The 112089-nt window shown below is 64.9% G+C and carries 116 protein-coding genes, 3 tRNA genes, 1 other RNA gene and 1 pseudogene (1 of these 121 only partly in view); 71 read left to right on the top strand and 50 right to left on the bottom strand.

The features are described from left to right. A protein-coding gene (locus ACZI8R_RS18390) for an ABC transporter ATP-binding protein (protein WP_463381097.1) crosses the window boundary here: on the top strand, window positions 1-1172 show its 3' portion. Its footprint begins 754 nt before the window's first position; the window shows 1172 of its 1926 coding nt (coding positions 755-1926); the start codon falls outside the window, past its left edge; it ends in the stop codon at window positions 1170-1172. Window positions 1173-1187: 15 nt separating this feature from the next. Further along, window positions 1188-2462 (top strand): tRNA guanosine(34) transglycosylase Tgt, encoded by a 1275-nt coding sequence (tgt, locus tag ACZI8R_RS18385; protein WP_463381096.1) that lies wholly within the window; start codon window positions 1188-1190, stop codon window positions 2460-2462. Here tgt and ACZI8R_RS18380 read toward each other — a convergent pair. From ACZI8R_RS18380 to ACZI8R_RS18365, 4 genes are all read right to left on the bottom strand, one after another. Next, a complete protein-coding gene (locus tag ACZI8R_RS18380; protein WP_463381095.1) occupies window positions 2453-3187 on the bottom strand; it encodes a queuosine precursor transporter in 735 nt (244 codons plus the stop codon). The two genes, tgt and ACZI8R_RS18380, sit on opposite strands and share 10 nt — an antisense overlap. Window positions 3188-3269: 82 nt before the next feature. After that, window positions 3270-3827: an RDD family protein gene (locus ACZI8R_RS18375; protein ID WP_463381094.1), complete on the bottom strand. Its 558-nt coding sequence runs from the start codon at window positions 3825-3827 to the stop codon at window positions 3270-3272. A 148-nt stretch (window positions 3828-3975) separates the two neighbouring features. After that, window positions 3976-4929, bottom strand: coding sequence for a DUF2189 domain-containing protein (locus ACZI8R_RS18370; RefSeq protein ID WP_463381093.1), 954 nt, complete (start codon window positions 4927-4929; stop codon window positions 3976-3978). 135 nt (window positions 4930-5064) lie between these two features. Further along, window positions 5065-5682 (bottom strand): RDD family protein, encoded by a 618-nt coding sequence (locus tag ACZI8R_RS18365; RefSeq protein ID WP_463381092.1) that lies wholly within the window; start codon window positions 5680-5682, stop codon window positions 5065-5067. Between the two features lie 132 nt (window positions 5683-5814). On the opposite strand from ACZI8R_RS18365, the gene ACZI8R_RS18360 reads away from it, so the two are divergent. After that, window positions 5815-6396 (top strand): DUF4190 domain-containing protein, encoded by a 582-nt coding sequence (locus ACZI8R_RS18360; RefSeq protein WP_463381091.1) that lies wholly within the window; start codon window positions 5815-5817, stop codon window positions 6394-6396. A gap of 9 nt (window positions 6397-6405) precedes the next feature. Here the strand turns inward: ACZI8R_RS18360 and gluQRS are convergent, their stop codons facing one another. The 3 genes from gluQRS to ACZI8R_RS18345 are packed head-to-tail and all read right to left on the bottom strand — an operon-like array spanning window position 6406 to window position 8636. Next, window positions 6406-7293 (bottom strand): tRNA glutamyl-Q(34) synthetase GluQRS, encoded by an 888-nt coding sequence (gene gluQRS, locus ACZI8R_RS18355; protein WP_463381090.1) that lies wholly within the window; start codon window positions 7291-7293, stop codon window positions 6406-6408. Window positions 7294-7308: 15 nt separating this feature from the next. Continuing rightward, window positions 7309-7917, bottom strand: a complete 609-nt coding sequence (locus ACZI8R_RS18350) for a TetR/AcrR family transcriptional regulator (protein WP_463381089.1) — start codon at window positions 7915-7917, stop codon at window positions 7309-7311. Between the two features lie 50 nt (window positions 7918-7967). Next, window positions 7968-8636 carry a lysophospholipid acyltransferase family protein gene (locus ACZI8R_RS18345; protein ID WP_463381088.1) on the bottom strand — a complete coding sequence of 223 codons (669 nt, stop codon included), beginning with the start codon at window positions 8634-8636 and terminating at the stop codon, window positions 7968-7970. Between the two features lie 61 nt (window positions 8637-8697). Between ACZI8R_RS18345 and ACZI8R_RS18340 the strand changes: the two genes are divergently transcribed. Next, on the top strand, window positions 8698-9315 hold the full coding sequence (locus ACZI8R_RS18340; RefSeq protein WP_463381087.1) for a TetR/AcrR family transcriptional regulator: 618 nt from the start codon (window positions 8698-8700) through the stop codon (window positions 9313-9315). Here ACZI8R_RS18340 and ACZI8R_RS18335 read toward each other — a convergent pair. From ACZI8R_RS18335 to ACZI8R_RS18325, 3 genes are read right to left on the bottom strand one after another with little or no spacing between them, the layout of a single operon-like run. Beyond that, entirely contained in the window at window positions 9234-10760 is a 1527-nt protein-coding gene (locus ACZI8R_RS18335) for a metallophosphoesterase (RefSeq protein WP_463381086.1), read from the bottom strand. The two genes, ACZI8R_RS18340 and ACZI8R_RS18335, sit on opposite strands and share 82 nt — an antisense overlap. Before the next feature lie 19 nt (window positions 10761-10779). Further along, complete coding sequence (locus tag ACZI8R_RS18330; protein WP_463381085.1) at window positions 10780-11331, bottom strand: TIGR03086 family metal-binding protein; 552 nt, start codon at window positions 11329-11331, stop codon at window positions 10780-10782. Beyond that, window positions 11328-12137, bottom strand: a complete 810-nt coding sequence (locus ACZI8R_RS18325) for a helix-turn-helix domain-containing protein (protein ID WP_463381084.1) — start codon at window positions 12135-12137, stop codon at window positions 11328-11330. The genes ACZI8R_RS18330 and ACZI8R_RS18325 overlap by 4 nt, the downstream gene beginning before the upstream one ends. A 27-nt stretch (window positions 12138-12164) precedes the next feature. Here ACZI8R_RS18325 and ACZI8R_RS18320 point away from each other — a divergent pair, with 27 nt between their 5' ends. Beyond that, window positions 12165-12734 carry a COG4315 family predicted lipoprotein gene (locus ACZI8R_RS18320; protein WP_463381083.1) on the top strand — a complete coding sequence of 190 codons (570 nt, stop codon included), beginning with the start codon at window positions 12165-12167 and terminating at the stop codon, window positions 12732-12734. A gap of 71 nt (window positions 12735-12805) precedes the next feature. On the opposite strand, the gene ACZI8R_RS18315 is transcribed toward ACZI8R_RS18320, so the two are convergent. From ACZI8R_RS18315 to ACZI8R_RS18305, 3 genes are all read right to left on the bottom strand, one after another. Then, entirely contained in the window at window positions 12806-13474 is a 669-nt protein-coding gene (locus ACZI8R_RS18315) for a YoaK family protein (protein ID WP_463381082.1), read from the bottom strand. Between the two features lie 136 nt (window positions 13475-13610). Beyond that, a tRNA-Ser gene (locus tag ACZI8R_RS18310) sits at window positions 13611-13698 on the bottom strand. Between the two features lie 59 nt (window positions 13699-13757). Further along, a complete protein-coding gene (locus ACZI8R_RS18305; protein ID WP_463381081.1) occupies window positions 13758-14246 on the bottom strand; it encodes a hypothetical protein in 489 nt (162 codons plus the stop codon). Window positions 14247-14384: 138 nt separating this feature from the next. Here ACZI8R_RS18305 and ffs point away from each other — a divergent pair. The 3 genes from ffs (at window position 14385) to ACZI8R_RS18290 (ending at window position 16330) form a co-directional block, all read left to right on the top strand. Continuing rightward, window positions 14385-14479: signal recognition particle sRNA small type (gene ffs / locus ACZI8R_RS18300), an RNA gene on the top strand. A 48-nt stretch (window positions 14480-14527) separates the two neighbouring features. Further along, window positions 14528-15817, top strand: coding sequence for an aspartate aminotransferase type Ic (locus tag ACZI8R_RS18295; RefSeq protein WP_463381080.1), 1290 nt, complete (start codon window positions 14528-14530; stop codon window positions 15815-15817). A 180-nt stretch (window positions 15818-15997) separates the two neighbouring features. After that, window positions 15998-16330 (top strand): hypothetical protein, encoded by a 333-nt coding sequence (locus ACZI8R_RS18290; RefSeq protein ID WP_463381079.1) that lies wholly within the window; start codon window positions 15998-16000, stop codon window positions 16328-16330. A 50-nt stretch (window positions 16331-16380) separates the two neighbouring features. Here ACZI8R_RS18290 and ACZI8R_RS18285 read toward each other — a convergent pair whose 3' ends face one another. The 3 genes from ACZI8R_RS18285 to ACZI8R_RS18275 are packed head-to-tail and all read right to left on the bottom strand — an operon-like array spanning window position 16381 to window position 18782. Beyond that, window positions 16381-17046: a response regulator transcription factor gene (locus tag ACZI8R_RS18285; protein WP_463381078.1), complete on the bottom strand. Its 666-nt coding sequence runs from the start codon at window positions 17044-17046 to the stop codon at window positions 16381-16383. Further along, window positions 17043-18479 (bottom strand): sensor histidine kinase, encoded by a 1437-nt coding sequence (locus tag ACZI8R_RS18280; RefSeq protein WP_463381077.1) that lies wholly within the window; start codon window positions 18477-18479, stop codon window positions 17043-17045. Before ACZI8R_RS18280 ends, ACZI8R_RS18285 begins: the two co-directional genes overlap by 4 nt. A gap of 9 nt (window positions 18480-18488) precedes the next feature. Further along, window positions 18489-18782, bottom strand: coding sequence for a hypothetical protein (locus ACZI8R_RS18275; RefSeq protein WP_463381076.1), 294 nt, complete (start codon window positions 18780-18782; stop codon window positions 18489-18491). Window positions 18783-18961: 179 nt separating this feature from the next. Here ACZI8R_RS18275 and ACZI8R_RS18270 point away from each other — a divergent pair, with 179 nt between their 5' ends. Further along, a complete protein-coding gene (locus ACZI8R_RS18270; RefSeq protein WP_463381075.1) occupies window positions 18962-19549 on the top strand; it encodes an HhH-GPD-type base excision DNA repair protein in 588 nt (195 codons plus the stop codon). A gap of 2 nt (window positions 19550-19551) precedes the next feature. Here the strand turns inward: ACZI8R_RS18270 and ACZI8R_RS18265 are convergent, their stop codons facing one another. After that, window positions 19552-20856: an ammonium transporter gene (locus ACZI8R_RS18265; RefSeq protein WP_463381074.1), complete on the bottom strand. Its 1305-nt coding sequence runs from the start codon at window positions 20854-20856 to the stop codon at window positions 19552-19554. A 181-nt stretch (window positions 20857-21037) separates the two neighbouring features. Between ACZI8R_RS18265 and ACZI8R_RS18260 the strand changes: the two genes are divergently transcribed. From ACZI8R_RS18260 to ACZI8R_RS18250, 3 genes are all read left to right on the top strand, one after another. Continuing rightward, on the top strand, window positions 21038-23314 hold the full coding sequence (locus tag ACZI8R_RS18260; protein WP_463381073.1) for a DNA polymerase III subunit gamma and tau: 2277 nt from the start codon (window positions 21038-21040) through the stop codon (window positions 23312-23314). A gap of 158 nt (window positions 23315-23472) precedes the next feature. Continuing rightward, window positions 23473-24687 (top strand): acetyl-CoA C-acetyltransferase, encoded by a 1215-nt coding sequence (locus tag ACZI8R_RS18255; RefSeq protein WP_463381072.1) that lies wholly within the window; start codon window positions 23473-23475, stop codon window positions 24685-24687. 28 nt (window positions 24688-24715) lie between these two features. Then, the gene (locus ACZI8R_RS18250) at window positions 24716-26854 is read left to right on the top strand and encodes a 3-hydroxyacyl-CoA dehydrogenase NAD-binding domain-containing protein (RefSeq protein WP_463381071.1); all 2139 of its coding nucleotides are present in this window, start codon (window positions 24716-24718) and stop codon (window positions 26852-26854) included. Between the two features lie 122 nt (window positions 26855-26976). Here the strand turns inward: ACZI8R_RS18250 and ACZI8R_RS18245 are convergent, their stop codons facing one another. Together ACZI8R_RS18245 and ACZI8R_RS18240 are read right to left on the bottom strand one after the other, a co-directional pair. Further along, on the bottom strand, window positions 26977-28293 hold the full coding sequence (locus ACZI8R_RS18245) for a class I SAM-dependent methyltransferase (RefSeq protein WP_463381070.1): 1317 nt from the start codon (window positions 28291-28293) through the stop codon (window positions 26977-26979). Further along, a complete protein-coding gene (locus ACZI8R_RS18240) occupies window positions 28290-29741 on the bottom strand; it encodes an FAD-binding oxidoreductase (protein WP_463381113.1) in 1452 nt (483 codons plus the stop codon). Before ACZI8R_RS18240 ends, ACZI8R_RS18245 begins: the two co-directional genes overlap by 4 nt. Before the next feature lie 239 nt (window positions 29742-29980). Between ACZI8R_RS18240 and ACZI8R_RS18235 the strand changes: the two genes are divergently transcribed. The 5 genes from ACZI8R_RS18235 (at window position 29981) to ACZI8R_RS18215 (ending at window position 33490) form a co-directional block, all read left to right on the top strand. Continuing rightward, window positions 29981-30415, top strand: a complete 435-nt coding sequence (locus ACZI8R_RS18235; protein WP_463381069.1) for an SRPBCC family protein — start codon at window positions 29981-29983, stop codon at window positions 30413-30415. Between the two features lie 48 nt (window positions 30416-30463). Then, a complete protein-coding gene (locus ACZI8R_RS18230) occupies window positions 30464-30808 on the top strand; it encodes a YbaB/EbfC family nucleoid-associated protein (RefSeq protein ID WP_463381068.1) in 345 nt (114 codons plus the stop codon). A 9-nt stretch (window positions 30809-30817) separates the two neighbouring features. Next, the gene (recR, locus tag ACZI8R_RS18225; RefSeq protein WP_463381067.1) at window positions 30818-31426 is read left to right on the top strand and encodes a recombination mediator RecR; all 609 of its coding nucleotides are present in this window, start codon (window positions 30818-30820) and stop codon (window positions 31424-31426) included. Further along, window positions 31426-31986 (top strand): TetR/AcrR family transcriptional regulator, encoded by a 561-nt coding sequence (locus ACZI8R_RS18220; RefSeq protein WP_463381066.1) that lies wholly within the window; start codon window positions 31426-31428, stop codon window positions 31984-31986. The genes recR and ACZI8R_RS18220 overlap by 1 nt, the downstream gene beginning before the upstream one ends. A 73-nt stretch (window positions 31987-32059) precedes the next feature. Next, window positions 32060-33490 carry an MFS transporter gene (locus ACZI8R_RS18215; protein WP_463381065.1) on the top strand — a complete coding sequence of 477 codons (1431 nt, stop codon included), beginning with the start codon at window positions 32060-32062 and terminating at the stop codon, window positions 33488-33490. Between the two features lie 130 nt (window positions 33491-33620). Here ACZI8R_RS18215 and ACZI8R_RS18210 read toward each other — a convergent pair whose 3' ends face one another. The 3 genes and pseudogenes from ACZI8R_RS18210 to ACZI8R_RS18200 form a co-directional block, all read right to left on the bottom strand. Beyond that, complete coding sequence (locus ACZI8R_RS18210) at window positions 33621-34328, bottom strand: type 1 glutamine amidotransferase (RefSeq protein ID WP_463381064.1); 708 nt, start codon at window positions 34326-34328, stop codon at window positions 33621-33623. Further along, window positions 34321-35574 (bottom strand): MurT ligase domain-containing protein, encoded by a 1254-nt coding sequence (locus ACZI8R_RS18205; protein WP_463381063.1) that lies wholly within the window; start codon window positions 35572-35574, stop codon window positions 34321-34323. The genes ACZI8R_RS18210 and ACZI8R_RS18205 overlap by 8 nt, the downstream gene beginning before the upstream one ends. Before the next feature lie 13 nt (window positions 35575-35587). Further along, window positions 35588-36469 (bottom strand): annotated as a pseudogene (locus ACZI8R_RS18200) (EamA family transporter); the annotation flags it as partial. Between the two features lie 72 nt (window positions 36470-36541). Between ACZI8R_RS18200 and ACZI8R_RS18195 the strand changes: the two are divergent. Continuing rightward, window positions 36542-37456, top strand: coding sequence for a LysR family transcriptional regulator (locus tag ACZI8R_RS18195; protein ID WP_463381062.1), 915 nt, complete (start codon window positions 36542-36544; stop codon window positions 37454-37456). Here the strand turns inward: ACZI8R_RS18195 and ACZI8R_RS18190 are convergent. Together ACZI8R_RS18190 and leuA are read right to left on the bottom strand one after the other, a co-directional pair. Further along, window positions 37449-37826, bottom strand: a complete 378-nt coding sequence (locus ACZI8R_RS18190) for an SHOCT domain-containing protein (protein ID WP_463381061.1) — start codon at window positions 37824-37826, stop codon at window positions 37449-37451. The genes ACZI8R_RS18195 and ACZI8R_RS18190 overlap by 8 nt on opposite strands. An 87-nt stretch (window positions 37827-37913) precedes the next feature. Beyond that, a complete protein-coding gene (gene leuA / locus ACZI8R_RS18185) occupies window positions 37914-39722 on the bottom strand; it encodes a 2-isopropylmalate synthase (protein WP_463381060.1) in 1809 nt (602 codons plus the stop codon). A 133-nt stretch (window positions 39723-39855) separates the two neighbouring features. Between leuA and ACZI8R_RS18180 the strand changes: the two genes are divergently transcribed. The 3 genes from ACZI8R_RS18180 to ACZI8R_RS18170 are packed head-to-tail and all read left to right on the top strand — an operon-like array spanning window position 39856 to window position 41878. Further along, a complete protein-coding gene (locus ACZI8R_RS18180) occupies window positions 39856-40956 on the top strand; it encodes a hypothetical protein (RefSeq protein WP_463381059.1) in 1101 nt (366 codons plus the stop codon). Window position 40957: 1 nt separating this feature from the next. Next, the gene (locus ACZI8R_RS18175; protein ID WP_463381058.1) at window positions 40958-41329 is read left to right on the top strand and encodes a DUF8021 domain-containing protein; all 372 of its coding nucleotides are present in this window, start codon (window positions 40958-40960) and stop codon (window positions 41327-41329) included. A 39-nt stretch (window positions 41330-41368) separates the two neighbouring features. Next, window positions 41369-41878, top strand: a complete 510-nt coding sequence (locus tag ACZI8R_RS18170; RefSeq protein ID WP_463381057.1) for a hotdog fold domain-containing protein — start codon at window positions 41369-41371, stop codon at window positions 41876-41878. Here the strand turns inward: ACZI8R_RS18170 and ACZI8R_RS18165 are convergent. The 4 genes from ACZI8R_RS18165 to ACZI8R_RS18150 are packed head-to-tail and all read right to left on the bottom strand — an operon-like array spanning window position 41826 to window position 44871. Then, a complete protein-coding gene (locus ACZI8R_RS18165) occupies window positions 41826-42290 on the bottom strand; it encodes a carboxymuconolactone decarboxylase family protein (RefSeq protein WP_463381056.1) in 465 nt (154 codons plus the stop codon). The two genes, ACZI8R_RS18170 and ACZI8R_RS18165, sit on opposite strands and share 53 nt — an antisense overlap. Continuing rightward, entirely contained in the window at window positions 42287-42604 is a 318-nt protein-coding gene (locus tag ACZI8R_RS18160; protein ID WP_463381055.1) for a GNAT family N-acetyltransferase, read from the bottom strand. The genes ACZI8R_RS18165 and ACZI8R_RS18160 overlap by 4 nt, the downstream gene beginning before the upstream one ends. A gap of 21 nt (window positions 42605-42625) precedes the next feature. Then, window positions 42626-44263 carry an acyl-CoA dehydrogenase family protein gene (locus ACZI8R_RS18155; RefSeq protein WP_463381054.1) on the bottom strand — a complete coding sequence of 546 codons (1638 nt, stop codon included), beginning with the start codon at window positions 44261-44263 and terminating at the stop codon, window positions 42626-42628. Beyond that, entirely contained in the window at window positions 44260-44871 is a 612-nt protein-coding gene (locus tag ACZI8R_RS18150) for a TetR/AcrR family transcriptional regulator (RefSeq protein ID WP_463381053.1), read from the bottom strand. The genes ACZI8R_RS18155 and ACZI8R_RS18150 overlap by 4 nt, the downstream gene beginning before the upstream one ends. Before the next feature lie 85 nt (window positions 44872-44956). On the opposite strand from ACZI8R_RS18150, the gene ACZI8R_RS18145 reads away from it, so the two are divergent. From ACZI8R_RS18145 to ACZI8R_RS18125, 5 genes are all read left to right on the top strand, one after another. Beyond that, complete coding sequence (locus ACZI8R_RS18145; RefSeq protein ID WP_463381052.1) at window positions 44957-45904, top strand: oxidoreductase; 948 nt, start codon at window positions 44957-44959, stop codon at window positions 45902-45904. 16 nt (window positions 45905-45920) lie between these two features. Then, window positions 45921-46937 carry a hypothetical protein gene (locus tag ACZI8R_RS18140; protein ID WP_463381051.1) on the top strand — a complete coding sequence of 339 codons (1017 nt, stop codon included), beginning with the start codon at window positions 45921-45923 and terminating at the stop codon, window positions 46935-46937. Between the two features lie 96 nt (window positions 46938-47033). Next, window positions 47034-48299, top strand: coding sequence for an aspartate kinase (locus ACZI8R_RS18135; RefSeq protein WP_463381050.1), 1266 nt, complete (start codon window positions 47034-47036; stop codon window positions 48297-48299). Between the two features lie 6 nt (window positions 48300-48305). Continuing rightward, complete coding sequence (locus tag ACZI8R_RS18130) at window positions 48306-49337, top strand: aspartate-semialdehyde dehydrogenase (RefSeq protein WP_463381049.1); 1032 nt, start codon at window positions 48306-48308, stop codon at window positions 49335-49337. Between the two features lie 145 nt (window positions 49338-49482). Beyond that, on the top strand, window positions 49483-51246 hold the full coding sequence (locus ACZI8R_RS18125) for a multicopper oxidase family protein (RefSeq protein WP_463381048.1): 1764 nt from the start codon (window positions 49483-49485) through the stop codon (window positions 51244-51246). On the opposite strand, the gene ACZI8R_RS18120 is transcribed toward ACZI8R_RS18125, so the two are convergent. Then, a complete protein-coding gene (locus tag ACZI8R_RS18120; RefSeq protein ID WP_463381047.1) occupies window positions 51224-51718 on the bottom strand; it encodes an SRPBCC family protein in 495 nt (164 codons plus the stop codon). The genes ACZI8R_RS18125 and ACZI8R_RS18120 overlap by 23 nt on opposite strands. A gap of 62 nt (window positions 51719-51780) precedes the next feature. Between ACZI8R_RS18120 and ACZI8R_RS18115 the strand changes: the two genes are divergently transcribed. From ACZI8R_RS18115 to ACZI8R_RS18085, 7 genes are read left to right on the top strand one after another with little or no spacing between them, the layout of a single operon-like run. Continuing rightward, window positions 51781-52419 (top strand): TetR/AcrR family transcriptional regulator, encoded by a 639-nt coding sequence (locus ACZI8R_RS18115; RefSeq protein ID WP_463381046.1) that lies wholly within the window; start codon window positions 51781-51783, stop codon window positions 52417-52419. After that, complete coding sequence (locus ACZI8R_RS18110; RefSeq protein ID WP_463381045.1) at window positions 52416-53627, top strand: CaiB/BaiF CoA transferase family protein; 1212 nt, start codon at window positions 52416-52418, stop codon at window positions 53625-53627. Before ACZI8R_RS18115 ends, ACZI8R_RS18110 begins: the two co-directional genes overlap by 4 nt. Beyond that, a complete protein-coding gene (locus tag ACZI8R_RS18105; RefSeq protein ID WP_463381044.1) occupies window positions 53628-54533 on the top strand; it encodes a hydroxymethylglutaryl-CoA lyase in 906 nt (301 codons plus the stop codon). It abuts the gene before it with no gap. Between the two features lie 46 nt (window positions 54534-54579). Next, entirely contained in the window at window positions 54580-55191 is a 612-nt protein-coding gene (locus ACZI8R_RS18100; RefSeq protein ID WP_463381112.1) for a TetR/AcrR family transcriptional regulator, read from the top strand. Beyond that, on the top strand, window positions 55188-56678 hold the full coding sequence (locus ACZI8R_RS18095; protein ID WP_463381043.1) for a flavin-containing monooxygenase: 1491 nt from the start codon (window positions 55188-55190) through the stop codon (window positions 56676-56678). The genes ACZI8R_RS18100 and ACZI8R_RS18095 overlap by 4 nt, the downstream gene beginning before the upstream one ends. Beyond that, window positions 56675-58387, top strand: coding sequence for an FAD-dependent oxidoreductase (locus ACZI8R_RS18090; protein ID WP_463381042.1), 1713 nt, complete (start codon window positions 56675-56677; stop codon window positions 58385-58387). The genes ACZI8R_RS18095 and ACZI8R_RS18090 overlap by 4 nt, the downstream gene beginning before the upstream one ends. Continuing rightward, complete coding sequence (locus tag ACZI8R_RS18085; RefSeq protein ID WP_463381041.1) at window positions 58371-59027, top strand: hypothetical protein; 657 nt, start codon at window positions 58371-58373, stop codon at window positions 59025-59027. The genes ACZI8R_RS18090 and ACZI8R_RS18085 overlap by 17 nt, the downstream gene beginning before the upstream one ends. Window positions 59028-59041: 14 nt before the next feature. Here ACZI8R_RS18085 and ACZI8R_RS18080 read toward each other — a convergent pair whose 3' ends face one another. The 3 genes from ACZI8R_RS18080 to ACZI8R_RS18070 form a co-directional block, all read right to left on the bottom strand. Further along, complete coding sequence (locus ACZI8R_RS18080) at window positions 59042-59449, bottom strand: SRPBCC family protein (RefSeq protein ID WP_463381040.1); 408 nt, start codon at window positions 59447-59449, stop codon at window positions 59042-59044. Next, on the bottom strand, window positions 59446-59757 hold the full coding sequence (locus tag ACZI8R_RS18075; RefSeq protein ID WP_463381039.1) for an ArsR/SmtB family transcription factor: 312 nt from the start codon (window positions 59755-59757) through the stop codon (window positions 59446-59448). Before ACZI8R_RS18075 ends, ACZI8R_RS18080 begins: the two co-directional genes overlap by 4 nt. Before the next feature lie 181 nt (window positions 59758-59938). Further along, entirely contained in the window at window positions 59939-60304 is a 366-nt protein-coding gene (locus tag ACZI8R_RS18070; protein WP_463381038.1) for a winged helix-turn-helix transcriptional regulator, read from the bottom strand. Window positions 60305-60410: 106 nt separating this feature from the next. On the opposite strand from ACZI8R_RS18070, the gene ACZI8R_RS18065 reads away from it, so the two are divergent. From ACZI8R_RS18065 to ACZI8R_RS18045, 5 genes are all read left to right on the top strand, one after another. Then, window positions 60411-61742, top strand: a complete 1332-nt coding sequence (locus ACZI8R_RS18065) for an MFS transporter (protein WP_463381037.1) — start codon at window positions 60411-60413, stop codon at window positions 61740-61742. Window positions 61743-61769: 27 nt separating this feature from the next. Beyond that, a complete protein-coding gene (locus ACZI8R_RS18060; protein WP_463381036.1) occupies window positions 61770-62222 on the top strand; it encodes a Fur family transcriptional regulator in 453 nt (150 codons plus the stop codon). 64 nt (window positions 62223-62286) lie between these two features. Continuing rightward, window positions 62287-63750, top strand: a complete 1464-nt coding sequence (locus ACZI8R_RS18055) for a catalase (protein WP_463381035.1) — start codon at window positions 62287-62289, stop codon at window positions 63748-63750. Window positions 63751-63938: 188 nt separating this feature from the next. After that, window positions 63939-64412: a Dps family protein gene (locus ACZI8R_RS18050; protein ID WP_463381034.1), complete on the top strand. Its 474-nt coding sequence runs from the start codon at window positions 63939-63941 to the stop codon at window positions 64410-64412. 137 nt (window positions 64413-64549) lie between these two features. Further along, window positions 64550-65353, top strand: coding sequence for a metal-dependent hydrolase (locus ACZI8R_RS18045; protein ID WP_463381033.1), 804 nt, complete (start codon window positions 64550-64552; stop codon window positions 65351-65353). Between the two features lie 13 nt (window positions 65354-65366). On the opposite strand, the gene ACZI8R_RS18040 is transcribed toward ACZI8R_RS18045, so the two are convergent. The 4 genes from ACZI8R_RS18040 to ACZI8R_RS18025 form a co-directional block, all read right to left on the bottom strand. Further along, the gene (locus tag ACZI8R_RS18040; protein WP_463381032.1) at window positions 65367-66389 is read right to left on the bottom strand and encodes an ABC transporter substrate-binding protein; all 1023 of its coding nucleotides are present in this window, start codon (window positions 66387-66389) and stop codon (window positions 65367-65369) included. 38 nt (window positions 66390-66427) lie between these two features. Further along, window positions 66428-67117, bottom strand: coding sequence for a haloacid dehalogenase type II (locus tag ACZI8R_RS18035; protein ID WP_463381031.1), 690 nt, complete (start codon window positions 67115-67117; stop codon window positions 66428-66430). 85 nt (window positions 67118-67202) lie between these two features. Further along, window positions 67203-67276, bottom strand: a tRNA-Pro gene (locus tag ACZI8R_RS18030). A 54-nt stretch (window positions 67277-67330) separates the two neighbouring features. Then, the gene (locus ACZI8R_RS18025) at window positions 67331-68302 is read right to left on the bottom strand and encodes a metallophosphoesterase (protein WP_463381030.1); all 972 of its coding nucleotides are present in this window, start codon (window positions 68300-68302) and stop codon (window positions 67331-67333) included. A gap of 67 nt (window positions 68303-68369) precedes the next feature. Here ACZI8R_RS18025 and ACZI8R_RS18020 point away from each other — a divergent pair, with 67 nt between their 5' ends. Next, window positions 68370-68837, top strand: a complete 468-nt coding sequence (locus tag ACZI8R_RS18020) for a GatB/YqeY domain-containing protein (protein ID WP_463381029.1) — start codon at window positions 68370-68372, stop codon at window positions 68835-68837. A 25-nt stretch (window positions 68838-68862) separates the two neighbouring features. Here the strand turns inward: ACZI8R_RS18020 and ACZI8R_RS18015 are convergent, their stop codons facing one another. Beyond that, a complete protein-coding gene (locus ACZI8R_RS18015; protein WP_463381111.1) occupies window positions 68863-71232 on the bottom strand; it encodes a penicillin-binding protein in 2370 nt (789 codons plus the stop codon). A 303-nt stretch (window positions 71233-71535) separates the two neighbouring features. Between ACZI8R_RS18015 and ACZI8R_RS18010 the strand changes: the two genes are divergently transcribed. Next, window positions 71536-71859 (top strand): WhiB family transcriptional regulator, encoded by a 324-nt coding sequence (locus ACZI8R_RS18010; RefSeq protein WP_463381028.1) that lies wholly within the window; start codon window positions 71536-71538, stop codon window positions 71857-71859. A gap of 15 nt (window positions 71860-71874) precedes the next feature. On the opposite strand, the gene ACZI8R_RS18005 is transcribed toward ACZI8R_RS18010, so the two are convergent. Together ACZI8R_RS18005 and ACZI8R_RS18000 are read right to left on the bottom strand one after the other, a co-directional pair. After that, window positions 71875-73014 (bottom strand): ATPase BagB, encoded by a 1140-nt coding sequence (locus ACZI8R_RS18005; RefSeq protein WP_463381027.1) that lies wholly within the window; start codon window positions 73012-73014, stop codon window positions 71875-71877. Then, window positions 73011-74027: an ATPase BagA gene (locus ACZI8R_RS18000; protein WP_463381026.1), complete on the bottom strand. Its 1017-nt coding sequence runs from the start codon at window positions 74025-74027 to the stop codon at window positions 73011-73013. Before ACZI8R_RS18000 ends, ACZI8R_RS18005 begins: the two co-directional genes overlap by 4 nt. 54 nt (window positions 74028-74081) lie before the next feature. On the opposite strand from ACZI8R_RS18000, the gene ACZI8R_RS17995 reads away from it, so the two are divergent. From ACZI8R_RS17995 to ACZI8R_RS17985, 3 genes are read left to right on the top strand one after another with little or no spacing between them, the layout of a single operon-like run. Beyond that, a complete protein-coding gene (locus ACZI8R_RS17995) occupies window positions 74082-74246 on the top strand; it encodes a Sp36 family protein (RefSeq protein WP_463372435.1) in 165 nt (54 codons plus the stop codon). Window positions 74247-74251: 5 nt separating this feature from the next. Next, window positions 74252-74722, top strand: a complete 471-nt coding sequence (locus ACZI8R_RS17990) for a RidA family protein (protein WP_463381025.1) — start codon at window positions 74252-74254, stop codon at window positions 74720-74722. A gap of 1 nt (window position 74723) precedes the next feature. After that, window positions 74724-75524: an MBL fold metallo-hydrolase gene (locus tag ACZI8R_RS17985; RefSeq protein ID WP_463381024.1), complete on the top strand. Its 801-nt coding sequence runs from the start codon at window positions 74724-74726 to the stop codon at window positions 75522-75524. Between the two features lie 3 nt (window positions 75525-75527). On the opposite strand, the gene ACZI8R_RS17980 is transcribed toward ACZI8R_RS17985, so the two are convergent. Further along, window positions 75528-75956 (bottom strand): PaaI family thioesterase, encoded by a 429-nt coding sequence (locus ACZI8R_RS17980; RefSeq protein ID WP_463381023.1) that lies wholly within the window; start codon window positions 75954-75956, stop codon window positions 75528-75530. 109 nt (window positions 75957-76065) lie between these two features. Between ACZI8R_RS17980 and ACZI8R_RS17975 the strand changes: the two genes are divergently transcribed. Then, entirely contained in the window at window positions 76066-76530 is a 465-nt protein-coding gene (locus ACZI8R_RS17975; RefSeq protein ID WP_463381022.1) for a winged helix-turn-helix transcriptional regulator, read from the top strand. A 54-nt stretch (window positions 76531-76584) separates the two neighbouring features. Here the strand turns inward: ACZI8R_RS17975 and ACZI8R_RS17970 are convergent, their stop codons facing one another. Together ACZI8R_RS17970 and ACZI8R_RS17965 are read right to left on the bottom strand one after the other, a co-directional pair. After that, window positions 76585-77259, bottom strand: coding sequence for a Crp/Fnr family transcriptional regulator (locus ACZI8R_RS17970; protein ID WP_378580024.1), 675 nt, complete (start codon window positions 77257-77259; stop codon window positions 76585-76587). Window positions 77260-77466: 207 nt separating this feature from the next. Next, the gene (locus ACZI8R_RS17965) at window positions 77467-77739 is read right to left on the bottom strand and encodes a hypothetical protein (RefSeq protein ID WP_463381021.1); all 273 of its coding nucleotides are present in this window, start codon (window positions 77737-77739) and stop codon (window positions 77467-77469) included. 81 nt (window positions 77740-77820) lie between these two features. On the opposite strand from ACZI8R_RS17965, the gene nth reads away from it, so the two are divergent. Genes nth through ACZI8R_RS17945 form a run of 4 tightly spaced genes read left to right on the top strand, consistent with a single transcriptional unit; the run spans window position 77821 to window position 81199 of the window. After that, entirely contained in the window at window positions 77821-78606 is a 786-nt protein-coding gene (gene nth / locus ACZI8R_RS17960; protein WP_463381020.1) for an endonuclease III, read from the top strand. Window positions 78607-78633: 27 nt separating this feature from the next. Next, window positions 78634-79284, top strand: coding sequence for a TlpA family protein disulfide reductase (locus ACZI8R_RS17955; RefSeq protein WP_463381019.1), 651 nt, complete (start codon window positions 78634-78636; stop codon window positions 79282-79284). After that, window positions 79281-80012 (top strand): NUDIX hydrolase, encoded by a 732-nt coding sequence (locus ACZI8R_RS17950; RefSeq protein ID WP_463381018.1) that lies wholly within the window; start codon window positions 79281-79283, stop codon window positions 80010-80012. The genes ACZI8R_RS17955 and ACZI8R_RS17950 overlap by 4 nt, the downstream gene beginning before the upstream one ends. After that, the gene (locus ACZI8R_RS17945; RefSeq protein ID WP_463381017.1) at window positions 80009-81199 is read left to right on the top strand and encodes a MarP family serine protease; all 1191 of its coding nucleotides are present in this window, start codon (window positions 80009-80011) and stop codon (window positions 81197-81199) included. Before ACZI8R_RS17950 ends, ACZI8R_RS17945 begins: the two co-directional genes overlap by 4 nt. A gap of 12 nt (window positions 81200-81211) precedes the next feature. Here ACZI8R_RS17945 and ACZI8R_RS17940 read toward each other — a convergent pair whose 3' ends face one another. Continuing rightward, window positions 81212-81616 carry a winged helix-turn-helix transcriptional regulator gene (locus ACZI8R_RS17940; protein ID WP_463381016.1) on the bottom strand — a complete coding sequence of 135 codons (405 nt, stop codon included), beginning with the start codon at window positions 81614-81616 and terminating at the stop codon, window positions 81212-81214. Window positions 81617-81704: 88 nt separating this feature from the next. Between ACZI8R_RS17940 and ACZI8R_RS17935 the strand changes: the two genes are divergently transcribed. Together ACZI8R_RS17935 and ACZI8R_RS17930 are read left to right on the top strand one after the other, a co-directional pair. Then, the gene (locus ACZI8R_RS17935) at window positions 81705-82730 is read left to right on the top strand and encodes an NADP-dependent oxidoreductase (protein ID WP_463381015.1); all 1026 of its coding nucleotides are present in this window, start codon (window positions 81705-81707) and stop codon (window positions 82728-82730) included. Then, window positions 82723-83595: an alpha/beta fold hydrolase gene (locus ACZI8R_RS17930; protein ID WP_463381014.1), complete on the top strand. Its 873-nt coding sequence runs from the start codon at window positions 82723-82725 to the stop codon at window positions 83593-83595. Before ACZI8R_RS17935 ends, ACZI8R_RS17930 begins: the two co-directional genes overlap by 8 nt. 16 nt (window positions 83596-83611) lie before the next feature. Here the strand turns inward: ACZI8R_RS17930 and ACZI8R_RS17925 are convergent, their stop codons facing one another. The 3 genes from ACZI8R_RS17925 to nhaA are packed head-to-tail and all read right to left on the bottom strand — an operon-like array spanning window position 83612 to window position 86350. Beyond that, window positions 83612-84544 (bottom strand): alpha/beta fold hydrolase, encoded by a 933-nt coding sequence (locus ACZI8R_RS17925; RefSeq protein ID WP_463381013.1) that lies wholly within the window; start codon window positions 84542-84544, stop codon window positions 83612-83614. Window positions 84545-84560: 16 nt separating this feature from the next. Then, window positions 84561-85118, bottom strand: coding sequence for a phage holin family protein (locus ACZI8R_RS17920; RefSeq protein ID WP_463381012.1), 558 nt, complete (start codon window positions 85116-85118; stop codon window positions 84561-84563). Next, window positions 85115-86350, bottom strand: a complete 1236-nt coding sequence (nhaA, locus tag ACZI8R_RS17915; protein WP_463381011.1) for a Na+/H+ antiporter NhaA — start codon at window positions 86348-86350, stop codon at window positions 85115-85117. Before nhaA ends, ACZI8R_RS17920 begins: the two co-directional genes overlap by 4 nt. A 260-nt stretch (window positions 86351-86610) precedes the next feature. Between nhaA and ACZI8R_RS17910 the strand changes: the two genes are divergently transcribed. Then, entirely contained in the window at window positions 86611-87897 is a 1287-nt protein-coding gene (locus ACZI8R_RS17910) for an MFS transporter (protein ID WP_463381110.1), read from the top strand. Between the two features lie 68 nt (window positions 87898-87965). Here the strand turns inward: ACZI8R_RS17910 and acs are convergent, their stop codons facing one another. Continuing rightward, window positions 87966-89900, bottom strand: coding sequence for an acetate--CoA ligase (acs, locus tag ACZI8R_RS17905; RefSeq protein ID WP_463381010.1), 1935 nt, complete (start codon window positions 89898-89900; stop codon window positions 87966-87968). A gap of 386 nt (window positions 89901-90286) precedes the next feature. Here acs and ACZI8R_RS17900 point away from each other — a divergent pair, with 386 nt between their 5' ends. Then, window positions 90287-91900, top strand: coding sequence for a peptide ABC transporter substrate-binding protein (locus ACZI8R_RS17900; RefSeq protein ID WP_463381009.1), 1614 nt, complete (start codon window positions 90287-90289; stop codon window positions 91898-91900). Here the strand turns inward: ACZI8R_RS17900 and ACZI8R_RS17895 are convergent. Further along, window positions 91879-92034, bottom strand: a complete 156-nt coding sequence (locus tag ACZI8R_RS17895) for a hypothetical protein (RefSeq protein ID WP_463381008.1) — start codon at window positions 92032-92034, stop codon at window positions 91879-91881. The genes ACZI8R_RS17900 and ACZI8R_RS17895 overlap by 22 nt on opposite strands. On the opposite strand from ACZI8R_RS17895, the gene ACZI8R_RS17890 reads away from it, so the two are divergent. From ACZI8R_RS17890 to ACZI8R_RS17875, 4 genes are read left to right on the top strand one after another with little or no spacing between them, the layout of a single operon-like run. Next, complete coding sequence (locus ACZI8R_RS17890) at window positions 92021-92947, top strand: ABC transporter permease (protein WP_463381007.1); 927 nt, start codon at window positions 92021-92023, stop codon at window positions 92945-92947. The genes ACZI8R_RS17895 and ACZI8R_RS17890 overlap by 14 nt on opposite strands. Next, entirely contained in the window at window positions 92940-93893 is a 954-nt protein-coding gene (locus tag ACZI8R_RS17885) for an ABC transporter permease (RefSeq protein ID WP_463381006.1), read from the top strand. Before ACZI8R_RS17890 ends, ACZI8R_RS17885 begins: the two co-directional genes overlap by 8 nt. A 5-nt stretch (window positions 93894-93898) precedes the next feature. Then, window positions 93899-95599: an ABC transporter ATP-binding protein gene (locus ACZI8R_RS17880; protein WP_463381005.1), complete on the top strand. Its 1701-nt coding sequence runs from the start codon at window positions 93899-93901 to the stop codon at window positions 95597-95599. Between the two features lie 39 nt (window positions 95600-95638). Further along, the gene (locus ACZI8R_RS17875; RefSeq protein WP_463381004.1) at window positions 95639-96391 is read left to right on the top strand and encodes a Fic family protein; all 753 of its coding nucleotides are present in this window, start codon (window positions 95639-95641) and stop codon (window positions 96389-96391) included. Window positions 96392-96810: 419 nt separating this feature from the next. Here ACZI8R_RS17875 and ACZI8R_RS17870 read toward each other — a convergent pair whose 3' ends face one another. Continuing rightward, window positions 96811-97644: an HAD family hydrolase gene (locus ACZI8R_RS17870; protein ID WP_463381003.1), complete on the bottom strand. Its 834-nt coding sequence runs from the start codon at window positions 97642-97644 to the stop codon at window positions 96811-96813. Between the two features lie 355 nt (window positions 97645-97999). On the opposite strand from ACZI8R_RS17870, the gene ssd reads away from it, so the two are divergent. From ssd to ACZI8R_RS17835, 7 genes are all read left to right on the top strand, one after another. Further along, a complete protein-coding gene (gene ssd, locus ACZI8R_RS17865) occupies window positions 98000-99151 on the top strand; it encodes a septum site-determining protein Ssd (protein ID WP_463381002.1) in 1152 nt (383 codons plus the stop codon). Further along, window positions 99148-100326, top strand: coding sequence for a TadA family conjugal transfer-associated ATPase (locus tag ACZI8R_RS17860; RefSeq protein WP_463381001.1), 1179 nt, complete (start codon window positions 99148-99150; stop codon window positions 100324-100326). Before ssd ends, ACZI8R_RS17860 begins: the two co-directional genes overlap by 4 nt. Beyond that, entirely contained in the window at window positions 100323-101114 is a 792-nt protein-coding gene (locus tag ACZI8R_RS17855) for a type II secretion system F family protein (RefSeq protein ID WP_463381000.1), read from the top strand. Before ACZI8R_RS17860 ends, ACZI8R_RS17855 begins: the two co-directional genes overlap by 4 nt. Continuing rightward, a complete protein-coding gene (locus ACZI8R_RS17850; protein WP_463380999.1) occupies window positions 101111-101698 on the top strand; it encodes a type II secretion system F family protein in 588 nt (195 codons plus the stop codon). Before ACZI8R_RS17855 ends, ACZI8R_RS17850 begins: the two co-directional genes overlap by 4 nt. 71 nt (window positions 101699-101769) lie before the next feature. Beyond that, the gene (locus ACZI8R_RS17845) at window positions 101770-101973 is read left to right on the top strand and encodes a DUF4244 domain-containing protein (protein ID WP_463380998.1); all 204 of its coding nucleotides are present in this window, start codon (window positions 101770-101772) and stop codon (window positions 101971-101973) included. After that, window positions 101970-102344, top strand: coding sequence for a TadE family type IV pilus minor pilin (locus ACZI8R_RS17840; protein WP_463380997.1), 375 nt, complete (start codon window positions 101970-101972; stop codon window positions 102342-102344). Before ACZI8R_RS17845 ends, ACZI8R_RS17840 begins: the two co-directional genes overlap by 4 nt. Then, window positions 102341-102694 carry an Rv3654c family TadE-like protein gene (locus ACZI8R_RS17835; protein WP_463380996.1) on the top strand — a complete coding sequence of 118 codons (354 nt, stop codon included), beginning with the start codon at window positions 102341-102343 and terminating at the stop codon, window positions 102692-102694. The genes ACZI8R_RS17840 and ACZI8R_RS17835 overlap by 4 nt, the downstream gene beginning before the upstream one ends. Here ACZI8R_RS17835 and ACZI8R_RS17830 read toward each other — a convergent pair. Then, a complete protein-coding gene (locus ACZI8R_RS17830) occupies window positions 102618-105032 on the bottom strand; it encodes a DEAD/DEAH box helicase (RefSeq protein ID WP_463380995.1) in 2415 nt (804 codons plus the stop codon). The two genes, ACZI8R_RS17835 and ACZI8R_RS17830, sit on opposite strands and share 77 nt — an antisense overlap. A gap of 388 nt (window positions 105033-105420) precedes the next feature. Here ACZI8R_RS17830 and ACZI8R_RS17825 point away from each other — a divergent pair, with 388 nt between their 5' ends. The 8 genes from ACZI8R_RS17825 to ACZI8R_RS17790 all read left to right on the top strand — a co-directional run bounded on the left by ACZI8R_RS17825 (window position 105421) and on the right by ACZI8R_RS17790 (window position 111704). Further along, window positions 105421-105624 carry a cold-shock protein gene (locus ACZI8R_RS17825; RefSeq protein WP_072690139.1) on the top strand — a complete coding sequence of 68 codons (204 nt, stop codon included), beginning with the start codon at window positions 105421-105423 and terminating at the stop codon, window positions 105622-105624. 126 nt (window positions 105625-105750) lie between these two features. Then, window positions 105751-106335 carry a hypothetical protein gene (locus tag ACZI8R_RS17820; RefSeq protein WP_463380994.1) on the top strand — a complete coding sequence of 195 codons (585 nt, stop codon included), beginning with the start codon at window positions 105751-105753 and terminating at the stop codon, window positions 106333-106335. A gap of 137 nt (window positions 106336-106472) precedes the next feature. After that, complete coding sequence (gene topA / locus ACZI8R_RS17815; RefSeq protein WP_463380993.1) at window positions 106473-109409, top strand: type I DNA topoisomerase; 2937 nt, start codon at window positions 106473-106475, stop codon at window positions 109407-109409. Window positions 109410-109458: 49 nt separating this feature from the next. Then, window positions 109459-110673 carry a DNA polymerase III subunit delta' gene (locus tag ACZI8R_RS17810; RefSeq protein ID WP_463380992.1) on the top strand — a complete coding sequence of 405 codons (1215 nt, stop codon included), beginning with the start codon at window positions 109459-109461 and terminating at the stop codon, window positions 110671-110673. Between the two features lie 31 nt (window positions 110674-110704). Then, window positions 110705-110780, top strand: a tRNA-Thr gene (locus tag ACZI8R_RS17805). Between the two features lie 71 nt (window positions 110781-110851). After that, on the top strand, window positions 110852-111307 hold the full coding sequence (locus tag ACZI8R_RS17800; protein ID WP_463380991.1) for a DUF2752 domain-containing protein: 456 nt from the start codon (window positions 110852-110854) through the stop codon (window positions 111305-111307). A gap of 18 nt (window positions 111308-111325) precedes the next feature. Beyond that, a complete protein-coding gene (locus tag ACZI8R_RS17795; RefSeq protein ID WP_463380990.1) occupies window positions 111326-111454 on the top strand; it encodes a hypothetical protein in 129 nt (42 codons plus the stop codon). 52 nt (window positions 111455-111506) lie between these two features. After that, a complete protein-coding gene (locus tag ACZI8R_RS17790) occupies window positions 111507-111704 on the top strand; it encodes a hypothetical protein (protein ID WP_463380989.1) in 198 nt (65 codons plus the stop codon). The last annotated feature ends 385 nt before the right edge of the window (window positions 111705-112089 follow it).

Here is a 112089-nt window from a genome sequence, read left to right as displayed (position 1 = left end):
AGTGGAAGTCGACCGGCACCCTCAACGCACACGTCGAAGAGGCGTACACCGGCCACGAGTTGGTCACCGTCTTCGGTCGCAGCCGTGAGGTGCAGGGTCGCTTCGAGGAGCAGAACGAGGGCCTCTACCAGGCCAGCTATCGCGCTCAGTTCATCTCCGGGCTGGTGATGCCCGCCATCATGTTCCTGGGAAACCTGAACTTCGTGGCGATCGCGGTGCTCGGCGGAATGCGGGTCGCGTCCGGCACCATGAGTCTCGGTGACGTGCAGGCGTTCATTCAGTACTCGCGCCAGTTCACCCAGCCGCTCACGCAGATCGGAGCGATGGTCAATCTGCTTCAGTCGGGTGTGGCATCGGCCGAGCGCGTATTCGAGATCTTGGACGAGGACGAGGAAGAGCCGGATCGGGAAGACGCCCCGTCACCGAAGGATCCGAAGGGTCGCGTCGAGTTCGAGGACGTCACGTTCGGCTATTCGCCCGAGACGCCGTTGATCGAGAACCTGTCGCTCGTCGCGCAGCCGGGCCAGATGGTGGCGATCGTGGGCCCGACGGGCGCCGGCAAGACGACCTTGGTCAACCTGATTCTGCGGTTCTACGAACTGAATTCCGGACGCATTCTTCTCGACGGCGTGGACGTCGCACAGATGACCCGTGACGATCTTCGCTCGCGCATCGGCATGGTGCTTCAGGATGCCTGGCTGTTCGGCGGCACTATTCGGGACAACATCGCCTACGGTCGGCCCGACGCCACCGAGGAGGACGTCATGCAGGCGGCCCGGGCGAGCTACGTCGACCGGTTCGTGCACTCCCTGCCGGACGGATACGACACGGTCATCGACGAGGAAGGCAGCAACATCAGCGCCGGCGAGAAGCAGCTCGTCACCATCGCGCGTGCCTTCATCTCGCAGCCGTCCATCCTGATCCTCGACGAGGCCACCAGTTCCGTGGACACCCGCACCGAACTGCTCGTGCAGCACGCGACGGCGGTGTTGCGGAGCGATCGCACCAGCTTTGTGATCGCGCATCGCCTCTCCACGATCCGCGATGCCGACCTGATCGTCGTCATGGAGGACGGTCGCATCGTGGAGCAGGGCAGCCACGAAGAACTGCTGGAGACGCGCGGCGCCTATTTCCGCCTGTACAACAGTCAGTTCGTCGGGGCGGACGTCTGATCTGTCTGTGATTGGATGACTTGTGTGAATGACGCTGTACCCGCCCCTGCCGCTACGACCGTGCCTGTTCCGCCCGACCCGTTCTTCACGGTCGGGACGAGACTGGAAGACCGGCTGGGTCGCACCGGCACCATTCACACGCCGCACGGTGACATCGCCACCCCGTCGTTCGTTGCGGTGGGCACGAAGGCGACCGTCAAAGCGGTGCTTCCCGAGAGCATGAAGGACCTGGGCGTCCAGTCGTTGCTGGCCAACGCCTATCACCTGTATCTGCAGCCGGGGTCGGACATCGTGGACGAGGCGGGCGGCCTCGGCAAGTTCATGAACTGGGACGGACCGACCTTCACCGACAGTGGCGGCTTCCAGGTCATGTCCCTGGGTGTCGGCTTCAAGAAGGTCATCGCCATGGAACACATCGGCGTGCAGTCCGACGACGTGATCGCGCACGGCAAGGAACGGCTCGCGCACGTCGACGCCGACGGCGTGACGTTCAAGTCGCATCTCGACGGTTCGATGCACCGGTTCACTCCGGAGGTGTCGATGCAGATTCAGCATCGTCTGGGTGCGGACATCATGTTCGCCTTCGACGAGCTGACGACGTTGATGAACACCCGCGGCTATCAGGAAGAGTCGGTGGAGCGCACTCAGGCCTGGGCGGTGCGGTGCATCGCCGAGCACGAGAAGCTCACCGCACAGCGGTCGCACCGCCCGTATCAGGCATTGTTCGGGGTCGTGCAGGGCGCACAGTACGAGGACCTGCGCCGGCAGGCGTGCCGCGGTCTGGAATCGATCGTGGGCGAAACCGGGCGCGGGTTCGACGGCTACGGCATCGGCGGCGCGCTCGAGAAGCAGAACCTGGGCACCATCGTGCGCTGGTGCAACGAGGAGTTGCCCGAGCACAAGCCGCGTCACCTGCTCGGGATCAGTGAGCCGGACGACTTCTTCACGGCCATCGAGAACGGCGCGGACACGTTCGACTGCGTCAATCCGTCACGAGTTGCGCGCAACGCGGCGATCTACGTCCGAGACGGCCGGTTCAACATCAACACCAGTCGATTCCGGCGGGACTTCACGCCGATCGACGAGGACTGCGATTGCTACACGTGCGCGAACTACACGCGCGCCTACATCCATCATCTGTTCAAGGCGAAGGAGATGCTCGCCTCGACGCTGTGCACCATCCACAACGAGCGGTTCACCGTGAAGCTGGTGGACGATATTCGCGTCAGCATCGAGAACGGCACGTTCCACGAGTTCAAAGCAGAGATGTTGGGGCGCTTCTACTCCTGAAGCACGTAGGTCGGTTCACGCTTCTTCACGAACGCGATCACGCGGTAGGTGATGGGCATGACCAGCACCTCGACGAGGGTCTTCCATACGAAGCCGACGATCACGTAGTTGACGAAGTCCGTCCACGTGCTGATGCCGATCGCCGTGGCCGCGATGGAGCAGAAGATCAGGGTGTCCGCGAACTCGCCCACCACGGTCGAACCGATGAGCCGGGCCCACAGGTGCTTCTCCTTGGTGCGCTCCTTGATGAGGACCAGGGTGACCGAGTTGAGGAGCTGGCCTACGAGATAGCCGGCGAGACCGGCGAGGAGCAGCTGTGGATACACACCGACAACGGACTCGAGGGCAGGCTGGTTCTCGTAGAACTCGGCGGACGGAAGCGCGAGGAGAATCCAGAAGCACAGCGCCGCCAGAATCAGCGAGCCGAATCCGAGGTAGATCGCGCGCCTGGTCGACTTGAAGCCGTAGACCTCGCTGAGGACGTCGCCGATGATGTAGGCGAGCGGAAAGAGGAAGAATCCGCCGTCGGTGATGATCGGCAGAATCTGCAACGAACCGATGGACAGTTCGGAATCGCCGAAGAAGGCGACGCCCTTGGTCGCGCAGATATTGGAGATCAACAGGGTGGCGGTGAAGAGCGCCACGAAAGTCGAGTAGTAGCCACGACTCACGTGAGCGAAAGTGGCGTTGGGCGACGACTGTTCTTGCTGATCCGATGCTGTCACAGGCGCTATCAAAGCACTCGAAGCAGACCGGGCGCGAGCCCACCCCGATGGAGTGTGACTCGCGCCCGGCGATGCTCGGCTGTCAGAGCTGGATGACCCGGGTGCCTCCGGCGAGCTCGTCGTGCTTGCCCTGGCGCAGCGGGTTCTGGCTGATCGAGACGGCGATGAGGATGATGAGAACCACGCCGATCAGGTTGAAGACCAGGCCGAGGATCGGGATCGTTCCCAGCACGGTGATGCCGTAGAAGGCATTTCGGATCAGCGACTGCTTCTGGGTGGGCAGTCCGCCGTCCGGCCCGACCACACGCAGCTTCACGATCTTCTTGCCCAGGGTCTGCCCCTGAGTGGTCTCGAGGAAGACGAAGTACCCGATGGTGGCCGCGGCGGTGAGGACAGCGCCGAGCAGGCTGCCGATCACTCCGAGGGTGTACGAGAGTGCGAACGAGACGATTGCTGTGGGAATTCCCACGATGAGCCCGTCGAGGACGCGGGCGCCGAGTCGGGCAGCGAGGTCACCGGGCCTCGGAGCGCCGGGCATCGGTGCTCCCGGCATCGGTCCGAAATCGGACCCCTGGGGCTGGTTGAAATCTGGTGCAGCGAATTGCTGGGTCTGGCTCGGATCGAATCCACCGGTGCTCATGTAAATCCCCCTGATTGATGTGTCGGCGAACAGAAATGTCGTAGCTGAAATCGACCCGTGCAGAGTACGCAGCGTTGGGAGGAAAGTGACAAAACGAACGGTGCCTCCTCTCACATCGTGAGAGGAGGCACCGTGTCGGCCGGAGGAGTCAGGCTGCCGAGACGTAGCGCTGAGTCAGAACCCGGTAGGCGTACGTCGAGGCGATGATCGTCATCGGAACCGTGACGAGCAGGCCGAGACCACACGGGATCGCACCGAGAATGTTGATACCGACCAGAGCGAGAGCCAGCAGAAGCAGCGGGCCCACATTCTTGGAGATCACGTCGAAGCTGGCCTTGATCGCCGGAATCGGCTGGAAGTTCTGGTCGACCACGAACGGCAGGGTGAACCAGGTCAGGAACACCACGATCAGTCCCGGAATGACGAGCAGAACGAGGCCGATCGTCGACGCGATACCCACGATCAGGCTGGCGATGATGACCGCCGCCACGTTGCTGAACTGGAAGAACGAGCCGATCGCCGGCTTGTTTCCGTCCACCTCGTGGAGGGCACCACGAATGAAGGCCGCCTGAATGAGGTAGCCCACGATCGTGCTGATGAAGCCGCCGATGATGCCCAGGACCGAGAAGGCGGCTGCTCCGTCGGTGTCGACACTGAACCCGCTACCGAAGATGAACTGGATGAGTGCACTGATCAGGAAGCCGATGATGACGATCCCGATCCAGGTGAGCGCGTTCTCGCTGAACTTCTTCCAGCCGTAGGAGATTGCATCGCCCACCGAAAGCTGACCCGACCCGGGGCCGCCGGCTTGCTGCTGTTGGTACGGGGGCGGCGGCGGGTAGCTGCCCGGAGGTGGGGGATAACTGCCGGGCGGCGGGGGATATCCGCCTGGCGGGGGCGGATAGCCGCCTTGCTGCGGTGGTGGTGGTGGATAACTGCCGGGCGGCGGGTAATTGCCGGGCGGAGGTGGGTATCCACCGGGGCCCTGAGGGGGCGGAGGTGGGTATCCACCGGGAGGAGGGTTGCCCTGCGGCGGTGGGCCGTAGGGATCGCCGGGCTGTCCGCCCGCGGAGTCGTTCGGGTCCGATCCACCGGTTGTCATGTTTCCCTCTCGGAAATGTCGAATTGGGCTGACATTTGGAACAATACGCAAGGTCGTCGAATTGGTGAAGAACTGACGAATGCCCCGCCCGTCGGGTGACGTGCGGGGCATTCGCGCAAGATACGAAAGGCTGGATCAGCCCTTGACGACCTGGGTTCCGCCGGCCAGTTCGTCGTGCTTGCCCTGCTTGGTGGCGCTTCCGTTGATCGTCACCGCGATGATGATGTAAGCGATGATCGCCAGGAATCCGCCGATGATCGGAATGATCGAGAGCAGGGTGAAGGCGTTACGAATCGCGGACTGCTGCAACGTGGGCTTTGCGCCTCCGGCCGGTCCGTGGACGCTGAGGCCGAGGAGCTTCTTTCCGAGCGTCCAACCCTGCGTCACCTCGAGGGCGACGAAGTAGATGAACGTCAGGAGGCCGGAGAACAGTCCGGTGACCAGGAAGTTGTCCGAGGCACCGAATATCAGCGCGAGCAGGAAGGCCACGATTCCAACGATGAGACCGTCGATGAGGCGGGCACCGAAGCGGATACCGAGCCCACCGGGCTCACCGCCGCCTGCCAGCCTGTTCGACGCGCCGTACGCGGACTGATCGTCGAAGTTCGGCGGCGGCGGCGGGTAGTTGCCGGGAGGGGGAGGGTATCCGCCCGGGTTCTGCGGGGGTGGGTTGTTGCCCTGCGGCGGCTGGCCGTAGGGATCGCCGGGCTGTCCGCCCGCCGGGTTGTTCGGGTCGAATCCACCGGTGGTCATAAGTTCCCCTCATCGTGCTCGATTGTCGACTTTGGTGTATCCAACCTACGGCGAAGGCGCCTCGATTGCTCACCTTTACGCGGCTTCGGGCCAGGTCGCATTGCGCTCGAAGGATGCTTTACGCTGGTCGTCGTGGCTGATACCGGGGGATTCGAAGACAACAATCGTTACGAGGGGCAAGATGCCCCCACCTACGGTGAGATCCCGCCGCTTCCCCGTGACGGATACGGGGTTTCGGAAAACGGTCAGGCAACCTATTCGGCGCCTACCGAGAGTGTTCCGAATCAGCAGCCCGCCTACGGCTACCCACCGGCCGCGCCGCAGATGCCTCAGCCACAGATGCCGCCGCAGCCCTACGGCCCACCGAACCAGTACGGGCAGGTTCCTCCGTACGGTCAGCCGAACCCTTACGGCCCGACCCCCTACGGTCAGCCGAATCCCTACGGCTACCAGCAGACTCCGGGAACCAACGGGCTGTCGATCGCCGCGCTGATCACCACGTTGGCCGGCGGCTTCTTCGCTTGCGGTATCGGGTTTCTCGTCGGTCCGATTCTCGGATTCGTCGCGCTGAATCAGATCAAGCAGTCGGGCGAGCAGGGCCGCGGAATGGCTCTTGCCAGCATCATCGTGGGAGGTATCGCACTCGCACTGCTCGTCGCGTACGTGGTGTTCATCATCGCGATCGCCGCGTCCTCGTCTTCGTATTCGGTGTGACCGAACGCCTCAGCTGAAGATCCACGGCTGCGTCGGCAGCGTTCGCGGGTCGAATCTTTCGAGCAGTGTTCCGACGTCCACAGGTTCGTCGGCTTCGCACATCCTCAACGACTCGGCCAGCACGCCGAGGATCTGGCTCGGTGTCCGTCCGAGCGCCCGCTGATCCTCGAGTGTCACCGCTCCGTCGCGCTTCGCAAGCCGTTTGCCGTCGGCGTTGAGTGCAAGGGGAACATGGGCGTAGGCGGGGACCGGTATGTCGAGCAGTCCCGCCAGATACGCCTGACGGGGAGCCGAGCTCAGTAGATCGTCACCCCGGACCACCTGGTCGATGCCCTGCGCGCCGTCGTCGACGACCACCGCAAGGTTGTAGGCGGGGGTGCCGTCTCCTCGGCGCAGCACGAAATCGTCCACCGCACCCGTGTACTCGCCGTGCAGAACGTCGGTCACCGTGTGCTCGGACTTGTCCGATCGAAGTCGCAATGCGGCGGGTCTCGATTGCGACTTCTCCCGGCGCTGCGCTTCGGTGAGATTGCGGCAGGTGCCGGGGTAGGCGCCGTCGGGCGTGTGCGGCGCGGAAGGAGCGCTGAGTATTTCCCTGCGCGTACAGAAGCATTCGTACGTACGTCCGGAGTTTCGCAAACGGTTGATCGCGTTGTCGTAGTGCGCGAGCCTCGCCGACTGGTCGAGCACGTCGCCGTCCCAGTCGAGGCCGAGGGCGACGAGATCATCGAGTTGTCGTTGCCTCGAGCCTTCTCGTACCCGATCGAGGTCTTCGACCCGGACGAGAAAACGCCTATCGGTCGAACGAGCGAACAGCCACGCCAGCAGTGCAGTTCGTAGATTTCCCAGATGAAGGTCGCCGGACGGGCTGGGTGCGAATCTGCCTGCACCTGTCACAGCGTCACCTTTCTGTCAGCTGGCGAGCTCGATCTCGGAGCGGTGTGCATCCGTACCGGTCAGAGTAAGCCGAATCTGAGTCTCGAGAACATGCTGCAGGTACTCGGGCGGATAGAGGGCCGGGCTGCCGACGGCATCGAGTGCGAGGCCGTCCACCGTTGCGAGAAGCAACGCTGCCCGCGTCTCTGCTTCGGGAGTGCCGATGCCGATGAGCACTGCGGAGATTCCGGTGCGGATGGTGAAGAGCGTCTTGCGGCGAATTTCCGCGAGCGTGGGGGACGTGGCTGCGCGCACCGCGAAGGCGGTGATGACGTGTGCCTCGCGGGAGCGTTCGGCATCCAGCGGGAGTAACTGGGAGAGTGCGGCGAACAGTGCGCGGGAGGGTTCCTCTTCATCCTGCACTGCCGCCAGTCTCGACAGGAGCTCGTCCACGAACTTGCGTAGCGCGAAAGCGAACATGTCGTCTTTGGTCGAAAAGTGATGTTGTACAGCGCCGATCGAGACCCCGGCCCGTTTTGCGACCTCGCGGACACTGGCGTTTTCGAGTCCAGCCTCGGCCGCCACATCGAACAGTGCCGCCGCCAGTCGGTCGGGGCTCGTGGAGGAGTATCGGCGCTCTCGCATTCGAGGCACAGTACATGCGTACGGAATGTGACACGGTCGCGGGGCGGTGGCTATGGCGCGCGTCTCGTCGCGTAGGTGTCGACGTACTCCTGTCCGCTAAGAGTCAGCAAATTTTGCATCAGTTGGTCGGTTGCTGCGCGCACCACATTCCGGTTTTCGGCGAGGGGAGTGAACCGGCTGAAATCGATCGGTTCGCCCACCCGGATCGACACCTTGCCGAATCGCCACATTCTGCTGCCGATGGGATTGATCTTGCGAGTTCCGTGCATCGACACGGGTACGACGACGGCGTCCGTGGACAGTGCGACCCGGGCGATGCCGGTCTTGCCCTTGTGTAGACGCCCATCCGGTGAGCGGGTGCCTTCGGGGTAGATGCCCCACACCTTTCCTTCTGTGAGGATTCCGCGTGCAGTGGCGAGCGCGCCCTCCGATGCATCGCCGCCGCTCCGGTCGATCGGGACCTGTCCCGCTGCGGTGAAGAACCACTTCTTCATACCGCCGACGATGCCGGGCTCCGTGAAATATTCGCTCTTGGCGACGAAGGTGACTCGTCGGCGCACCATGAGAATCAGGAAGAAAGAGTCGACCACCGTCAGGTGATTGCTGGCGAGAATGACCGGTCCCGTCCGCGGAATCCTCTCGGCTCCAGTGATGCTCGGACGGCCGACCATGCGCAGTATCGGCCCGATCAGGACGTATTTGAAGATCCAGTACCACATGCGCGTTCTCCCGATCGATCGTCGTTGGACGTCCGTACTCTGATGGTAGACACTGTCTACCATGCCTGGGAAGAGTGAACTTCGCGAACAGCTACTGGTCTGCGCCATGGAACTGTTGATGGAGGGCGGTATCGAGGCGGTCGGACTCCGTGCCGTCACGAGGCGTGCAGGTGTCTCACACGGAGCGCCTCGGCGCTACTTTCCGACCCTCGAATCGTTGCTGTCCGAAGTTGCCGCTCGCGGATTCGCGGAACTGGCGCGCGACATCGGGCAGGTGGACCGCACGCTGCCAGTCGACCTGCAGCTCCAACGAACTGCCGTGATGTACATCGGGTTCGGGGTTCGTCGTCGCCCACTGTTCGAGCTCATGTTCCGCCATGACCTGCTCGAAGGTTCGGGCGTCGGCCTACGTGCGCACACCCGCCCGTTGTTCGCCGGTCTCGTGGGGATGCTCGAGGGCGTCGACGACCCGGAGGCGGTGGCGGTCGAACTATGGGCCAACGTGCACGGCCTCGCCACGCTCACGGGGACCGGGGCTCTCGGAGTAGTTGCGGAGGGCATCGACACCGAGCGTGCGGTAGCCCGGATCGTGGCCGCTCACCTCTCCGGGATCACGGCCCGAGGTACATCTGCGCGCAGTTCGACGTCCACGACAAAGTCGCCGTCCTCGGGACCGTAACGGCGCTGGGGATCGAAATCTTCGACGCGGAAACTGTCGAGGGCGGGCGAATGTGTCGTCACTGCAAGCGAACCGCCGTCGATGTCGAACTGAAGGAGGCGCTGGAATCCGGTCTCGCGCAGGCCGTCCACGGTGAAGTTCTGATAGTCGGCAAGTAGTTCGACGACCTTGCGGTCGGTGTCCCCGACCTGCCTGTCCGTGACTGTCGTCTGGCCGTCCACGTGGCCGGAGAGCACGAGAAACACCGACTCGAACGGCTCGACGAGACGGTTCCAGATCTGCTGCCCGGAACTTCCGCCCACGTCCCCGAAGCCGGACATGCGTAGTGCACCGGACTCGTCCAGGTAGTAATGACTGCCGATCACGACGTTGCGATCCGGATGTGCCGCGAGTACGTCCTCGGCCCACTGCATGACGCGTTCGGGAGGGTTGTAGCCGATGTGCAGCATCAGGAACTTCGCGCCCGCCGCATCGATCAGGTCGTAGTGCGCGGAATTGTCTGTGTCGGTGACGGAATCGCCCCACCAAGGACGGTCTCGATAGCGCTGCGGACCGAAGAACTCGTTGTACAGCGCGTGGTTCTCCTCGTGGGCGCCCGGTACGAGACGGCCGGCCGCGTTCCAGATGTTGTCGTGATTTCCGGGCAGCACCCCGTGGGGGATGCCGGCGCGTTCGAGGACGGCCATTGCCTTGTCGGCCGCCTCGAATTCGGCGCGGGCCTGTTCTTCGGGTCGGCTCGACCTGATCCAGCTCTGAATGACGTCGCCGGTGTGCATGGCGTACGCGATCTTTCGGTCTGCGGCATTGTCCGCGGTCCACTCCGTCATCGCATCGAAGACGCCGGGATTGTCCCGCGAGACGTACTGGGTGTCGGTGAGGTGTTGCAATGCGAAGTCGTACGTCGCGGGATCAGCGAAGTGCTGGTTCGGCGCCGCATTCGCTCGTCTGAATCCGTCGTCACGGCGCGGGCCGTCGACGACGAGCACCGACGCTTCCAGTCCGTTCAGTGTGGTGGACAGGGTGATCGGGCCGTTCGGATTCGGCGGTTGCGCCACGTCGACGGGCGCGCCCCACGACTGGGTCGTCTCGTCCCACACGTGCAGTGCGAGGTCGTTCAGATTGACCGAGCTGCCCTGCCACGTCACGGTCGAATCTGTTGTTCCTACCGGGAATCGAACGTCGTATCGCACGTATGGGTACGAGCCGAAGTCGGTGGTGGTCGACTCCTCTGCATCCCGTTCGTCAGGGCCGTCGTGGGTACTTGGCGTCGGATCGGGGCTCGAACCGGAGAACATGGTTGCCGACTCGAACGGTGTGGATGCCGACAAACCCACCGCCGGGATGCCTAGGGCGCCGCCCCCGGATCGTGGCCCCGCCTGCGCGCCGGAGGCCACGAACACGACGAGACCGGTCGCGAGCAGAACCATGAGCCTGGGCTGTGGCATACCCAGAGGCTATTACGGATCAGACGTCACGGCCCAGGTGAGCGAGTAGCCGTGTCTGAGCGTCGGCATCCTCGGAGACCGGCACAGCAGGTCCGCACACGCCCGCCATCCGGATACTTTCGCCGAGAGAGGTCGCGACGGAATCCACCCACTCGACGTCGGCTGCGGGAATGCTCTCGTCGGTTCCGGTGGCACGGGCCAGATCCCAACCGTGCACCACGAGGTCGAAGCCGTGGAAGCCGTCGACCGTAGCGGCGAGGGTGGTGCGTCCGAAGTGGCCGTCGTATTCACGGTCGCCGAGATCGGGGTCGTCCAGGATCTTCTGCATCGAGTCGCGGGTGGCGGTCCAGGCTGCGAGTGGGTCCGAATCCACCGAGGTTCCCCGATCGAGCTCGAGACCAACGACGGTGACGACTTCGTGTTGGGCGTCGATCACGTGTCCCACCACCTGACGTGCGGTCCATCCCTCACAGGGTGAGGGGTTCTCCCATTTGTCTGCGGGTACGGCCTCGATCCGCGCGGTGAACTTCGCGGCGAGGTCTCGGTAGTGGTCGGCCTGCTGTGTCGTCATGCTGCCGATTCTTCCGCGAACCGCAGGCCGCGCGCTTGAACATTTCCGACATCCACGACTGTCGCATCGCCGTGCCAGTACGGGGCTTGGCTGACCAGAAGCGCGCTGGGGGTGAGTGTGGCGATTCGACGACATTCTCGCGACAAGTGGGCCTGGTCGCTGTAGCCCGACCGATAGGCCAGGTCCGCGAGTCCCACACCCGGCGTACTGCGCGCCAACGTCATGAATCTCTGTAGGCGGAGGATGCCGCGAAGGGTGGCCGGGCTGTACCCGAAGGCCTCGTTGCAGCGCCTCTGCAGCTTTCGTTCGGTGATCGAAGTGGCGTCCGCCAGCGCGGCCACGCCCCAGGAATGCCGAGCGAGAGCTCCCCGAACGTCGTCGACGAGACGATCGGCAGGCTCGTACTGTGCCCGCCAGCCGCGAACGGCATTTTCGAACGCAATGATTCGTTCGGCCGGATTGTGGGCATTCTCGATGCGGTCGGTCAGTGCGCGATCGCAGCGAGCGCCGAGGACATCCGCGAGACCGACTCGGATGTTGCGAACGTCGGCAGCGGAGGTTCGTAGGAGGTGAGTGGCGGCGCCGGGACGGAAGCGGACTCCGACGGACTCCGTACCGGGTGGCAACGTGAACGACCACGCGGTGGTTTCGGGACCGCACACCCGAATACCGACGCCGCGGATCCACAGCACGTCCATACATCCGTCGGGCACCAACAGATGTTCGCCCTCGGACTTCGCTGTCCAACCGCACACCAGGGTGTCGGCGAGATCGGGGGCAGTGGCGGTCGGCGTGTACCAGGCCATGAGCAAAGCCTAGCCACGAGGACCGACATGCAGACGAAACTGGAGCAGTCGGTCGTCCGGGCCGCTGCGCTCGACCGATCGGACAGGAATGTCATGACCAGAACTTGGGCGTTGGCCGCGGCGGCAGCCACGATATTGGCGCTTTCCAGCTGCGCATACGACTCGGGGGACGAGGACGACCCGAGCAGTGACGGGCCCTCGGAGACCACCACCACGTCCATGCCGGCGCCTGCGGGCGAACCCGTGCTCGGGCTGGGCGCCACTCGTTTCGGTGACATCGTCGTGGACGACAGCAAGATGTCCGTCTACGTGTACGACCAGGACGAGGTCGGTGGCCCGAGCAGGTGCGAGGGCAGTTGCCTGAACGCGTGGGAGCCGGTGACAACCGAGTCGCAATCTCCGCAGGTGGACGGCATCGATGCGGCAATCGCGACCATTCCCGCCGCAGACGGCGCATTCCAGATCACCGTCAACGGTCGTCCGGTGTACCGCTACGCGGACGACGAGAGGCCCGGCGACGTTCTCGGCCAGGACCTCGACAGTGTGTGGTGGCTCCTGGATCCCGTCGGCAACCCGATCCTGCAACCCCCCGCCTAACCCCTTGCCCCTGACCAATGTCACACAGGTTCAGTTCACGCGAACCGGTGTGACATTGGTCAGGGCGATCGTCATGGGTGGATCGGGTTCAGGGCGGGGTCGGGCAGGTTTCTGACGACGAGAGTCAACGCGACCGCTCCGGCCGCTGCGAACCACAGTGCGTTCAACCCGATCAACCGGTGGGCGAGTGCTCCGAGAACGGCACCGACGACAAGACCTGACACGAGTCCGAAGTAGCGCAGCCAGGCCCAGCGAGGCCCGCCCGAGAAAGCGGCGGCGAGGCGTTGCCCCATTTTCACCAGTGCGCCGGTCATGTAGGTGAGCCCGATCGTCACCTCTCCATCACGCTGGAAGACGGCGTTCTCGGCGCCCATTGCCAAGATCATCGCGCCCACCGCCACTACGGTCACACCGGTGCTCGCGGCGATCGAACCGACGATCAGCAGAACCGACACCGTCGTCAGAACGGCGAACTTCCGAGTGCGGCGATCGTGGTCGAATCGGTGACCGACGAGCGCACCGAGAACAACCCCCGCCACGAAGACGGCGATCACGGCGAGGGCCGTCGTGGCGTGGGCCCACACCCCGTCCGCGAATCCGACGCTGAACCGAGTGAGGTTTCCGCTCATGAACGACACGAAAAAGCCGCCGAGCGTGATGAAGCCGAGAGCATCGACGAAACCCGCCAGGCCCGACAGAGCGACGGCCAAAGCCACGAGTTGTTTGCTGTATCCGATCATCGCGGACCCATTTTATGTGACGGCGTTGCCGACGAATGTCACACAGGTTCAGCTCACGCGAACCGGTGTGACATTGGTCGGGGGGGTGGTGGGAAAGAAGAAGGAACCCCCGACCGGATCGGTCGGGGGCTCCCTGTGGCGGAGGATAGGGGATTTGAACCCCTGAGGGCGTTAACCCAACCCGCGTTCCAGGCGAGCGCCATAGGCCACTAGGCGAATCCTCCGTGGGTGAGCATACCCAATAGGTCCGCCCGACCGTTAAACGAGCAGTTCGAGCCGGATTTCAGACCCAAGCGAGCTTTTTGGTGGCCTCTTCGGAAAGGGGAGTCACGCGGTCGCAGGACGTGTCCGGATCCAGGGCCGCCTCGAGCCCGAATTTCGCCTCGACGGACAGGACCCCGGAGTCGGTCTTCAGTTCGAGAATGCACTGGTACTTGGACTCCGCGAGCACCGTTCCCTCGAGGGGGCCGACGTCGAGGGTGCGCAACGGCTTGGTGGACTGGGGGAGGGCGGAGACCGTCACGGCGACGGTGTTCATCTGCTCGGGTGTGCCCCAGAGGCAGCTCTGGCGGTCCGTCGAGTCCGTCCGGACCCCCTCGCCGGCAGTGGTGACGAGGCTCTCGACCGTGTCGGCCGTCACGAGCGTGCACGGGTCCGTGGTGTCCCAAGCTGCTGGTTGAGGGCCGTCCGCACCGGCATCACCGCCGCACGCCGTGGCTGCGGTGACCAGACCGATCGACGCCGCCACCTGCAAAGTCTTTCCAAAGTTCATGTGGATCCCCGTAATCCTGAGCCGCTGATGCGGGGGCGACGCTAGCACTGGTCGACTCTGCGCCAGGTCGAAGTGTCGCGGGTGACGTGACGCGATGGGGCGCTTGGCATGCCCGCCCCGGTTCCGTCTACACTCTGTTGTGGATCCCGCGCGGCGCGCATCCTGTGAACTCCCCCAGGGCCGGAAGGCAGCAAGGGTCAATGGGCTCTGCCGGGTGCGCGGGGTCCCCTTATTTTCTCGCATACCCGACCCCGTCACGTCGGTGAAAGGCCGCTACGGAAATGCCTAGCCAAACCCAGATCGGTTTGATGAGCCACGACGAACTGCTCTCCGAGCACGAGCGCCAGACTGCGAACTTCACGCAGTTGCTCGCCGAGAAGCTCACGTTGGATCTCACGCGAGGCAAGCCGTCGCCGGAGCAGTTGGACCTTTCCGCTGAGCTACTGTCCCTTCCGGGTGACGGAGATTTTCGAGACGGCAAGGGGACCGACTGCCGCAACTACGGCGGGTTGACCGGTCTCCCGGAACTGCGTGCGATATTCGGTGAGATCCTCGGCATTCCGGTCGAGAACCTGCTCGCCGGCAACAACGCGAGCCTCGAGATCATGCACGATCTCGTCGTCTTCTCTCTTCTGCACGGGAACCCGGACTCTTCGCGGCCGTGGTCGAAGGAAGACAAGATCAAGTTCTTGTGCCCGGCCCCGGGCTACGACCGCCACTTCGCGATCACCGAGTCCTTCGGCATCGAGATGATCACCGTCCCGATGAACCCGGACGGTCCGGACGTTCACGCCATCGCCCAGTTGGTTGCCGACGATCCTCAGATCAAGGGCCTGTGGGCAGTGCCGACGTACTCGAATCCGACCGGTGCCGTCTATTCCGAGGAAGTCACTCGCGAGCTGGCGACGATGCCCACCGCGGCTCCTGACTTCCGTCTGTTCTGGGACAACGCCTACGCCGTGCACCCGGTCGTCGGCGAGACTGCCCCCGCTCTGGACATCCTCGGTATGGCCGCCGAAGCCGGTCACCCGAACCGCCCGTACGTGTTCGCCTCGACGTCCAAGGTCACGTTCGCGGGCGCAGGCGTCAGCTTCTTCGGGGCTTCCGAGTCGAACCTGGCTTGGTACCAGAGCCACCTCGGCAAGAAGAGCATCGGCCCGGACAAGCTCAACCAGCTGCGTCACCTGCGCTTCTTCAAGGATGCCGATGGTGTTCGCGCACACATGGAGAAGCACCGGGCGCTCTTGGCACCCAAGTTCGCCCTCGTCCTGAAGATCCTCGAGGACCGCCTGGGCGCGTCCAAGGTGGCGTCGTGGACCGAGCCCAGGGGCGGCTACTTCATCAGCCTCGACGTCGTAGACGGCACGGCGAAGCGAGTCATCGAACTCGCCAAGGACGCCGGAATCCTGCTCACGGGCGCCGGTTCGGCCTTCCCGTACAAGAACGATCCGGACGACCGGAACATCCGTATCGCCCCGAGCTTCCCATCGGAGGAAGAACTGGAGAAGGCGATGAACGGTGTCGCCACCTGCGTTCTGCTCGCGGCGACGGAATCTGCTCTGCGTTCCTGACCCCCTTGCCTGACCAATGTCACACGCGTTCAGCTCACGCGAACCGGTGTGACATTCGTCGGGGGCAAGGGGTGTCCAGATTCATGAGAAATCGCTCATGATCGTCTCCTGAACCGATCATCTTCGACCACGAATGTGGTGTGTGCGCAAGGAAAGCGCCACCACACGAGGGAGAAGATCATGGGATTCGACAAGAAGTGGGCCATAGCGGGAATCGCCTCCGCCGCACTCGCACTCGGGACGGCCGGAATCGCCGTCGCAGACGACAATGACGACACACCTGCGGCCCCGACACCCATCGCGGTACAGGGCCCCGCGCCAGTGAGCCCCGCGCCGGCACCCGTCGGTGCACCGCTCGATCCGTCGACCTGTGCGGAGTGGTTCGACGACTGGGACGACGCCGTGCCGGACGCTGTGGAGGATCAGTTCGAAGCATGGGACGACCGCTGCGATGACCAATTCGATGACGACGATTTCGACGATGACCGGTTCGACGACGATCACGACGATTGATCGCACCCACTGAAGGGGCCGGCACCTCGGTGCCGGCCCCTTCGTGTTGTTCAGCCCTTCTCTACGAGTCGATAACCCATACCTCGAACGGTTTCCAGTCGCTCGCTTCCGATCTTTCCGCGCAGGTAGCGGACATAGACGTCCACGACGTTGGAGCCTGGGTCGAAGTCGTAACCCCATACTCGTGACAGCAGTTGTTCGCGGGAGAGCACTTGCCCGGCGTGCCGCAGGAAGGTTTCGGCCAATGAGAACTCTCGCGCCGACAGGTCGACCACAGTGGAACCGATGTGCGCGCGACGGGTACGCAGGTCGAGTGCGAGGCCGCCGCTACGTAGCACTGTCGTGTCGTCCGGACGGTCGTCGTTGAGCCGCAGGCGTATTCGCGCCAGCAGTTCTTCGAAGCGGAAGGGTTTGGGCATGTAGTCGTCGGCGCCGCCTTCTAGGCCGGCAACGACGTCGTTGGTACCGTCTCTCGCTGTCAGGACGATGACAGGGGTTTTCGCGCCATCGGCGCGCAGCAATTTCAGAACTGCGAAGCCGTCCATCTCCGGAAGTCCGATGTCGAGCACCATCAGGTCGTAGTCACCGCTACGGGCGCGTCCGTACGCGGTGACGCCGTCGCCGACGATCTCGGTCGCGAAACCCTTCGCACGTAGACCTTTCTCGATGAACGATGCAATCCTCGGCTCGTCCTCGGCGATCAGGATTCGACTCATCGCTGCACGTTCCCTTCGGTTGTGATGACGGCGGGCACGGTGATCGTGAAGGTTGCACCGCGGCCGGGAGCGCTTCCGAAGGTGACGCGGCCGCCGTGTGCTGCGGCGATCGCCTGCACGATCGACAGCCCCAGTCCAGCGCCGTCGGAGCGTCCTGTGGACCCGGTTCCACGAGCGAATCGCTCGAAGATGACGTCCTGATCTTCCTGCTGCACACCAGGTCCGGTGTCGGTGACCCAGAACCGAATCTCGCCGTCCGACAACTGTGATCCGATTCCGATCCGGTCGCCGATCGACGTGTGCTGGGCGGCGTTGTCGGCGAGCGCGACCATGGCCTGAGTGATGCGTTGAGCATCCAGGCTCGCGTGCACGGACGTGAACGTCTCGAGCACCCACTGTCGATCGTCGAGCTTGGCGACCTTGTCGTAGATCTCGGCCGAGAGGATCGCCACGTCGGTCTCGTCGGGCCGGACGAACTCGGGTTGTTCGGCGCGGGCCAGCAGCAACAGGTCGGAGACCATGCGGTTCATGCGTTCAAGTTCGTCGTCGACCAGTGCGATCGTCTGCCGCACGTCGTCGGGGTCCTGGGTGTCCATCACTTCGAGGTGACCGCGAACGATCGTGATCGGTGTGCGGAGTTCGTGTCCCGCGTCGTCGACGAAACGCCGTTGGCCACGTACGCCGGTTTCCACTCGATCCAGCATGGAGTTCAGACTCGTGACGAGCGTTGCAATTTCGTCGCCGCGGGCGGACGCCGACTGCGGGATGCGGCCCGACAGATCGGTGTCGGTGATGGTTCGGGCGGTCTGGGCGATATCGCGGACGGGGGCGAGGATACGCCCGGCCACCACCCACGCTCCGCCAGCGGCCGCGAGGGAGGTGACGGCGCCGACGGCGAGCATCAATCGGGCCGTGTCGTCCGCGCTTTCACGTTCCTGGTCCGCGAAGTAGGCGGCGACGACGACTCCTTGGGAGGTCTGGTTCTCGAGTGTCACCGGCACGGCGAGATACAGAACTTCGCCGGCCCCGCTGTCGTAGGAGCCCTCTGTGGTGTCGCTGACGGAGCCGACCAACTCCGTGAATGCGGTGTCCTCCGCCAGCTTCACCGGTGCTTGTTGACGGCTCTGGAATTGAAACCCGCCGTCGACGTACCCGAGGAACTTCTCGTTCGGCCGGGCCAGGTTGTAGGTGATGACGACGCGCAACACATCCGAGACGGACGCGAAGGGCTCGCCTGTCCCCGGATCCACCCCCGTCTCGGTGAGAGCAGTGAACTCGGCGATCTCTGTTCGCAGGGATTCGCGCATGCGCTGGTCGGTCGCCCGATTCATCAACAGCCACGTGAGCACGGTGACGACGGTCAGGGAACACAGGACGAGCAGCAGCACCCAGCCGATGATGCGCGTCCGCGCACTCGTCGTTCGCAGCTTCACTGAAGTGCCCTAGTCGTCCCAGTCATCGTCGTCCCAGTCTGGCTGATCGTCCCCGTCGTCGTCCCGGTCATCGTCGTCATCGAGGGGCGGCGGTGGCACGAAGCCTTCGGGTGGCAGCGCATCCGGCGGGGGCGCGGCAGGGGGAGCAGGCGCCGGGGGCGCTTCGGGAACCGCGGGAGCGACGATCGGCGCAGCGGGAACCGGCTCCTGTGTCGAAGTGGTGTCGACCGTCAGCCACGTCACGCCACCGATGATCGCGGTGGCGACCACGGCGATCGCTGCCACGAGCCATCCGGTTCTCATGGCCGAAGGTTCTCAGTCGACCGTTATCCGAGGATGACAGCACGATGAGAGTCTTCTCATTTTCGCTCCTCACCCCTGTTTTCCCTCCCCCCACCGCCGACCAATGTCACACCGGTTCGCGTGAGCTGAACGTGTGTGACATTGGTCGGGGAAGGGGGTGGGGGTGGCAAGATGGGCACATGGCTGTCACGTTGAACCTCGTCGGTGACCCGGACGCGGATGCGCTGTTGTCGAAAGACCCGCTGGCGCTCCTCGTCGGAATGCTTCTCGATCAGCAGGTCCCCATGGAGACCGCTTTTCTGGGACCCAAGAAGCTTCACGACCGGCTCGGCGGCCTCGACGTCGATGCCATCGCAGCAATGAATCCGGAGGAGTTCATCGCGGTGTGCGCGCAGCCGCCGGCAGTCCACCGGTTCCCGAAGTCGATGGGTGAGCGCATCCAGTCGCTGTGCACGTTCATCGCCGAGAACTACGAAGGTGACACCGCCGCCATCTGGAAGTCCGGCGACCCGGACGGCAAGGAAATTCTGAAGAGGCTCAAGGCGCTGCCCGGGTACGGCGATCAGAAGGCAAGGATCTTCCTGGCGCTCCTCGGCAAGCAGATCGGAGTGCAGCCGACGGGCTGGCGTGAGGCTGCAGGTGCCTACGGCGACGACGGTGCCCGCCGGTCGATCGCAGATGTCGTCGACGAGAAGAGCCTGCTCGAGGTGCGCGAATTCAAGAAGGCCGCGAAGGCTGCCGCTAAGGAGAAGGCCGCGAAGAAGTAGGGCTACTCGGTTTCGGGTTGCCGTTCGATGCGGCGCGCGAAGGGGTTCGGGTTCTGTCCACCGCCGATCGGTCCGTGTCCGAGAACGCCGTGCTCGTAGGCGGTTTCGGCGTGTAGAGCGAAATCGATGCCGCCGGACTCGTCTTCTTCGCTGACCCTGAAGCCGAAGATCTTGTCGATCAGTTTGCCCAGTCCGAAGCTGACTCCGAACGCATACAGACCGACGACGATCACTGCCAGTATCTGCTTTCCGAGCTGTGCGAACCCGCCGCCGTACAGCAGCCCGGACGGGCCGCCCGTCATCATTTCGGTGGCGAGCAGGCCGATGAGGATCGTGCCGACGATGCCGCCGATCAGGTGGACACCGACGACGTCCAACGAGTCGTCGTAACCGAACTTGAACTTCCAGCCGACTGCGAACGAGCAGACGATGCCCGCTACCGCGCCCACGGCGAGCGCGCCGACCATGCTGACGGTTCCGCAGGCAGGTGTGATGGCGACCAGTCCGGCGACGACGCCCGACGCGGCGCCGAACGTGGTCGGGTGGCCGTCACGCTTCTGTTCGACGAGCAGCCAGCCGAGCAAGCCCGCGCATCCTGCGACCAGGGTGTTGAGGAAGATGGCGGCGGCAGTCCCGTCAGCAGCGAGCGCCGAGCCTGCATTGAAGCCGAACCATCCGAACCACAGCAGGCCGACCCCGAGCAGAACGAGCGGCAGGTTGTGTGGACGCATGGCCTCCGATCGGAAACCGAGGCGTGGGCCGAGTACGAGAGCCAGAGCGAGTCCGGATGCACCCGACACGATCTCGACGACCAGGCCGCCGGCGTAGTCGAGTGCCCCCAGCTGCGCGATCCAGCCGTTCGGATTCCACACCCAATGGGCCACGGGTGCGTAGACGACGAGTGCCCAGATCGGCACGAAGATCATCCAGGCGGAGAACTTCGCGCGATCGGCGATGGCACCGCTGACCAGCGCAGCCGTGATGATCGCGAACGTCAATTGGAAGGTGGCGAAAAGAAGCTCGGGCACTTGACCGTGCACCGTGGAGGGGTCGATACCCGCCATGCCGAAGTGCTCGAGGCCTCCGATGACGCCCCCGACGTCGTCACCGAAGACCAGGCTGTATCCGACGAACAGCCACGACACCGTGACCAGCGCGATCGCGACGAAACTCATCATGATCATGTTGAGTACGCCCGTCGACCGGACCATGCCGCCGTAGAAGAGCGCGAGCCCCGGCGTCATGAGTAGTACCAGTGCTGTGCTCATCAGAAGCCACGCTGTGGCCCCGGCGTCGATTGCGGGCACGACCTTCTCCTCACGGGCACGACTGGGTCGCCGTGCGCGAGGATCAACGATGGCCTCGATCCGTTTCGCCTGCGATGCCCCGACGTTTCGAAGGCGTTACGCAATGCTGTCGGGTCACCGACCCGGGGTGTGAGTGCACACCCCACCGGTGCTGTCGGAGTCCGCCGGTAGTCTTTGGCGCGTGGCCCTGTACCGGAAGTATCGACCTGCGTCGTTTGCCGAGGTGGTGGGGCAGGAGCACGTCACCGAGCCTCTGTGCACTGCCCTTGACTCGAAACGCATCAACCATGCCTACCTGTTCTCGGGCCCCAGAGGCTGCGGCAAGACATCGTCCGCGCGCATCCTGGCGCGCTCACTCAACTGTGCGGAGGGACCCACGTCCACACCGTGCGGTGTCTGCTCTTCGTGCGTCGCCCTCGGCCCCGGCGGTCCGGGAAATCTCGATGTCACCGAACTCGACGCAGCCAGCCACGGTGGTGTCGAGGACACCCGTGAGCTGCGCGACCGAGCGTTCTACGCACCCGCCGAGTCTCGGTACCGCGTGTTCATCGTGGACGAGGCCCACATGGTCACCACCGCGGGCTTCAATGCGCTCCTGAAGATCGTGGAGGAGCCGCCCGAGCACCTCATCTTCATCTTCGCCACCACCGAGCCGGAGAAGGTGCTGCCCACCATCCGCTCGCGTACGCACCATTACCCGTTCCGATTGCTGGCCCCGCCGGTCATGCGTGGGCTGCTCGAGAAGATCTGCATGCAGGAGAGCGTGCCCGTCGAGGACCCGGTGTATCCACTGGTCATTCGAGCCGGTGGCGGTTCGCCGCGTGACTCGTTGAGCATTCTCGACCAGCTTCTGGCCGGTGCAGCCGAAGAGGGCGTCACGTATGCGCGCGCGTTGGCGCTACTCGGTGTGACCGATGCGTCACTCCTCGACGACGCCATCGATTCGCTCGCTCGAAGTGACGGCGCCGCACTGTTCGGCACCGTCGAGAAGGTGATGGACGCCGGACACGATCCGCGCCGCTTTGCTTCGGATCTTCTCGAGCGGATCCGAGACCTCATCCTGATGCAGGCCGTGCCGGACGCGTCCGAGCGCGGCCTCGTCGACGCGCCGATCGACGTTCTGGAGAAGATGCGTGAGCAGGTCGGGCGTATCGGCCCCGCCACCCTCACTCGCTATGCCGAGGTGGTCCATGCCGGCCTCGGTGAGATGCGAGGGGCCACCGCCCCACGTCTGCTCCTCGAAGTGGTCTGCGCCCGCTTGCTGCTCCCTGCAGCCTCCGACGCGGAATCTGCTGTGCTGCAACGTCTCGAGCGGGTCGAGCGAGGCCTGCCCGCTGCTGGTTCGGAGGGTGCTGCCGTCGCCACGGCAGCGAGCGTTGCCCCGTCCGGTTCAGCGCCCGCAAGCCCGGCGTCCGATGTTCCCATCAAGTTTCAACGGCCCTCGCAGCGCAAGGCTTCCGAAGACGCGCCGGAACCGACGCCGGCGCCAGAACCAGCGCCTGTTGCCGCGGCCCCGGCTGTACCGGAGTCGACTCCCGAGCCCGAGCCCGAGCCCGAGCCCGAGCCCGAGCCCGTTCCGGAGCCGACTCCCGAGCCCGTTCCGGAGCCGATTCCCGAACGGGAACCCACTCCTGAACCAGTCCCGGAGCCGACTCCCGAACCGGAACCCACTCCTGAACCAGTCCCGGAGCCGGAACCTGCTCCACTGACTCCGCCGCAGCCGGAACCCGAGCCAGTGCCTGAGGTTGCCGAAGCGCCCCAAGCAGAGGAACCCCAAGCCGAGGAGCCGGTCGCCGAGACCCCCGTTCCCTTGGCAGGACCGGGTGTTGCTGCGGTGCGCGACGTGTGGAATCAGTTGCGCGAGAAGGTGGGCGAGCGAAACAAGATTCTTCCAGCGATGTTGTCCGCCGCGACGGTGTACGACGTGCAGGGCAGCAAGCTTGTTCTCGCGCACCCGACACCGGGGCTCGGTGCGCGCATCGTGCAGCCACACAACGCTCGGGTGATCTGCGAGGTGCTCGCGGAGCGATTCGGCGGCACCTGGGAGGTCGAATACCTGCCGGGGGTCGAGGCACCGGCGTCGTCGAAGCCGGCGCCCAAGGCTGCTCCCGCCAACGGGCGTCCGGCGGGTGCGCCGAGATTCTCGCGTCCCAGTCAGGAGCGGCCCGCCGCGGCTCGAGTGACTGATGAGAGTGTGCCGGGCAGTGGGGAAGCGTCGCAGAACCCAACGCCTCCCGTCGACGACATTCCGCCGCCGGAGGCGCCCGACTATCCTGACGATCCGGGTCCGCCGCCGGTCGACTACGAAGCGACTCCACCCGCATCCACCAGGGAGGACGAGGACGAGATGTTCGCCGAGGCGGCCGAGCCGGCCGACCCGGGCGCACGACGTGATCCCGAGGACGTGGCTCTCGAGCTGCTCGGAGACATGCTCGGAGCAAAGAAGCTCGAAGGCTGAACGGCGAGCGAAGATCGTCTTGGTCACGATCTTCGCTCGGTTGGGTCCTTCCCCTATTTCTGCAACACGTTCTAGAGTGGTGTGGCCGGGGTCAATCCCCTGTGCAGCGCGCCGTGTGCATGGTCGGCGTCGACGCAACTTAGGAAGGAACACCTCAAGTGACCACAGAGGCATTCATTTATGAAGCCATCCGTACGCCGCGTGGCCGCGGCAAGAAGACCGGCTCACTGCACTCGGTCAAGCCGATCTCGCTGGTCACGGGCTTGATCGACGAGCTTCGCAGCCGCTTCCCGGATCTCGACGAAGACCGCATCTCCGATCTCGTTCTCGGTGTCGTCACCCCCGTGGGTGACCAGGGCATGGACATCGCGCGCGTCGCGGTCAACGACGCCGGACTGCCCGACACGGTGGGCGGTGTTCAGCTGAACCGTTTCTGCGCATCCGGCCTCGAAGCCGTCAACATCGCAGCTCAGAAGGTGCGTTCCGGCTGGGACGAGCTGGTGATTGCAGGCGGCGTCGAGTCGATGTCGCGCGTTCCGATGGGCTCGGACGGCGGACCGTGGGCTCTGGACCCGGCCACCAACTTCGACAACTACTTCGTCCCGCAGGGCGTCGGCGCGGACCTGATCGCCACCATGGAGGGCTTCACTCGCGACATCGTCGATGCCTACGCGGTGCGCTCGCAGGACCTCGCCGCGAAGGCATGGTCCGGCGGCTACTTCGCCAAGTCCGTGGTGCCGGTCAAGGACATCAACGGCATCACCGTTCTCGACCAGGACGAGCACATGCGCCCCGGCACGACGGTCGAGAATCTTGCGGGCCTGACCCCGTCGTTCGCGATGGTCGGCGAAGCGGGCGGCTTCGACGCCGTGGCCCTGCAGAAGTACCACCAGGTCGAGAAGATCAACCACGTCCACCACGGTGGCAACAGCTCCGGAATCGTCGACGGCGCAGCGCTCGTGCTCGTCGGTTCCGAGCAGGCCGGCAAGGACATGGGCCTCGACGCGAAGGCTCGCGTCGTGGCGACAGCGACCTCCGGCGCAGACTCCACCATCATGCTCACCGGCCCGACCCCGGCGGCCAAGAAGGCACTCGCCGCGGCGAACCTGACCATCGACGACATGGACCTGGTCGAGATCAACGAGGCGTTCGCGTCGGTCGTGCTCAAGTTCCAGAAGGACATGAACGTCCCCGACGAGAAGCTCAACGTCAACGGCGGCGCCATCGCGATGGGCCACCCGCTCGGCGCTACCGGCGCGATGATCACCGGAACGATGATCGACGAGCTCGAGCGTCGCGGCGGCCGGTACGCCCTCATCACGTTGTGCATCGGCGGCGGCATGGGTGTCGCCACCATCATCGAGCGCGTCTGACGCTCACCCGAACAGGAGACGAGAAACAGTGAGCGAGCAGAACATCATCAACTGGGAGCAGGATGCCGACGGCATCGTCGTCCTCACCATCGACGATCCCAACCAGGGCGCCAACACGATGAACGACGCCTACATCGACTCGATGAAGGCGACCGTCGATCGTCTGGAGTCAGAGAAGGACAACATCACCGGCGTCGTGCTGACGTCCGGCAAGAAGACCTTCTTCGCCGGCGGCGACCTCAAGGGCATGATCAAGCTCGGCCCCGAGAACGCCGAGGACATCTACAAGCGCAGCATCGCGATCAAGGCCGATCTGCGACGCCTCGAAACGCTCGGTAAGCCGGTCGTCACCGCGATCAACGGGGCCGCCCTCGGCGGCGGTCTCGAGATCGCCCTCGCCACGCATCACCGCATCGCGGCGGACGTGAAGGGCGTCAAGATCGGTCTTCCCGAGGTCACCCTCGGCCTGCTGCCCGGCGGCGGCGGCGTGGTCCGCACCGTCCGCATGCTCGGCTTGCAGAACGCTCTCATGGGTGTCCTGCTTCAGGGTCAGCAGCGTGGCCCGGTCGCGGCCAAGGAGACCGGCCTGGTCGACGAGGTCGTCGGATCCGTCGAGGAGCTGGTGCCCGCCGCCAAGGCGTGGATCAAGGCGAACCCCGAGGGTGGCGTCCAGCCGTGGGACAAGAAGGGCTACAAGATTCCGGGCGGAACCCCGTCCACCCCGGCATTCGCGGCCAACCTGCCGGCATTCCCCGCCAACCTGCGTAAGCAGATCAAGGGTGCACCGATGCCCGCGCCGCGCGCCATCATGGCGGCTGCGGTCGAGGGCTCGCAGGTCGACATCGACAATGCACTGCTCATCGAGGCGCGCTACTTCACCTCCCTCGTGACCGGTCAGGTCGCGAAGAACATGATCCAGGCGTTCTTCTTCGACCTCCAGGCCATCAACGGTGGTAAGTCCCGCCCGGACGGCATCGAGAAGAAGGAGATCAAGAAGGTCGGCGTGCTCGGTGCCGGCATGATGGGCGCGGGCATCGCCTACGTCGCCGCCAAGGCGGGACTCGAGGTCGTCCTCAAGGACGTCACCATCGAGGCAGCCGAGAAGGGCAAGAACTACTCGGAGAAGATCGAAGCCAAGGCGCTCTCGCGTGGCAAGACCACCGAGGGGAAGTCGAAGGCGCTGCTCGGCCGGATCACGCCGAGTGCCGATCCCGCAGACTTCGCCGGCGTCGACTTCGTCGTCGAGGCGGTCTTCGAGAGCCAGGACCTCAAGCACAAGGTCTTCCAAGAGATCGAGGACATCGTCGACCCCGACGCACTGCTGGGCTCGAACACCTCGACGCTGCCCATCACGGGTCTCGCCACCGGCGTGAAGCGCCAGGAAGACTTCATCGGTATCCACTTCTTCTCGCCGGTCGACAAGATGCCGCTGGTCGAGATCATCCGTGGTGAGAAGACGTCCGACGAGACGCTGGCACGAGTCTTCGACTTCGTGCAGGCGATCCGCAAGACGCCGATCGTGGTCAACGATTCGCGTGGCTTCTTCACCTCGCGCGTGATCGGCACGTTCATCAACGAGGCCATCGGCATGCTGAAGGAGGGCATCGAGCCCGCCACCATCGAGCAGGCGGGTATGCAGGCCGGCTACCCGGCGGCACCGCTGCAGCTGTCTGACGAACTGAACCTGACGCTCATGCAGAAGATCCGCAAGGAGTCGAAGGAAGCAGCCGAGGCAGAGGGCAAAGCGCTTCCCGCCGATCCGGCAGGCGACGTCATCAACGCGCTCGTCGAGAAGCACGACCGCAAGGGCAAGCTCGGCGGCGCCGGCTTCTACGACTACGAAGACGGCAAGCGCACCGGCCTGTGGTCGGGTCTCCGCGAGGAGTTCGGTTCCAAGGAGCTCGAGGTTCCGTTCGAGGATCTGATCGAGCGCATGCTGTTCATCGAGGCAATCGAGACGCAGAAGTGCTTCGACGAGGGTGTCCTCATGACCAGCGCGGACGCCAACATCGGTTCCATCATGGGTATCGGTTACCCGGCGTGGACCGGTGGCGTGCACCAGTACATCGTGGGCTACGAAGGCGGCCAGGCCGGCTTCGTGAAGCGGGCAGAAGAACTCGCCGCCAAGTACGGCGAGCGTTTCACCCCGCCTGCGTCTTTGAAGTAAGGCGGCTTCGCCGCCTGTGAGTGGCGAGCGAGTCCAGGGGCTCGCTAACCACTCACAGGGGTTGTCCCCAGCTCTGTGGTTACCCCACAGGCTGGGGACTTCTTCGTTTCCGGCGGGGCCGCCTACGCTTGCCACCAGGGGCGCAGTGGAACGTTCGCCTCACCCTTGGGGTCGAGCTTGACGGCAACGACCTGATGAAGTTGAACCACGTTGCGCTCGAAGCCGAGTCGCGAGCCGGCCATGTACAGGCCCCACACGCGCGCCGTGCCTTCGCCGACCTCCTCGACGCACGCATCCCAGTTCTCGACGAGGTTCTTGCACCATCCGGCGAGCGTCAGTGCGTAGTGCTCACGCAGGTTCTCCTCGTGCCTTACTTCGAGTCCGACGTTCTGGATCTCGGAGATGATGCGCCCCGAACCGGTGAGCTCACCGTCCGGGAATACGTAGCGGTCGATGAAGCCGCCGGCCTTCGCCTGACTCCGGTTGTCCGGGCGAGTGATGCAGTGGTTCAGGAGTTTTCCTCCGTCACGCAGCTTGTCGCGCAGGAACGAGAAGTAGACCGGGTAGTTACCGACGCCGATGTGCTCGGTGAGGCCGATGGACGAGATCGCATCGAAGCCGGTCTCGGGAACGTCCCTGTAGTCCGAATAGCGAACTTCCGCGAGCTCGGAGAGCCCTTCCTCCGCGATCGCTTTCTGGGCCCATTCGGCTTGTTCCTGGGACAACGTGACGCCGATCGCCTTCACGCCGCGCCGTGCCGCGTAGCGAACCATCGCGCCCCAGCCGCACCCGATGTCGAGCAATCGGTCACCGGCCTGGAGTCCGAGCTTCTCGAACACGAGACGGTACTTGTTCTCCTGCGCCTCTTCGAGCGTCTGCTCTGCGTCCTCGTAACAGGCGCACGTGTAGGTCATGGAGGGCCCGAGAACGTACTCGTAGAAGGCGTTGGACACGTCGTAGTGGTGGTGAATTGCTTCAGCATCGCGAGTGCGCGAATGCCGCAGTCCCTCCGCCACACGGCGCCAGCGAGGCAGGTGTTCCTGGGGTGGGGGAGCGATGGGACGCAACAGATCCCAGCCCAGCGATCGCGTGATGGTGGCAAGGGTGAGCGCGGACGGACGACGGAAATGGAGTTCGTCACCCATCACTCGAAGGATCTCGTACGGGTCTCCCGGGTGAACGCCGACTGCCTCGAGATCGCCCGAGACGTATGCGCGGGCCATGCCGAGGTCACCCGGCGCGGTCGCCAGATAGGTGGTGCCCCGAGTCGTCTTGAGATGCAGGCCGTAGGGAGCGTTCTCCGGGCCCGCCGAGCTGCCGTCGTAGGCGGTGAAACGCAACGGCAGCATGCCGTCGGAGAGAGTTTCGAGAATCTCTGCGATGGAGAGTCGGTGTTCTGGTGAGCCCTTCTGCGCTGCAGGGCCTTTCAATGTAGTCATCGTCTTTGTACCGCCTTCGAAAAGAGATCCAACAAACGGGATTCGGAATCGTATTTTTGTTTCAATGCCGCGTAGTGATCGCCGCTGTAGTAGAGACGCTCGAAATCTTCACGCGAGTAGAAGGAGTCGGAGTACAGCGACTTGTGTCCGTCGAAATCGCTGACCTTGTCCTCGATGAGCCGGTTGGCTGCACCTTCGGGTTCGCCGGCGGCGACGGGCACCGACGACCAGAAACCGATGTTCACGTAGGTGCGCTTCGGCTCGAGTGGGTACAGCGGCCACGGCCGCTGCGCGGAGGCGCCTGCGGGCGCAGGGTCGCGCAATCGCAACGGACACAGCCACAATGGTTCGATCGGAATCTCGTCGAGGAACCATCGGACGAAATCGGCGGTGCGCTCGATCGGCACCTCGACGTCCTGGACGACGCGTTCGCGCGGCGGGTTTCCCTTGCGGTGCTCGATGCGGTCGGCGATGTCCCATCGGTGATCGAGTGCGATGAGTTTCCAGTAGAAGCTGCTGCGGAGCAGGTTCTTCGGCCAGAACCGACGAATCCTGGGGTTCTGTGCGCCGAACGCGCGCGAGCACCAGAACCAGTCGGTGTCCCATCGCCACAGGTAGTCGCGGATGGTGAGGCGGTCGGCTTTCGGGTGATTGATCGACGCGTGCTGGATCGAGCGATAGAAGATGTCGTTGCCCGTGTAGTCGCTGACCGGCCCACCTTCGGCGGTTTGGCGGCCGAGAGTCAGGTAGCACTCGTGCGCGGTGAAGACGACGCCGTCGAGGTAGTCGACGGTTTCGCCGTCGTGCACGCGGTCGGAGACGATGCGGTCCATCGTCACTTGCAGATCGTCCAGCGAGTCGAACCGCAGATGCCGCAGGGCAACATACGGTTTCACCGGCTCGAGCTGGATTCGGAGACGGATCGAGTAGCCGAGCGTGCCGTAGGAGTTGGGGAAGCCCCAGAACAGGTCCGCATGTTCACCCTCCGGTCGGGCGGTGATGATCTCACCAGATCCGGTCAGTACGTCGATCTCGAGTACCGACTCGTGGGGGAGTCCGTTACGGAACGAGGTGGATTCGATGCCGAGCCCGGTGACCGCACCGCCGAGGGTGATGGTCTTCAGCTGTGGCACGACCATCGGGGCCAGACCGTATGCGAGTGTCGCGTCGACCAGGGTCTCGTAGGTACACATGCCGGACACGTCGGCGGTGCGGGCTTCGGTGTCCACGGAGATGACGCCGTCGAGGCCGGAGACGTCGAGGCCCGGTGCGGCGTTCTTCGCACGCGCCCGGAACAGATTGGACGTCTTCTTGGCGAGGCGAATGTTCGCGTCGGACGGTATGGCCCGATAGGAGGCGAGGAGGCGCTCGACTCCGGCCTGATGTGCTGCCGGGCCGTGCAGGGCCGGGCGCGCTCGGGATCCGGCTCCGCGAGTGCGCGCACGCATGTTTTTCATCAGTTCGACCGAAGATGCAGCCACATGTCGACGCTATCCCCGAATCGTTGTTCCGGCTATGCAAATTTCGACTACTCGACAGCGCTTCGCGGAACGGACACTTGGAAAGTGAGCTACCTCACATTGGAAAGTCGCACTTTCGCCCGATGTCTGCATCTACAGGCAGGATGGTGGTGTTCGATCCAAGCCGCAGGTTTCGTCACGCAGTTTCGTCGTCAAGGAGTGTCACAGTGGGTCAGGTCAGTGCCAGCAGTTCGATCACCGTTTCGTCGTCGCCCGAGAAGACGCTCGCAGCGCTGTCCGACTACGAGACCGTCCGTCCGCGGATCCTGTCGGAGCAGTACCTCGACTACCGGGTGATCGAGGGCGGTCAGGGTAACGGCACAGTGGTGCACTGGATCTTGAAGGCCACCGAGAAGCGCTCGCGCGACATCAAGGCCACCGTGACCGTAGCCGGCAACACGATCACCGAGACCGACGCGAACTCCTCGCTCGTCACCACCTGGGTTGTCGAGCCCAGCGGGACGGGCTCGTCCGTCACCACAAAGACGGAGTGGAAGGGCGCCGGTGGCGTCGGGGGCTTCTTCGAGAAGACGTTCGCACCCCTCGGCCTCAAGAAGATCCAGGCTCAGGTCCTGGAGAACTTGAAGGCAGAGTTGGCCTGACAGGCCACGGTCTAGGCTGACATAAACACGCAGAGAGGACCACGTTCAGTGCAACCAGGTGGACAGCCCGACATGTCGCAACTTCTCCAGCAGGCGCAGCAGATGCAGGAGCAGTTGATGACGGCGCAGCAGGAGATGGCAGAGGCGGAGGTCACCGGCCAGGCCGGCGGCGGGCTGGTGACAGCCACCGTCAAGGGCACGGGCGAGGTCGTCGGATTGAAGATCGATCCCAAGGTCGTCGATCCCGAGGACGTCGAGACCCTGCAGGACCTGATCATCGGCGCAATCGAGGACGCATCGGGCAAGGCCCAGGAGTTCGCCGCGGAGAAGCTCGGACCGCTCGCAGGCGGCATCGGTGGCGGAGGCGGATTCCCCGGCCTCCCCGGCATCTAGAGCGCGCACGTGTACGAAGGTCCAGTCCAGGACTTGATCGACGAGCTCGGAAAGCTTCCCGGCGTCGGACCGAAGAGTGCTCAACGTATTGCGTTCCACCTGCTCGGTGTCGAGCCACCGGACATCGACCGGTTGCAGAAGGCGCTGCAAAGAGTGCGGGACGGCGTGCAGTTCTGCATCGAGTGCGGCACGGTCTCCGACAAGGAGAAGTGCCGGATCTGTGCGGACGCACGCCGTGACCGGACTCTGATCTGCGTGGTCGAGGAGCCGAAGGACGTGCAAGCGGTAGAGCGGACTCGTGAGTTCCGCGGGCTGTATCACGTGCTCGGAGGGGCTCTCGATCCGTTGTCCGGTGTCGGACCCGACCAGCTTCGGATTCGGGAGCTGTTGGGACGCATCGGCAATCAGGTCGACGGCGTCGACGTTTCCGAGGTCATCATCGCGACCGATCCCAATACCGAGGGTGAGGCCACCGCCACGTACCTGGTGCGGATGCTCCGGGACTTCCCCGGATTGAAGGTCTCGCGCCTTGCTTCCGGGCTGCCGATGGGCGGCGATCTCGAGTTCGCGGACGAGCTGACGCTGGGGCGGGCGCTGTCGGGTCGCCGGGAACTGTAGTGACGGCTCCCAAGCGCACCGCGGACGAGACGCGCACGCTCATCGTGGAGTCGGCGGGTAAGGCGTTTGCGACTCGCCCCTACCGTGAGATCACCCTCAAGGACATCGCGGAGGACGCGGGCGTCAGTGCGCCGTTGATCATCAAGTACTTCGGCTCGAAGGAACAGCTTTTCGACGAGCTCGTCGATTTCCGGGCTGCGGCGGAGATGATGTTCGACGTCCCGATGCCGGAACTCGGGGAGCGTTTGGTGATGTTGTTCACGCGGTCCCGCGAGGTGTACAAGCCGTTGTCGATGAACATTCTGTTCATGAGCGGTGCCGGCGAGGAGAGCAGCGCGAAGCTGCGCGAGAACTATTCGAGGCAGATCATCGGTGGTCTGGCAGAGCGATTGACGGGCCCTGACGTGCGACTACGTGCCGAGCTGGCCATGTCGATGGTGGTCGGACTTGCGCTCATGCGCCGCCGAATGATGCACAATCAGGCGACCGGCTCGTCGGAGGAAGTCGTGGCGCGGTACGCACCGTTGGTGCAGCGATTGCTGGACGGCGAGAACACCTGACGTTTGCGAGGTAAACGGGCATTCACCTAACGTGGTGAACAATCATTTACCTCGTAGGACAGGCGGTGCCTCAGTGACGACCTCGATCGAGTCTCCTGGCGTGACCGGCGATGAGATCGACGAGCGCGGCGGGTCTCGGTTCCTGTTCCCGATCCTCTGTGGGGCGGCGATCTTCTACGCCGTGATGCAGACCGTGATCGTGCCACTGCTGCCGGTGCTCCCGGGTCTCACGAACTCGAGCCAGGTCGCGGTGTCGTGGATGGTCACGATCACTCTTCTCGTCGGTGCGGTCATCACCCCGATCTTCGGACGCCTCGCCGACATGTACGGCAAGAAGCGCCTGCTTCTCACGGCATTCGTGTTGATGACGTTCGGTTCCCTTCTGTGCGCCCTGTCGTCCGACATCGTGGTTCTCATCGGCGCCCGGGCGCTTCAGGGAGCAGGCGCGGCCGTGATCCCTATCGGGGTCTCGCTACTGCGTGACGAACTTCCGCCGCACAAGGTGAACGGCGCAATCGCGATGATGAGTTCCACCCTCGGATTCGGCACGGCGCTCGGCTTGCCGTTCTCCGCCGCGATCGCCGAGTTCTACAACTGGCATGTGCTTTTCGTGGTGACGACGGCGATCGGCGTGTTCCTGACCGTCGCGACCGTGAAGTTCGTGCGCGAGGCGCCGATCGGGGCTTCCGGCAAGTTCGACGGAGTCGGTTCGGTCGGGCTCGCCGCCGCACTCGTCTGTCTGCTCGTTCCGGTCACCCAGGGCGGAACCTGGGGATGGGCGAGCCCGGCCATCCTGTCGATGTTCGCGGCAGCGATCGCACTGTTCGCGCTGTGGGGATATCACCAGTGGCGGCGCGACAGCCCGCTGGTCGACCTGCGGGTGTCCATGCGGCGGGCGGTTCTCATCCCGAACGTGGTGGCTCTGCTCGTCGGCTTCGCATTCTTCGGCAACACCCTCATCACCACTCAGCTACTGCAGACCCCTTCGGACGGCGCAGGCTACGGACTCACCATCGTGCAGGCGGCGCTGTGCCAACTGCCGACGAGCGCCGCGATGATCATCTTCGCTCAGGTGGGCGTCCGAATCACCGAACGATTCGGAGCGAAGGTCACGATGATGTGCGGGGCGCTGGTGCTGACCGGCGGCTATATCGTCCATGCGATGGGCGGCAAGGATCTGTGGATGGTGATCACCACTCTCGGTGTGACCGCCATCGGTACCGCCCTCGTCTACAGCACGCTGTCGATCCTGATCGTGCGCGCCGTGCCGGTCGGGATGATGGCGGCGGCCAACGGAGTGAACGTCCTGTTGCGGACCGTCGGCAGCACGGTGTGCAGCGCTGTGGTCGCGACGATCCTGGCCGCGAACCTCGTCGCGGGCAGCCATTTCAGTACCGAATCGGGGTTCACGGGCGCCTACCTCGTATGCGCGGTGTTGTCCGTCATCGTGCTGATCGCCTGCATGGCGCTGCCAGGAAGGGCGCAACAGGAAAAGGTATTGTGACTCGAGTCACACTGCTGTATCGTCGGTAGTGCGGAACGAGGAATTGTACCTGTGAGCAGAGAAAACTCGTGAAGCAGAGATCCGGCCGAGAATGCGAAAGCGTTCCCGGCCGAACCCCTTTTTCAGGGTGCTATGCGAGGCGCTCGCGCCTGAGCTGACTCACTTCGGGGAGATCGAGGGGTGCCAGCTCGGATACTCCGAGCGCCCGCATCAGCAGCAGGTCGGCCAGTTCGGGGTTTCGTGCCAGAACCGGGCCGTGCATGTAAGTACCGATCGCCGAACCCTGCACGACGCCCTCGCTGCCGTCGCCTACGCCGTTGCCCACTCCGCGCGTGACGCGGCCGAGGGGTGTGGCATCCGAGCCGAGGGTGGTGCCACCGCGATGATTCTCGAAGCCGGTGAGCTGCGCGGTCAGGCCGTCGAGCCTCGGTGTGGTGACCACCTCGCCGATGGAACGCGTCGCCTGCGGTGCGGTGGTGGCATCGAAAAGTGAGACGCCCTCCACGCGTTCGCCCGCGGACGTCTCGTACCAGTTGCCGAGCACCTGGATGGCGGCGCAGATCGCGAGTACCGGCACGCCCCGCTGCGCAGCCTGCTGGAGGCCGGGGTAGCGCGTCAGGTGGCGGGTGGCCAAACGCTGGGCCGAGTCTTCGGCGCCGCCGAGCGTGTAGACGTCCAGCGACTCGGGAACCGGATCGTTCAGCGTGATCTCGACGATCTCGGCGTCGTGTCCGCGCATCTTCGCCCGCTGGCGAAGGATCAGTGCATTGCCGCCGTCGCCGTACGTGCCCATGACGTCCGGCAGTACGAGACCGATTCGGAGAGTGGACTCAGCCATTGTGTGTCTCCTTGGCGATCGCAGTGTTGAGGTCGCGGAACGCCGTGTAGTTGGCCAACACCTCGACGCGGCCGGGCGGACAGGAGGCTATGGCGCGCAGCGGGTTTCGCTCCAGTGTGTGGTCCACGCCTGCATAGGTGAGGCGCACCGCGAGATCCGTGCCGCGCTCACCTGCGGCGACCACCTTCACGCCCTCGAAGTGCTCGAAACGAACATCCCAGAGCCACGACAGATCCTCCCCGTCCGGGACCTGACCGTTGACGGCGATGACGAGTCCGTCGACGGTCGGATCGATCATCGACAGCGCCTCCTGCCAGCCGGCAGGGTTCTTCGCGAGCAGCATGTGTACGGAGTGCGGGCCGACCTGAACGGTGCTGTACCGGCCGGCGACGTCTCGCACGGTGGAGGCTGCCGCCACCGCGTCCTCGGCCCGGGCGCCCATCACGACGGCTGCGGCCACGGCCTGGGCAGCGTTGCCTCGGTTGGCCTTTCCCGGAAGGGCGAGCGACATCGGGATGACCACGCCATCGGGTCCGTACAGGTTCTCGTCGTCCAGCCACCAGTGCGGCTCGGGGCGGGCGAACTCGGATCCGGTACTGCGCCAGTGCGTTCCCTCCCACACGATGGGCTCGCCCGTGCGTGGGCAGCTGGTGGCGTCGCCGACCCAGCCGCTTCCGGCCGCGACCCACACGACGTTCTTCGCGTCGTACGCGACCGAGGTGACCAGCACGTCGTCGCAGTTGGCGACGATCACGGCGTCGGGGTGGGCGGCCACGCAGGCCCGCAGCTTCCGCTCGATCATGTTGATCTCGCCGACCCGGTCGAGCTGATCCCGCGTCAGGTTCAGCAGAACGATCGCCTCGGGGTTCACCGCATCCGACACGTGGGGAACGTGCAGTTCGTCGACCTCGAGTGCCGCGACGGGCGCGTCGATATGGGAACTGAGAGCAGCGACGATTCCCGCATCCATGTTGGCGCCGTCGGCCTGGGTTGCGACCTCGCCGAGAGTGGCGAGGGCCGCTGCCGTCATACGAGTGGTGGTGGACTTGCCGTTGGTGCCGGTGACGACGACGGTGCGACGATCACGTCCGAGCTGTGTCATCAGCGAGGGATCGATCTTCAGGGCGATCAGCCCACCGATCATCGACCCCTTGCCGCGTCCCGCCTTCTGTGACGCCCACGAGGCTGTTGCGGCTGCGCGAAGGGCCAGTTTGCCCCGTGTCGTGATCCCGGTGCTTCTGCTCACCGAGCGAGTTTGGCACAGGCGTCCGTGCTTTGCCGATTCGCGCCTGCGTGGCGGCGGCGCCCGTGATGACCACCACTCCACCGACCAGTGTCGCGACACTGGGGCGTTCGCCGAGGACGAGCCAGGCGGCGGCGATCCCGACGACCGGAACGAGCAGTGAGAACGGGGCGATCGAGCCGGCCGGGTAGCGAGTGTGGAGCAGCGTCCAGATCCCGGACCCGACGATGGTTCCGAACACCACGATGTACGCCAGGCCGAGTAGTGCGGGGGCGCCGTCGGCGTCGAACGATCCGGCGAGGATGTTCCATCCGGTCGTCGGGCCCTCGAGGGCTGCGGACAGGGCCAACATCGGTAGTGGGGGAATGACGCACATCCACAGCATCAGCCGCATCGGTTCGTCGGTGGCGGCCTTGCGGTTGCCGATGTTGCCGAAGGCCCAGGACAGCCCGGCGAGCAAGGTGAGCAGCATCGGAACGAGGGCGGCGTGCCCGGCCCGGTCCCAGCCGATGAGACTCATTCCCGCGACGGCCACGGTGAGTCCGGCGATCTGCAGCGGCCGCAGTTTCTCCCGCAGCAGGACAGCGCCCAGCAGGACGGTGAACGGCGCGGACGACTGCAGGACCAGCGAGGCCAGGCCGGTGGGCATCCCGGCGTCCATTGCCCAGAACAGGAAGGCGAACTGCCCGAATCCGAAACCGGCGCCGTAGAGGAGGAGCCATCTCAGCCGGACCCGAGGCCGCGGCACGAACAGCAGAACCGGTACGGCGATCACGAGGAAGCGCAGGCCCGCGAAGAAGTACGGAGGGAAGTGGTCGAGGCCCACGCGGATGGCGAGAAAGTTCAGTCCCCACAACAGCACCGAGGTGAGGGCGAGCATGCGATCGCGGGGAGACATGGCATCAATCGTGAGTCCTGCAAAACTTCAGGACAAGCGATGATTAGCACAGCAGCCATGTAGTTTTACTACATGGATGCGCATCGGCTTCGAGTGCTTCGAGAACTGGCCGACCGGGGAACGGTCGCCGCCGCGGCACAGGCACTGTCGATGACTCCCTCGGCGGTGTCGCAGCAACTCAAGATCCTGTCGAAGGAAGCCGGCGTTGCGCTCCTGGAGCCGGACGGTCGGCGTCTCCGGCTCACCGATGCGGGCCGTGCCCTCGTCGTGCGGGCCGACGACGTGCTGGCGGCGCTCGACCGGGCAACCGCCGAGATGGAGTCGTATCGCGGCTCACCACGAGGGCTGGTGCGTGCTGCGCTGTTCCCCTCGGGGGCGGGGCTCCTGCTGCCGCGAATTCTCACGGCCCTGGAGAATTCGGGCGTCGACCTCGAAGCGCGGGACGAGGACGTACCAGCGTCCGCGGTGCCGTCCCTGCTCGCGGACTACGACGTGGTTCTCACTCATCGCGACGAGCGGGCCGTCGACAGTTCGTCACCGCGCGTGCTCGCCGAACCTCTGATGCGTGAGCCGATCGACCTGATTCTTCCGCCCGATCATCCACTTGCGGGCGAGGATTCGGTTCGCCTCGAGCAGCTTTCCGACGAAGCCTGGATCAGTGTGCGAGGCGGCTTTCCGGTCGACGACGTTCTGCTGTCGGTGGCGGCCGCCACCGGAGTGCAACCACGAGTCGTTCAGCGGATCAACGATTTTCGGGTGATCGAGGAATTGGTCGCCGACGGGCACGGCGTGGCGCTCCTGGCCAGGCACTCGGTATCGCATCCGAGAGTGGCGCAGGTTCGTCTGGCCGGGGTCAAGGCCGCACGAATCTACGAGCTCGCACGCAGACCGTCCGCCGACGAGCGCCCAGCCGTGCGTGTCGTGCTGAACGCATTCCGATCGGTCGTCGCAGATGTTCTTGCCGACGATGCGGCCCGCGTCAGCTGAGAGCCTTGGCCTTGAGCGCTTGGAACTCCGCCTCGGTGATGGTCCCGGAATCGAGGAGAGCCTTCGCGTCCGCGATGTGCTCGGCGGGAGATTTGCCGGCCACATCTCGGATGTAGCTCTCTTGCGCAGCCTGCGCATTCTGTACCGCCGCGTTGGAGCGTCGTGCCATCTCGTCGCCTTTCACGATCAGATAGACGAGGGAGGTGAGGAGGGGGATGAGAAACAGGAAGAGCACCCAGACGGCCTTGGCCCAGCCGGATGTCTTGTGGTCACGGAAGAGGTCCGTGATGATCGTAAAGAGCAGGATCAGGTACGCCAGAAAGGCGAAGCTGACGATGATGACCCAAAGGAAGTCCCAGAAAGAGTCCATACATCACTATCCCACCTGTGGGGCTGCGCTTGTGAGTGGTTTGCGAGTCCAGAGATTCGCAAACCACTCACAAGCGGCGGAGCCGCCTCAGTGCGCGCGATTGACCGCGGAGACCACGGCGCGGAGTGAAGCAGTGGTGATCGAGGTGGCGATTCCGACGCCCCAGACCACCTTCGTCTCGCCGCCGGGCAGCGTGACCGCGCATTCGACGTAGGCCGCAGCCTGCGCATCGTCGCCGGCGGACATGGCGTGCTCCGAGTAGTCCAGCACGCGGACGTCGAGATCGATGCCGGACAGCGCATCGACGAATGCTGCGAGCGGGCCGTTGCCCGAACCGGTGACCTCGTGTTCCTTGCCGCCCAGCTTCACGGTGGCCACGATCGAGTCGGTGCCGCCGTCCTCCTCGGCTGCGGTGACCGTCTGCTTCATCCGCTCGAGCGGACTGATCGGCGCGAGGTACTCCTCGTGGAAGACGTCCCACATCTCCTTGGGCGACACCTCGCCACCCTCGCCGTCCGTGATCTTCTGAACGGCCTGCGAGAACTCGATCTGGAGGCGACGCGGCAGCGACAGCCCGTGGTCGGCCTTCATGATGTACGCGACGCCGCCCTTGCCGGACTGCGAATTGACGCGGATGACTGCCTCGTACGTGCGGCCGACGTCCTTGGGGTCGATGGGCAGGTACGGGACGGCCCACTGAATGTCGTCGACGTCCGAGTCCTGCGAGTCGGCGTCGATCTTCATGGCGTCGAGGCCCTTGTTGATCGCGTCCTGGTGGCTGCCGGAGAAGGCCGTGTAGACCAGATCTCCGCCGTACGGGTGGCGCTCGGGCACCGGCAGCTGGTTGCAGTACTCGACGGTGCGACGGACCTCGTCGATGTTGGAGAAGTCGATCTGGGGATCGACCCCGCGCGTGAACATGTTGAGTCCCAGCGTCACCAGGCAGACGTTGCCGGTGCGCTCACCGTTGCCGAAGAGGCAGCCTTCGATACGGTCGGCACCCGCCTGGTATCCCAGCTCGGCCGCGGCGACGCCGGTGCCGCGGTCGTTGTGGGGGTGCAGCGAGAGGATCACCGAATCGCGGCGCGCCAGGTTGCGGTGCATCCACTCGATCGAGTCGGCGTACACGTTGGGGGTGGCCATCTCGACCGTCGCCGGCAGGTTGAGGATGACCGGCTGCTCTGGGGTGGCACCCAGGATTTCGGTGACGGAGTCGCAGACTTCTCTGGCGTAGTCGAGTTCGGTTCCCGTGTACGACTCGGGGGAGTATTCCCAACGCCATTCGGTGTCGGGGTACTTCTTCGATTCGGCGAGCGCGTAGGTCGCGGCATCCGTGGCGATCTTCTTGATCGCGTCACGGTCGGCCTTGAAGACCACGCGGCGCTGCAGGATCGACGTCGAGTTGTAGAAGTGGACGATCACCTTGTTGGCGCCTTCGCACGCCTGGAAGGTGCGCTCGATCAGCTCCTGGCGGGACTGCGTGAGCACCTGGATGGTGACGTCGTCGGGGATGGCGCCGTCCTCGATGATCTCGCGAACGAAATCGAAGTCGGTCTGGCTGGCCGAGGGGAATCCGACCTCGATCTCCTTGTAGCCCATACGAACAAGCAGTTCGAACATGCGACGCTTGCGTGCGGGGCTCATCGGGTCGATCAGTGCCTGGTTGCCGTCGCGGAGGTCGACGGCGCACCACTGCGGCGCGCGGTCGATGGTCTTGTCCGGCCAGGTGCGGTCCGGCAGCGATACCGGCTCGACCTCTTCAGAGAAGGGGCGGTAGCGGAACGACGGCATCGACGAATTCTTCTGCGTGTTCCAGGCCGGCTGGTCGGAGGGTGCAGGCTTCGTCGGCGGCGTGATGGTGCGCGTTCCGGATGTGAAAGCGTCGGCGGGGGACATGGGATTGATCTCCAGATTCGATATGGACTTCGTGAGTCCTACGGCTGATTCGACCGGCGCACGAAAAACCCCGCGGCGGGAAGCCAGTCTGGATCAGACCCCGTCGCGGCAACCAAGGAGGAGTGCGCGCTGCATGAAACGCACTCTACTCCTGATGTGGATCTGTGCGTGGTTGGGCGGTGCGGCGTGGGATCATGCTGCGACGGATCGGGGAGTGACGATGTATCGAAGGACGGCCACCGGCTGCGCACTCGCGATCCTTGCGGTCCTGGTCAGTGCGTGTTCCTCCGTTGTCGTCGGGTCGCCGCGGGTGGTAGGTGAAGGTCCTCCGATTCATGGACAGCCAGTGAGTTCACTCGATCGGGCGGAAGCGGAGACGGCGGCAGCGGCGCGGGCGATCGATCCCTGTCTGGCGTTGGATCCCCATTCGTTCGACGGTCTCGGCGCAGTGATCGCATACGGGCCGGTCGGGGACCTCTCGACGTGTCACGCGGAGATCGTGCCACCCAGTGGTTCACCCGCAACGCCTGATTGGCTCGAGGTGAACATCGGCGTCCTCGAACCCACGGCGGAGTTGGGCCTACCCCAGGTGGTTGCAGGTACGGAGGTGCGCGGACCGGCGCTGACGATGCCAGGCAGCTGTGCTCTGTACTTCCCGCTCGCCCCGTATGTGTCTCTCGGGCAGCAGGTTCCCGGTGTGACGCAGCGTTGGGGGTACGTGTCGCACCTCGGTGACGGGGCTTCGGACTGCGTCGCCGCCCGCGCGGTGACCGAGTCCGTGCTGGGCAGGCTCGAACGCCACGACGCAGTGGGCGGCGACAGGAGTGTTCCGCTGGCGGAACAGGATCCGTGCCGAGTGGTCGAGTCGCTGGACAAGGGCGTGGAGACGTTCGGGCCGGGAAGTCGGCCGTTCGAGTGCCGCATCGGCTTGGAGGGCGGTGTGCCCGCATCCGTCGCCTTCGCGCTCACCCCGCCGCCCGAGACGAGCGAAAGCGGGTTGGACGAGGTCGTCCTGGGCAACCGCCGTTTCCTGCATTTTCAGGACGCCATGGCCTGCAACTACTACTTCTATCCCGGCGAGGTGTTCGACACCGAGCAGGGGCCCGGCGCGGCGGTCCCGGACACGTCCGAGCGGAGTCGCACCAGACTGACCGCAGCGGTCACCGCTTCGGCCGCCAACTGCGCGGATGCGGAAGTGCTGGCCACTACGGCCGCTGCCATGTTCGACTATTGAGATGAACCCCCGAGTCGACGTCGCACAGGCATACCTCGATGCGTTGCTGAGCCATGACGGCAACACCGTTCCGATAGCCCCGTGCGCAGTCCGATACGAGGTCGGCCTCAAGACAGCGTTCTCGGGCAGTCACCTTCGTCGCAGCCTGTCCGGCGGACCTCAGTATCACCTGGTTCGTGCAATTCGCGACGTGACGTGGACCGAGTCCGGTGACGACGTGACAGCCGAATACCTGCTGGATGCGGGGCTCTTCGGGCGCACCCTGACGACTGTGCGAGTCACCGAGACATTTCGTATCCCTGCGGACGATCTGCGTATCCACCGCATTGATGCTTCTATCCGGCCGGCCGGGAAGAAGTCTGCAGCTAGATGACCGTGTACATCGACCTTACTCAGAAGTAAGGTCGAGGGCATGACTGCTGAACAGCCCGTACCCAAAACGCTCGAACTGTGGCGCAAGCTGTCCGGCAACGCGGCGGGCAGGCTCGCGTTCTCGGTGGGGCTGTGGGCGCGGGCTCCCTACTTCGCCACGGTCCTGCCGACCGTGCAGAGCGTGGAGCCGGGCCGGGCCGTGGTGACCTCGCCGAAATGGTTCGGAGTGCACAACCACATCGGTACCTTCCACGCGATCGCCGCGTGCAACCTCGCGGAGACCGCGATGGGAATGGTGATGGAGGCGTCCACGCCGCGCACCCATCAGTGGATCCCCAAGGGCATGGACGTGCAGTACCTCGGCAAGGCCGGCTCGAGCCTCCGCGCCGTGGCCACTCTCGACCTGGACATCGCGTCGATCACCGAGGGTCAGGACGTTCCCGTCGAGATCGCGATCTACGACAAAGACGGCAAGGAAGTCGTGCACGCGCAGATTGTCACCTGGGTGCGGCCGAAACAGGATGCCCACTCAGGATCGACACGCGGTTGAACGCGTTGATCGTGATCGCGGCCCAGATCAGCACCGAGATCTGATCGTCGGAGAGCGCGGAACGCGCAGCGGCATAGGTGTCGTCGTCGATGTGTTCGGCGGCCACCTTCGTGACGGCTTCGCCGATCTCGAGCGCGGCTCGTTCCTGTTCGTTGAAGAGCGTGGACTCGCGCCAGGCGGGCAGGACTGCGATCCGCTGATTGGACTCGCCGCCCTCCACTGCGCGCCGGGAATGTAGATCCAAGCAGAACAGGCACTGATTGATCTGGGAGACCCGAACATTGACCAATTCCATGATCACCCGGTCGAGCCCCACGTCGGCTGCGCGTGCGGCAACCTCGACAGCGACCCCGTTCATCGACTTGAAGACCGAAGGGGTCTGCTTGTCGATGTAGACCCGCCGCTTGGTCATGGCCGGTCCGCCACAGCCTGTTCGGCTTCGGGAGTGACCGCGTCGACACTGTCGGCGAATTCGTCGTGCTTCTGGACGTATCGCGCGACGAACGGGCAGATCGGGACGATGCGTAGCCCGGCGGATGTCGTATCGGTCAGCCCTTCCTTGATGAGGGTGCTGGCCAGGCCGCGGCCGCCGAACTCCTCGCCGATCTCGGTGTGGAAGAAGATCCGCTGGCTGCCCTTGTCCACGTACTCGGTGAAGCCGGCGATCGCCCCGTCTTCTTCGATCTCGTAGCGATGTCGGTCGGTGTCGTTACGAACGGTCGTCATTCAGCCACCATAGGCGCGTGATCACGAACCCGCCTTGGGAGTTGCGCGATCGATGATGGCGGCCGTGTCGACGCCCGTGGGCAGGGTGCCGAACACACTTCCCCAGTCGCCTGCCAAACGGGTCGAGGTGAAGGCATCGGCCACGGCGGGGTGGCCGTAGCGAACCAGTAGCGAGCCCTGTAGCGCCAGTGCCATGTCGCCGACGATGGTGCGGCCGCGGTGCTCGAGGTCGTTCATGTCCGCGAAATGCGACTTGACCCTGGCGACCGCAGTGTCGAGCGCGGCGTCCGCGCCCGCGCTGCGATCCAATTCGTCGAAGAAGGCCTGCAATGATTCCGGCTGCCTCGCCATCGCGCGCAGCGCATCCAGGGCGGCGACGTTTCCGGAGCCTTCCCACACCGAGAGCACGGGCGCCTCGCGATAGAGCCTCGGCATGCGCGAATCTTCCGTGTACCCGTTGCCGCCGAGGCACTCGAGCGCTTCTGCCGCATGGACGGGGCCGCGCTTGCACACGAAGTACTTGCTCACCGCCAAGGAGATTCGGCGAAGCGCGATTGCTTGCTCGTCACCGGACGTTGCCCGGTCCGTGAGTGCGGCCAACCACATCGCGACGGTGGTCGACGCCTCCGACTCCACCGCGAGATCGGCCAGCACGTTGCGCATCAACGGCTGATCGACGAGGTGCTTGCCGAATGCGCTGCGATGAACGGCGTGGTGGGCGGCCTGTGCGGTTCCGACCCGCATCCCGATGCTCGTTCCGATCGTGCAATCGAGACGAGTCATGTTGACCATCTCGATGATCGTGGGCACGCCGCGGCCTTCTTCGCCCACCATCCATGCCACGGCTTCGTCGTACTCGACCTCGCTGCTTGCATTGGAATGGTTGCCGAGCTTGTCCTTGAGCCGCTGGAGGTGCATACGGTTGAGCGTGCCGTCTGGAAGAACCCGGGGCAGGAAGAAGCACGACAGCCCGGATTCGGTCTGCGCGAGCACGAGAAAGATGTCCGACATCGGCGCCGACGTGAACCACTTGTGCCCGGTCAGCAAGTAGCTGCCGTCGGACTGCGGCACGGCGCGAGTGGTGCCGGCCCGCACGTCCGAGCCGCCTTGCTTCTCGGTCATGGACATTCCGGCGATCAGCCCGGCCTTTCCGAGCGGGGCGCCGAGCTTCGGATCGTACGAACGAGTGGTGAGCAGCGGCTCGTACTGCGCGGACAGTTCGGCGTTGTGGCGTAGGGCCGGGACCACCGCGTACGTCATCGAGATGGGGCACTGATGTCCGGCGTCGACCTGGCCCCACACCGCGAGCTTCGCGGCACGAATCAGATGGGCGTGCGGATTCGGGTCCGCCCACGGTGTGCCATGCAGCCCGAGGTCCACGGCGGTCGACATCAACTGGTGATAGGCGGGGTCGTACTCGACCTCGTCGATTCGGTGGCCGTACCGGTCGTGGGTGCGCAGGACCGGAGGATGCGCCTCGGCGAGGTCGCCCCATCTCTGGGCCTCCTCGCTTCCGGCGAACCTGCCGACCCGGTGCACTTCCTCCAGGGCATCGTGCGCGCCCTCGCGTCGAAGCGCGTCGAGGAGTGGTGCGAACTCGGCAGCGTCGTAATCCACGAGTGGCGGCGCCTGATTGAAGACTTCGTGGGTCGCGCTCATGGCGGGGTTCCTAACGATCGGAGGGTGAACGTGCGGAGTGCGGGAAGAATTCTCGGGTCGGCGGTACCCCGAGCGAGTGGGCGTACGAGGGCTTCGCCGATGGCGCCGACGAGGCAGGCCGCCGTGACTTCGGTGTCTTGCTCGGGGATCTCGTGAGCGGCGACGGCGGCGGATATCGCGACGGCGAGCGCATCGCGAAACGACTCGCGGAAGAGCAATCTCTCGGTGTCCACGGCCGAGTCGACGGGTTCGGCGAGCAGGGCGTAGGCCATCGTCGGGGCGCGGAGCGCACGTTCGGCGAAGGTGAGGACGAGGGCCGAGACCGCGTCGACGTTGTTGCCGGACGTGTTCTTGGCGTGGTTGCCGGCCTCGACGGCCGCGTTCACCTCGCGACTGCAACTGATGCGAAAGACCTCGGCGAACAGTTCGCCCTTGTTCGCGAAGTGGCGATAGACAGTGCCCGTGCCGACGTCCGCGTCTTCGGCGACGGCGGCCACCGAACAGCCGGAGTAGCCGTGCCGACCGACCAGGTCGGTTGCAGAGTCGATCAACCGCGCCCGCAACGCGTCGAGGCGATCTTGGACGGCTGGAGTCCGCCGATAGGCCATATCAAGAAGTGAACACCGATTCCGTTCTTGTGTCAACGTGGATACTGGGCACGGACACCCACCGCCGTTCTCAGGAGAACTCACCGTGCCGGATCGAAAGAACTTCGACGTCTCGGCCATTCCGAATCAATCTGGCAAGACCGTCCTGATCACCGGAGCGAACAACGGATTGGGGCTGCAGTCCGCAACGGAGTTGGCGCGTGCGGGCGCCCGGATCCTGCTGGCATGCCGGAACCCGGAGAAGGCGGCCACGGCTCTCGAAAGAGTCCGTGCAGCGTCATCGGCAGGCGCGGATCATCGGGTGATCCCGCTCGATCTCTCGGATCTGTCCTCGGTGCGAGACGCTGCCGAACGTGCTCACGAAGTTGCGCCGGTCATCGACGTGCTCGTCAACAATGCGGGACTGATGGCCGTCCCGTTCGCCCGGACAGTGGACGGGTTCGAGCTGCAGCTCGGTACCAATCATTTCGGACACTTCGTGTTGACGGACGCACTGCTGCCTTCGTTGATGGCGGCCCCGGCACCGCGCGTGGTCAGTCTCGCGAGCGTGGCGCATCACCGCGGCAGCATCGACCTGAAGGACCTGAACTACGAACACCGCGAATACGACCGCATGGGTGCATACGCTCAGTCCAAACTGGCGAACCTGTTGTTCAGCAGTGAACTCGCTCGGCGCAGCGAGCGCGCGGGTGGTCACCTGACCGCGGTCGCAGCGCATCCGGGAATTGCAGCAACCAACCTGTTCGACTCGATGATCCCAGCGATCCCCGGGGCAGCGACCCTCACGCATCTCGGATTGAAGATCTTCGGTAACGACGAGAAGGACGGCGCGCTCAGTCAGCTGTACGCCGCGACGATGCCCGACGTCCGTAACGACGACTACCTGGGGCCCAACGAGTTCCGTGGTGCGCGCGGTCCGGTGCGGCGGTCACCACGATCGGAGAATGCGAAGGACTCCGCAGTCGCGGCCGGCCTGTGGGAGAAGTCGGTGGCGCTGACCGGTGCGACGTACGCAGGTCTTTCGTCGGCGTAGCGGTAGTGTTCCGCGGATGTCGAGGGGGCGCGCGATGGCGCGGATCAGAATGGCGCAGAGAAGTGGTGGAGTGAGAACGGCTGCGCTCGTCGTGGTGGTGGCCGCGTTGTCGGCCTGCGGGGGAGTGGACGGCGGGGGTGTCGACGGCACTGCGGCGCCGCTCCCGTCGAAGCCGCTCAGCCCCGCGCAGTCGCACCATCTCGAAGTGCAGGACGTGCTGCGCGGCGCCGATCCCTGTGGCCTTCTCTCCGAGGAAAGCCTCGTGGGGGCCGGGGACGTACTGCAGTACGGATCTGCCGTCCAACCGTCGGCCTGCTCGGCGTTGGCGGGCGGGCCCGACGGCCTCACCTCGGTGGAGGTGTCTCTTCTGCCGTCGATGCTTGCGCTTGCCTCGAAGTCGAATCGCACCGAGGTCGACGGGGTAACCGTCTTCAGGGGTGCAGGACCGGATCTCGAACGCGGCACCTGTGAGCGGGTGTTCCAGCTGAACCTGGGAGCTCTGGACGCACTCCAGTACGCGACCGTGCGGACGGGTGCCGACGCCGGTGTGGACTCGTGCCCGATTGCGGACGGTGTGGTCGCGGGTGCAGTCGAGCGGATGGGATCGGGTCTTCCCGCCCGGGTGGATGCCGCGCCGTGGGCTGTCGATCTCGTCCGCCGCGACCCCTGCGAGGTTCTGACTGCGATCCCCGGGAGCGCCCGCGTCGTCGACCCGAAACTGCCGCCGACGCCCTTCGAATGCACCTTCTATCCGGACGGCATCGAGACGCGGGGAAACGAGGTCTCGGTCGCCCTCGCGGTGAAAGCGTCGAAAGGACCCGAGAACGACGCGGAGATCGGCCCGAAACAGGTCGGCGATCGATGCCGATGGGAAGCTCGAACGGGTGAAGAGATCGACGTCACACGGCCCGGCGCCGACGTCGACGAGTACGCCCGAACTCTCGGACGTGCTCGCGGTGTCGTCACTGTTCACGGTCGTGACTGTGATGCGGTGCGAAAAGTCGCGGATGTGGCCGGCGAGGTGTTCGGCTGACGGCCTTGTGACCCCGGTGGCTGGGGTTTCGGACACCACCTCGGTAGGCTCGTCACCTGGATAAGTTCATTTTTGTCGACCTGGAGGTAGAAACGCGTGGCTCTCGTCGTCCAGAAGTACGGCGGATCCTCGGTGTCATCAGCCGAGCGGATCCGACGAGTCGCGGAACGAATCGTAGAGACCAAGAAGGCCGGCAACGATGTCGTCGTCGTGGTATCGGCGATGGGTGACACCACCGATGAATTGCTCGATCTCGCGCAACAGGTGTGTCCGTCCCCGCCCGCTCGTGAAATGGACATGCTCCTCACTTCCGGTGAGCGCATCTCCAACTCTTTGGTAGCTATGGCCATTCACTCCCTCGGAGCTGAGGCCCGTTCCTTCACCGGTTCGCAGGCAGGTGTCATCACCACCGGCAGCCACGGTAAGGCCAAGATCATCGACGTCACCCCCGGTCGTGTGCAGGACGCACTCGACGAGGGTTCGATCGTCCTCGTCGCCGGTTTCCAAGGTGTGAGTCAGGACAGTAAAGACATCACCACCCTCGGCCGCGGCGGTTCCGACACCACTGCGGTGGCACTCGCGGCTGCGTTGAACGCGGACGTCTGCGAGATCTACACCGATGTGGACGGCATCTACAGTGCCGACCCGCGCATCGTGAAGGACGCAAAACACCTCGAGAAGGTGTCGTTCGAGGAAATGCTCGAACTCGCGGCCTGCGGCGCGAAGGTGCTCATGCTGCGTTGCGTCGAATACGCCCGCCGCTACAACGTGCCTGTGCACGTTCGCTCGTCATACACCGCCAAAACCGGCACGATCGTGTCCGGATCGATGGAGGATATTCCCGTGGAAGAGGCCCTGATCACCGGCGTCGCGCACGATCGCGGCGAGTCCAAGGTCACCGTCGTCGGTATCCCCGACACCCCCGGCTACGCCGCGCGAATCTTCCGTGCGGTCGCGGACGCCGAGATCAACATCGACATGGTGTTGCAGAACATCTCGAAGATCGACACCGGGCGCACGGACATCACGTTCACCCTGCCGACGTCCGACGGCCCGCGCGCCGTGGAGATGCTGACCAAGCTGCAGGACGACATCGGCTTCACGCAGGTGCTGTTCGACGATCACATCGGCAAGGTCTCGCTCGTCGGTGCCGGCATGCGTAGCCACCCGGGCGTCACTGCCACGTTCTGCGAGGCGCTGTCCGAGGCAGGCATCAACATCGACCTGATCTCGACGTCGGAGATCCGCATCTCGGTTCTCGTCGACGACGACGAACTCGACGACGCAGTTCGGGCGATCCACAACGCATTCGATCTCGGCGGCGAGCAGGAAGCCGTCGTGCATGCGGGAACAGGGCGGTAGATCTTCATGACCACCATTGCTGTAGTCGGTGCGACCGGTCAGGTCGGCATCGTGATGCGCACCCTCCTCGAGGAGCGGAACTTCCCGGCCGACAAGGTGCGGTTCTTCGCGTCCTCGCGGTCAGCGGGCAAGAAGCTGCCGTTCCGTGGTGAGGAGATCGTCGTCGAGGACGCGGAAGCGACGTCCGACGAGGACCTGAAGGGCATCGACATCGCCCTCTTCTCCGCAGGTGCCACGTTGTCCCGTGTGCAGGCTCCGCGTTTCGCTGCCGCCGGTGCGACCGTCGTCGACAACTCGTCGGCATGGCGCAAGGACCCCGAGGTTCCCCTCGTGGTCAGCGAGGTCAACCCGGAAGCCACCAAGAACCTCGCGAAGGGGATCATCGCGAACCCCAACTGCACCACGATGGCTGCGATGCCGGTTCTCAAGGCACTGCACGACGAAGCCGAGCTGAAGCGTCTCGTCGTGTCGAGCTACCAGGCCGTGTCCGGCAGCGGTGTCGCCGGCGTCGAGGAACTCCTCGGCCAGGTGCGCGCTGTCGTGGACGATGCCGAGAAGCTGGTGCACGACGGCAGCGCCGTCGACTTCCCGGCGCCGAACAAGTACGTCGCGCCCATCGCGTTCAACGTGCTCCCGATGGCGGGAGCGATCGTCGACGATGGCAGCGGCGAGACCGACGAGGATCAGAAGCTTCGTAACGAGAGCCGCAAGATTCTCGGACTTCCCGACCTCCTGGTCTCCGGCACGTGCGTACGCGTACCGGTCATCACCGGTCACTCGCTGTCGATCAACGCCGAGTTCGCGAACCCGCTGTCCGTCGAGCGTGCCCAGGAAATCCTGAAGGGCGCTCCCGGCGTGGAGCTCGCGGACGTTCCCACCCCGCTCGGCGCGGCAGGCGGCGACGTGTCGCTCGTCGGCCGTATCCGTCAGGACGAGGGCGCACCGGAAGGCCGCGGCCTCGCCCTCTTCGTCACGGGCGACAACCTGCGCAAGGGTGCTGCACTCAACACTATTCAGATCGCGGAACTGCTCGTCTGAGCAGACCTCGTTCTTCACACGTCACCCGCGGCGAGCACGTCTCGTCGCGGGTGACGTGTTTCTGTATATCGCCCGGTAGAGGGTCGGTTTCGGAGTAGCGTCCCGAGCGGACGATCACACGCTTCGGGGTCAGGGGAGTGCGCCGATGAACGGACGCGTATCGCGGCGAACCGTGATTCGGGGGGTGGCGATCGGCGTGGGTCTGGGCGCCACCGGGGTGGGGGCGGCTCGCGCGTTCCCGTTCGACGTGAATCCCGCCAATCCGCTCGTCTTCTCCTCGCCGCCGCTCGAACCGTTCCGTCAGCCGTTGCCGATTCTGCCGACTCTCGGTGGTTCGTCGATCGAGGTGCAGGCCCGCAGCACGATGCACGTCTTTCATCCGGACCTTCCGTCGTCACCGGCGTTGGCGTACGGCGGCGTCGACTATCTGGGGCCGACTCTGGAGGCCGAGGTGGGGCGGGCCACCACGGTCTCGTATCGCAACGACATCACGGACAACCCCTTCGCCGCAGATGTCGACACGAGTCTGCACGGGCTGTCCGATCACGACCGGACCGATGTACCCACGTCTCTGCACCTGCACGGCGGTTCCACACCGCCCGAGTCGGACGGGCATCCGGAGCTCACGCAGCGGCGAGGTCAGGAACTGGTGCACACGTTTCCGAATCGGCAGGAGGCCTCCACCCTCTGGTATCACGACCACGCGATGGGCGTGACGCGCCTCAATCTGTATGGCGGCTTGGCCGGGATGTATCTCCTGCGGGGCGAATACGACTCAGGCACGGCAGGCAATACGGTGGGCCTGCCCGCAGGGGAGTTCGAGATCCCGCTCGTGTTGCAGGACAAGATTTTCACCGAGACCGGCAGGCAGAGTGTTCGTTCCTATGTGCTTGCACCGCAAGGGACGTGGGACGTTGCTACACCGGGCGACGTGGGAATGGTGAACGGAAAGGTGTGGCCCGAACTCGAGGTCGCGCGTGGGCTCTACCGGCTGCGGGTACTGAATGCGGCGTCGTTCAGCGTGTGGAACCTGCACTTCGGAAATCGTATGCGGTTCTGGGTGATCGGGATGGACGGCGGTCTGCTCGATGCGCCGGTACCTACCGATCACGTCCGGCTGGGCCCGGGCGAGCGGGTCGACGTGCTCGTGGACTTCGGCGGCCTGGCCTCGGGCGACACGGTGGAACTGCGCAACGACGAGCCGGTACCGCTGGGAGTGGCGCAGCGCGGGGTGCAGGTGATGCCACGATTCTGCCGTTTCCGGGTGAGCGGAGCGAGCGGATTCACCGGGCGGGTGCCGGAGAGCTTGCGTGGCCGATCCGGCACGCCCTCGTCGTTGCCTGCGATCGCGCAGCCCCAGAAGGTGCGGAACGTGACGGTGATGCAGTTGTCCGATCCATCCGCAGCGCCCTCGATCACGATGTCGCTCAACAACTTGCATTACACGACCGCCGACATAGAGACGCCACGGCAGGGCACTGTGGAGCAGTGGAACATCGTCAACATCACCGCCGAACCACACCCGATCCACCTGCATCTGGTGACGTTTCGAGTGCTGGGTCGTCAGGGACTCGACACCGCCGGATTGACCGAGGCTCATCCGATTCCGGCCGTCGGAAATCGCTGGACACCCGATCCGGAGCCCTTCGTCGTCGGCCCTCGATTTCCGCCCCAGCCCTGGGAGGGCGGCATGAAGGACACCGTGATTGCCGACCCGAACTCGGTGACGCGCATTGTCGTGCGCTTTCCCACTGCCGACGAACTCGGATTCGATCCCGATGCGGTGTTCGGGGCAGGCTCGCCCCACCACGGGATGCATGGTGCGCCGCTGCAGGGCTACGTGTGGCACTGCCACATGCTCGACCACGAGGATCACGACATGATGCTCAGATACCGACTCGTCCGATGATCCGTAACAGCACGCGCTGATACAGCGTGCGGCGAAATCGTGCGCGGACTCGTCCGCTGACGGCGAGTTCGGCATTGTCGAGGCACTCCTCGAGCAGTGCGTCGTGCAGTGTGCGAAACGCCAGCGGCCAGGTGACGAAGGCGGGACCGTGTAGGTCCATCGCCAGTAGATGGTTCAACTCCGTGATTCCCGGCGCACTGACGTTCACCCGAAACTCGTGATAGCCGTCGAACCCTTTGGGGGCGTCGAACCGAAACCGGACTCGTCGCCCGGGTTCGTACTCGGCCACCGTGTACCGGATCGGGCCGTGTCCGCCTCGGGCGCCGACTTCGAGGGGGCGGTCGAATCGCATCGGTGGCCAGGTCCCCCACGGCCACAGTCGATCGTCGTCGCCGGACAGTGAGTCGAGCAGTGCGCCGACTTCACCGGGCTCTGCTGCGAGGCTCCGCGTGTGCAGGTTACGAACCGGCATGATTCCCTCCTGGTTAATTAGAGACAATTCTCTATTATGAATCAGAGACTACTCTCTTCTATGTGGGTAGGAAACCGGTGTACGACGAGAACAGGCTCCTGGACGCTGCAGTCGAGTTGGTGCGAGAGGGTGGCCCCGCGGCGGTCACGATGTCCGCGGTCGCGCGGAAGGCCGGCGCGCCGAGTGGATCGGTGTACCACCGGTTCGCAGAGCGTCCGGAGCTTCTGTGCGCATTGTGGATGAGGAGTCTCGCGCGATTTCACGATGCATTCCTCACCGCAATCGACGGTGGTGACGGCAGAGATGGGTTGGTGCGAGGTGCCCGCACGGTGGTGGCCTGGTGCAGTGGTCACCGCGGCGACGCCGAGGTTCTGTCTTTCGGTCCGGAAAGCTTCGGCTTCGCAGACTGGGATCCGCAGTCCCGACGTGGTCTCGACGAGGCGAACGTGCGCGTGGTCGAGGCATTGCGGCGGGCCGGTGAGGAAATGGGTGCAGTCACGGAACGCGACTTCGAAGGTATAACGATCGCCGTGGTGGATGTTCCCCACGTCTCCGTGCGGCGATACTTGCGTGGAGACACACCGTTTCCCGACTACGTCGCAGATTTCGTTGCGGTGGCAGCGTCCGCGATGTTGGGTGAGGTGCCGTGCGAACCGAACCCGCGCACGACGTTGGGCGAACCCGAGGAGGAGTTGCGGTGACCGAATCGGTGACGGGACCGCTGGACGGCTACCGGGTGATCGAACTGGGCACTCTGATAGCCGGGCCTTTCGCCGGGAAGCTTCTCGGCGACATGGGTGCGGACGTCATCAAGATCGAGGCTCCGGACCGGCCCGACCCGCTGCGAACGTGGGGGCAAGCCGAACAGGACGGTCACCGGTTCTTCTGGACCGTGCACGCGCGGAACAAGCGCTGCGTGACCCTCGATCTTCGGGTGCCCGAAGGACGCGAACTGTTTCTCGCGCTCGTAGAACAGGCGGACGTGGTCGTCGAGAACTTCCGGCCCGGCACACTCGAGAAGTGGAACGTGGGTTTCGACGTGTTGTCCGAGCGCAACCCGGGACTCGTCCTCGCGCGTGTGTCCGGCTATGGCCAGACCGGCCCCAAAGCGGGGAGCGCCGGGTACGCCTCGGTGGCGGAGGCAGTCAGCGGCTTTCGTCATCTCAACGGTTACCCCGGTCAGGCACCGCCACGAATCGCGCTGTCGCTGGGGGACTCCCTTGCCGGAATGTTTGCCGTCCAGGGAATTCTGGCTGCACTGCTCTCCCGGGAGAAGACCGGCCGGGGACAGGTTGTCGACGTAGCGCTCACCGAATCGTGTCTGGCGGTGCAGGAGTCGACCGTTCCGGACTACGACCGCGGCGGGATCGTGCGTCAGCCGTCGGGGACGCGGCTGGACGGCATCGCACCGTCCAATATCTATGCCACCGCGGACGGCAGTTGGGTGGTGATCGCCGCCAACCAGGACACGTTGTTCGCGCGACTGTGTGGAGTGATGGGGGTGCCGGAGCTCGCGCAGGATTCGCGCTTCCGCACGCATGTGGATCGTGGCCGGAACCAGGACGAACTCGACGAGATGATCGGGGCCTGGGCCGCGAAGCAGGACCCGGCGACGATCGTGGACACGTTGACGGCGGCGGGCGTCGTTTCCGGTCCGATCAACACGGTCGAGGACGTCGTGCGGGATCCGCAGCTGATCGAGCGGGGCATGCTGGTGCCGCACCACGACGACCGCATCGATGACGACGTGCTGGGTTTCGGGATCGTCCCCACGTTCAGCGATACTCCGGGCTCCGTGCGACGCGCCGGCGCCGCAAGCCCGGGAACCGACAACGACGACGTGTGGGGTGGGTTGATCGGCCGCTCACCGGCCGAACGGAACGCACTGCGTGAGAAGGGCGTGATCTGAATGATTCCCGAGGCGGTGAGTATCAGAGAGGTCGGTCCTCGTGACGGCCTCCAGATCGAGGATCCTGTCCCGTTGGACGCGAAACTCCGGCTTCTGGACGCCCTCGCTGCAACGGGTGTGCCGCGTATCGAGGCCACGTCGTTCGTGTCGCCGCGCGCCGTTCCGGCGCTGGCCGATGCCGCGGACGTCGCAGCGCAATTGCACCGGTGGCCGCACGTCGAGTTGTCGGCCCTGGTCGCGGGGACCGGCGGCACGAAACGGGCACTGGCGGCCGGCCTGCGCACCATCGAATACGTGGTGTCGGCAGCAGACGGCCACAGCCGGGCCAACACCAAGTCCTCGACAGAGGAGGCGGTGGCGAGGATCGAGGAGATCGTCGGGCTGGTTCACGACGCCGGTGGAAAAATCGAGGTCATCATCGCGACGGCATGGGACTGCCCGTTCGACGGCCCGACCGATCAGGAGCGACCACTCTGGATCGCCGAGCACGCGGTGGAGCGCGGAGCCGATCAGATCTCGATCGCGGACACCATCGGAACTGCGACGCCGGGCCGAGTCGCGCGCCTCGTCGATTCGGTGCACTCGAGGTTGGGCGAGGTGAATCTCGGGGCGCATTTCCACAACACCCGAGGCGTCGGTCTGGCCTGCGCGCTCACGGCGGTCGAGCACGGCGTCCGGTATCTGGACGCATCCGTCGGTGGCCTCGGTGGGTGCCCGTTCGCGCCTGGGGCGAGCGGGAACATCGCCACAGAAGAGCTGGCCTTCATGCTGTCGGACCTCGGTGTCGACACCGGTATCGACATCGCATCCACGATTTGCGCGGCGGGTGTTGCCGAAGAGATCGTCGGGCACGAGGTGCCGAGCAACCTGCTGCGCGCCGGGCTGCCCGCGCCTGTCGCCGACTGAAACAAACTTAAAATCAGTCTGGACTGTTTTATGTTTGGCATCTACAGTGCTGAAGGTGACCACAGACACAGAGCTGGCCGAGCCCGGCCCGGCACGGCACACCCGAACCCAGGCGGAGCGCACCGCCACCATGCGGGCCACCCTCCTCGACGCGACGATCGACTCGTTGGTCGAAAACGGCTACGCGGGTACCAGCACCCAGGGCATCGCCCGTAGGGCCGGTGTCTCGCGTGGTGCCCAGCTGCATCACTTCCCGACCAAGGAATCCCTGGTGGTCGCGGCGGTGCAGCATCTCGTCGACAAGCGGATGGCCGAGATTCTCGCGGTCGACACCACGGGTCGGCCGCCGGGACTCGAGATTCTCGCCGACGCGTTCTCGGGTCCGCTCTTCTACGCGGCGCTCGAACTGTGGGTCGCCGCGCGGACCGACGCCGTGCTGCACGAGGCGATGGTTCCCCTCGAGCGGGGGATCACCGAAGCGCTGCACCGAGGCTGCGCCGAGTTGTTCGGGGACCGGTTCGACTCCGACTCGATCGAACTCAGCATCGAACTCGTGCGCGGCCTCGCAGTGTCCGCTCTGTTCCGCCCTACGGAGGCAGACCGCGCCTTCCGCGCCCGACTCCTACCGGTATGGCAATCGAAGATGGAGAACCAGTGAAACTTCCCGAGCATGTAGAGACCCTTGTCGTCGGTGCGGGATTCGCCGGCATCGGCCTCGCAGCCCGCCTACTCGCGGACGATCCCGCTGCGGACGTGGTCATCGTCGAACGCGGCTCCGATGTCGGTGGGACCTGGCGCGACAACACGTATCCGGGCTGCGCGTGTGACGTCCCCACCTCGCTCTACTCGTTCTCGTTCGCTCCGAGTGCGGCGTGGAGTCACACCTTCGCGCGGCAGCAGGAGATCTACGCGTATCTACGAAAGGTCGCGCGCGACACCGGCATCGTGGACAGAGTTGTGACCGATTGCGAGCTGTTGGAAGCGCGATGGGACGACATCGAAGCCATCTGGCGGGTGAAGACGAGCACGGGTTCACTCACCGCGACGGTCCTGGTGGCGGCCACCGGAGCGTTGTCCACCCCGAGCATTCCGAACATCCCGGGCCTGGACGGATTCACTGGGACGGTCTTCCATTCGGCCACCTGGAATCACGACCACGACCTTTCCGGCGAGCGAGTGGCCGTGGTCGGAACCGGTGCGTCTGCGGTTCAGTTCGTACCCGAGATCGTCGACGACGCCGCGCACCTCACCGTCTTTCAGCGCACCCCGGCATGGGTCATACCTCGCCTGGACCGCACACTCACCGGTTTGGAGAAGGAGCTGTACAGGCGTCTTCCGCTCACGCAGAAGGTGGTGCGTGGATCGGTGTACAGCTTGCGTGAAGCATTGGGTGGGGTGTTGTCTCACGCCACCGGGCTGTTGCCGTTGTTCGAGCTCGCAGCCAAGGCGCACATGTTCCGGCAGGTGCGGAGTCCGGAGCTACGCAAGAAGCTCACCCCGGACTTCACCATCGGGTGCAAGCGCATGCTGTTGTCGAACGAATGGTTACGGACCCTGGACCGGTCCGATGTCACGCTCGTCGACTCGAGGCTGGCATCGATCGACGGAAATTCCGTCGTGGACGGTGACGGCAACGCACGCGAGGTCGACACCATCATCTTCGCGACGGGATTCACTCCCACGGAGCCTCCGGTTGCGCACGCGATCCGGGGCGTCGACGGCCGGACACTCGCCGAGCACTGGGGCGGAAGTCCCTCCGCCTACAAGGGAACCGCCGTCACAGGCTTCCCGAATCTGTTCCTGATGTACGGACCCAACACGAATCTGGGCCACAGCTCGATCGTGTACATGCTCGAATCTCAGGCCGCGTACATCGCGGATGCGGTGGAACTGATGCGACGCGGCGGCGTCGATTCGTTCGAGGTCACTCGAGATGCGCAGGAGCGCTACAACGAGAATATCCAGGACTCGCTGCGAACCACCGTGTGGAACAAGGGCGGCTGTTCGAGCTGGTACTACGACTCGCAAGGACGGAACTCGGTCGTGTGGCCGACGTTCACCTTCGAATTCCGTTCACGGCTGGCACATTTCGACAGCGGCAACTACGTGACAAGGAGCCGGCCGAGGCGAGAGGTGAGCGCATGACCCACTATGACGTCGTAGTCGTCGGTTCGGGGTTCGGCGGGAGTGTGGCGGCGCTGCGGCTCGTCGAGAAGGGGTACACGGTCGGCGTGATCGAGGCCGGCCGTCGGTTCGAAGACCATGAACTGCCCGAGACCAGTTGGCGATTACGGAAGTATCTGTGGGCGCCGTGGATGGGGTGTTACGGAGTGCAGCGCATCCACTTGTTGCCGGACGTTCTCGTGATGGCCGGCGCCGGAGTGGGCGGCGGATCACTCAATTACGCCAATACGCTCTACCAGCCGCCGCGAAAGTTCTTCGAGGACAAGCAGTGGTCTCACATCACGGACTGGCAGTCGGAACTGAATCCCTATTACGAGCAGGCGCGCCGGATGCTCGGAGTCACGACGAACCCGTCGTTCACTCCGGCGGATGCCGTGATGCGTGGGGTCGCCGAGGACATGGGAGTGGCCGACACCTTCACCTCCACGCCGGTAGGTGTCTACTTCGGCGAACCCGGTGAGCGAGTGGCGGACCCGTTCTTCGGTGGGGCCGGACCCGAACGCACGGGGTGCACCGAGTGCGGCAGCTGCATGACGGGATGCCGGGTCGGCGCGAAGAACACCCTGGTGAAGAACTACCTCTACCTGGCGGAACGCGCGGGCGCGCGCATCCACGACCTGACGACGGTGCGCACACTTCGCCCGCGTGCCGGCGGTGGATACGAGTTGCAGACCCGACGCACCGATGGAGTGCGGCGACGTGAGCACACCTTCACCGCCGATCAGGTCGTCGTCGCGGCCGGCACCTACGGCACGGCGCGGCTGCTTCTGGCCATGAAGGAGTCCGGCGAACTGCCGAACCTGTCGACACGGCTGGGTTCGGTCGTGCGCACCAACTCCGAGGCAGTCCTGGCGGCCACGGCACGGGACCGGTCGACCGATTTCACCAAGGGCGTGGCGATCACGTCGTCGTTCCATCCCGATGATCACACCCACGTCGAGCCGGTGCGATACGGGAAGGGCAGCAACGCGATCGGTCTGCTGCAGACTGTGCTCAGCGACGGCGGAGGGCGGGTTCCACGGCTGTTGAAGACCGCAGGGGTGGCGCTGCGCAATCCGGCCGCTTTCGCACGCAGTCTGTCGGTGCGGCACTGGTCCGAGCGCACGGTCATCGCACTCGTGATGCAGACCGACGACAACTCACTCGAGTTGAAGAAGGGCAAGCGCAGATTCGGTCGGTCCGTGGTGTCCAGGCCGGGGGCGGGGGAGCCTCCGCCCTCGTGGATTCCCCAGGGGCACGACGCGATCCGTAAGGCCGCCGACAAGATCGGCGGTGACCCGGGCGGGTCGCTCGCGGACGTGGTGAACATCCCGATGACCGCACACTTCCTCGGTGGCTGTGCGATCGGTGATTCGCCCCGGACCGGCGTCGTCGATCCGTACCTGCGGGTCTACGGGCACGAAGGTCTGCACGTGTCGGACGGGTCCGTGGTCAGCGCGAACCTCGGCGTCAACCCGTCGCTCACCATCACCGCGCAAGCAGAACGCGCATTCGCGTTGTGGCCCAACAAGGGTGACGCCGATGCGAGGCCGAATTGCGGCGAGCCATACGTACGTATCCGCCCCACGTCACCGCGCCGGCCCGTGGTTCCAGAAGACGCACCCGGTGCGCTGCGTCTGCCGTTGTTCGTTACGACCCGTGAGGAGTCCGCAGATGTGGAGCGTGCCTGAATCGACCACGAGCCGCGTGGAGTGGCCGGGGAGCGCCGCGCCGCCGTGGCCCGCACAGGTCCGCGCGACGCTCTGGTGGCACCGAAGTACACCCGGTGGGCGCAGAGTCGGCGCCGGAACAACCGGAGCGACGCTGCCGCTCACGCTCGCCATGATGGTCGAGTACCTGGATTCGCCGGTAGGCCCGTACCGGGAGATATTGGCGAGTCCTGTGCTTCGTGCGCCGGGCCGGAGAATCGGCGTTCTGCCCCGAATGTCCGTGCCGTTCATCGCCGTCGATTCGGAAGCATCCGTGCACGGAGGTCGGACGCACTGGCAACTGCCCAAGGTGATGGCGGATTTCGAAGGCGCGGTGTCCGGTTCGTTCACCGCCTCGGCGCCGGGGTGGCAGGTGTCGACGTCGGCGCGGCCTGTGGGGCCACGACTTCCGATCGCAGGCGCCCTCGGATTTGCGCAGCCCGATGCGAGCGGCGCCGGACTGCGCGCCGCCACAGCTGGGCTACGAGGGCACTTCCGCTTCGCGCGTGTGTCGGTCAGCGCTGACGGCCCGTCGATCGGCGAGTGGCTCGCGCCAGGCACTCACCCCGGCATCGTGATCACCGATGGACAAATGACCACCGGGCCTGCGACGCTGCGGTGATCCGGGGCGAGGGCTCAGTCGAGTTGTTGCACAAGGGCAGCGAGCCCGGGGATGACCTCGTCGCGCCATCCCGGGCCCATGCGTTCGAATGCGGCGCGGCTGCGCTTGTCGTCGGGGTCGAAGCCGGAATGGTCGAGGAACAGTCGGGTGCCGTTGCCTTCTGGCTCGAGTCGCCACGTCAGCGTCCACTTCTCGGTGAAGGTGTAGACGAAGCGGCGCTCCACCTCGACTTCGAGTACTTCACACGGCTGGGATCCCCATCCGGGCATGTCGAGATGGAAGCGATGGCCCACCCGTGCAGCGATGTCGCCGGCGGCCCACCAGCGAGCGAGAAGCTCGGGCTCGGTCAACGCGCGCCACACGTTTGTGGGTGACGCTGCGATGAACTGGTCTACGTGAATGGTGGTCTCGGAGTCGGTCACTGATCTTCCTCCAACATGTCTGTGAGGGCGCGGAGCCGTCCGCGCCAGAACCTTTCGAACGGGTGTAGCCAGTCGCCGACGTCAGCGAGTGGCTCGGCGGTCAGGTGGTAGTGCCGTTGCCGACCGGACGGGGTGTCGTGGACGAGGCCGGCCTTTCGGAGAACCTGTAGGTGCTCGGCCACGGCCGGGCGGCTCAACTTGAAATTGCTCGCGAGGTCACCGGCCGTCCGTGGTCCGTCGACCAGTAGTTCGAGCAATTGACGTCGCACCGGGTTCGCGAGTGCCACGAAGACGTCGTCGGCCAGCATTTGCTCACAATATGTCGGAAACTTCCGACATGTCAACGGCGGGTGTGCGTAATAGAAGAGACCGCCCGATGGTGATCGGGCGGTCTTCGGGTCGACGTCCCACAGGCGCCTCTCGGCGAGTGGTCGCTCGTAGCGACAAATGGGGTGAGGCCCGGGGCATGTCCGGACGTCGACAGAGGGTTCAACGGCGGGGTGCCCGGATTTGTTCCATGTATCGCCCTCCCCATGTATCCAGTTCTGTGACGAAGCCTCGAAGTGCAGAGCCGGTCGGGGTGAGCGAGTACTCGACTCGGGGCGGCACCTCCGGGTACGCCCTACGCGAGACGATGCCGTCCTGCTCGAGCTCGCGTAGCTGTCTGGTCAGGACCCGTGGCGTCACCTCGCCCACGCGTCGGCGAAGTTCGCCGTACCGGAGTGGGCCCTCGAGCAGGTGTTTCACCACCGTCATCTTCCAGGAGCCGCCCAGGACCGCCACCGCGACCTCGACGGGGCACACCTCCATGGCGCGCTGGACTGGATTGCGAATCTCGCTCTCGATACTGGTCACGGCGCTCTTCCCTCGGTCGGCTGAGGTTCCAATGGTAACCAAATCGTCCATATGGACGAAAATGTGCATACTTACGAGAGTGTCTATTGGGTGTTAGAACGGCACCATGGAGAACTCAGGTATTGCCGTGGCTCCGCCGGTCTCCGGCTCGGCCGCTCAGCGATCGTCGCGGAGGCGGCCCTTCCACCCGGCGTGGACGATGGTGGCCGTCGCCTCGCTGGCTTTGATTGCCGCCGGCTCGTTCACCACCCTCGCGGGGCTCGTCACAGAGCCACTCGTCGAGTCCGAGGGGTGGAGCCGATCGGGGATCGGGGTCGGCGTCGCCGTCAACATGGTGCTGTACGGCGCGGTGGCGCCGTTCGCGGCGGCTCTCATGGAGCGCTATGGATTGCGCAAGGTCACCGCATCCGCGCTTGCGATCCTCGTGGCAAGTTCGATCCTGATGGCTCAGTTCGCCCCGACTGGTCTGTGGTTCGTCTTGTGGTGGGGTCTGATGGTCGGGGTGGGCACCGGTTCGGTCACGATGGTGTTCGGGGCGACAGTCGCGAACCGGTGGTTCCACGAAAAGATCGGGTTCGCAACCGGTGTGCTCACCGCGGCAAGCGTCGTGGGTCAGTTCGCGACGCTTCCCCTGCTCTCGGTGGTGCTGACGCACACCGGTTGGCGTGGTCCGGTTCTGGCGGGCGGAGCTCTCGCGGCGGTTGCCCTCGTCGGTGTTCTCCTCTTCCTGCGCGACAGTCCGCATGCGGTCGGAGTTCGGGCGTACGGGGCGAGCGACATCGGCGGCGTCGATGACGTGGTGACGACCGGGCCGACGCGAAACCCCTTCCTTCGCACAATCGAATCCCTCGTCGTCTGCTTGCGAGACAAGAGGTTCTGGATTCTGGCGGTCATGTTCGCGCTGTGTGGCGCCACGACGAACGGCCTGATGTGGAGTCATTTCACTCCGGCCGCCCACGATCACGGTATGGCGGCAACGGCCGCGTCGAGTCTGCTTGCGGTCATCGGTGTCGCCAACATTGCGGGCACGGTGACAGCGGGGTGGCTCTCGGATCGGATCGAGCCCCGGATCCTGCTCGCGGTGTTCTTCGTCGGCCGAGGGCTTTCGCTCGCTGCGCTTCCGCTGTTGTTCGCGGCCGACCTCGAACCGGATCTCGTCGTGTTCGCGCTGGTGTTCGGGATTCTCGACGTGGCGACGGTGCCTCCGGCCTTGGCTCTGTTGCGGAGCATCTTCGGCAGCGACAGTGCGCTGGCGTTCGGGTGGGTCAACGTCTTTCATCAGCTCGGCGCCGGCTCGATGGCGCTGGTCGGAGGTCTCGTTCGTGACATGAACGGCTCCTATACGCCGGTATGGCTCGCCTCCGCGGTCGTGTGCGTCGTGGCGGCCGCCCTGGGTGCCACCACCCCGAGAATCCACCGAGATCCGTTTCTTGACTAATTCCAGAAAAGGTCCATACTGGTTGACATGAGACACGAAACGGATCCCCAAGCGCTCTTGCGCGGAGTGGGGCTACGTGTCACTGCACCACGAGTCGCGGTGCTGAATGCGGTGACAGCCCAGCCGCATTCCGATGTCGACGACATCGCGACCGTGGTGCGCAGTGAACTCGGTTCGGTGTCCACGCAGGCGGTCTACGACGTACTCAAGGCGTGTACGTCGGCCGGCCTGCTACGCAGAATCGAACCCGCAGGATCGCCGACCCGCTTCGAGACGCGTACCGGCGACAACCATCACCACCTCGTGTGCCGCTCGTGCGCCGCCGTCGTGGACGTGGACTGCGCCGTCGGCCAGGCCCCGTGCCTCGAGCCTTCTGCCAGCCACGGCTTCACGGTGGACGAAGCCGAGGTCGTGTTCTGGGGCCTGTGCGAGCAGTGCCGCCCGGCGCCCGACCGTCGCGCGCACACTGTCGCACCCTGATTTCGTTCTCGACAACTCTTTCGATCGCTCATCCGGTTCCCACCCTCGACGAGGAGGATTTGCCATGCCCACAACACCCGCAACCACCACCAATTCCGGTATTCCCGTTGCCAGCGACAACGATTCGCTCACCGCAGGCACCCAGGGGCCGATCCTGCTTCACGATCACTACCTGATCGAGAAGCTGGCTCAGTTCAACCGCGAGCGCGTCCCCGAGCGCGTCGTCCATGCAAAGGGCGGCGGCGCATTCGGCGAGCTCGTCGTCACGGGTGACGTCAGTAAGTACACGAAGGCGAAGTTGTTCCAGCCGGGCACGAAAACCGAGTCGCTGGTGCGCTTCTCCACGGTCGCGGGCGAGCAGGGCAGCCCCGACACCTGGCGTGATCCACGTGGATTCGCGATGAAGTTCTACACCGAGGACGGGAACTACGACCTGGTCGGCAACAACACGCCGGTCTTCTTCGTCAAGGATCCGAGCAAGTTCCCGGACTTCATTCACTCGCAGAAGAGGCTCCCCGGATCCGGGCTTCGCGACCACGACATGCAGTGGGACTTCTGGACGCTGCGACCGGAGACGGCGCACCAGGTGACGTGGCTCATGGGTGACCGCGGTATCCCGAAGACATGGCGTCACATGGACGGTTTCGGATCGCACACCTACCAGTGGGTCAACGCCGAAGGTGAGCGCTTCTGGGTGAAGTACCACTTCAAGACCGATCAGGGCATCGAGTTCCTCACTCAGGACGAGGCCGACGACCTGGCCGGCAGCGACCCGGATCATCACCGCGCCGACCTGTACCAGTCGATCGAGCGCGGCGAGTTCCCCAGTTGGACCCTGAAGGTGCAGATCATGCCGGTCGACGAGGCCGAGAACTACCGGTTCAATCCGTTCGACCTGACCAAGGTGTGGTCCCAGCAGGACTACCCGCTGATCGAGGTCGGCAAGTGGACGTTGAACCGCAACCCGGACAACTTCTTCGCCCAGATCGAGCAGGCGTCGTTCGAACCGTCCAACATCGTGCCCGGCATCGGATTCTCGCCGGACAAGATGCTGCTCGGGCGGGTGTTCTCGTACGCGGATGCACACCGCTACCGCATCGGCGCGAACTACGCGCAGCTGCCCGTGAATGCGCCGAAGGCGCGGGTCGACTCTTACTCGCAGGACGGTGCGATGCGGTACTCCACCAACTCGCCGCAGACACCCGTCTACGCCCCGAACTCGTACGCCGGACCGCATGCGGATCCGGCGCGGGCCGGCGACGAGGGTCTCTGGGAATACGACGGACAATCGGTGCGCACCGGATACGTCGAGCACCCCGAGGACGGGGATTTCACCCAGGCCGGAACTCTCGTCCGTGAGGTGTTGAGCGACGAGGAACGTGACCGGCTGGTGAACAACATCGTCGGACATGCCCTCGGCGGCGTCAGCGAGCCGGTTCTGCAGCGCGTCTTCGAGTACTGGAAGAACGTCGACGCAGACCTCGGCAAGCGCGTCGAAGAAGGGGTACGTGCCGGTCAGGAGAGCTGACCGGACGACCTCACATCAAGCCGAACCAGTAAATGGCACAGGCGAGAACGAATACGACCACCGTCTCCATGACGACCCTCCTCCAATCGCGAAACGAACACCTCCATCATCCATCGGGGGTGGCCGAAATGCCCAATCAGGGCAGAGGAATTTGCCAAGTTGTGGCCTGACGAAAGCGAGGTACCCACATGAGCAACCCCATCACCAGCACACTCGCCCCAGAGCAGCAGAAGGCCGCCGGTGCGGCGCTGCAGAGCACCGTCGTGGACCTGATCGATCTGTCGCTGATCGCAAAGCAGGCCCACTGGAACGTGATAGGCCGAAACTTCCGATCCGTCCATCTCGCTCTCGACGAGCTCGTCACGGCCGCGCGTGAGTTCACGGACGACGCGGCAGAACGGGCGACCGCGATCGGGGTCAGCCCGGACGGGCGCGCCGGCACCGTCGCCAAGGATTCCGGAGCCAAGGGATTCGGCGAGGGATGGACCAAGGACACCGAGGTCATCGCTTCCGTTGTCGGTAACCTGGCGGCCGTGATCGAGCGGCTGCGCGAGCGGATCACGATCACCGAGTCGGCGGATCCGGTCACTCAGGATCTGCTGATCGCCATCACCGCACGGCTCGAACAGCTGCACTGGATGTGGCAGGCACAGATCGACTGACCTTCTCCACCGAACGACGCCCCGCCCGGTATCGCCGTGCGGGGCGTCGCCGTGTTCGGGCCCGCTGCAGGCGATTCGTGAATTGTCGGTGCACGTTGCTAGGTTGTCGGCACTGAGTGTGAAAGGTGTTGTCTTCCATGGTGATGGGCCCTACCCACGCGATGTCCGGCGCAGCGGTGGGGCTGCTGGTTGCTGACGTGCTCCCGGTCGATTGGGGTGGCCCGACAACAACGGCCGAGACGTTCACGTTCGCGGCGGTATGCGCTGGCGCGACCCTTCTGCCTGATCTCGACACCACCCAGTCCACCGTTTCGCGGTCGTTCGGTCCGTTGAGCAAATTGCTTGCCAGAGTGATCGACTCGATATCCCTCGGTTTCTACACGATCACGAAAGGCGGCAAGGACGGCAAGCGTCGGGGCGGCCACCGAACGTTGACGCACACAGCGCTCTTCGCCGCCGGTCTCGGTGCCGGTGTCACCGGGCTGGTGGTGCAGTTCGGTAAGCCGGCGATCATCGGCGTGTTGTTCTTCGCGATCGGATTGGCGCTGCGCGGCCTCGCTGGTGAGTTCGCCAAAGAGAAGGGCTGGCTTGTCGTCTCCCTGCTCGCAGCAGTCTTCTCGGCGTTGACGTGGCAGTGGTACCCCACCGAGGCCGGATCGCTCGGGCTCGGGGTCGCGGTGGCGGTCGGCTGTGCCACTCACTGCCTCGGTGACGCGATCACCAAGGAGGGCGTGCCTTTCCTTGCGCCGTTCGTCCCCTGGGCGCGAGAACACTGGTGGGAATTCCGGCTACCGCGCTTCCTGTCCATTCGGGCAGGTGGGCCGTTCGAGAAGGTCGTGCTGGGTCCGGCCCTGACCATCGCGGTGTTCGCCCTCGGCGTGTGGGCGATCGACGGTGCGCCGGAAGCGATCTACGACGCGTTCGTCCCATCCCCGTCCTGATGAGCGGACGGTGTCAGGACGCCAGCATCTTCTCCAGATCGTCCAATACGATCATGGCGCCGGTCGGACCGAGTGCGAGAAACCAGGTTTCATCGCTCACCGGAACCGCGTGCCCGGACTCGACGGCGCTCATCGTGCCCCACAGAGGCCCGCCGACCACGGAATTCTGGTCGGTGGCATCCGGCCCGCCGTAGCTCGAGTAGAACAGCCGATCGCCGTCCGCTTCTGTGATCGTCTCCGGGGAGACTTCCACGGCCAGTTCGTCGATGTTCTGGATCTCCGGGCGGCGCAGCCCCACATCCTGCAGGATCACGCCGATGAACGAGAGGTTCCCGTACAGCCGAATCTTGCCGGACATGAAGCGGACCAGAGAGATGCTGGGGTCACCCGTGATCGACTCGCCGACTTCGTTCGCGCGCTCCTGGTACTCGGTCAGGAGGGTCTCTGCCTGCGTCTCTTCTCCGAGGGCATCGGCCACCAGAAGGAAGTTCTCCTTCCACGGGAATCCCGGGCGGATGCCGAACACGGTCGGTGCGATTTCGGACAACTGCGGATAGAGCTTGTCCGCGCGCAGTTTGCTGCCCAGGATCAGGTCCGGCTCGAGTGCCATGACCGCCTCGAGATTCAGGTTGTTCGTGGTGCCCACGTCCGGGACGCCTTCGAGCTTGTCGGCCAGGTAGGACGGCTGTCCGGACACACTCTCCGGGCTTGCGATGCCGACCGGGGTGATGCCGAGAGACAGAACGTCGTCGAGCTCGCCGCCGTCGAGAACGACGACCCGCTCCGGCTTCTTTTCCAGCGTGGTCCCCCCGAGCGCGTGGACGACAGTTCGCGGGAAGGTGCCGGGCTCGGCATCGCTACCGAGGCGCGCGGTCGCTTCGTCTGCGGTGGCGAACAAGCGTCCGCCGGTCGCCACATCGGCATTCCCCGAACTCTGACCGGCGTCGGTCGTGCCGCACGCGGCGAGGAACGTGGCGGCCAGTGCGACTGCGGCGGCGCGGGTGAACAGGCGTGAAGACCAACGAGGGGCGTGCATGGAGGTGAGGCTAGCCTGTGCCCGATATGTCCGCGCCGTCAGCACCCCAGTTGATCGGCGAGATGACCGAGGCCGGCGGCGCGGAAGTCGTCCAGGGCCGAGGAGCCGCTCTCCTTGTCGCCGGTTCCCCATTCGTCGGGACGATCGACATACGCGGTACGGAGACCGTGCGATCGCGCGGCCTCGAGATCGGTGGCGTGGGTGGCCACCATCATCACTTCGTTCGGCTCGACCTGCATGAGGTCGGCGATGCCGAGATACACGGCGGGGGAGGGCTTGTAGTGCCGCCACAGGTCCGCGCCACCGACGAAGTCCCACTCGAGGCCCGCATGTTTCGCCATCTCTGTGAGCAGTGCGACGTTCCCGTTGCTCAGAGCGCACACGACGAACTTCGCCTTCAGGCGGCGTATGCCCTCCGGCGCGTCGGGCCAGGCTGGAATGAGGTGCCACGACCGAACGGCCCGATCGAGTTGGTCGTCGGTGGGGATGACCTCAAACTCGTTCCGTAGCAGGTTGTCCAGGGTTTCCCGGTGCAGGTCGTCGAGGAGGGTCCACGGCCTGGCTCCGCTCTCCACCTCGGCGAGGATCGGCGCGTAGGTGAGCCGCCACCGGCGGGCGAGGTCGGCGCCATCGAAGTCGGGAAAGATCTCGGCGAGGGCGGAAGCGACCCCCGAATGCCAATCCGTGACAGTTCCGAACGTGTCGAACGCCAAGACTTTCACGGACACGGTTCCCCCCTCCTCGTCAATGAAAAGAGACCCCGTCCGGACTGATTTCTCAGCCGGAGGGGGTCTCCCTTGCTTCAACTCACTGTCGGGGTGGCGGGATTTGAACCCACGACCTCTTCGTCCCGAACGAAGCGCGCTACCAAGCTGCGCCACACCCCGTGTTGAACCTCGGCCAGCTTACAGTATCGAGTGAGCGGAGATTAAATCCCCTGGTCAGCCGCGAAGTACCGTGGACTCGGACGGGGTGTTCCGGACACGGTCCGAACCCGCTTCCGGTCCCCGATTCTTGGACGCCACCAGCGTCAGGAGGGTGGCTTCGGGTCGGCAGCAGAATCGCAGCGGCACCCACGGCGACGTTCCCACGCCGGCGGAAACGTGAAGCTGCGTATGTGTACCCCACTTCGACGGCCCCTTCACCCGGGAGCGGTCGAGTTCGCAGTTGGTGACGAGTGCCCCGTAGAACGGCAGGCACAGCTGACCTCCGTGAGTGTGGCCGGCGAGCACCAGGTCGTAGCCGTCGTTCGCGAAGCGATCGAGAACGCGCGGCTCGGGGGAGTGGGTGATGCCGAGCCGCAGATCTGCCAGCGGGTTCGGCGGACCCGCGATGGTGTCGTAGCGATCGCGCTTCAGATGCGGATCGTCCACACCGGCCGACGCGACTCGCACACCCGAAACCTCGAGGTCTCGACGTACGTGCGTGACGTCGAACCAGCCGCGCTCGGTGAACGCTGCCCGCAGATCGCCCCACGGCAACGGGTCGCCGAGAACACGCTTGTTGGCCTTCGTCAGGTAGTTCAGCGGATTCTTGGGTCGCGGAGCGAAATAGTCGTTGCTACCGAACACGAACAAGCCCGGTCGCGCCAGTAGATTGCCCATCGCCTGCACGACCGACGGAACTGCGCGCGGATGAGACAGGTTGTCGCCCGTGTTGACCACCAGATCGGGGTCGAGACGGTCCAGTTCGCGCAGCCAGTTCTGTTTGAGGCGCTGCCCCGGCATCATGTGGAGGTCGCTGATGTGCAGCACACGCAGGGAGGATGCGCCGGGTTCGAGCACCGGCATCGTCACCTCGCGCAGCGCGAACGCATTGCGTTCCACGAGCGAGGCATAGCCGATTCCGAGTGCAGCAGCACCCGTCGATGCGACGGCGGCGCGGGTCAGATTGTTTCGGAACTGGTCGGACACCACTCAAGGATACCGATGGACGCAATCGAGATGCCGATTGTGACCAAGGGCGCGTAGCGTTCCGCTCATGCCGGACACACTCAAAGACCGCCTTCGCGCTGATATGACCGCTGCAATGAAGGCCAAGGATGCGCTGCGTACCCAGACCATTCGGATGCTCATGGCTGCCGTGCAGAAGGAAGAGGTGTCCGGAAAAGAAGCTCGCGAGCTCACCGACGACGACATCCTGAAGGTCCTGACCAAGGAGTCGAAGAAGCGCGGCGAGGCCGCCGAGATCTACACCGAGAACGGGCGTGGCGAACTCGCGGCGAAAGAGCACGCCGAGGCCCAGATCATCGACGAGTACCTGCCGACCCCACTCGACAACGCCGAACTCGGTGAGGTCGTCGACACCGCGATCGCACAGGTGGCCGAGGAGCTCGGTCACCGTCCGGGCATGAAGCAGATGGGGCAGGTCATGAAGGTGGCCACCGGCCTGGCCGGAGGCAAGGCCGACGGCTCCCGAATCTCGGCTGCCGTCAAAGCCCGCCTCTGACCTGATCGATCACCTGCCCCGGCCTCTAGCGCGGGATGGGTGGAAGCTGGATCGGTGGGAGCCCCGGAATCTGAATGGGTGGTGGGGCCCCGCCGCCACCGCCGTCGCCGCCGCCCTGTCGCGGCGCCGGGTTCTGTGACGGTGCTCGGACCGACCCGTCACTGACATAGATCGTGATGGTCGAACCGGGGATGGCCGAGCCCGAGGGGGATACCCCCGTCACGTTGCCCTTCTTGGCATCGCTCTCGGTGGTCACCGCGTTCACCTGGAAGCCGCTCTCCTGCAGACGCGAGGTGGCGGTCGCCTGGGTCAGGCCCGAGACATCCGGCACCTGGCCGTTCTGAGAACCGCGAACGTATTTGTCCGACACCGGCGGCAGACTCGTCGGCCCGAAGTTGTTCACGACCGGACTCATCGCCGAATACCAGGTCTGTGCAGGTTCGGTGCCACCGTAGAGGTTGCCGTCCCCACACGGGCGCAGCGGAGCGGTACAGATCTCGCCGGGCGTCGGTGAGTCACCGAAGACGTAGACCGCCGCAGCGAGGTTGTTCGTGAATCCGAGGAAGCCCGAAGACATGTGCGACTCGGTGGTACCGGTCTTGCCCGACATGGGCAGGGACCAGCCGGCGGCACCGGCGGCACCGGCCGACGTACCGCCCGCCTGATCGTCCTTGCTCATCGCGTTCGCGAGGGTGTCCGCCAGACCGGGCTCGACGACCTGCTCACAGGCCTGCTGGGTCAGTGAGACGGGCTTGCCCTCACGGTCGACGATCGAGTCGATCGGAGTCGGCGGGCACCACTTTCCGTGTGAACCGAGCGTGGCAGCCACATTCGACAACTCCAGCGGGTTCACCCAGGTGGGGCCGAGGGTGAACGAACCGAGGTTCTGGTCCTTCTGGAAGTCGGCCATGCTGCGGTCGTCGAAGCCGGATGTACCCGGGTCGGCGTACGAGCGCAGTCCCAATCGGACGGCCATGTCGACGGTCGGTTCGACGCCGGTGGCCTGGATCAGCTTCACGAACGCCGTGTTGGGCGACTTCGCCAGAGCGTCGGTGACCGACATCGATGCCGGGTAGTTGCCCACGTTCTCGACGCAGTACGTGGCGACGGGGCAGCCCTTGGCGCCACCGCTACCCATGCCTCTCGCGTCGAACCGTCTCGGTACGTCCAGGGTGGCGCTGGTGCCCAGACCCTTCTCCATGGCCGCTGCCGTGGTGAAGATCTTGAAGATCGAGCCGGCACCGGCGCCGGCCATCGAGAACGGCTGCGGCTGGACGGTCTCGTCCGCATCTGCGTCGAGGCCGTAGGTGCGGCTGCTTCCCATCGCCAGTACGCGGTGCTGGTCCTGGCCCGGCTGCACCACGTTCATGACGTTGGCGATGCCGTCGAGGTGCGGGGACGCCTTGTCGACGAGTGCCCGCTTGGTCGAATCCTGGACAGCAGGATCGAGCGTGGTCTTGATCAGGTAGCCGCCGCGCTCGATCTGCTCGCGGGTGATGCCCGCGTTTGCGAGGTACTGGAGGGCGTAGTCACAGAAGAATCCGCGGTCACCTGCGGCGATGCAGCCGCGCGGCAGACGATTCGGCTCCGGAAGGACACCCAGAGGTTCTTCCTTCATGGCGCGGAATTCGTCAGCGCGATCGGGGATGTTCGAGATCATCGTGTCGAGCACGGTGTTGCGGCGATCGACGACGCCGTCCGGGTTGGTGTACGGGTTCAGTGCGGAACTCGACTGCACCATGCCGGCGAGCATCGCCGACTGCTTCGCGTCGAGCTGCGAGGCGTCGATCCCGAAGTAGGTGCGCGCGGCGTCCTGGATGCCGAACGAGCCGTTGCCGAACGGGACGAGATTGAGATACCGAGCGAGGATCTCTTCCTTGCTCAGCTCCTTGTCGAGCGTCAACGCCATCCGGATCTCACGGATCTTGCGGGCAGGTGTCGTCTCGATCGCAGCGCGACGCTCGGCGTCGGTCTTGGCCACGACCAACAGCTGGTAGTTCTTCACGTACTGCTGGTCGAGGGTCGAGGCGCCCTGCTGGACCTCGCCGCTGCTGGTGTTGGTGAGGAAGGCGCGGAGCGTGCCCTGCCAGTCGACACCTTGATGCTCGGCGAAGCGGCGATCCTCGATCGACACGATCGCCAGCTTCATCTGGTCCGAGATCTGATCGCTCGGCACCTCGAATCTGCGTTGGTCGTACAACCACGCGATCGGGTTGCCTGCGACGTCCGTCATCGTCGAGACGGCCGGAACCGTCCCTTCGACCAGTTCTGCCGAAACGTTGTCGACGGTGTCCGCCGCCCGATTCGAGGCATAACCGAACCCACCGGCCAGCGGAAACATCACTCCTGCGAGCAGTACACCTGCCAGGGCGGAGCAGCCTGCGAGCTTCGCCACTGTTTTTGCGATCGACACGCGCTACAGAGTACGTGCAGTTGCTGTGAGTAAGCCGGGCGGCTGCCCCCAGCAAACTCGTTTTTTCCCCCGAAAACTGCCCTGAACGGCGGGGATGCACGGTCGTACCAAAAACAGCGATCGTTCGTCTTGCGCGTTGCGGGTTCTTTACCTAAATTATGTGAACAGTGTGATGGAGATAACACTTCATTGCCGATGTGGTGCAGGTTGCTCGTGTTACGAGCTGAAAGCCTGCGCGGATACTCCGTGCGTCGGACACACGCACGGACTCGGAGAGGGGAAAAAATGCACATGACCACCCCAACCAGTCGTCTCGACGTCGAGCAGGCCGAAGCTCGCATTGCCTGGGTCACCCAGGCACGTTGCCGAGAAGTCGATCCGGACCAGCTGTTCGTACGGGGGGCGGCACAACGCAAGGCAGCAACTATTTGCCGGCACTGCCCGGTACTGATGCAGTGCGGCGCGGACGCGCTCGACAACAGGGTCGAGTTCGGTGTCTGGGGTGGAATGACGGAGCGCCAGCGCCGCGCGCTCCTCAAGCAGCACCCGGATGTCGTGTCGTGGTCCGACTTCTTCGAGGCGCAGCGTCAACACCAGTCTGCGGTGTGATCGTTCCGGTCGGGATCAGCTCGTTCGAGTGAGCTGATCCCCGACCGCCCGCAGGGCCTCGAGGTCCGAGACCTCGAACGGCAACGACGGAACACCCACGATCGGCACCCTCGGGTGCGCGGCCGTGAAGCGGGTCAGCAACTGCACCTCACGTTTCGCGATCACCGCGCGGTGAGCGTGCACTCGCAGAATTGCGGCAGTCAGCGGATCGTCTGCCTGGTCTCGCTGGTCGGCCACGGTGAGCGAATGATCTGCCGACAGTGAGCACAGTGTCGGATGCGTTCGGTTGAGGACCAACCCGGCAAGCGGCATGTCGTCGGATGACAGCCGGTCGACGAAGAACGCAGCCTCACGCAGCGCGTCCGGTTCCACGGCGGCAATCACCAGGAACTTGGTTCCGGGCTGCCGGAGCAGTTCGTACGTACGGGTGGCGCGTTCGCGGAATCCGCCGAACATCGAGTCCAGAGACTGGACGAAGCTCGACGCGTCCGAGAGCATGCTGCTGCCGACGATGGTCGATACGCCCTTGAGTGCCAATCCCATCGCGCCGGTGACCAGCTTGGTGATGCCGCGGCCGGGGGCCGTGAGCAACCGGATCATCTTGCCGTCGAGGAAGGCTCCGAGTCGCTGGGGAGCGTCGAGGAAGTCGAGAGCGTTGCGGGACGGCGGGGTGTCCACCACCACCAGATCCCATTCGTCGCTCGCCGCGAGCTGCCCGAGCTTCTCCATTGCCATGTACTCCTGCGTTCCGGAGAACGAGGTGGCCACGGTTTGGTAGAAGGGGTTCGCCAGAATCTGCTCCGCCTTCTCCGGCGGCGAATGTTCGATCACCATCTCGTCGAACGTGCGACGCATGTTGAGCATCATCGCGTGCAGTTCGCCCTTCGCGTCGGCGCCGAGCGGCACGGGCTGGGGTGAGTTGTCGAGCTCTTGGACGCCAAGGGCCTGAGCGAGTCGACGGGCCGGATCGATGGTCAACACCACGACACGGCGGCCCTGCTCGGCAGCACGTAGTGCCAGCGAGGCCGCAGTCGTCGTCTTGCCCACGCCGCCGGCTCCGCAGCAGACCACGACACGGGTGGCGTTGTCGGCCAGAATTTCTGCGACGTCGAGTGCTGGTGCGGTGCGGCGGTGGCTGTCACCGGTCTCGGTCATCGGACACCCTGTTCTCTCAGGTATTCGGCCAGTTCGTACAGACCGCCGAGGTCCACACCGTCGGCGAGAGCAGGTAGTTCGAGTCGGGCGCCGTCGACGTCGCCGAGTTGGCCCGCGCTCTCCTCCTGCGCCTGAAGTACGGACGCGTGCTCGATGTTCTCGGTGAGCAGCCCGGCGAAATCGTCCTCGGAAAGGTCGACGCCGCTGGCCTTCAACCCGTCACGAATGGAGTCCGCGTCCACATCGCCGGCAGCGATGGCGCCGATGGACTCCTCCGGGAGGAACTGCGGGCTGGTGCGGTTGACGACGATCGAACCGAGCCGTAGATCCGACGCGACGAGTTCGGCTGCCGCATCCGCCGTTTCCTGCACCGGCAACGCTTCGAGCAAGGTGACGAGGTGAACCGCTGTCTCGTCCGAATGCAGAAGTCGCACCACACCCTCGCTCTGCGCGCGCACCGGCCCGCCCTTCGCGAGATCCGCCATCGCCTTCGTCACGTCGAGGAAATTGTTGATCCTGCCGGTGGGCGGCGCATCGACGACGACGGCGTCGTACACCCGGTTGCCCGACGCGTCCGAGCGCACCACACATTCCTTGATCTTGCCGGTGAGCAGTACGTCCCGCAGTCCGGGCGCGATGGTGGTGGCGAACTCGATGGCGCCGAACCGGCGCATTGCGCGCCCCGCGAAGCCCAGGTTGTAGAACATGTCGAGGTATTCGAGGAATGCGGTCTCGATGTCGACGGCCAAGGCGCGGACCTCGCCGCCGCCGTCGACCGAGGCGACCTTCGTTTCCTGCGGAGGGAGGGGCGGTACGTCGAACAGCTGCGCAATGCCCTGCCTGCCCTCGACCTCGACGAGCAGTACCCGTCGTCCGCCCTCGGCCAGCGCCAGCGCCAAAGCGGCCGCGACCGTGGATTTCCCGGTGCCGCCCTTGCCTGAAACGAAATGCAGACGCGCCTGCGCAGCCTTCTCCGGCCACGTCGCACTTTGCTGCTCCGATGTTGCAACCACGCGACGAGCCTATAAGTCCGGGGGCGTGGATGTGCGCGGGATAGGCTCAGCGGCATGAGTGAATTGATTTCCTGGGAGTACGCAACTGTTCCGCTGCTCACCCACGCGACCAAGCAGATTCTCGATCAGTGGGGCGGTGACGGATGGGAGCTCGTGTCCGTCCTTCCCGGCCCGACCGGCGAGCAGCACGTCGCCTACCTGAAGCGCCCGAAGGGCTGAATGCCGTGGCAGAGAACACGCAGAGCTGGTCCAGCCGCCTTGCAGAACTCGGCATAGACCTTCCTCCGGTGGTCCCTCCGGTGGCGGCGTACGTGCCGGCCGTCCGGACGGGCAACCATGTTCACACGTCGGGTCAGCTGCCCATCGCCGGCGGAAAACTCGGCATCACGGGCAAGGTCGGTGCGGGTGTGTCGGAAGACGATGCCAAGGCTGCCGCCCGCACGTGCGCGCTCAACGCCCTCGCCGCCGTCCACGATCTCGTCGGTATCGACTCGGTCGTTCGGATCGTCAAGGTGGTCGGGTTCGTGGCCTCGGCGGACGGGTTCACCGGGCAGCCGGGAATCGTCAACGGTGCCTCCGAATTCCTCGGTGAGGTGTTCGGCGACGCCGGAGTGCACGCACGCTCCGCTGTCGGTGTCGCCGAGTTGCCTCTCGGCGCACCGGTCGAGGTCGAACTGATCGCGGAAGTTCGCTGACATGACCTCAGCCCACCCCGCCTACGCGCAGCTCCGGCAGGTGACACCACTTGCCGCAGTCATGTTGGAGAACAACCCGGGCATGATGACCCTGGACGGCACCAACACGTGGATTCTTCGGGCGCCCGGAAGTTCCGGGTGCGTCGTGGTCGATCCGGGCGACGACGATGAAGAACATCTGCTGCGGGTAGCGGGCGTGGGCTCGGTCGATCTGACGCTGGTGACCCACCGGCACTACGACCACACCGGTGGAGTGGACCGCTTCGCCGACATCACGGGCGCTCCGGTCCGTTCCGTCGATCCCGCCTTCGTTCGTGGCGGCGGCGCGGTTCTGGCGGCGGGTGAGACCATCGAAGCCGCCGGCCTGAGGTTGCGGGTCGTACCGACTCCTGGGCACACCGCCGATTCCGTCTCGATCCTCGTGGAGGGGGACAGGCAGCCGTCGGCGGTCGTCACGGGCGACACGATTCTCGGGCGCGGAACTACGGTGCTCGACGACTCGGACGGCGATCTGGGTGACTACCTCGATTCCCTACGCCGGCTTGCCGACCTGGGCGACGAGTTGACCGTGTTGCCCGGCCACGGGCCGGATCTGCCGGACCTGCGCACCGTTGCGCAGTACTACCTCGCTCATCGTGAAGAGCGGCTCGCGCAGGTACGGGGCGCTCTGGAAACTCTCGGCGACGACGCATCGGCCCGTGCCGTGGTCGAACACGTGTATTCGGACGTCGATCAGAGTCTGTGGCCGGTTGCGGAGAAGTCGGTCAACGTTCAGCTCGAGTACCTGCGCTCGCGCGGCTGAGACTCAGCTCGGGAGCGGCACGTTCTGCAGCCGAAGCTGACCGCGGGCCAGCACCTTGTCGGTCGAGCTGTCGCTGATCACCACGAGCCACAGTTGCTGGGTCTTGCCCTGCTGGATGGCTTCGGCCACCACCGTCGCCGGGCATCCGGTGGTCGGGCGCAAGAAGTCGGTCGAGTTGTGGACGCCGACCGCGAACTGGCCCCGATCGGCCACGGCGGCACTGGCTCCGATGCTGCCCGCAGACTCGACGATGGTCGCGTAGAGACCGCCGTGCACGACGCCCCACGGGGTGTGGTGGTCGGTTCCGAGTTCCACGTGGCCTGTCAGTCGGTTGGGGGTTACTTCGTCGACCACGAAGCCGCTCGCTGCGACGAATCGACTCGCTTCCTCGAGTGACGCGCTGGGTAGTGGTGTGGACGTGGGGTCGGTCATTGCTGATCTCCGATGCGTCGGCGGGTTCCACAAAGGCTGGCTGTCAATACAGAAGTTAGCCTGTCGAGAGGGCTGACTGTCAAGAGTGCAGTCAGATATCGTGGGCGACATGAGGTGGTTGGAATTCGGTACCGAGAACTGTTCCGTACAGCGCACTCTCGAGGTCGTCGGCGAGAAGTGGACGATGATCGTACTGCGGGAGGTCTTCAACGGCGTCCGGCGTTTCGATCAGATACGAAGGCACACCGGAATCTCCGAGCCGATTCTCACCGGACGGCTGCGCAAGCTTGTCGAAGAGGGCGTCCTCGTGACGGTGCCGTACCAGGAGGAAGGGCGCAGAACGCGCTACGAATACCGGCTCACCGACAAGGGGCGCGATCTGTATCCGATCCTGATCGCGCTACTGCAATGGGGTGACCGCTACCGTGCGGACGAGCAGGGCCCGTCACTCACTGTGACTCATCGGGACTGCGGCGCGCGAGTCGAGGCGATCGTGAGCTGCGGCGAAGGGCATGGCCCGCTGCGGCCTGCAGATGTGGAAGCGGGGCCAGGCCCCGCAGCAGTGCGCCTGTGAGCGGTCAGCGAGTCTCTGGACTCGTCAACCACTCACAGGCGCCGGAGGCGCGAACTACCGAGCGCGACGCGCGAGCCGCTCGGAGTCGGAGATGAGGACGCTCTTGCCTTCGAGTCGAAGCCAGCCGCGGTGTGCGAAATCGGCGAGCGCCTTGTTCACGGTCTCGCGGGATGCGCCGACGAGCTGAGCGATCTCTTCCTGCGTCAGATCGTGGGTGACCCGGAGTGAACCTGCCTCCTGGGTTCCGAAGCGCTGTGCGAGCTGCAGAAGGGCCTTTGCGACGCGGCCGGGCACGTCCGTGAAGATGAGATCTGCGAGGTTGTTGTTCGTACGACGCAGACGACGTGCCAGCACGCGCAGCAGCTGCTCGGCGATCTCGGGACGATGGTCGATCCACTGCTTCAGTGCTTCGCGGTCCATGCAGACTGCGCGAACCTCGGTGACCGTCGTCGCCGTGGACGTACGGGGGCCGGGGTCGAAGATCGACAGCTCACCGAACATGTCGGAGGGGCCCATGATGGTCAGCAGGTTCTCACGACCGTCGGGCGACCGGCGTCCGATCTTCACCTTGCCGGAGGCGATGATGTAAAGGCGGTCGCCGGGTTCACCTTCGTTGAAGATGACGTGACCGCGGGGGAAGTCGACAGGCTGCAGCTGCTTGGTCAGCGCTGCGACTGCTGAGGGCTCGACTCCTTGGAAGATGCCGGCTCTTGCCAGGACGTCGTCCACGTGCGCTCCTTGGGAATTGTTCGTCTGTGTCACTACTCGATGCCCGCCGTCGGTGGGTGCACCGCCGGTGAAAAGGTCGTGCTTGTGCCGTGCTTGTTCCAGGGGTAACTGGTACGGCACCGAAGTCTACGTCGATACACCCACTGGTGAGTGACCGATACCACGGAAGTTCCGAAAGTCGGCTCCCTGACAACCTCGATCACACGGTCAACTTGCGCGCCTCGAGTCGGCGCTCGCCAGGTCGGCTGCGGGGGCAACAGGGCTCGCGCCGCCCTTCTTTCGCAGGTGGAGCCGCTCTTGGGCATGCGGGAACCCCTTGTCGGCCAGGGTGGCCACGTCGTCGTGACCTGCCTGGTCGAGGAATTCCTCCACTTCCTGTTCGCGCACGGTGAGTCGGCGGAGTCGGTATTCCACACGCTCCATCGCCAGTGCGAACAGCATCAGCAGCACTGGGAAGAGGATCACAGCGAGACCTTGCATAGGGGGAAGTAAACACGCAGAAGGTCTCAGAAGCGACACAGGGGCGGATCGGATCGTGCCGGTATCCGTATTGTCGATGGGGTGAATGCGACGCGATCGGAGGGTCAGAGTGGGCGTCGGCGGCGTCGTCCCGCGGCCACGGACGAGCCAGAAACTCACCTCGCCCTCGTGCGAAGGGCCCGGCGAATGAACCGGAGTCTCGCCGTGGCCTTCCCCCATGTGTATTGCGAGCTCGACTTCACCACTCCACTCGAACTGGCGGTGGCGACGATTCTGTCCGCACAGTGCACGGATGTCCGGGTCAACCAGGTCACGCCCGCACTTTTCGCTCGCTACCCGGATGCGAAGTCGTACGCAGAGGCGAACCGAATCGAACTCGAAGAGTTCATCAGAAGCACCGGGTTCTATCGGAACAAGACGAACTCGTTGATCGGACTCGGGCAAGCGTTGCTCGATCGATTCGACGGTGAGGTTCCCGCAAATCTGAAGGATCTCGTCACGTTGCCGGGAATTGGCCGCAAGACGGCCAACGTGGTTCTGGGAAACGCGTTCGATGTGCCGGGAATCACGGTCGACACCCATTTCGGGCGGCTCGTCCGGCGTTGGAAGTGGACGGCAGAGGAAGATCCGGTGAAGGTCGAGCACGCTGTCGGCGACCTGATCGAACGCAAGGAATGGACCCTGCTGTCGCACCGCGTCATTTTCCACGGCCGCCGGGTGTGTCATGCCAGGAAGCCCGCGTGCGGAGTGTGCGTTCTGGCCAAGGACTGTCCGTCCTACGGACTCGGTCCGACGGATGCCGCCGAGGCCGCGAAGCTCGTGAAGGGGCCAGAGACCGATCATCTGCTCGCGCTGGCGGGGCTGTGAGAGTGGCCGACCTTGTCTAGTTCAGGAATGTCCGGTTCAGCGCGATGGAGTCTGGCCGCCCTGCTCGTGGTGATCGGGCTCGTGGTGGCCATCTGGCCGAGGGGCGACGCCGGATCGCCCGAATCGGGTCCCGGTGCCGGCACTGGTTCGTCCGCGGCGGCGCCCGAGGTCGATCCCGGTGAGCTGGCGGATCTGCGAGCCACGGCCGACCTTCAAGCATGTCCACGACCCTCGGAGCCCGCCGGCTCCGACGCTGCGCTCGCAGGCGTGCAGCTCACTTGCCTTGCGGACGGCGCCCCTGTCGACCTCGCCTCGGCAGTCGCGGGCACGCCGACGATCGTCAACCTGTGGGCCTACTGGTGTGCGCCGTGTGCCGAGGAACTGCCGTATCTTCAGCAGTTTTCGGATCGCGCAGGCGATGCGGTTAACGTGCTTACGGTGCACACCGATCCGAACGAATCCGCCGCGCTCTCGAGGCTCTCCGACTACGACGTGACAATCCCCGGAGTGCAGGATGCCCGTGCGCAGGTTCGCGCAGCTCTCGGCGCACCGGCGGTGTTGCCGGTGTCGGTGTTGATCCGGGCAGACGGAACAGTGGCGCGAATCCTGCCGCAGCCCTTCCACAGCGTGGACGAGATCGCCGACGCCGTCGAGACGGATCTCGGAGTGACCGTATGACCGCCCGATTCGACACCGCCGCACCCGAATGGCTGCGCGCCGTCGTCGACAACGCTCCCGCTGATCCATTGAAGATCAATCCGGTCATCGAGCGGAGAGCCCCGGAGGGTGCCACGACCAGAGCGGCAGCAGTGCTCGTGCTGTTCGGTGGATCCGAGCAAGCGCAGCCCGGTACCTCTGGCGGATTGCCTGCGGACGCCGATGTCTTGCTCACTCAACGCGCATCCACGATGCGGCAACACAGTGGGCAGGTGGCGTTTCCGGGTGGGGCAGCAGACCCGGGTGACGGCGGCCCGTTGGGAACCGCGCTCCGTGAAGCACAGGAGGAGACGGGCCTCGACCCGGTCGGCGTTCGCCCCCTCACTCTGTTGCCGGAGATCTACATTCCGCCGTCCGGCTTCGATGTCACACCGGTGATCGCCTACTGGGAACGTTCGAGCCCGGTTTCCGTGGTCGACCCGGCCGAGGCGGAGCGGGTCGTCCGGGTTCCGGTGCGCTCGCTCATCGACCCGGCCAACAGGTTCCAGGTCCGGCACCCCGCCGGCTACCAGGGCCCTGCATTCTCGGTCGAGGGCATGTTGGTGTGGGGCTTCACCGCCGGGATACTCGCGGCGGTGCTCGCCGTGTCCGGCTGGGAACAGTCTTGGGACGTCGACGACGTCCGTGATCTCGACGAGGTCCTGGCCGGCTTCGGCCAGGACCTCCATGCGCCGGTGGTCGAACGATGACCGGCTCCACCTGGATCGACATCGCGATCTGCCTCATCGCTGTCGTCGCCATGACGTCGGGATGGCGGCAGGGCGCCGTGGCATCCATTCTCGCCTTCGTCGGTGTCGTACTCGGTGCCGTCGCCGGCATCCTGCTCGCACCTCACCTGCTCGTCCACATCGAGGAGGGGCGTGGCCGCATACTGGCCGGCGTCGCCCTGATCGTGGTGCTGGTGGTAATCGGTGAAGTGGCCGGGATGGTTCTGGGCCGCGCCGTGCGCGGCAGTATGCACAGCCCCACCACCAGATCGGTGGACAGCGTCATCGGCGCTGCGGTCCAGGCCGTGGCGGTTTTCATCGCGGCGTGGCTGCTCGCAGTACCGCTCACCACCTCGTCACAACCTCAGGTCGCGGCCGCGGTTCGCGGTTCGACGGTCCTCGAGAAGGTGGACGGTCTCGCGCCCGATTGGGTGCGGCGACTGCCGACCGAATTCTCCGCACTACTGGACACGTCCGGCTTGCCGGATGTGATCGGGCCCTTCGGGCGCACTCCGATCACCACGGTCGACCCGCCGGACGACAGCGTCCTGCAGAGTCCCGTCGCCTCGTCCCTGCAGCAGAGTGTGCTGCGTGTGCGTGGTGTCGCACCGAGCTGCCAGCGAGCTCTCGAGGGTTCCGGGTTCGTCATCGCGCCCGAGCAGGTCATGACCAACGCGCACGTCGTGGCGGGCACAGAGGGTCTCGTCGTCGACACCGCGGACGGCCCGCTCGACGCCACCGTGGTCGTCTTCGATCCGTCGGCGGACGTTGCCGTCCTTCGTGTACCGGGGCTACGGGCTCCGGTCGTCCCGTTCGCGCCCGAGCCGGCCGAAACCGGTGACGATGCGCTCGTGCTCGGCTACCCGGGTGGCGGCCCGTACACGGCAAGTGCCGCAAGGGTCCGCGAGACGCTGAATCTCAGTGGCCCGGACATCTACCGTTCGGGCACGGTCGAGCGTGAGGTCTACACGGTTCGCGGTTCGATCCGCCAGGGGAATTCCGGCGGACCGCTGGTCGACAGCTCCGGCCGTGCGGTCGGTGTCGTTTTCGGTGCTGCGGTGGACAACAGTGACACCGGCTTCGCGCTCACGGCGAAAGAAGTGGCACGGCAGCTGGAAGCGGCAGCAGGCGCTACCGCCCCCGTCCAGACCGGGGCCTGTATCTCCTGATTGGGCGGCAGGTCAGAGGTGGTCTGCCCGCAAGGCCACCAGTCGGCTCTCGAGGCTGCCGGGTCCGTCTGCATCGAATCGGGGTGCGTGCTCGGCGGTACTCGGGTCGATCGTCGCTCCCAGACGACCCAGTTCGATCAGTAGCGGGATGACGCTCAGACCGCGCTCGGTCAGTGAGTAACGGCCCTGCATGCCCCGGCCGACCTGGGATTTGGTGAGGAAACCACCGTCTGTGAGGTCGGCCAGTCGTCGAGACAGGACGGGGCCGCTGATGCCCTCCTCGCTGCCTGTGAGCAGGTCACGGAACGAACGTCGGTCGGACAGGGCGATGTCCCGCAGGATCAGCAGACTCCACTGGTCACCGAGCATCTCGAGAGTCCGGTTGATCGGACAGGTCGATCGCGGAGTGGTGATCACGGCATCTCCAAAGTGGTTGCAAGTTGTTACTGGATGGATTTACAGTGCTGGTAACACATTGTAACTACTTCGCTGTCTGGAGTGCTCCATGAAGGCGTTCGTTCTCGAGAAATACGGCTCCCCGATCCGGGAGGTCGACATGCCCGTACCGGTTCTCGCCCCACGCGAAGTGCTCGTACGGATGGTCGCGTCGGGCGTCAATCATGCCGACGAGCGGGTTCGCTCCGGTGAGTTCAAGGCGATCTTTCCCTTCCAGCTGCCCAAGGTCATGGGCGGTGAGTTCTCCGGCGAGGTCGTCGAGGTCGGCTCCGCAGCACGCGGCGTCACAGTGGGCGACCAGGTGTACGGCTACGTCGATTTGGCAGCGACAGGCACCCTTTCCGAGTTCATTGCGGTCGACGCTGCCACGGTGGCGCCAGTACCGCGCTCGATCAGCCTGGCCGACGCGGCCGGACTTCCCGTCGTTGCGCTCACGGCCTGGCAGGCCTTCGTGGAGATGGGCCAGGTGAAGAAGGGACAGACGATCCTCGTCCACGGGGGAACCGGCGGCGTGGGGTCGGTTGCGATCCAGCTCGCCAAGAACCTCGGCTGCACCGTCGCCACCACCGTCTCGACCCCGAACGTCGAGGCCGCCCGCGATCTCGGCGCCGACATCGTCATCGACTACCGCCGTGACGACCTCGAAGAAAGACTCGCAGGCACACCCGTCGACCTGGTGCTCGACACCCAGGGCGGAGACACGCTGCAGGCCTCTCTCGGGGTACTGAGGCCAGGGGGCACCGTCATCGGCATCACGGGCCCGCCGGACCCGGCGTTCGCTCGTGGCGTCGGGGCGAACCCGGTCGTTCGGCTCGCCATCCGGGCGCTGAGTTTCCGCACCCGCCGCCGCGCCCGAGCGCTAGGGGTCACCTACCGATTCCTCTTCATCACTCCCGACAGCGCCGCGCTGAGCCGAGTCGCCGGGTTGGTCGACGACGGGGTGCTGCGCCCGGTCATCGATCGAGTGTTGCCGTTCGACCAGACGCAGCGGGCTCTCGCCGAGTCGCTGGCGGGTGGTACCCGCGGCAAGGTTCTGGTCACCACCGACCCGAAGGCGGTGACCAGCCGTGGCTGAGCTCCCCGTTCGTCCCCGTCCGACCACGTGGGCCACCGCGCCGAACCGCCGCATCGTCGTGGGTTCGGACACCCTCGTCTACCGCGACCTCGGCCCGGAGAACGGCGTCCCGCTGGTGCTGCTCGCCCACCTGGGCGCCACGCTCGACGAGTGGGATCCGCGTTTCGTGGATGCGCTCGCGCGCGACCGGCGAGTTCTCGCCGTCGACCTGCCAGGGGTGGGTGGGTCCACCGGCCGCGTCCCGGCCACCGTCGCCGCGATGGCCCGGGACGCCGAGGGCTTCGTGGCTGCCTTGGGCCTGACCAGGATCGACCTGCTCGGGTTTTCCCTCGGTGGGTTCCTCGCTCAGCAGGTTGCGCTGGATGCGCCGGACCTCGTACGACGTCTGGTCCTGTCCGGAACCGGCCCTGCCGGGGGAACCGGTATCGACCGCCGAACCGGTGCGGCCTACATCTACTGGGACATGCTCCGCGCGGCGATGGCCCGCACCGATGCCAAAGAGTTCCTCTTCTTCCCCCGTACGGCCACGGGGAAGGCTGCGGCAAAGACCTACCTGGCGCGTTTGCAGGAGCGGGTCATGGACCGGGACGAACCCATATCGGTCTCGACGTTCCACCGACAGATCATGGCGATTCGGGGCTGGGGCCGAACCGAGCAGCAGAACCTGTCGCGTATCGGTGCCCCGACGCTCGTCGCCAACGGCAATCACGACCGCATGGTGCCCACCGCGCTGTCCCACGACATGCACGCCCGCATCCCCGGCAGCACGCTGATCATCTATCCGGGGGCCGGGCACGGCGGGGTCTTCCAATACGGTGACGAGTTCGTCGCCGCAGTGCGAGCACACTTCGACGGTGGGACCTGACACGGAAGTTCCCGGCCTACGACGCCGCGAGAAACTCCGTCAGTGCGGCGTTCACGGCGCCGGGGGACTCCCAGTGCGCGTAGTGGCCGGCTCCGTCGACCGACAGCAGTTTCTGGCGTGGCGCGTACCGGTGCCCTCGTCGGATCGTGTCGGACAGCACGTAGGGGTCGAGTTCACCGTGCAGTTGCATGATCGGCAGGGTCAGCACCTGGTCCATGGAGTTCAGGAAGCGGCGTCCGTCGGGGCGGAACTGACTTCGGAATGCCCACCGTTGATATTCGAGGGTGCAATGTGCAGTTCCGGGAATGCGGATCGCGGACCTCATCTTGGCGACCACATCCGCGTACTCGTCGCTGCGTTGCCACTGCGCGCCCGAACGCGCTCGGACGATGCGCTCGACCTCTGCGCCCTCGTCGCGGGTCAGGCGTCGTTCGGGGCGCCACGGAAGCTGGCACGCCACGAACGAGGGCAGTAGCGCCTTCCGTTGCCGTCGATCCCGCAGGACACCCTGTCGAAGTGCTATGGGGTGCGGCGAACCGATCGGAACGATCGAATGGACGAGGTGGGGGTGCAGGACCGCGGTCGCCCAGCACACGAGGCCGCCGTCGGCGTGCCCGACCAGCGTCGCCTTCGGGTATCCCATGGCACGGATCAGGCCGGCGACGTCGCCGGCGAGAGTCCAGCCGTCGTATCCGCGTGGCGGCTTGTCCGTGTCACCGTATCCGCGCAGGTCCACCGCCACTGCTCGATAGCCCGCCTCGGACAGCGCTGCGAGCTGATGACGCCAGGACCACCAGAAATCCGCGAATCCGTGGAGCAGCACCACCAACGGTGCGTCGGGTGCGGCGCCCCCGACCTCCACGGTGTGAAACCGAATGCCGTTGGCATGGATGTCGCGGTGAGTCCAGGTCCCGACGAAGCGGACGGTGGATGGATCGGGTGGCGCCACGGAACGAAGTGGAGTGTCAGCGAGCGTGACGGCCACTGGGTGCTTCCACCCTCGGTGCGGCCTGATCTGCGGGGTGCGAGCCCGGGTGCGACGTGGGGAGCACCGTCTTCGCCTGCTTCAGGGAGTCGATGGTCCGCTCCGGCGCGCGCAGCTTGCGTACCCGCAGATAGCCGAGAAGTCCCAGGATCGCAGTCGCAAGAATCATGATGGCGAAGACGATCAGGAACGCAGCCCAGCGATCGAGCCACACGGCGAGTAGTTCCGCGAGGAAGAAGAAGAAGAAGAACGAGCTGAACAGCAGCACGGTGAGCGCCAGAACGAAGAAGATGCTGCCCTGGATGCCCTTCTTGACCTCACCGGTCACCTCGGCCTTGGCCAGTGCGACCTCGGCGCGCACGAGGGTTGAAACCTGGGCGGTGGCGTCCTTCACCAGGTTGCCGATGCTCGCATCGGCAGGTGTGCGCGCATCCACATCGGTCAGTGGGATGGACGAAACCGTGTTCGGAACGCCGTCTCCGGTGAACCGGGGGCTGTCTCCCGTGCCGCGGGTGTTGCTGCCGTGGGTGTTGCTCACTTGTCGACCCCTCCAGGTAGCTCTTGCATGTCCGAGTCCTCCGATCGGGCAGCATGCACCCGACCGCGCCGTAACAGTAGCGCTGATCCGATCAGCGACGCCGCCAAGGAGGTGACGAGCACCGCGGCTTTCGCTGTTTCGGCTTCGCTTCCGTCGCCGATCCCGGCCAGTGCGAGATCTGCTACGAGAAGGCTAACGGTGAATCCGATCCCACCGAGCACCGACAGGGCAAACAGGTCACGGAATTCCAACGATCCGGGTTTTTCGGCGATACCCAACCGGATCGACAGCCACGAGATCCCGAAGATACCGACGGTCTTACCGATCAGCAGGCCGGCGATCACGGACTGTGCGACGGGGTCCGTCAACAGCCCGCCGAGTACATCTGCCCCGAGCGGCACTCCGGAAGCGAACAGCGCGAAGAGCGGAACGCACAGGCCCGCGGACAGTGGCTGGATTCGGTGTTCGAGGCGGGCCGCCGGTGAGTTCTCCTCACCTGGGTCCGTGCGGACCCGGGTCAACAGTCCGAGTGCGACACCGGCGATCGTGGCGTGAATCCCGGCTTCGTGCATGCAGTACCAGGTGAGCAGCGCGAGAGGGATGTAGAGGAACGGCGTGGTGATTCGGCGGTGCTGGCCCAGTGCGTAGACGAGGAGGCAACCGAGTGCACCCGCCAGCCAGACCATCGCGATCGAGGCGGTGAAGAGGACTGCGATCAGGCCGATCGCCAGCAGGTCGTCGACGACGGCCAGGCTCAGCAGAAAGACCCTGGCACTCGACGGAATGCGGGAGCCGGTCAGCGCGAGCACACCGAGCGCGAAGGCGATGTCGGTCGCGACCGGGATCGCCCACCCGCGGTCCATACCCGGTGTGCCCCATCCGATGGAGGCGGCGATTATCGCGGGCAGGATCACACCACCGCAGGCCGCGATGATCGGCAGCAAGGCCTTCTTGCGGTCTGCGAGTTCGCCGACGACAAGTTCTCGTTTCAGCTCGAGGCCGGCAACGAAGAAGAAGATCGCGAGCAGTCCGTCCTGCGCCCAGCTTCCGATCGAGAGGTCCAGGTGCAGCGCGGTCGGGCCGATCTGGAAGTCGCGCACGTCCGTGTACAGGTCGGACCATGGGGAGTTCGCCCAGATCAACGCCAGGGCAGCGGCGCCGAGCAGTAGCATCCCGCCGACGGTTTCGGTGCGTAGGTAGCGGGCGAATTCGGCGCGGCGTGGTGTTGTCACGGGTCTCGCTTTCGTTCTGGTTCGGGTACGGCAAATGACATCGCCGACCAGACTTCCCGGCACACCGTTGCTCAGCCTATCGAACTTGCTTGTCGAAAGTTTCGAGGTGTTCAATTCCTGAGAAATGGACAGTCGTCCCATCTTGTGGAATTGAATTCGTAAGTAGTAGGAGCAGCGCAGTGAGTACCGTCGACACGACCAGGCCCGACGACGGGGACACCGTCGCCGGCGTCCCCAGAAGTCGCATCGTCGTCGCCAGCATGGTGGGCACGACGATCGAGTTCTACGACTTCTACATCTATGCAACAGCGGCAGTGTCCGTGTTTCCGCACCTCTTTTTCCCGAAGGGCAACGGAACGACAGCGCTGCTCGCCTCGCTTGCCACGTTCGGTCTGGCTTTCGTCGCGCGACCTCTCGGGTCGATCCTGTTCGGCCACTTCGGTGACCGGATCGGCCGTAAGGCGACCCTGGTGGGCTCCCTTCTCACCATGGGGATCGCCACGTTCGTCATCGGGCTGCTTCCCACCTATCACCAGATCGGAATCGCCGCTCCGGCTCTACTCGCGCTGATGCGTTTCTGCCAGGGCCTGGGGCTGGGCGGCGAGTGGAGCGGTGCCGCGCTGCTGGCGACGGAGACCGCGCAGAAGGGCAAGAGGGCGTGGGCGGCGATGTGGCCGCAGCTCGGCGCCCCCATCGGATTCTTCCTGGCCAACGGCCTGTTCCTGATCATCACGCTGTTCATGAACCATGACAACGGGAGTCCGGACTTCGACGGGGCCTTCCTTTCGTGGGGATGGCGAATCCCGTTCCTACTCAGCGCGATCATGGTGATGATCGGTCTGTACGTGCGGCTGAAGCTGGAAGAGACCCCGGTGTTCGCACGGGCGGTCGAACGTGGCGAGAAGGTGAAGACCCCGCTCGCCGAGGTGTTCAAGACGAGCTGGCGTCAGCTGATCATCGGGACCTTCGTGATGCTGGCGACGTACACGCTCTTCTACATCATGACCACGTGGGTACTCAGCTACGGAACGGCCAAGACTCCCGCAGAGGGCGGCACCGGCGCCGGTTTCGCGTACACCGACTTCCTGGTGCTGCAGCTGGTCGCGGTCCTGTTCTTCGCGGCAGCCGTTCCGGTGTCCGGGTACCTGGCCGATCGCTACGGCCGACGCATCACGTTGTTGATCATCACCGCCGCAATCATGGTGTTCGGACTGACGTTCTCGGTGATGCTGGATGCGGACGGCATGGACAATGCCCGCATGCTGGTCTTCCTGGCCGTCGGAATGCTCTTGATGGGCATGACCTTCGGCCCGATGAGCGCCGTACTACCGGAACTGTTTCCGACCAACGTGCGCTACACGGGTTCGGGGATCGCCTACAACACCGCCAGCATTCTCGGCGCGGCGGTGGCGCCGTTCATCGCGACCTGGCTCGCCACGACGTACGGCGTCGGCTGGGTCGGCGTCTACCTGCTGATCGCAGCAGCGATCACCTTCGTCGCGCTGCTGGCGATGCGGGAGACGCGAGACGATTCTCTCGACAGGTAGGGGCTTCGCCCCTGTGAGTGGTTGACGAGTCCTGAGACTCGCTCGCCACTCACAGGGCGCGGAGCGCCCTACTTCCCGCGGATGGCGTCGAACACCTTCGGGTCGACGAGGGTGCTCGTGTCTCCGAGGTCGCGTCCTTCGGCGATGTCGCGCAGCAGGCGGCGCATGATCTTGCCGGAGCGGGTCTTCGGGAGTTCCGGGACCACCGTGATCTGCCGGGGCTTGGCGATGGGGCTGATGTCTTTGGACACTTGGGCTTTGAGTTCGTCGATCAGTTGATCGCCGGTGTTCTCGACTCCTTCGCGGAGGATGACGAACGCGACGATGCCCTGCCCGGTCGTTTCGTCGGCCGCACCGACGACGGCTGCTTCGGCGACGCCGTGGTGGCCGACGAGGGCGGATTCGACCTCGGAGGTGGAGATGCGGTGGCCGGAGACGTTCATGACGTCGTCGACGCGGCCCAGGATCCACAGTGCGCCGTCTTCGTCGTACTTGGCGCCGTCGCCGGCGAAGTACCAGCCTTCTTCGGCGTAGCGGGACCAGTAGGTGTCCCGGTAGCGGTCCATGTCGCCCCAGATGCCGCGCAGCATCGCCGGCCACGGCTCGTCGAGGACGAGGAATCCGCTTTCGCCGCCGCTGACCGGCTTCGCCTGGTCGTCGACGACGTTCGCCGAAATGCCGGGCAGTGGTGCCATGGCGGAGCCGGGTTTGGTGGCGGTGATGCCAGGGAGCGGGGAGACCATGATGGCGCCGGTTTCGGTCTGCCACCAGGTGTCGACGATGGGGGCGGAGTTCGCGCCGATCACGTCCCGGTACCAGCGCCACGCTTCGGGGTTGATGGGCTCACCGACGGATCCGAGGACACGGATCGAGGACAGGTCGTGGGCGTCGGGGATCTCGCGGCCCCATTTCATGAACGTGCGGATCAGGGTCGGCGCGGTGTAATAGATGGTCACGCCGCGACGTTCGATGATCTCGAAGTGGCGGTGTTCGTTGGGGGAGTTGGGTGTTCCCTCGTAGACGACCTGGGTGGCACCGTTGGCCAGCGGCCCGTAGACGATGTACGAGTGGCCGGTGACCCAGCCGATGTCGGCGGTGCACCAGTAGACGTCTTCACCCGCTTTGTGGTCGAACACGTTGTGGTGGGTGTACGCGGTCTGGGTGAGGTAGCCGCCGGAGGTGTGGATGATGCCCTTCGGCTTTCCGGTGGTGCCGGAGGTGTAGAGCACGAACAGCGGGTGTTCCGAGTCGAAGGGCTGCGCTTCGTGTTCGGGGGAGGCCTTGTCGACGGTCTCCTCCCACCAGAGATCGCGGCCGTCGGTCCAGTCGACGTCGATTCCGGTGCGCTTGACCACCAGCACGTTGCGTACCGATTCGGCACCGTCGACCGCCTCGTCGACTGCAGTCTTGAGGGGTGCGGCCTGGCCGCGTCGCCACTGCCCGTCGACGGTGACGACGAGTTTCGCTTCCGCGTCGTCGATGCGTGAGCGCAGGGCTGCGGCGGAGAATCCGGCGAAGACCACCGAGTGGGTCAGGCCGAGCCGCGCGCAGGCGAGCATCGTGACGATGGCTTCGGGGATCATCGGCATGTACACGGCGACACGGTCTCCGGCGACGAGCCCGAGTTCGGTGAAGGTGTTGGCGGCCTTGCTGACCTCGGCGAGCAGGTCGTTGTAGGTGAGGTCGCGGGTATCGCCCGGCTCGCCTTCGAATGCGATGGCGACGCGGTCTCCGTTGCCGGCGAGGACGTGCCGGTCGACGCAGTTGTAGGCGACGTTGAGCTTGCCGCCGACGAACCATTTGGCGACGGGGGCATCGGACCAGTCGAGAACTTCGGTGAACGGTTCGTGCCAGTGCAGGCGTGCGGCCTGGTCGGCCCAGAACTGCAGACGGTCCTTGTCGGCGGCTGCCTGTAGCTCCGGTCCGGCGTTCGCGGCCGCCGTGAACTCGGGGCTCGGCGGGTACGTCTGCGGAACGGCGTCGACTTCGGATGCGCTGGTCATGTGGCCGGCCTTCTTTCCAGATCGAATCGGCAGTACTACTTTTCTTCCAGTGTGAGGGTAGTCACAAGACTTTGTGCCTGCAGACAGCCGTCCTGTCAGCAGTGGGGATCGTGCGCTGATCGGTAGGGCACGCGCGACGGGCGGTAGGCGTCGTCGGCGAGCGGGCGAGCGCATTTCGCCGAGGTTTCGATCTCGTGCCGATTCGAATCGGTTTGATCCTTCTTCGCGACAGAAGTTGGACGTGTGTCTATTGTCAACTCATTATCCGATCGCACCTCGGCCGCTGAGTCGTCCCGGAGTGAACGATCGCCACATCGCCGCGCGGCTTCATTGCCGTGCGGCTGGTTTCGGGTGCGCCCGGAACCGAACCCTCTGGGAGGACTGCTTTGCGCATCAAACGTGTGGCAACAGCGACATTCGCTGTAGTACTCGCCGCCGGCCTCGTCACGGCGTGCTCGTCCGGTGATTCTTCGTCCGGGGGCGGTGACGGAGTCGTCAACGCCTGGGCAGGCGAACCACAGAACCCGTTGGTACCGACCAACACCAGTGAGAACATGGGCGGCCGCGTCGTCGATGTGCTGTTCTCCGGACTCGTCTCGTACGACGCCGAAGGGAACATCGAGAACGAGGTCGCCGAGTCGATCGATTCGCCGGACGGCAAGTTCTTCACGGTGAAGCTGAAGGACGGCTGGACGTTCACCGACGGCTCGCCGGTGACGTCGAAGTCGTTCGTCGACGCCTGGAACTACGGCGCGCTGTCCACCAATGCGCAGTTGCAGGGCTCCTTCTTCGACCCGATTCAGGGTTACGACGAGGTCGCAGCCGAGGTGCCCACCGCGCAGACCATGTCCGGTCTGAAAGTGGTGGACGACAAGACGTTCACCATCGAGCTCAAGCAGCCGGAGGCCGCCTTCCCCGACCGCCTCGGCTTCGTCGCATACGCGCCCTTGCCGGAGGTCGCCTACCAGGACATGGCCGCATTCGGCGAGAATCCGATCGGCAACGGCCCGTACAAGATGGCCGGACCGGGTGCCTGGCAGCACAACGTGCGCATCGACACCGTGGTCAACGAGAATTACCAGGGCAACAAGGTTCCGAGGAACGCCGGCGTGTCGTTCATCATGTACAACAACCTCGACACGGCGTACACGGATCTGCTGTCGAACAACGTAGACGTGGTGGACAACGTCCCGCCGAGCGCAGTGACGACCTATGAGACGGATCTGCCCGGTCGCACAGTCAACCAACCGTCGGCCGCCATCGAAACGTTCACGATCCCGGGCCGGTTGCCGCACTTCTCGGGTGAGGAAGGCGAGTTGCGACGGCGGGCGATCTCGATGTCCATCGATCGTGACCAGATCACGGAGCAGATCTTCAACAACACCCGTACACCTGCCACCGAATTCACCAGCCCCGCCCTCCCCGGATACTCGGATTCGTTGGAGGGCAACGAAAACGTGAAGTTCGATCCGGAGGAAGCGAAGAAGCTCTGGGCGCAGGCCGACGGAATCGCGCCGTGGTCGGGCAGCTTCGAGATCGCGTACAACAGCGACGGCGGCCACAAGGAGTGGGTCGACGCCACCACCAACAGCATCCGAAACACCCTTGGTATCGACGCAAAGGGTAAGGAGTACCCGACTTTTGCGCAGATTCGTACCGAGGCCACCGAGCGGACCATCCCTTCGGCGTTCCGATCGGGCTGGCAGGGCGACTACCCGCAGCAGTACGGCTTCCTCGCGCAGAACTACCAGACCGGCGGCAGCTCCAACGATGGTGACTACTCGAACCCCGAGTTCGATCGGCTGCTGCGTGAATCTGCCGGCGAGACCGATGCTGCCAAGGCTCAGGAACTGACGGATCAGTCGCAGGAAGTGCTGTTGAAGGATCTCCCGGTCGTTCCCACGTGGTACCGCAACGCCTCGGGCGCCTGGTCCGAGAACGTGTCCAACGTGGCGATCAACTGGAAGGGCATCCCGGACTACACCGAGATCGAGAAGTAGTACTGATCTGCGCGGGCCTTCATCGGTCTGCGAATCACTTTCGACGACAGGGTGGGGAGCGTGGACTCGACGTCCGCCTCCCCGCCCTGTTCGACCTGAAAACGGACGGGAGGTGACTCGATGCTCTGGTACATCGGTCGCCGTTTGCTCCAGATGATCCCGGTGTTCATCGGAGCCACATTCTTGATCTACGCGATGGTGTTCCTCCTACCTGGAGACCCCATCGCGGCTCTTGCAGGCGACCGGGCCGTGAGCCCCGGCGTCGCCGCCCAATTGCGTGAGCGCTACAACCTCGACGAACCGTTCATCGTGCAGTACCTGCTGTATCTCAAGGGCATTTTCACTCTCGACTTCGGGATGTCCTTCTCGGGTCGACCAGTGAGCGAAGTGTTGGCACAAGCATTTCCGATCACAATCAAGTTGTCGCTCATGGCCCTCGCGATCGAAGGAATCTTCGGCGTCGGCTTCGGTCTCTGGGCCGGATTGAAGAAGGGTGGCTTGTTCGACGGCACCGTGCTGGTCGTCAGCCTCTTCATCATCGCGATCCCCATCTTCGTGATCGGTTTCGTTGCGCAGTTCTTCATCGGCGTGAAGTGGGGTCTGGTGCCACCCACGGTGGGTGGCAACACGAGCTTCGTGAACCTGCTGTTGCCGGCGTTCGTTCTCGGTGCAGTGTCTTTCGCCTACGTACTCCGGCTGACCCGAACGTCGGTCGCCGAGAACCTCACCGCCGACTACGTGCGGACCGCCACGGCCAAGGGTCTGTCGAGGAAGCGAGTCGTCGGTGTGCACGTGCTCCGCAACTCGTTGATCCCCGTGGTCACATTCCTCGGTGCAGACCTCGCGGCGCTCATGGGCGGGGCGATCGTGACCGAGGGAATCTTCAACATCAACGGTGTGGGCGGAACGATCTACCAGGCGGTCACGCGCGGCGAGGCGCCGACCGTCGTCTCGTTCGTCACCGTACTGATCGTCATCTTCCTGCTGGCGAACCTTCTCGTCGACCTGCTGTACGCCGCGCTCGATCCGAGGATCCGATATGTCTGACAACGAGAACGTCACGACCAGTCGTCAGGCCCGTTACGTAGCCCCTGACGAGGTTGCCGCACCGGGCGAAATCGACGCTGTCAAGGTCGATTCGGCTCCTGCCGGGATGTGGCGGGATGCCTGGCACAATCTGCGCAAGAGGCCACTCTTCATCATTGCCGCGATGATCATTCTGTTGGTCGTGGCAGTTGCCGCCTTCCCCGGTTGGTTCACCTCCACCGATCCGCGGTTCTGCGACCTGGGTCAAAGCATGAAACCGCCGGAATCGGGCCACTGGTTCGGATTCGACAAGCAGGGCTGCGACATCTACGCACGCACGATCTACGGCGCGCGAGCTTCCGTACTCGTCGGAATCGGTGTCACGACAGCCGTTCTCATCGTCGGCGTGCTCGTCGGCTCGATTGCCGGCTTCTACGGCGGATGGGCGGACTCGTTGCTCTCCCGGGTCGCCGACATCTTCTTCGGCATCCCGCTGATTCTCGCCGCGATCGTCCTGATGCAGCTGTTCACGGACCGGACGATCTGGACGGTCGTCGCCGTTCTGGCGTTGTTCGGTTGGCCGCAGATGGCCCGAATTGCCAGGGGCGCTGTCATTTCCGCGAAGAACAACGATTACGTGATGGCGTCGCGGGCGCTGGGTGTGTCGAAGTTCAAGACACTCACCAGGCACGTCCTCCCGAACTCGCTGGCACCGATAATCGTGATCGCCACGATCTCCCTGGGCATCTACATCGTTGCGGAGGCAACGCTGTCGTTCCTCGGCATCGGTCTGCCGTCCTCCGAAGTCTCCTGGGGCGGCGACATCAGTGCGGCACAGTCCACTCTGCGTCAGGGCTCGGCGATCCTGTTCTATCCCGCTGCGGCGCTGGCATTGACAGTCCTCGGTTTCATCATGATGGGCGACGCTCTGCGTGACGCGCTCGATCCCAAGGCTCGGAAGAGGTGAACGCAATGTCCGACACACCACTTCTCGAGATTCGTGATCTCGACGTGTCGTTTCGATCCGGCAAGGAACTCGTACCCGCTGTTCGGGGGGTGAGTCTTTCCGTATTTCCCGGACAGACGGTCGCGATCGTCGGCGAATCCGGATCGGGAAAGTCGACCACCGCACATTCGATCATCAATCTGCTCCCCGGAACCGGGACGGTGACGGGCGGTCGGATTCTCTTCGAAGGAACCGATCTCGCGAAAGCCCCGGAACGTGAGTTCGTTCGGCTCAGAGGCAGCGAGATCGGTTTGGTCCCACAGGACCCGATGTCGAACCTCAACCCGGTCTGGAAAGTGGGATTTCAGATCGAGGAGACGCTGGTCGCCAACGGTGTCGCCAAAGGGAAGGAAGCGAAGGCGCGCACGGTCGAATTGCTGAAGGAAGCGGGTCTTGCCGACGCCGACGACCGGGTCGGCCAGTACCCACACGAGTTCTCCGGCGGCATGCGTCAGCGTGCGCTCATCGCGATCGGACTCGCGGCGCGCCCGAAGTTGCTGATCGCGGACGAGCCGACCTCTGCGCTGGACGTGACGGTGCAGCGTCAGATTCTCGATCACCTCGACGGTCTGACGACTCGTCTCGGTACCGCAGTCCTGCTCATCACGCACGACCTGGGCTTGGCCGCGGAACGTTCGCAACACCTCGTGGTGATGAGCAAGGGACGGGTCGTGGAGTCCGGCCCGGCCCTCGAGATCCTCCAGGACCCACAACACCCCTACACCAGGAAGTTGGTGGCGGCGGCGCCGTCGCTGGCGTCGAAGCGGATCAGTTCCTCCGTCGCGCGGGCGGAGGTGCGCGAGCATGCGATCGAGGCGGTGGACGAGGCGAAAGCCGGGAGCGATCTGGGGGGATTCGGCGAGGTCACCGACGAGGTCCTCGTCGCGGAGGGGCTGAACAAGGTCTTCTCCCTACGTAAGGGATTCCGGAAGTCGACCGACTTCGCGGCGGTGAAGGACGTGTCGTTCGGAGTCCGCCGTGGGACGACCACCGCGATCGTGGGGGAGTCCGGATCGGGGAAGTCGACGGTGGCACAGATGGTGCTGGGTCTTCTGCCTGCGACGTCGGGGACCGTCCACTTCGACGGCAAGGACGTCGCGACTCTGACGAAGTCGGAGATGCTGGCCTTTCGTCGCAGAGTGCAGCCGATCTTCCAGAATCCGTACGGCACGCTCGACCCGATGTACTCGATTTACCGGACCATCGAGGAGCCGCTACGTGTCCACAAGGTCGGCACGAAGCAGGAGCGGGAAGCGCGTGTACGCGACCTTCTGGACAAGGTGTCGTTGCCGACCTCGGTGATGCGTAGATTCCCGAACGAACTGTCCGGTGGTCAGCGGCAGCGAGTGGCGATCGCCCGTGCGTTGGCGCTGGAACCGGAGATGGTGGTGTGCGACGAGGCGGTGTCGGCTCTCGACGTGCTGGTACAGGACCAGATTCTCACCTTGCTGAACGATCTGCAGGCGGAACTGGGGCTGACGTATCTGTTCATCACCCACGACCTCGCGGTCGTGCGGCAGATAGCCGACGACGTGCTGGTCATGCGTTCGGGGCAGATCGTGGAGAAGGCCACCACGGACGAGGTGTTCGAGGGTCCCAAGGAGGACTACACGCGCAAGCTTCTCGACGCGATTCCCGGTGGTTCGATCTCGTTGGGAGCAGGCTGAGCGGAAATGCGCGGTCGGGGGCGGGGTACGGTCGTGGCCGTGAACGACCCACTCGCCCCCTTGGCCGACCTCCCGGGTGTCCGCGAAGCAGCGGATCGAGCGCGTGAGGCGCTCGGTGCCGTCCATCGCCACCGAACGAATCGCCGGGGATGGCCGACGACGGCGGCCGAAGCTTCGGTCCGGGCAGCTCGGGCGTCGGCGTCGCTGGCGGGTGGCTCCACCGAACTGCCTGCAGAGGGCAAGGCCGCCGATCCGATCCTGACGGGCGCACTTCGGGTCGGTCAGGCGCTCGACGGAGAATCACTCGGCATCATCCAATCGACGTGGTCGCGGGCGCCGCTACAGGCATTGGCACGTCTGCACCTACTCGCAGCTGCGGGACTCACCGAAGACTCGGAAGAGCTGGGGCGCCCCCGGTCCGATCCGGGCGTCGGGGAGCGGCTCGACGCGTTGTCCCAACTCGTCACCGGTGGAACCGAGGTTCCGGCACCGGTTCTCGCCGCCGTCGTACACGGTGAACTCGCCACCCTGCGGCCGTTCGGCGTCGCGGACGGCGTCGTCGCGCGCGCGGCCTCGAGGCTGGTTTCGGTCACGACGGGTCTCGACCCGCACAATCTCGGCGTCCCCGAGGTCAGCTGGCTGCGTAGACCACAGGCCTACTCGGACGGTCTCGCGGCCTTCACGTCGGGAACGGCGCAGGGCGTGGGCAGCTGGGTTGTTCTTTGCTGTGGAGCGATGGAGGCCGGCGCGAGTGAGGCCACCTCGATCGCGGAGGCTGCTGCCGAGAACTGACCTCGGGCCGTTCCACCCGCACCTGTGCGGAAGCCTGGACACGAAAACGGGCGGCGCTGCCGACTGTTGTCGACTTCGCCGCCCGTCAGCACGGACATCGGTTACCAAGCGTGCTCGGTGGGTTGTGTGGGTGGCCTCGGCGTGAGTTCGTGTGTCACCGGTTCGTCTCTGCAACCTGTGCAGAGTCCTCGCCGGAGAGTACGCGAGTCTCGCAGGCCCACAACGCTTCTGCCCTTATAGTGGCTTGTGCTCCGCGTGGGTGCCACGTTGCCCGTGCTGGGAATCCGGGTCGGGAGATCGATCCTTCTCTTCTGGGTCGATCTTGGCCTTCCGTTCTTCCGTAACTCCTTTGTACCCTGTGACTCCCGTCACATCAAGTACCAATTTGGCTTTGTGGGTGAGCGTGTCGTGGCTGTCCGTCAGCGCTTGCGGCGTAACACTCCGTAGGTGATTGCTCCGGCCATCGCAGCACCGACGCTGACGGCCGCCGTGGTGGCCACCGCGCGTGTAGAGGCGGCGGGGAGTCGGGCCCGTAGTGAAACCGGATTGGAGAAAGTCAGTATGGGCCAGCCTTTTTCGGCGGCTGCCCTGCGCAGGGCACGGTCCGGATTGACGGCGGTGGGATGTCCGACTGCCTCGAGCATGGGCGCATCCGTGAACGAATCCGAGTACGCGTAGCTCGACGCAAGGTCGTATCCATGCTCGTCCGCGAGCGCCTCGATCGCGGTGACCTTGCCCTGGCCGTAGCAGTAGAACTCGACGTCTCCGCTGTAACGGCCGTCCACCACCGCCATACGGGTTGCAGTGCTGTGAGTTGCACCGAGCATTTCCGCGATCGGCGTGACCACTTCCTCGCCCGAGGCGGATACGACGACGACGTCGTGGCCGCGGAGTTTGTGGTCGGCGATCAGGTCCGCTGCCTCTGCGAAAACCAGTGGGTCGACGATGTCGTGGAGAGTCTCGGCCACAACAGCCTTGACCTGTTCCACGTTCCAACCGGCGCACATGCTGGTGATGTATGCACGCATGCGTTCCATCTGGTCGTGGTCCGCACCGGAGAGCAGGAAGAGGAACTGTGCGTAGCTGCTCTTGAGGACCGATCGCCGATTGATCAAGCCCTGGTCGAAAAAAGGCCTACTGAAGGCGAGCGTGCTCGATTTTGCGATGATCGTCTTGTCCAAGTCGAAGAATGCGGCCACCCGACGGGATTCGGCGGTCGGTGCATTCACGGCATTTTGGGGGTTCGCGGTCACATGCCCCAGGATAGGTCCCGCGAGCGACTTCGGTGCGGCGAGCGAGGTGGCGGGCTCAGCCGGCGACATATGTCCGAATTTGTCAGAGATTTCGACAAACTTAGACAGTTGAACTTGCAAACATCATCTCGTGGAGGTGTAGTATTGCCATGTCCGGTTCTTACCGGATGTGTTCAGCCCGACCCCCCGGGGCTGAACACACGACGACCCCCGCCTCCTCCCCCCCTGGCGGGGGTCGTCCTCTGTCTGTACCAGGGAATTTCGTCCCGAAGAGCTTCATCCACAGGCGATGAAGTTGTCCACATTTCGTTGATCGGGTCTACCGGCGGGCGCGCTGCGCGAGGACTCTTCTCGCATGGACAGTCATTCCAGTTCGATCGATTCGGCGGCGGCCCCTGGGCGTCCGGTGGTCCTCTCCTTGGTGGGGGAGCCGACAATGCTGGCGAGTGTGCGCCGCGTTGCCGCTGCCGCAGACCGGTCGCTCCACGAGGTTCCTGCCGCCGACGCGTGGCAGGCCTGGGACACCGTAAGCGCAGTGGTGTTGGACGCGCGGGCAGTGACAGCGTCCCGGGCGCCGCTCCCGCGAAGGGCTGGAGTGATCCTGCTGTGTGACGGGCCTCCGGAACTGGGGGACTGGAAGGCTGCCGCACTCGTCGGGGCCGAGCACGTTCTCTGTCTGCCGAGAGACGAGGGAAGGCTCGTCACGATTCTCGGTGAACGCGACCCCCGCCCGGATGCGGACGGCACCGTGGTTGCCGTGGTCGGCGCGTCCGGGGGTGCAGGTGCTTCGGTCTTGGCTGCTGCCGTCGCATTCCAATCGGCGCGGGTCGCCGTTTCACACACGACTCTGCTCGTGGACGCGGACGATTTCGGTTCCGGAATCGACGTACTCCTCGGGATCGAGAACACCCCCGGTCTCAGGTGGCCCGGGCTCAGAGTCGAGGGCGGCCGGATTGCCGCCGAAGCACTTCGAGACGCCTTGCCCGAATGCGGGCCCGGATTGCGGGTGCTCTCGTGCGGCGGGGTGCGACACACCTCCGTGGGTGCCGTCGTCACGGGCGGGCCGAAAGGGCCCACCCCCACATCCATGCGCGCCGTGATCGACGCCGCAGGTCGCGCGGGGTACCCGGTCGTGTGTGACGTACCGAGGTCGCCCTCCGCGGTAACGGACCTGGTGCTGGCATCCGCCGACCTGGTCGTCCTCCTCGTACCTGCCACGGTGCGTGCCTGTCTCTCGGCGCAGAAAGTGGCGGGCTGGGTGTCACAGCACAATCCCAACCTGGGCCTCGTCGTGCGGGGTCCGGCTCCGGGCGGCCTCACTGCGCCCGATGTGGTCGACGCGCTCAGGCTCCCGTTGCTCGCTGCTGTGCGGGCAGATCGGAGTCTGGACCGTGCGGTGGAGCTTCACGGGTTCGCGCCGCATCGGCGCTCGCCGTTGCTCGCTGCGGCGAGGTCGGTGGTGACCGTCCTCGGTGATCGCCCCCGGCGGAACGGTCGTGCAGCGTGAGCGCACTGGTCGGACCGGGCATGCTCGATCGAGTGCGTGAACGACTCGCGCTCACGCCGGGCGAGCCGACGGCAGCCACTGTCGCCGAAGCAATTCGAGTCGAATCGGGCGGGGTTCTCGGCGACACCGACCTACTGAGCGTTCTTCGTGAGCTCCAAACCGAACTCACCGGCGCAGGTCCGCTCGAGGTTCTGCTGACCGACCCGGGGGTCTCCGACGTTCTCGTCACCGCTCCGGACGAGGTCTGGGTGGATCGAGGGCTGGGGCTGGAGAAGACCGGCATAACCTTCCCCGACGAGAGCGCCGTACGACGACTTGCCCAGCGGCTCGCGTTGTCGGCGGGGCGCCGGCTCGACGATGCTCAGCCCTGGGTGGACGGCAGGTTGCCTGGAGTGGGAAACGGGACCTTCGGCGTCAGGCTGCATGCCGTGCTGCCGCCGGTCGCTCGAGCGGGCACCTGCGTCTCTCTCCGCGTTCTGAGGCCCGCCACTCAAGGTCTTCAATCGCTGGGTGCACGTGGCGCTTTCGGTCCCGACGAGGAGAAGACACTGATGCGGATAGTGAGTTCGCGTCTCGCCTTCCTGGTAGTCGGTGGTACCGGCGCAGGAAAGACCACACTGCTCGCAGCGTTACTCGGTGCAGTGGATCCGAGCGAGCGAATCGTCTGCGTCGAGGACGCGGCAGAGCTGGCGCCTCGCCATCCGCACGTCGTACGCCTGGTGGCGCGTGCACCCAATGTCGAGGGGGTCGGTGAAGTCACGGTGCGAGATCTGGTTCGCCAGGCCCTGCGCATGCGGCCGGATCGCATTGTGGTGGGTGAAGTGCGCGGGCCGGAAGTGGTCGACCTGTTGACCGCACTCAACACCGGACACGACGGTGGAGCCGGCACGGTGCATGCCAATTCACCAGAGGAAGTACCGGCACGCCTGGAAGCCCTTGCAGCGCTGGGTGGAATGGACCGCGGCGCGCTGCACAGTCAACTCTCCGCCGCTCTCCAGGTGATATTGCACGTGGAGCGTGATCACGGCGGTGTGCGCCGCCTCGCTCACATCGGAGTGGTGGATCGGGATCGGGACGGCGAAGTGGTCGTCACGAGAGTGTGGTCGCGAACTACGGGACGCACCGGCGCGTACGCCACTCTCGAGGCTCTCCTCGAGTCGCGGGAAGCCGGATGACCGCGCCGGCGCTCCTGATAGGAGCTGCTGCGGTTGCTGTTATGCCGCAACAGGTATCGCGTCAGCGACTTCGAGTATTGGTGTCGGCGGCCGAGCGCTCCCGTCTTCGCACCAGGCCGTACCTTCCATTGTTCGGCGTCATCGGCGCAGCCGCCTGGTGGTTCGGTGGGGTGCCCACCGTGATCGCACTCTTCGTCGTCGGCGCAACTCTTTTCAAGCGGCACACAGCTCGCCGCGCGGAATCGAAGCGTGAGGCCGAGTTGAGCGTGGTGTTGTGTGGGCTCGAAGTGCTGATCGGCGAACTGGAAGTCGGAGCGCACCCGGCAGACGCCTGCGCCACAGCTGCCGAGGATTGTGTAGGACCGGTGGCGACAGCGTTCAGAGCGGCATCGGCGCGGGCTCGACTCGGTGGTTCTGCTGCCGAGGGCTTCGCGCGTCACGGGTCTTCGGTGGACATCGAACTGGCGAGAATTGCGAACGTATGGGGGATCGCAGAATCGAGGGGCCTCGCGCTCGCGGCACTGCTTGTCGCTGTACGAACGGATCTCCTGGGCCGAAGGCGCTTTCGGAAGCGGACGGAGGCAAGTCTGGCCGGAGCCCGTGCGACAGCAACAGTTCTGGCAGGTCTGCCTGTCCTCGGCGTCGCACTCGGACAGTTGATGGGGGCTTCGCCACTGCGCATTCTCTTGGGCGGGGGAATCGGCGGCATCATGCTCGTGGTCGGATCGACGCTCCTGTGCGCCGGCCTGATGTGGACCGACCGCATCACCAGAGCGGTGACCCGATGATGTGGCAGGTGCTCGCGCTACTGGCAGCGGCGTTGGCGCTGCTACCCAACGTGATGTCGACTCGCCGGCGGGTCCTCGCCGAAGACGACAACCGCACTCGGGGTGCGGTTCACGGTACGGGTGACGACATCGCGATCGATCCACACGCAGTACCGGCGGCGTTCGATCTGTTCTCCGCCTGCCTGCGTGCCGGGCTTCCGGTGGCCACGGCGGCGTCGGCGGTCGCTCCCACAGCGCCCGACAAAATGGGGCGGTCGCTTGGCCAGGCTGCAGACTTGCTGTCGCTAGGCGCGGATGCGGTGGCGGCGTGGGAGTCGGCGGCCGCAGACCCGGCCACGGAGGCGTTGGCACGAATGGCGCGCAGGTCGGCCAGGTCGGGATCGTCACTTGCCGCGTCGGTCCAGGAATTGGCGGAGCAGTACAGAGGACAGGCGGAGGACGAGGCGTCCGCAGCCGCCGAACGAGCCGGCGTTCTGATCAGTGGTCCACTCGGACTGTGCTTTCTGCCCGCATTTCTCTGCTTGGGAATCGTGCCTGTCGTAGTCGGACTCGCGTCGAAAGTCCTCGGTGGAGGACTGCTGTGACAGGTGATCGACCGTGTCGGCATCCCGCCGTATCGGAAACACAGGTATCGGAAAACAACAGGGGGAAATTCATGAAGTTCGAGGGTCTTCGATTGATAGGCGCTAGATTTGCATTGCTGCTCTCGGAAGACGAGGGAATGTCCACGGCCGAGTACGCGATCGGAACGATTGCGGCAGCCGCCTTCGGTGCGGTCCTCTATGCAGTCGTCACGGGTGACAGCATAGTCACTGCACTGACCGACATCATCGATCGCGCACTGAACACATCCGTGTGACGACGACGATCGCACAGCTTCGAGACGAGCGGGGCGCGGTCACGGTCGAGGCGGCAATCGCAATCGCTTCGATCGTCGCCGTCCTGGTGTTGTGTATCGGCGCAGTCGTGGCGGTGACGCTGCATATTCGTTGTGTCGATGCGGCTCGTGAAGCGGCTCGGCTGGCCGCGAGAGGTGACCGCGCGATCGCGGTGGCCACAGCGGAGAAAGTAGCGCCGGCCGGCGCAGAGATCACGCTTCGGACGGAAGGTGACCTCGTCGTCGCGACGGTCGGCACGCGTAGCGCTCTGTTGCCCCTCGTGGACATCACTGCGAAGGCAGTCGCGGCGATCGAGCCGTCCGTCGGGGCAATCCAGGCGGTCGGCAGGTGACGGTGGTGTCGGAGGAGGACGGTTCCGCGACTGTGACCGGATGTTGTGCAATCGGCGTTCTGGTTCTGGTGACGATTGCTTTGTTGCACATCGGTTCTGCGGTGGCAGTGCGTCATCGAGCGCAGTCCGCCGCGGATCTTTCTGCGCTCGCAGCGGCGGCGATGGTCGATGCCGGCGGCGACGCTGCCTGCGGGGCGGCCGAGGACATCGCGGCACGAATGAACACAGCGGTCGATTCGTGTGTGGTGGAGGGTTGGGACGTGGTGGTGTCGGTCAGTGCCCCGGTGATGTTGTCTTCGCTGGGAATTCGTGACGCGGCAGCGATTGCTCGGGCGGGGCCGGACGAGTGATGGCGTCGATGACCGCGGTCAACACCGTGACGGCTCCTTTCTTGTCGAGCGGGTCGTTTCCGTTGCCGCACTTGGGGGAGTACACGCACGATGGGCAACCGAACTCGCACTCGCACGACCCGATTGCATCACGGGTCGCGGCCAGCCATTCGCGGAGTCTCGCGAATCCGCGATCAGCGAATCCGGCACCGCCCGGGTGGCCGTCGTAGACGAAGACCGTCGGAAGGAGAGTGTCCGGGTGCAGGGCCGTGGAGACGCCGCCGATGTCTCCACGGTCGCACATTGCCACGAGCGGGAGAAGGCCGATCGCAGCATGTTCGGCGGCGTGCAACGACCCAGGCACCCGCTCGGGTTCGATTCCGGCTTCTTCGAGAAGTTCCGGAGTGATCGTGTACATGACCGCACGGGTGGGCAACGTGTGACGGGGCATGTCGAGTTCGGTGTAATCGAGGACTTCACCGGACAGGCTTCGGCGTAGGTACCCGACCACTTGATGGGTGACTTCGACGTGTGCGAGCCCGATACCGACATCTTCGAACGACTCGCTCTCGACCGCCGCGCCGAGCGCGATCTCCGTGGTTTCCCGAGCCGAGGTCGTCCAGTCCGGATTTTCGGCGTGGACGAGGGCGAGTCCTTGCTCGAGGTCGAGTTCGTCGACGACATAGGTATCGCCCTGGTGGATGTGCACTGCACCCGGGTGGACTGTGGCCGGCGCCTTTCCGGCATCGACCGTTCCGAGCATCCGCCCGGATTCGCTCTCGACGATCGCGACCTGCATCCCTATCCCGCCGCGAATGTCGACCGCGCCGTGCGGGTGTGTTCCCGCCGTCACGAACCATCCGTGTGCGCGATGACGGACGAGTCCGTCGGCAGCCAGTTGAGCCAGCACGTCCTGCGCGCCGAGTTCGGCGACCTCCGCATCCGAGAGCGGCAGTTCCATCGCAGCGCACAGCAGTTGGGGGCCGAGGATGTACGGATTGCTCGGGTCGGTGACAGTTGCTTCGACGGGCTTGTCCAAGAGCGCTTCGGGGTTGTGCACGAGATAGGTGTCGAGTGGGTCGTCTCGTGCCACGAGTACGACCAGCGATCCTTCGCCGCGCCGACCCGAACGGCCACCCTGCTGCCAGAAGGACGCGACCGTACCGGGGAAGCCGGCCACCACGACAGCATCGAGGCCGGCGATGTCCACTCCGAGTTCGAGCGCATTGGTCGTCGCGACGCCCAGCAGCCTTCCGTCTGCAAGGGATGCTTCGAGTTCGCGCCGGTCCTCTGCGAGATAGCCGGCCCGGTAGGGGGACACGCGTTCGGCGAGTTCGGGATCGACCTCGGTCAGGTGCCGCTTTGCAGCAAGCGCAGTCAGTTCGGCGCCGCGGCGCGAACGTACGAAGGTCAGCGTTCGGGCCCCCTCGACGACCAGTTCGGACATGATTCTGGCGGCTTCGGTGCCGGCCGGGCGACGGACCGGACTTCCGTTCTCTCCGGTGACCTCTTCCATCAGTGGCGGCTCCCACATCGCGACGGTCCGGGGCCCGTGGGGCGATCCGTCCTCCGTCACCGCTGAACACGGTGAGCCGATCAAGCGTGAGGCTGCTGTGGCGGGTTCCGATGTGGTGGCGCTGGCCAGCACGAACACGGGGTCGGCGCCGTATCTCGTGGCCAGCCGTCGGAGCCTGCGTAGGACCAGCGCGACATTCGAACCGAACACGCCCCGGTAGGAGTGGCATTCGTCGACGATCACGTATCGCAGGTGGCGAAGGAAATGGGCCCACCGGCCGTGCGTGCGCAACATCGAGATGTGCAGCATGTCCGGGTTGGTGAAGATCCATCGAGAGTTCTCGCGCGCCCAGTGGCGGATCTCTGTGGATGTGTCTCCGTCGAAAGCGCAGGGATGCACGTCGGCGAGAGTCGGCTGTTCGTCCGTCAGTGCGGCGACGGCTCGGAGTTGGTCGGCACCGAGCGCCTTCGTGGGCGACAGGTAGAGGGTGGTGGCCGCCGAGTCCGCTTCCAGTGCAGTCAGCGCCGGGAGTTGATAGGCGAGCGACTTTCCCGATGCGGTGCCCGTGGAAACGACGACGTGTGTACCCGCATGCGCGAGATCCGCTGCGGCCGCTTGATGAATCCAGGGTTTTGCAATGCCCTGCTCCTGCAATGCATGCACGACATTGTGAGATGCCCATTGAGGCCATTCGGTCGTACGCGCTTGCCTGGCCGGCCGATCCACCGCAAATGTCACCGGATCCTCGTCGGGAGACACACCGGACAGTACCGAGTTCAAAAGGATACGACCGTATGCGTTCGTATTCTCGTTCCCCGTGTCGGGTGAAATCGGTGGTGTCACTGCAGGTCTCCGCGATGGTTGTCGAGTTGGGTCGGCGGTGTCACGACCAGCGGTTTTCATGGTAACGAGAGTCGGGAATCGGAAGATGATCGGGGCCTGAAGCCGAAGTCGAGACTCGCCTTCGTGACGGCCTCGCGCAGCAAGATCAACTTTTTGGACGAATTGTTGGGATTTCGACTGTTGCGTTACGAGAGAACATGGTTGACTACAACTGGTCGCAGCTTCTGTGTTCGTAGACTTGAGAAAGTGCACGCTCGCAGGATCGATGTTGCGAGCGCGGTGCTCTGCTTTTCCTGTGGGGGAAATCAAGAAGTACAGCGGTCGGAACCGGCCCGGTGAACTGTATGTGCTGTTCACCGAATCCGGTGTTAGAAAGAGAAGGAAAAGCATGGCACAGGGCACTGTGAAGTGGTTCAACGCGGAGAAGGGCTTCGGCTTCATCGCTCCCGAGGACGGCTCCGCTGACGTATTCGTTCACTACTCCGAGATCCAGGGCAGCGGCTTCCGCACCCTCGAGGAGAACCAGCGCGTCGAGTTCGAGGTCGGCCAGGGCACCAAGGGTCCCCAGGCAACCGGCGTTCACGCGGTCTGATTCCAACAGGCTCGTCCCCCGCAACCCGTGTGGTTGTGGGGGACGATCTGTTTCGGGGCAGAAATGCCGGGAGGTGCTACCAGCTGGTAGCCCGTCTGCCTGCCCCGAGTGGCTTACGGTTCACCTGTGAGCCAGCTTTCCTTCTTCTCCGCGGAATCGACGCCCCCGGCAGTCGTGGACGTCGGGGGTCTGCTCGCGGGAACAGGGCAGGCGGTCACGTCGGTCGGCGGTGCGCGAATCTCCGTCGTCGTGGACGAACTGTGGCGAGCGGAGGCCGTCGCGGAGATGATCGCCGAAGCCGGCGTTGCCGTCGAGGTGGCGCGCAGCGACGAGGGCCGACCGTTGGTGCGAACCGGCCCCGCAGTGGAACTCCTCCCATTGGTCACGCAGTGGACCCGGGGCGCGGTGAAAGCCGTACCCCGGGGCTGGGTGCCGAGCTCACGTCAGTTGAGAATGTGGACGATCGCCTGTGGACGGTCCGAGGCGGAGGGCGCCCGATTCGTACTCGGGCTCGATCCACACGCACCCGAAACCCACGGACCGCTCGCTCGCTGCCTCATGAATGCAGGGATCGCGCCCACGCTGATCGGCACGAGAGGTGCAGGTCCAGGACTGCGTATAGCGGGCCGGCGCAGGCTCGCGAGGCTCGCCGAAAGTGTCGGCGAACTCCCTCGTCTTGCGGACCCAGGGGCCTCGTGGCCTTGTGTGTGACGCAGGGTCCTGTGCATTGATCTGCAAGGATGGTCTTCGGGTATGCCACTCTAGAAACAGGCAGACCCGGTATAACAGGATTTGTCGGCACAACTGTCGGGTGACAGATATCGACTCCAGGAAGGCTCGGGCTACAGGTGGCTAAAGGGGACAACGGAAGTACGCAGGGTGCGGCGGGAGCGTCCGGCCGAACCCGTCGTCTCGTGATCGTCGAGTCACCGACCAAAGCCCGCAAGATCGCCCCTTATCTGGGCAAGGACTACGTCGTAGAGGCATCCGTCGGTCATATCCGGGACCTCCCGCGCGGTGCGGCGGACGTGCCGGCGAAGTACAAGGGCCAGCCGTGGGCACGACTGGGTGTCGACGTCGACCACGACTTCGAGCCCCTCTACATCGTCAGCCCTGAGAAGAAGTCCAAGGTCACCGAACTCAAGGGCTTGCTCAAGGACGCCGACGAACTCTTCCTCGCAACTGACCCCGACCGCGAGGGCGAAGCAATCGCCTGGCATCTGCTCGAAACACTCAAGCCGAAGATTCCGGTTCGGCGAATGGTGTTCCACGAGATCACCGAGCCGGCGATCCGGGCGGCCGCCGAAGACACTCGTGAACTCGACACCGATCTCGTCGACGCTCAGGAGACGCGCCGCATTCTCGACCGGCTCTACGGGTACGAGGTCAGCCCGGTCCTGTGGAAGAAGGTCATGCCGCGGCTGTCGGCAGGCCGCGTGCAGTCGGTGGCCACCAGGGTCATCGTGCAGCGCGAACGTGAGCGGATGGCTTTCAAGTCGGCCGAGTACTGGGACATTTCCGCGAAGCTGGACGCCGGTGAGTCCGCCAGCCCCCGCAACTTCGGCGCGCGATTGGTCAACGTGGACGGTGCGCGTGTTGCCACCGGACGCGACTTCGGCGCGGACGGCAATCTCAAGTCGGAAGCGGTCACTGTTCTCGACGAGCAGCGTGCGCGTGGGCTGGCCGAGTCGCTCCGTGGCGTCGACCTCACGGTGTCGTCGGCGGAGGACAAGCCCTACACCCGTAAGCCTTATGCGCCGTTCATGACGTCGACGCTGCAGCAGGAAGCCGGCCGCAAGCTCCGCTTCGGGTCGGAACGCACTATGCGTATCGCGCAGCGGCTGTACGAAAACGGCTACATAACTTATATGCGAACCGACTCGACGACACTCTCGTCGTCGGCGATCTCGGCCGCCAGGGCACAGGCCACCGAGCTCTACGGCTCCGAGTACGTGTCACCTTCACCGAGGCAATACACCCGCAAGGTCAAGAATGCGCAGGAGGCACACGAGGCGATTCGTCCCGCGGGCGACGTCTTTCAGACCCCGGGTCAGCTGCATTCGCGTCTCGACACCGACGAGTTCCGGCTCTACGAGCTGATCTGGCAGCGCACGGTTGCTTCGCAGATGGCGGACGTGAAGGGCACCACCCTCACCTTGCGGATCACGGGCACGGCGGGCACCGGCGAGGAGTGCACGTTCTCCGCGTCCGGCCGCACCATCACCTTCGCCGGCTTCATGAAGGCCTACGTGGAGAGTGTCGACGAGGAAGAAGGCGGCCAGTCCGACGACGCCGAGTCCAGGCTTCCGGCGCTCGTGAAGGGGCAGGACGTCAAGGCGACCGAGCTCGATCCGGACGGACACACCACCAACCCGCCTGCTCGTTTCACAGAGGCGAGCCTCATCAAGACTCTCGAAGAATTGGGTATCGGACGCCCGTCGACGTACGCGTCGATCATCAAGACCATCCTCGATCGCGGGTATGTCTACAAGCGCGGAAGTGCGCTGGTGCCGGCGTGGGTGGCGTTCGCCGTCATCGGACTGCTCGAGGCGCACTTCGGTAGGCTCGTCGACTTCGATTTCACGGCGGGCATGGAAGACGATCTCGATGCCATCGCCGGTGGGCGTGAGCAGCGAGGGAACTGGCTCACCTCCTTCTACTTCGGCGGCGACCACGGTGCCGACGGCTCGGTGGCCCGGTCCGGTGGACTGAAGAAGATGGTGGGCGTCAACCTCGAGGAGATCGACGCTCGCGAGGTCAACTCGATTCGGTTGTTCGATGACGACGAGGGCCGTGAGGTGCACGTTCGGGTCGGTCGATTCGGTCCTTACCTGGAGCGCATGGTCGTCAACCCGGACGAGCCGGAAGGTGATCTGAAGTCGCAGCGGGCAAATCTGCCCGACGACCTGCCGCCCGACGAGCTCACTCCCGAGTACGCGGAGAAGCTTTTCTCGACACCGCAGGAGGGACGCAAGCTCGGCGCCGATCCCTTGACAGGACACGAGATCGTGGCGAAGGACGGCAGGTTCGGGCCGTATGTCACGGAGATCCTGCCCGAGCCGGAACCCACTCCGGAGCCGGACATCGTTCCTGTGGCGGAGGCCCCTGCGTCAGAATTGGGCGCGTCGTCGGGCACCACCAAGACCAAGGCGCCGGCCAAGAAGGCTCCTGCGAAGAAGGCGGCGAAGAAGGCTGCCGGACCCAAGCCGCGTACCGGCTCGCTGCTCAAGACGATGGATCTGGCGACGATCACGCTCGACGACGCACTGAAGCTGTTGTCGTTGCCGCGAGTGGTGGGTGTCGACCCGGAATCCAAGGAAGAGATCACTGCGCAGAACGGTCGATACGGTCCGTATCTCAAGAAGGGGACCGATTCGCGTTCGCTGGCCACCGAGGACCAGATGTTCACGATCACCCTCGACGAGGCACTGAAGATCTACGCCGAGCCGAAGCGTCGTGGACGACAGGCCGCAGCGGTTCCTCCGTTGCGTGAGCTCGGTGCCGACCCGGTGAGCGAGAAGCCGATGGTCGTGAAGGACGGCCGATTCGGGCCCTATGTCACCGATGGTGAAACCAATGCCAGTCTCCGCAAGGGTGACGAGGTCGAGGCGATCACCGACGAGCGGGCATCCGAACTGTTGGCAGAACGTCGTGCTCGCGGCCCGGTGAAGAAGAAGGCCACGAAGAAGGCTCCTGCGAAAAAGGCCGCGGCCAAGAAGACGGCAGCCAAGAAGGCTCCCGCGAAGAAGGCCGCCGCGAAGAAGGCCCCGGCGAAGAAGAAGTGACGGACCGGCACGAAAAGGTCTTGTCGGTCGGGCTCGATAGAGTTGCGCGGTGACCGTCTTCGACCGCTTGGTCGGCCAGCACGAGGTCGAGACCGAGCTGAAGTCCGCAGCCACCGCGGCACGGCTGGGCGTGGGCACGATGGGTTCGGCGATGACGCATTCGTGGTTGTTCACCGGCCCACCCGGTTCGGGTCGGTCCGTGGGGGCACTGTGTTTCGCAGCGGCACTTCAGTGCACCAGCGACGGCGACCCCGGGTGCGGAGAATGCCATGCCTGCACTACGACGATGGCCGGAACGCACGGTGACGTGCGCCGTGTCGTTCCTGAAGGTCTCAGCATCAGCGTCAAGGAAATGCGGGCGATCGTGCAGACGGCCTCGCGTCGCCCCAGCACTGGGCGGTGGCAGGTCGTGGTCGTCGAGGATGCGGACCGACTCACCGAGGGTGCCGCCAACGCGCTGTTGAAGGTGGTGGAAGAACCGCCCGATCGGACGGTCTTTCTGCTGTGCGCGCCGTCGATAGACCCGCAGGACATTTCCGTCACCTTGCGGTCGCGTTGTCGGCACGTCCAGCTGGTGACCCCGTCGAATGCGTCGATCGCGGAGGTGCTGCAGCAGCGGGACGGCATGAACGCCGCCGACGCCGAACTTGCGGCTTCTATCAGTGGTGGGCACGTGGGGCGCGCCCGTCGTCTCGCGCGCGACGCGGATGCGCGAACTCGCCGTAAGAAGGCTCTCGACTTGGCCGTTGCCGCATTACGACCGGCTACCGCGTATGCCGCTGCCGAAGAGTTGGTGCGCGCTGCGGAGTCCGAAGCCAAGGAAATGAGCGCCGCCCGCGACGAGCTGGAAACCGAGGAATTGCGTACTGCGCTCGGCGCAGGCGGTACCGGTAAGGGGGCAACCGGCGCTCTACGTGGTTCCGCCGGCGTTCTCAAGGATCTCGAACGGCGCCAGAAGTCCAGGGCGACCCGAACCGGTCGTGACTCCATGGACCGCGCATTGGTGGATCTTGCAGGACTGTATCGGGATGCATTGGCGCGTCACTGGGGCGCGAGGACCGTTCCGAACCACCCGGACCTGGCCGACGAGGCCGCCGAACTTGCGTCTCGGACTACGCCCGAGGGGCTTCTGAACTGCATCGAGGCCGTACTTGCGTGTCGTGAGGCGATCCTTCTGAACGTGAAACCGCAGTGGGCGGTGGATGCGATGGTTGCGAGCTTGTCGGACGCGTTCCGGGAGCCGTTTTCGCATCCGCGGGGTTGACGCGTTAGACTCGCCTCCGCCGAAAGGCACCGCTGCCTTAGCTCAGTCGGTAGAGCATTTCACTCGTAATGAAAAGGTCGAGAGTTCGATTCTCTCAGGCAGCTCCACAGAAGAGGCCCCGCACCAACAGTGCGGGGCCTCTTCTGCATCTTGTTCCCGATTCGGGAAGACTGACGGCATGGGCGTCGGCAACAGGGATATCGAGAATCAGGGTGTGCAGCAGCGCGACACCCACGGGTTCCGTTCCCTTGCGGGGCCGGCCGCAGTGGCCGCAGGCGCGGTGATCGCGGCGGCGGTGCTTCATATCCGAGATCCGCACTCGGAAGGGTCGTACGGGATCTGTCCCATGTATGCGCTCACCGGACTGTGGTGTCCGGCGTGTGGCGGCCTGCGCGCATTGCACGAGCTGACGAACTTCGACTTGGGCGCCGCGGTGGGAAGCAACGTGCTCGTGGTGCCTTTCGTGATCGTCGTTGTTCTCGCCTGGATTCGGTGGAGCTCGATTCGGTGGCGGGGATCGTCCGAGCGAGTACTGGTGATCGGGCCGGTCGCCACCTTGGTTGTGTCCGTCTTCCTCGTTGCGTTTACCGTCACCAGGAACACACCGTGGGGTAGCTGGCTCGCGCCGGCATGACAGAAAGTCGGTTGTCTGATGGCCATGCAGATCTTTTCCCTCATCGCGATACTCGGTGCACTCGTCGTTCTCATCCCGACGGCGTTGCGGGTGTTCGGGAAACAGAACGACTCGAACGACGATCCGCGTGACGACACGGACAGGTGATCTCGGGTCTTCGTTCTCGACAAGGCCGAACGCTGCGACCATGCTCTTCTTCATGAGCGATTCGCTGAAGGACCGAGTACGCGAGAAACTGCTCCGCCAAATCTCCGAGGACGGCAAGCGTCCCGTAGCCCGGGCGGAACAGGACGACCAGAGGCTGGTTTCCCTCCACGACGATCTCGAATCTCTCGAGCGGGCGGCCGACGGCGACAGCGTGGTCGAGGGTCTGGCGGCCAAGTACTGGGTCCCCTGAGCTCCCCGCTTACGCAGACAGAGCATGAACTTCGGGTGAAATGACCTCTGACCAGGCGATTTGGTAAATCGTCGGGAGGTCGCGTAACTTATTCCAGGTCAGAGCGACACGGACACCGACTCCGCCGCAAGGCGCGAGACAACGAGGTTGGACGCAAACGCCTGGTAAATCAGAGGTTACAACGTGGTGTATAGTTGTTCCTCGAACCCCAGTTCGACCTACTGAACACTCCGGTTTGCGCCGGTCAGTTCAATCGGGTAGGCTGGAAAAGTTGCTCCAATTCGCCGGAACATGGTTCTGGTGTGGGGGCATGCGCGTGTTCTTTGAGAACTCAACAGTGTGTCGATGAATGTCAGTGCCAAATGTTTTTTGGTACTCCGCATCA

Source organism: Rhodococcus huquni, from assembly GCF_055231055.1.
Note: the sequence above shows the minus strand (reverse complement) of the source record. Positions and strands in the feature narration are given on the sequence as shown.

Coding starts and splice junctions, on each gene's coding strand:
- tgt (WP_463381096.1), top strand. CDS start 1,188: ATGACTTGTGTGAATGACGCTGTACCCGCCCCTGCCGCTACGACCGTG.
- ACZI8R_RS18375 (WP_463381094.1), bottom strand. CDS start 3,827: ATGAGCACCGGTGGATTCGATCCGAGCCAGACCCAGCAATTCGCTGCA.
- ACZI8R_RS18370 (WP_463381093.1), bottom strand. CDS start 4,929: ATGACAACCGGTGGATCGGACCCGAACGACTCCGCGGGCGGACAGCCC.
- ACZI8R_RS18365 (WP_463381092.1), bottom strand. CDS start 5,682: ATGACCACCGGTGGATTCGACCCGAACAACCCGGCGGGCGGACAGCCC.
- ACZI8R_RS18350 (WP_463381089.1), bottom strand. CDS start 7,917: ATGCGAGAGCGCCGATACTCCTCCACGAGCCCCGACCGACTGGCGGCG.
- ACZI8R_RS18345 (WP_463381088.1), bottom strand. CDS start 8,636: ATGTGGTACTGGATCTTCAAATACGTCCTGATCGGGCCGATACTGCGC.
- ACZI8R_RS18340 (WP_463381087.1), top strand. CDS start 8,698: ATGCCTGGGAAGAGTGAACTTCGCGAACAGCTACTGGTCTGCGCCATG.
- ACZI8R_RS18335 (WP_463381086.1), bottom strand. CDS start 10,760: ATGCCACAGCCCAGGCTCATGGTTCTGCTCGCGACCGGTCTCGTCGTG.
- ACZI8R_RS18330 (WP_463381085.1), bottom strand. CDS start 11,331: ATGACGACACAGCAGGCCGACCACTACCGAGACCTCGCCGCGAAGTTC.
- ACZI8R_RS18325 (WP_463381084.1), bottom strand. CDS start 12,137: ATGGCCTGGTACACGCCGACCGCCACTGCCCCCGATCTCGCCGACACC.
- ACZI8R_RS18320 (WP_463381083.1), top strand. CDS start 12,165: ATGCAGACGAAACTGGAGCAGTCGGTCGTCCGGGCCGCTGCGCTCGAC.
- ACZI8R_RS18315 (WP_463381082.1), bottom strand. CDS start 13,474: ATGATCGGATACAGCAAACAACTCGTGGCTTTGGCCGTCGCTCTGTCG.
- ACZI8R_RS18305 (WP_463381081.1), bottom strand. CDS start 14,246: ATGAACTTTGGAAAGACTTTGCAGGTGGCGGCGTCGATCGGTCTGGTC.
- ACZI8R_RS18295 (WP_463381080.1), top strand. CDS start 14,528: ATGCCTAGCCAAACCCAGATCGGTTTGATGAGCCACGACGAACTGCTC.
- ACZI8R_RS18290 (WP_463381079.1), top strand. CDS start 15,998: ATGGGATTCGACAAGAAGTGGGCCATAGCGGGAATCGCCTCCGCCGCA.
- ACZI8R_RS18285 (WP_463381078.1), bottom strand. CDS start 17,046: ATGAGTCGAATCCTGATCGCCGAGGACGAGCCGAGGATTGCATCGTTC.
- ACZI8R_RS18275 (WP_463381076.1), bottom strand. CDS start 18,782: ATGAGAACCGGATGGCTCGTGGCAGCGATCGCCGTGGTCGCCACCGCG.
- ACZI8R_RS18270 (WP_463381075.1), top strand. CDS start 18,962: ATGGCTGTCACGTTGAACCTCGTCGGTGACCCGGACGCGGATGCGCTG.
- ACZI8R_RS18245 (WP_463381070.1), bottom strand. CDS start 28,293: ATGACTACATTGAAAGGCCCTGCAGCGCAGAAGGGCTCACCAGAACAC.
- ACZI8R_RS18240 (WP_463381113.1), bottom strand. CDS start 29,741: ATGCGTGCGCGCACTCGCGGAGCCGGATCCCGAGCGCGCCCGGCCCTG.
- ACZI8R_RS18210 (WP_463381064.1), bottom strand. CDS start 34,328: ATGGCTGAGTCCACTCTCCGAATCGGTCTCGTACTGCCGGACGTCATG.
- ACZI8R_RS18195 (WP_463381062.1), top strand. CDS start 36,542: ATGGATGCGCATCGGCTTCGAGTGCTTCGAGAACTGGCCGACCGGGGA.
- ACZI8R_RS18190 (WP_463381061.1), bottom strand. CDS start 37,826: ATGGACTCTTTCTGGGACTTCCTTTGGGTCATCATCGTCAGCTTCGCC.
- leuA (WP_463381060.1), bottom strand. CDS start 39,722: ATGTCCCCCGCCGACGCTTTCACATCCGGAACGCGCACCATCACGCCG.
- ACZI8R_RS18180 (WP_463381059.1), top strand. CDS start 39,856: ATGAAACGCACTCTACTCCTGATGTGGATCTGTGCGTGGTTGGGCGGT.
- ACZI8R_RS18175 (WP_463381058.1), top strand. CDS start 40,958: ATGAACCCCCGAGTCGACGTCGCACAGGCATACCTCGATGCGTTGCTG.
- ACZI8R_RS18170 (WP_463381057.1), top strand. CDS start 41,369: ATGACTGCTGAACAGCCCGTACCCAAAACGCTCGAACTGTGGCGCAAG.
- ACZI8R_RS18165 (WP_463381056.1), bottom strand. CDS start 42,290: ATGACCAAGCGGCGGGTCTACATCGACAAGCAGACCCCTTCGGTCTTC.
- ACZI8R_RS18160 (WP_463381055.1), bottom strand. CDS start 42,604: ATGACGACCGTTCGTAACGACACCGACCGACATCGCTACGAGATCGAA.
- ACZI8R_RS18155 (WP_463381054.1), bottom strand. CDS start 44,263: ATGAGCGCGACCCACGAAGTCTTCAATCAGGCGCCGCCACTCGTGGAT.
- ACZI8R_RS18150 (WP_463381053.1), bottom strand. CDS start 44,871: ATGGCCTATCGGCGGACTCCAGCCGTCCAAGATCGCCTCGACGCGTTG.
- ACZI8R_RS18140 (WP_463381051.1), top strand. CDS start 45,921: ATGTCGAGGGGGCGCGCGATGGCGCGGATCAGAATGGCGCAGAGAAGT.
- ACZI8R_RS18130 (WP_463381049.1), top strand. CDS start 48,306: ATGACCACCATTGCTGTAGTCGGTGCGACCGGTCAGGTCGGCATCGTG.
- ACZI8R_RS18125 (WP_463381048.1), top strand. CDS start 49,483: ATGAACGGACGCGTATCGCGGCGAACCGTGATTCGGGGGGTGGCGATC.
- ACZI8R_RS18120 (WP_463381047.1), bottom strand. CDS start 51,718: ATGCCGGTTCGTAACCTGCACACGCGGAGCCTCGCAGCAGAGCCCGGT.
- ACZI8R_RS18105 (WP_463381044.1), top strand. CDS start 53,628: ATGATTCCCGAGGCGGTGAGTATCAGAGAGGTCGGTCCTCGTGACGGC.
- ACZI8R_RS18090 (WP_463381042.1), top strand. CDS start 56,675: ATGACCCACTATGACGTCGTAGTCGTCGGTTCGGGGTTCGGCGGGAGT.
- ACZI8R_RS18085 (WP_463381041.1), top strand. CDS start 58,371: ATGTGGAGCGTGCCTGAATCGACCACGAGCCGCGTGGAGTGGCCGGGG.
- ACZI8R_RS18075 (WP_463381039.1), bottom strand. CDS start 59,757: ATGCTGGCCGACGACGTCTTCGTGGCACTCGCGAACCCGGTGCGACGT.
- ACZI8R_RS18065 (WP_463381037.1), top strand. CDS start 60,411: ATGGAGAACTCAGGTATTGCCGTGGCTCCGCCGGTCTCCGGCTCGGCC.
- ACZI8R_RS18060 (WP_463381036.1), top strand. CDS start 61,770: ATGAGACACGAAACGGATCCCCAAGCGCTCTTGCGCGGAGTGGGGCTA.
- ACZI8R_RS18055 (WP_463381035.1), top strand. CDS start 62,287: ATGCCCACAACACCCGCAACCACCACCAATTCCGGTATTCCCGTTGCC.
- ACZI8R_RS18050 (WP_463381034.1), top strand. CDS start 63,939: ATGAGCAACCCCATCACCAGCACACTCGCCCCAGAGCAGCAGAAGGCC.
- ACZI8R_RS18045 (WP_463381033.1), top strand. CDS start 64,550: ATGGTGATGGGCCCTACCCACGCGATGTCCGGCGCAGCGGTGGGGCTG.
- ACZI8R_RS18040 (WP_463381032.1), bottom strand. CDS start 66,389: ATGCACGCCCCTCGTTGGTCTTCACGCCTGTTCACCCGCGCCGCCGCA.
- ACZI8R_RS18020 (WP_463381029.1), top strand. CDS start 68,370: ATGCCGGACACACTCAAAGACCGCCTTCGCGCTGATATGACCGCTGCA.
- ACZI8R_RS18010 (WP_463381028.1), top strand. CDS start 71,536: ATGCACATGACCACCCCAACCAGTCGTCTCGACGTCGAGCAGGCCGAA.
- ACZI8R_RS18005 (WP_463381027.1), bottom strand. CDS start 73,014: ATGACCGAGACCGGTGACAGCCACCGCCGCACCGCACCAGCACTCGAC.
- ACZI8R_RS17995 (WP_463372435.1), top strand. CDS start 74,082: ATGAGTGAATTGATTTCCTGGGAGTACGCAACTGTTCCGCTGCTCACC.
- ACZI8R_RS17985 (WP_463381024.1), top strand. CDS start 74,724: ATGACCTCAGCCCACCCCGCCTACGCGCAGCTCCGGCAGGTGACACCA.
- ACZI8R_RS17980 (WP_463381023.1), bottom strand. CDS start 75,956: ATGACCGACCCCACGTCCACACCACTACCCAGCGCGTCACTCGAGGAA.
- ACZI8R_RS17975 (WP_463381022.1), top strand. CDS start 76,066: ATGAGGTGGTTGGAATTCGGTACCGAGAACTGTTCCGTACAGCGCACT.
- ACZI8R_RS17965 (WP_463381021.1), bottom strand. CDS start 77,739: ATGCAAGGTCTCGCTGTGATCCTCTTCCCAGTGCTGCTGATGCTGTTC.
- ACZI8R_RS17955 (WP_463381019.1), top strand. CDS start 78,634: ATGTCCGGTTCAGCGCGATGGAGTCTGGCCGCCCTGCTCGTGGTGATC.
- ACZI8R_RS17950 (WP_463381018.1), top strand. CDS start 79,281: ATGACCGCCCGATTCGACACCGCCGCACCCGAATGGCTGCGCGCCGTC.
- ACZI8R_RS17945 (WP_463381017.1), top strand. CDS start 80,009: ATGACCGGCTCCACCTGGATCGACATCGCGATCTGCCTCATCGCTGTC.
- ACZI8R_RS17935 (WP_463381015.1), top strand. CDS start 81,705: ATGAAGGCGTTCGTTCTCGAGAAATACGGCTCCCCGATCCGGGAGGTC.
- ACZI8R_RS17910 (WP_463381110.1), top strand. CDS start 86,611: ATGGTGGGCACGACGATCGAGTTCTACGACTTCTACATCTATGCAACA.
- acs (WP_463381010.1), bottom strand. CDS start 89,900: ATGACCAGCGCATCCGAAGTCGACGCCGTTCCGCAGACGTACCCGCCG.
- ACZI8R_RS17890 (WP_463381007.1), top strand. CDS start 92,021: ATGCTCTGGTACATCGGTCGCCGTTTGCTCCAGATGATCCCGGTGTTC.
- ACZI8R_RS17895 (WP_463381008.1), bottom strand. CDS start 92,034: ATGTACCAGAGCATCGAGTCACCTCCCGTCCGTTTTCAGGTCGAACAG.
- ACZI8R_RS17885 (WP_463381006.1), top strand. CDS start 92,940: ATGTCTGACAACGAGAACGTCACGACCAGTCGTCAGGCCCGTTACGTA.
- ACZI8R_RS17880 (WP_463381005.1), top strand. CDS start 93,899: ATGTCCGACACACCACTTCTCGAGATTCGTGATCTCGACGTGTCGTTT.
- ssd (WP_463381002.1), top strand. CDS start 98,000: ATGGACAGTCATTCCAGTTCGATCGATTCGGCGGCGGCCCCTGGGCGT.
- ACZI8R_RS17855 (WP_463381000.1), top strand. CDS start 100,323: ATGACCGCGCCGGCGCTCCTGATAGGAGCTGCTGCGGTTGCTGTTATG.
- ACZI8R_RS17850 (WP_463380999.1), top strand. CDS start 101,111: ATGATGTGGCAGGTGCTCGCGCTACTGGCAGCGGCGTTGGCGCTGCTA.
- ACZI8R_RS17845 (WP_463380998.1), top strand. CDS start 101,770: ATGAAGTTCGAGGGTCTTCGATTGATAGGCGCTAGATTTGCATTGCTG.
- ACZI8R_RS17825 (WP_072690139.1), top strand. CDS start 105,421: ATGGCACAGGGCACTGTGAAGTGGTTCAACGCGGAGAAGGGCTTCGGC.
- ACZI8R_RS17800 (WP_463380991.1), top strand. CDS start 110,852: ATGGGCGTCGGCAACAGGGATATCGAGAATCAGGGTGTGCAGCAGCGC.
- ACZI8R_RS17795 (WP_463380990.1), top strand. CDS start 111,326: ATGGCCATGCAGATCTTTTCCCTCATCGCGATACTCGGTGCACTCGTC.
- ACZI8R_RS17790 (WP_463380989.1), top strand. CDS start 111,507: ATGAGCGATTCGCTGAAGGACCGAGTACGCGAGAAACTGCTCCGCCAA.